This is a genomic window from Microcoleus sp. FACHB-68, from assembly GCF_014695715.1.
Taxonomy (GTDB): Bacteria; Cyanobacteriota; Cyanobacteriia; order Cyanobacteriales; family Oscillatoriaceae; genus FACHB-68.
The window spans coordinates 1-115,343 of the sequence record NZ_JACJOT010000003.1 but is presented as its reverse complement, the minus strand read 5'-3'; the positions used below and the strand labels follow the sequence as shown (position 1 = coordinate 115,343).

The 115,343-nt window shown below is 46.9% G+C and carries 82 protein-coding genes and 1 pseudogene (1 of these 83 running past the window's edge); 35 read left to right on the top strand and 48 right to left on the bottom strand.

Annotated elements, in window-relative coordinates; all coding sequences use genetic code 11:
- The 9 genes from H6F73_RS02955 to minC all read right to left on the bottom strand — a co-directional run.
- Positions 1–4,545, bottom strand: the 5' portion of a protein-coding gene (locus H6F73_RS02955) for a putative Ig domain-containing protein (protein ID WP_190757331.1). Its footprint begins 3,693 nt before the window's first position; the window shows 4,545 of its 8,238 coding nt (coding positions 1–4,545); the start codon lies at positions 4,543–4,545; its stop codon lies beyond the left edge, outside the window.
- 722 nt (positions 4,546–5,267) lie between these two features.
- On the bottom strand, positions 5,268–9,152 hold the full coding sequence (locus H6F73_RS02950) for an Ig-like domain-containing protein (RefSeq protein ID WP_190757330.1): 3,885 nt from the start codon (positions 9,150–9,152) through the stop codon (positions 5,268–5,270).
- Positions 9,149–11,815, bottom strand: coding sequence for a hypothetical protein (locus tag H6F73_RS02945; RefSeq protein ID WP_347239461.1), 2,667 nt, complete (start codon positions 11,813–11,815; stop codon positions 9,149–9,151). The genes H6F73_RS02950 and H6F73_RS02945 overlap by 4 nt, the downstream gene beginning before the upstream one ends.
- A 118-nt stretch (positions 11,816–11,933) precedes the next feature.
- The gene (locus H6F73_RS02940; protein WP_190757329.1) at positions 11,934–12,536 is read right to left on the bottom strand and encodes a DUF11 domain-containing protein; all 603 of its coding nucleotides are present in this window, start codon (positions 12,534–12,536) and stop codon (positions 11,934–11,936) included.
- A gap of 205 nt (positions 12,537–12,741) precedes the next feature.
- Positions 12,742–15,345 (bottom strand): hypothetical protein, encoded by a 2,604-nt coding sequence (locus H6F73_RS02935; protein WP_190757328.1) that lies wholly within the window; start codon positions 15,343–15,345, stop codon positions 12,742–12,744.
- A 558-nt stretch (positions 15,346–15,903) separates the two neighbouring features.
- Positions 15,904–16,767 (bottom strand): choice-of-anchor L domain-containing protein, encoded by an 864-nt coding sequence (locus H6F73_RS02930; protein WP_190757327.1) that lies wholly within the window; start codon positions 16,765–16,767, stop codon positions 15,904–15,906.
- A 533-nt stretch (positions 16,768–17,300) separates the two neighbouring features.
- Positions 17,301–17,615 carry a cell division topological specificity factor MinE gene (gene minE / locus H6F73_RS02925; RefSeq protein WP_190757326.1) on the bottom strand — a complete coding sequence of 105 codons (315 nt, stop codon included), beginning with the start codon at positions 17,613–17,615 and terminating at the stop codon, positions 17,301–17,303.
- Between the two features lie 86 nt (positions 17,616–17,701).
- Entirely contained in the window at positions 17,702–18,508 is an 807-nt protein-coding gene (gene minD, locus H6F73_RS02920) for a septum site-determining protein MinD (RefSeq protein ID WP_190757325.1), read from the bottom strand.
- A gap of 186 nt (positions 18,509–18,694) precedes the next feature.
- On the bottom strand, positions 18,695–19,498 hold the full coding sequence (gene minC / locus H6F73_RS02915; RefSeq protein WP_190757324.1) for a septum site-determining protein MinC: 804 nt from the start codon (positions 19,496–19,498) through the stop codon (positions 18,695–18,697).
- Positions 19,499–19,725: 227 nt separating this feature from the next.
- Here minC and H6F73_RS02910 point away from each other — a divergent pair, with 227 nt between their 5' ends.
- On the top strand, positions 19,726–20,124 hold the full coding sequence (locus H6F73_RS02910) for a hypothetical protein (protein WP_190757323.1): 399 nt from the start codon (positions 19,726–19,728) through the stop codon (positions 20,122–20,124).
- A gap of 188 nt (positions 20,125–20,312) precedes the next feature.
- Here H6F73_RS02910 and H6F73_RS02905 read toward each other — a convergent pair whose 3' ends face one another.
- From H6F73_RS02905 to H6F73_RS02885, 5 genes are all read right to left on the bottom strand, one after another.
- Positions 20,313–20,876 (bottom strand): pentapeptide repeat-containing protein, encoded by a 564-nt coding sequence (locus H6F73_RS02905; protein ID WP_190757322.1) that lies wholly within the window; start codon positions 20,874–20,876, stop codon positions 20,313–20,315.
- A gap of 144 nt (positions 20,877–21,020) precedes the next feature.
- A complete protein-coding gene (locus tag H6F73_RS02900; RefSeq protein ID WP_190757321.1) occupies positions 21,021–22,364 on the bottom strand; it encodes a four-carbon acid sugar kinase family protein in 1,344 nt (447 codons plus the stop codon).
- 331 nt (positions 22,365–22,695) lie between these two features.
- On the bottom strand, positions 22,696–23,343 hold the full coding sequence (locus tag H6F73_RS02895; RefSeq protein WP_190757320.1) for a hypothetical protein: 648 nt from the start codon (positions 23,341–23,343) through the stop codon (positions 22,696–22,698).
- A 223-nt stretch (positions 23,344–23,566) separates the two neighbouring features.
- Entirely contained in the window at positions 23,567–24,166 is a 600-nt protein-coding gene (locus H6F73_RS02890) for a Uma2 family endonuclease (protein ID WP_190757319.1), read from the bottom strand.
- Between the two features lie 143 nt (positions 24,167–24,309).
- Positions 24,310–26,532 carry a phosphoketolase gene (locus tag H6F73_RS02885; RefSeq protein ID WP_190757318.1) on the bottom strand — a complete coding sequence of 741 codons (2,223 nt, stop codon included), beginning with the start codon at positions 26,530–26,532 and terminating at the stop codon, positions 24,310–24,312.
- 310 nt (positions 26,533–26,842) lie between these two features.
- On the opposite strand from H6F73_RS02885, the gene H6F73_RS02880 reads away from it, so the two are divergent.
- Positions 26,843–28,219 carry a cytochrome P450 gene (locus H6F73_RS02880; RefSeq protein WP_190757317.1) on the top strand — a complete coding sequence of 459 codons (1,377 nt, stop codon included), beginning with the start codon at positions 26,843–26,845 and terminating at the stop codon, positions 28,217–28,219.
- A gap of 376 nt (positions 28,220–28,595) precedes the next feature.
- Positions 28,596–30,503 (top strand): chloride channel protein, encoded by a 1,908-nt coding sequence (locus tag H6F73_RS02875; RefSeq protein ID WP_190757316.1) that lies wholly within the window; start codon positions 28,596–28,598, stop codon positions 30,501–30,503.
- A gap of 36 nt (positions 30,504–30,539) precedes the next feature.
- Here the strand turns inward: H6F73_RS02875 and H6F73_RS02870 are convergent.
- Positions 30,540–30,875, bottom strand: a pseudogene (locus H6F73_RS02870) (DUF29 family protein); the annotation flags it as partial.
- A gap of 105 nt (positions 30,876–30,980) precedes the next feature.
- On the opposite strand from H6F73_RS02870, the gene H6F73_RS02865 reads away from it, so the two are divergent.
- Entirely contained in the window at positions 30,981–31,436 is a 456-nt protein-coding gene (locus H6F73_RS02865) for an aspartyl protease (protein WP_190757315.1), read from the top strand.
- A 270-nt stretch (positions 31,437–31,706) separates the two neighbouring features.
- A complete protein-coding gene (locus H6F73_RS02860) occupies positions 31,707–31,880 on the top strand; it encodes a hypothetical protein (protein WP_190665272.1) in 174 nt (57 codons plus the stop codon).
- 89 nt (positions 31,881–31,969) lie between these two features.
- Here the strand turns inward: H6F73_RS02860 and H6F73_RS02855 are convergent, their stop codons facing one another.
- Entirely contained in the window at positions 31,970–32,284 is a 315-nt protein-coding gene (locus H6F73_RS02855) for a BMC domain-containing protein (protein ID WP_190665273.1), read from the bottom strand.
- A 296-nt stretch (positions 32,285–32,580) separates the two neighbouring features.
- Between H6F73_RS02855 and glcD the strand changes: the two genes are divergently transcribed.
- Complete coding sequence (gene glcD / locus H6F73_RS02850) at positions 32,581–34,050, top strand: glycolate oxidase subunit GlcD (RefSeq protein ID WP_190757314.1); 1,470 nt, start codon at positions 32,581–32,583, stop codon at positions 34,048–34,050.
- A 114-nt stretch (positions 34,051–34,164) separates the two neighbouring features.
- Here the strand turns inward: glcD and H6F73_RS02845 are convergent, their stop codons facing one another.
- Positions 34,165–37,479 carry a PAS domain S-box protein gene (locus H6F73_RS02845; RefSeq protein WP_190757313.1) on the bottom strand — a complete coding sequence of 1,105 codons (3,315 nt, stop codon included), beginning with the start codon at positions 37,477–37,479 and terminating at the stop codon, positions 34,165–34,167.
- A 42-nt stretch (positions 37,480–37,521) separates the two neighbouring features.
- Here H6F73_RS02845 and H6F73_RS02840 point away from each other — a divergent pair, with 42 nt between their 5' ends.
- The 7 genes from H6F73_RS02840 (at position 37,522) to H6F73_RS02810 (ending at position 46,146) form a co-directional block, all read left to right on the top strand.
- Complete coding sequence (locus tag H6F73_RS02840) at positions 37,522–37,761, top strand: hypothetical protein (protein ID WP_190757312.1); 240 nt, start codon at positions 37,522–37,524, stop codon at positions 37,759–37,761.
- A 516-nt stretch (positions 37,762–38,277) separates the two neighbouring features.
- Complete coding sequence (locus tag H6F73_RS02835; protein WP_190757311.1) at positions 38,278–39,600, top strand: FAD-binding oxidoreductase; 1,323 nt, start codon at positions 38,278–38,280, stop codon at positions 39,598–39,600.
- Between the two features lie 133 nt (positions 39,601–39,733).
- Complete coding sequence (locus tag H6F73_RS02830; RefSeq protein ID WP_190757310.1) at positions 39,734–41,080, top strand: heterodisulfide reductase-related iron-sulfur binding cluster; 1,347 nt, start codon at positions 39,734–39,736, stop codon at positions 41,078–41,080.
- 4 nt (positions 41,081–41,084) lie between these two features.
- Positions 41,085–41,933 carry a restriction endonuclease gene (locus tag H6F73_RS02825; protein WP_190757309.1) on the top strand — a complete coding sequence of 283 codons (849 nt, stop codon included), beginning with the start codon at positions 41,085–41,087 and terminating at the stop codon, positions 41,931–41,933.
- An 84-nt stretch (positions 41,934–42,017) separates the two neighbouring features.
- On the top strand, positions 42,018–43,046 hold the full coding sequence (locus tag H6F73_RS02820) for a WG repeat-containing protein (protein ID WP_190757308.1): 1,029 nt from the start codon (positions 42,018–42,020) through the stop codon (positions 43,044–43,046).
- Positions 43,047–43,366: 320 nt separating this feature from the next.
- Positions 43,367–44,734, top strand: a complete 1,368-nt coding sequence (locus H6F73_RS02815) for an NAD(P)/FAD-dependent oxidoreductase (protein WP_190757307.1) — start codon at positions 43,367–43,369, stop codon at positions 44,732–44,734.
- Positions 44,735–44,898: 164 nt separating this feature from the next.
- Positions 44,899–46,146 (top strand): cation:proton antiporter, encoded by a 1,248-nt coding sequence (locus H6F73_RS02810; protein WP_190757306.1) that lies wholly within the window; start codon positions 44,899–44,901, stop codon positions 46,144–46,146.
- A gap of 153 nt (positions 46,147–46,299) precedes the next feature.
- On the opposite strand, the gene H6F73_RS02805 is transcribed toward H6F73_RS02810, so the two are convergent.
- From H6F73_RS02805 to H6F73_RS02795, 3 genes are all read right to left on the bottom strand, one after another.
- Positions 46,300–46,821: a hypothetical protein gene (locus H6F73_RS02805; RefSeq protein ID WP_190757305.1), complete on the bottom strand. Its 522-nt coding sequence runs from the start codon at positions 46,819–46,821 to the stop codon at positions 46,300–46,302.
- A 330-nt stretch (positions 46,822–47,151) separates the two neighbouring features.
- On the bottom strand, positions 47,152–47,502 hold the full coding sequence (locus H6F73_RS02800; protein ID WP_190757304.1) for a hypothetical protein: 351 nt from the start codon (positions 47,500–47,502) through the stop codon (positions 47,152–47,154).
- Between the two features lie 176 nt (positions 47,503–47,678).
- Complete coding sequence (locus H6F73_RS02795) at positions 47,679–48,791, bottom strand: saccharopine dehydrogenase NADP-binding domain-containing protein (protein ID WP_190757303.1); 1,113 nt, start codon at positions 48,789–48,791, stop codon at positions 47,679–47,681.
- Positions 48,792–48,873: 82 nt separating this feature from the next.
- On the opposite strand from H6F73_RS02795, the gene H6F73_RS26865 reads away from it, so the two are divergent.
- Complete coding sequence (locus H6F73_RS26865) at positions 48,874–49,005, top strand: hypothetical protein (protein ID WP_277882578.1); 132 nt, start codon at positions 48,874–48,876, stop codon at positions 49,003–49,005.
- Here the strand turns inward: H6F73_RS26865 and crtO are convergent.
- A complete protein-coding gene (gene crtO, locus H6F73_RS02790; protein WP_190757302.1) occupies positions 48,992–50,686 on the bottom strand; it encodes a beta-carotene ketolase CrtO in 1,695 nt (564 codons plus the stop codon). The two genes, H6F73_RS26865 and crtO, sit on opposite strands and share 14 nt — an antisense overlap.
- 1,097 nt (positions 50,687–51,783) lie before the next feature.
- Between crtO and H6F73_RS02785 the strand changes: the two genes are divergently transcribed.
- On the top strand, positions 51,784–57,201 hold the full coding sequence (locus H6F73_RS02785; RefSeq protein WP_190757301.1) for an ATP-binding sensor histidine kinase: 5,418 nt from the start codon (positions 51,784–51,786) through the stop codon (positions 57,199–57,201).
- Positions 57,202–57,833: 632 nt separating this feature from the next.
- The gene (locus tag H6F73_RS02780) at positions 57,834–60,095 is read left to right on the top strand and encodes a dynamin family protein (protein WP_190757300.1); all 2,262 of its coding nucleotides are present in this window, start codon (positions 57,834–57,836) and stop codon (positions 60,093–60,095) included.
- Here the strand turns inward: H6F73_RS02780 and H6F73_RS02775 are convergent.
- The gene (locus H6F73_RS02775; RefSeq protein WP_190757299.1) at positions 60,082–61,443 is read right to left on the bottom strand and encodes a cytochrome P450; all 1,362 of its coding nucleotides are present in this window, start codon (positions 61,441–61,443) and stop codon (positions 60,082–60,084) included. The two genes, H6F73_RS02780 and H6F73_RS02775, sit on opposite strands and share 14 nt — an antisense overlap.
- Positions 61,444–61,728: 285 nt before the next feature.
- Between H6F73_RS02775 and H6F73_RS02770 the strand changes: the two genes are divergently transcribed.
- On the top strand, positions 61,729–62,187 hold the full coding sequence (locus H6F73_RS02770; protein WP_190757298.1) for a helix-turn-helix domain-containing protein: 459 nt from the start codon (positions 61,729–61,731) through the stop codon (positions 62,185–62,187).
- 420 nt (positions 62,188–62,607) lie between these two features.
- On the opposite strand, the gene H6F73_RS02765 is transcribed toward H6F73_RS02770, so the two are convergent.
- The 8 genes from H6F73_RS02765 to H6F73_RS02740 form a co-directional block, all read right to left on the bottom strand.
- Entirely contained in the window at positions 62,608–64,119 is a 1,512-nt protein-coding gene (locus H6F73_RS02765; RefSeq protein WP_190757297.1) for a hypothetical protein, read from the bottom strand.
- Positions 64,120–64,247: 128 nt separating this feature from the next.
- Complete coding sequence (locus H6F73_RS26860) at positions 64,248–64,370, bottom strand: hypothetical protein (RefSeq protein ID WP_277882577.1); 123 nt, start codon at positions 64,368–64,370, stop codon at positions 64,248–64,250.
- The gene (locus tag H6F73_RS26855) at positions 64,371–64,493 is read right to left on the bottom strand and encodes a hypothetical protein (protein ID WP_277882576.1); all 123 of its coding nucleotides are present in this window, start codon (positions 64,491–64,493) and stop codon (positions 64,371–64,373) included.
- 6 nt (positions 64,494–64,499) lie between these two features.
- Complete coding sequence (locus tag H6F73_RS02760; protein WP_190757296.1) at positions 64,500–65,834, bottom strand: hypothetical protein; 1,335 nt, start codon at positions 65,832–65,834, stop codon at positions 64,500–64,502.
- Between the two features lie 380 nt (positions 65,835–66,214).
- The gene (locus H6F73_RS02755) at positions 66,215–68,269 is read right to left on the bottom strand and encodes an S-layer homology domain-containing protein (RefSeq protein ID WP_190757295.1); all 2,055 of its coding nucleotides are present in this window, start codon (positions 68,267–68,269) and stop codon (positions 66,215–66,217) included.
- Positions 68,270–68,459: 190 nt separating this feature from the next.
- Positions 68,460–70,268, bottom strand: a complete 1,809-nt coding sequence (locus H6F73_RS02750) for an adenylate/guanylate cyclase domain-containing protein (RefSeq protein WP_190757294.1) — start codon at positions 70,266–70,268, stop codon at positions 68,460–68,462.
- 395 nt (positions 70,269–70,663) lie between these two features.
- Positions 70,664–71,647 carry a FecR domain-containing protein gene (locus tag H6F73_RS02745; protein ID WP_190757293.1) on the bottom strand — a complete coding sequence of 328 codons (984 nt, stop codon included), beginning with the start codon at positions 71,645–71,647 and terminating at the stop codon, positions 70,664–70,666.
- Positions 71,648–72,231: 584 nt separating this feature from the next.
- Positions 72,232–73,014 carry a hypothetical protein gene (locus tag H6F73_RS02740; RefSeq protein ID WP_190757292.1) on the bottom strand — a complete coding sequence of 261 codons (783 nt, stop codon included), beginning with the start codon at positions 73,012–73,014 and terminating at the stop codon, positions 72,232–72,234.
- A gap of 68 nt (positions 73,015–73,082) precedes the next feature.
- Between H6F73_RS02740 and H6F73_RS02735 the strand changes: the two genes are divergently transcribed.
- Positions 73,083–73,298 (top strand): hypothetical protein, encoded by a 216-nt coding sequence (locus tag H6F73_RS02735; protein WP_190757291.1) that lies wholly within the window; start codon positions 73,083–73,085, stop codon positions 73,296–73,298.
- Here the strand turns inward: H6F73_RS02735 and H6F73_RS02730 are convergent.
- Positions 73,295–73,885, bottom strand: coding sequence for a hypothetical protein (locus tag H6F73_RS02730; RefSeq protein WP_190757290.1), 591 nt, complete (start codon positions 73,883–73,885; stop codon positions 73,295–73,297). The two genes, H6F73_RS02735 and H6F73_RS02730, sit on opposite strands and share 4 nt — an antisense overlap.
- Positions 73,886–74,808: 923 nt before the next feature.
- Between H6F73_RS02730 and H6F73_RS02725 the strand changes: the two genes are divergently transcribed.
- The 6 genes from H6F73_RS02725 (at position 74,809) to H6F73_RS02700 (ending at position 81,496) form a co-directional block, all read left to right on the top strand.
- A complete protein-coding gene (locus H6F73_RS02725) occupies positions 74,809–75,720 on the top strand; it encodes an alpha/beta hydrolase (protein WP_190757289.1) in 912 nt (303 codons plus the stop codon).
- Between the two features lie 587 nt (positions 75,721–76,307).
- Positions 76,308–77,162 (top strand): zinc metalloprotease HtpX, encoded by an 855-nt coding sequence (locus H6F73_RS02720; protein WP_190757288.1) that lies wholly within the window; start codon positions 76,308–76,310, stop codon positions 77,160–77,162.
- Positions 77,163–77,260: 98 nt separating this feature from the next.
- Positions 77,261–77,677, top strand: coding sequence for a hypothetical protein (locus H6F73_RS02715; protein WP_190757287.1), 417 nt, complete (start codon positions 77,261–77,263; stop codon positions 77,675–77,677).
- A gap of 182 nt (positions 77,678–77,859) precedes the next feature.
- Positions 77,860–78,669: a pentapeptide repeat-containing protein gene (locus H6F73_RS02710; RefSeq protein ID WP_190757286.1), complete on the top strand. Its 810-nt coding sequence runs from the start codon at positions 77,860–77,862 to the stop codon at positions 78,667–78,669.
- A gap of 170 nt (positions 78,670–78,839) precedes the next feature.
- On the top strand, positions 78,840–80,627 hold the full coding sequence (gene aspS / locus H6F73_RS02705; protein ID WP_190757285.1) for an aspartate--tRNA ligase: 1,788 nt from the start codon (positions 78,840–78,842) through the stop codon (positions 80,625–80,627).
- Positions 80,628–80,710: 83 nt separating this feature from the next.
- Entirely contained in the window at positions 80,711–81,496 is a 786-nt protein-coding gene (locus H6F73_RS02700) for a Uma2 family endonuclease (protein WP_190757284.1), read from the top strand.
- A gap of 128 nt (positions 81,497–81,624) precedes the next feature.
- Here H6F73_RS02700 and H6F73_RS02695 read toward each other — a convergent pair whose 3' ends face one another.
- The 3 genes from H6F73_RS02695 to H6F73_RS02685 form a co-directional block, all read right to left on the bottom strand.
- Positions 81,625–82,119, bottom strand: a complete 495-nt coding sequence (locus H6F73_RS02695) for a GAF domain-containing protein (RefSeq protein ID WP_190757283.1) — start codon at positions 82,117–82,119, stop codon at positions 81,625–81,627.
- Between the two features lie 517 nt (positions 82,120–82,636).
- The gene (locus tag H6F73_RS02690) at positions 82,637–83,695 is read right to left on the bottom strand and encodes a tetratricopeptide repeat protein (protein WP_190757282.1); all 1,059 of its coding nucleotides are present in this window, start codon (positions 83,693–83,695) and stop codon (positions 82,637–82,639) included.
- A 624-nt stretch (positions 83,696–84,319) separates the two neighbouring features.
- A complete protein-coding gene (locus H6F73_RS02685) occupies positions 84,320–85,291 on the bottom strand; it encodes a pentapeptide repeat-containing protein (protein ID WP_190757281.1) in 972 nt (323 codons plus the stop codon).
- Between the two features lie 680 nt (positions 85,292–85,971).
- Between H6F73_RS02685 and H6F73_RS02680 the strand changes: the two genes are divergently transcribed.
- Positions 85,972–86,322 (top strand): KGK domain-containing protein, encoded by a 351-nt coding sequence (locus tag H6F73_RS02680; protein ID WP_190757280.1) that lies wholly within the window; start codon positions 85,972–85,974, stop codon positions 86,320–86,322.
- A 197-nt stretch (positions 86,323–86,519) separates the two neighbouring features.
- Here H6F73_RS02680 and H6F73_RS02675 read toward each other — a convergent pair whose 3' ends face one another.
- Entirely contained in the window at positions 86,520–88,172 is a 1,653-nt protein-coding gene (locus H6F73_RS02675) for an alpha/beta hydrolase (protein ID WP_190757279.1), read from the bottom strand.
- Positions 88,173–88,504: 332 nt separating this feature from the next.
- On the opposite strand from H6F73_RS02675, the gene H6F73_RS02670 reads away from it, so the two are divergent.
- The gene (locus tag H6F73_RS02670) at positions 88,505–88,807 is read left to right on the top strand and encodes a Dabb family protein (RefSeq protein WP_190757278.1); all 303 of its coding nucleotides are present in this window, start codon (positions 88,505–88,507) and stop codon (positions 88,805–88,807) included.
- 171 nt (positions 88,808–88,978) lie between these two features.
- Positions 88,979–89,248 (top strand): hypothetical protein, encoded by a 270-nt coding sequence (locus tag H6F73_RS02665; protein ID WP_190757277.1) that lies wholly within the window; start codon positions 88,979–88,981, stop codon positions 89,246–89,248.
- Between the two features lie 300 nt (positions 89,249–89,548).
- Here H6F73_RS02665 and H6F73_RS02660 read toward each other — a convergent pair whose 3' ends face one another.
- The 4 genes from H6F73_RS02660 to H6F73_RS02645 form a co-directional block, all read right to left on the bottom strand.
- The gene (locus H6F73_RS02660; RefSeq protein ID WP_190757276.1) at positions 89,549–90,787 is read right to left on the bottom strand and encodes a glycoside hydrolase; all 1,239 of its coding nucleotides are present in this window, start codon (positions 90,785–90,787) and stop codon (positions 89,549–89,551) included.
- Positions 90,788–91,345: 558 nt separating this feature from the next.
- A complete protein-coding gene (locus H6F73_RS02655) occupies positions 91,346–93,058 on the bottom strand; it encodes an ATP-binding protein (protein ID WP_190757275.1) in 1,713 nt (570 codons plus the stop codon).
- Between the two features lie 3 nt (positions 93,059–93,061).
- Positions 93,062–94,243, bottom strand: a complete 1,182-nt coding sequence (locus tag H6F73_RS02650) for an acyl-CoA dehydrogenase family protein (protein WP_190757274.1) — start codon at positions 94,241–94,243, stop codon at positions 93,062–93,064.
- Positions 94,244–95,069: 826 nt separating this feature from the next.
- Positions 95,070–97,406, bottom strand: coding sequence for a TIM-barrel domain-containing protein (locus tag H6F73_RS02645; RefSeq protein ID WP_190757273.1), 2,337 nt, complete (start codon positions 97,404–97,406; stop codon positions 95,070–95,072).
- 224 nt (positions 97,407–97,630) lie between these two features.
- Between H6F73_RS02645 and H6F73_RS02640 the strand changes: the two genes are divergently transcribed.
- Entirely contained in the window at positions 97,631–98,374 is a 744-nt protein-coding gene (locus H6F73_RS02640) for an LmeA family phospholipid-binding protein (RefSeq protein ID WP_190757272.1), read from the top strand.
- Between the two features lie 184 nt (positions 98,375–98,558).
- Here H6F73_RS02640 and H6F73_RS02635 read toward each other — a convergent pair whose 3' ends face one another.
- Positions 98,559–100,802, bottom strand: a complete 2,244-nt coding sequence (locus H6F73_RS02635; protein ID WP_190757271.1) for a pentapeptide repeat-containing protein — start codon at positions 100,800–100,802, stop codon at positions 98,559–98,561.
- A 486-nt stretch (positions 100,803–101,288) separates the two neighbouring features.
- On the bottom strand, positions 101,289–102,158 hold the full coding sequence (locus H6F73_RS02630; RefSeq protein WP_190757270.1) for an aldo/keto reductase: 870 nt from the start codon (positions 102,156–102,158) through the stop codon (positions 101,289–101,291).
- Positions 102,159–102,283: 125 nt separating this feature from the next.
- Between H6F73_RS02630 and yidD the strand changes: the two genes are divergently transcribed.
- Complete coding sequence (gene yidD / locus H6F73_RS02625; protein ID WP_242072312.1) at positions 102,284–102,589, top strand: membrane protein insertion efficiency factor YidD; 306 nt, start codon at positions 102,284–102,286, stop codon at positions 102,587–102,589.
- A 151-nt stretch (positions 102,590–102,740) separates the two neighbouring features.
- Here yidD and H6F73_RS02620 read toward each other — a convergent pair whose 3' ends face one another.
- Both H6F73_RS02620 and H6F73_RS02615 read right to left on the bottom strand, forming a co-directional pair.
- Positions 102,741–103,523 (bottom strand): ABC transporter permease, encoded by a 783-nt coding sequence (locus H6F73_RS02620; protein ID WP_190757268.1) that lies wholly within the window; start codon positions 103,521–103,523, stop codon positions 102,741–102,743.
- A gap of 110 nt (positions 103,524–103,633) precedes the next feature.
- Complete coding sequence (locus H6F73_RS02615; protein WP_190757267.1) at positions 103,634–104,329, bottom strand: SH3 domain-containing protein; 696 nt, start codon at positions 104,327–104,329, stop codon at positions 103,634–103,636.
- A 287-nt stretch (positions 104,330–104,616) separates the two neighbouring features.
- On the opposite strand from H6F73_RS02615, the gene H6F73_RS02610 reads away from it, so the two are divergent.
- The gene (locus tag H6F73_RS02610) at positions 104,617–105,057 is read left to right on the top strand and encodes a hypothetical protein (protein WP_242072311.1); all 441 of its coding nucleotides are present in this window, start codon (positions 104,617–104,619) and stop codon (positions 105,055–105,057) included.
- A 104-nt stretch (positions 105,058–105,161) separates the two neighbouring features.
- On the opposite strand, the gene H6F73_RS02605 is transcribed toward H6F73_RS02610, so the two are convergent.
- Positions 105,162–105,887 (bottom strand): glycerophosphodiester phosphodiesterase family protein, encoded by a 726-nt coding sequence (locus H6F73_RS02605; RefSeq protein ID WP_190757266.1) that lies wholly within the window; start codon positions 105,885–105,887, stop codon positions 105,162–105,164.
- A gap of 146 nt (positions 105,888–106,033) precedes the next feature.
- Here H6F73_RS02605 and H6F73_RS02600 point away from each other — a divergent pair, with 146 nt between their 5' ends.
- From H6F73_RS02600 to H6F73_RS02580, 5 genes are all read left to right on the top strand, one after another.
- A complete protein-coding gene (locus tag H6F73_RS02600) occupies positions 106,034–107,509 on the top strand; it encodes an ATP-dependent DNA helicase RecQ (protein WP_190757265.1) in 1,476 nt (491 codons plus the stop codon).
- 129 nt (positions 107,510–107,638) lie between these two features.
- Entirely contained in the window at positions 107,639–108,535 is an 897-nt protein-coding gene (gene menA / locus H6F73_RS02595; protein ID WP_190757264.1) for a 2-carboxy-1,4-naphthoquinone phytyltransferase, read from the top strand.
- A 7-nt stretch (positions 108,536–108,542) separates the two neighbouring features.
- Positions 108,543–109,436: a 2-succinyl-6-hydroxy-2,4-cyclohexadiene-1-carboxylate synthase gene (menH, locus tag H6F73_RS02590; protein WP_242072310.1), complete on the top strand. Its 894-nt coding sequence runs from the start codon at positions 108,543–108,545 to the stop codon at positions 109,434–109,436.
- Positions 109,420–110,382, top strand: a complete 963-nt coding sequence (locus H6F73_RS02585; RefSeq protein ID WP_190757262.1) for an o-succinylbenzoate synthase — start codon at positions 109,420–109,422, stop codon at positions 110,380–110,382. Before menH ends, H6F73_RS02585 begins: the two co-directional genes overlap by 17 nt.
- Positions 110,367–111,749 (top strand): 2-succinylbenzoate--CoA ligase, encoded by a 1,383-nt coding sequence (locus H6F73_RS02580; protein WP_190757261.1) that lies wholly within the window; start codon positions 110,367–110,369, stop codon positions 111,747–111,749. Before H6F73_RS02585 ends, H6F73_RS02580 begins: the two co-directional genes overlap by 16 nt.
- Positions 111,750–111,828: 79 nt before the next feature.
- Here H6F73_RS02580 and H6F73_RS02575 read toward each other — a convergent pair whose 3' ends face one another.
- The 4 genes from H6F73_RS02575 to H6F73_RS02560 form a co-directional block, all read right to left on the bottom strand.
- On the bottom strand, positions 111,829–112,446 hold the full coding sequence (locus H6F73_RS02575) for an ATP-binding protein (RefSeq protein WP_190757260.1): 618 nt from the start codon (positions 112,444–112,446) through the stop codon (positions 111,829–111,831).
- A 540-nt stretch (positions 112,447–112,986) separates the two neighbouring features.
- The gene (locus H6F73_RS02570) at positions 112,987–113,442 is read right to left on the bottom strand and encodes a thioesterase family protein (RefSeq protein WP_190757259.1); all 456 of its coding nucleotides are present in this window, start codon (positions 113,440–113,442) and stop codon (positions 112,987–112,989) included.
- Between the two features lie 67 nt (positions 113,443–113,509).
- Positions 113,510–114,706, bottom strand: a complete 1,197-nt coding sequence (locus H6F73_RS02565) for an alpha/beta hydrolase (RefSeq protein ID WP_347239460.1) — start codon at positions 114,704–114,706, stop codon at positions 113,510–113,512.
- Between the two features lie 148 nt (positions 114,707–114,854).
- A complete protein-coding gene (locus H6F73_RS02560; protein WP_190757258.1) occupies positions 114,855–115,115 on the bottom strand; it encodes a hypothetical protein in 261 nt (86 codons plus the stop codon).
- Positions 115,116–115,343: the final 228 nt, after the last annotated feature.

The window sequence follows — 115,343 nt, the reverse complement described above, 5'->3', positions numbered from 1 at the left end:
CGTGAAGTTAAAGACACTATCTTCAGGGGTATTTAGGTCAGCGATGGCGTTGGCAACTGTTGGGACATCATTGGTATTTGTCACACCCAGAATAAATGTATCTGTGACACTGCCGCCGTTGCCATCTGATGCTTGAACATCGATTGAAAGATTGCCCACATCTCCATTGGCTGGAGTGCCGCTAAAGGTGCGGGTTGCTGGGTTAAATGTTAACCAGGCCGGCAATGCTGCGCCGCCGGTTTGGGTGGCACTGTAGGTTAACGCGTCGCCATCAATATCGTTAAAGGTTGTCTCGACAAACGTGAAGTTAAAGACACTATCTTCAGGGGTATTTAGGTCAACGATGGGGGTAGTAACGATTGGGTCATCATTGACATTGTCAATCTCCAAAATAAATGTATCTGTGACACTGCCGCCGTTGCCATCTGATGCTAGAACATTGATTGATAGGGTGCCTACATCTCCATTGGCTGGAGTGCCACTGAAGGTGCGGGTTGCTGCGTCAAATGTTAACCAGGCCGGCAATGCACCCCCGCCGGCTACGGTGGCACTGTAGGTTAACGCATCTCCATCTGGATCTGTAAATGTATTGGCCGCAAACGTGAAGTTAAAGACACTATCTTCATCGGTATTTTGGTCAACGATGGGGGTAGCAACGATTGGCGGGTTATTATTAATCGCCAGAGTAAATGTATCGGTGACACTGCCGCCGTTGCCATCTGATGCTTGAACAGTGATTGAAAGGGAGCTGGCAGTTCCATTGGTTGGAGTGCCACTGAAGGTGCGGGTTGTTGGGTTAAATGTTAACCAGGCCGGCAGTGGTGTGCCGTCGGTTAGGGTGGCACTGTAAGTTAATACATCGCCATCCATATCATTGAAAGTTGTGGCAGCAAATGTGTAGTTGAATGCTGTGCCGGCGTTCGCGTTTTGATTGGCAATGGCAGTGACAACCGTTGGGGCATCATTGGTATTTGTCACACCCAAAATAAATGTCTCTGTGACACTGCTGCCGTTGCCATCTGATGCTTGAACATCAATTGATAGGGTGCCAACATTTTCATTGGTTGGAGTCCCACTGAAGGTGCGGGTTGCTGCGTTAAATGTTAACCACCCCGGCAATGCACCCCCGCCGGTTTGGGTGGCACTGTAGGTTAATGTGTCGTTATCAGGATCTGTAAATGTATTGGCCGCAAACGTGAAGTTAAAGACACTATCTTCATCGGTATTTTGGTCAACGATGGGGGTCGTAACGATTGGGTCATCATTGACATTATTTACCACCAAACTAAATGTATCGATAGCAATGCCGCCGTTGCCATCTGATGCTTGAACATCAATTGAAAGGGGGCCTACATCTCCATTGGCTGGAGTGCCGCTAAAGGTGCGGGTTGCTGGGTTAAATGTTAACCAGGCCGGCAATGGTTCGCCGCCGGTTAAGGTGGCACTGTAAGTTAACGCATCTCCATCAATATCGTTGAAAGTTGTTTCGGCAAATGTGAAGTTAAAAGTAGCGTCTTCTAGGGTATTTAGGTCAGCAATGGGATTGACAACCGTTGGCACGTCATTGACATTGCCAATCACCAAATTAAATGTATCGATGGCACGGCCACCCTTGCCATCTGATGCTTCAACATCAATTGATAGGGTGCCAACATTTTCATTGCTTGGGGTGCCGCTAAAGGTGCGGGTGGTGGGATTAAATGTTAACCAGGCCGGCAGTGTAGCGCCATTGGTGAGTTTGGCTGTGTAGGTTAATGCATCTCCATCGAGATCATTAAAGGTTGTGCCGGCAAATGTGAAATTAAAAGTAGCGTCTTCTAGGGTATTTTGGTCAGTGATGGGGTTGACAACCGTTGGTAGATTGTTAGTGGGGTCAATATTGTCAATCACCAAATTAAATGTATTGATGACAATGCCCCCGTTGCCATCTGATGCTTTAACATCGATTGATAGGGTGCCAACATCTCCATCGGTTGGAGTGCCACTAAAGGTGCGGGTTGCTGGGTTAAATGTCAACCAGGCCGGCAATGGTTCGCCGCTGGTTAGAGTGGCACTGTAGGCTAATGGATCTCCATCGGCATCGTTAAAGGTTGTGTCGGCAAATGTGAAGTTAAAAACCCTATTTTCTGGAGTATTTAGCTCGGCAATGGGGTTAACAACCGTTGGCTTATTGTTAACATTGTCAATCACCAAATTAAATGTATCGATGAGACGGCCACCCTTGCCATCTGATGCTTCAACATCGATTGATAAGGTGCCAACATCTTCATTGGTTGGGGTGCCACTAAAGGTGCGGGTGATGGGATTAAATGTCAGCCAGGCCGGCAGTGTAGCGCCATTGGTGAGTTTGGCTGTGTAGGTTAATGCATCTCCATCGGCATCATTAAAGGTTGTGCCGGCAAATGTGAAATTAAATACACTATCTTCGGGAGTATTTAAGTCAGCGATAGGGTTAGCAACCGTTGGCTCATCATTGACATTTCCAATTACCAAATTAAATGTATCGATAGCAATGCCGCCGTTGCCATCTGATGCTTGAACATCAATTGATAGGGTGCCAACATCTCCATTGGCTGGAGTGCCACTGAAGGTGCGGGTTGCAGGGTTAAATGTTAACCAGGCCGGCAAGGGTGCGCCGCCGGTTTGGGTGGCTGTGTAGGTTAATACATCCCCATCAATATCTGCAAACGTATTGGCAGCAAATGTGAAATTAAATACACTATCTTCGGGGGTATTTAAGTCAGCGATAGGGTTAGCAACCGTTGGCGCATCCTCAATATGGTCAATCACCAAAGTAAATGTATCGGTGACAATGCCGCCTTTACCATCTGATGCTTGAACATCGATTGATAGGTTGCCCACATCCCCATTGGTTGGGGTGCCACTAAAGGTGCGGGTAGTGGGATTAAATGTTAACCACGCCGGCAATGGTTCGCCGCCGGTTAGAGTGGCTGTGTAGGTTAACGCGTCGCCATCGGGATCTGTAAAGGTTGTGCCGGCAACTGTGAAGTTAAACGGTGTATCAGCACCTGCAAGTTGGTCAACGATGGGGTTAGCGGTTGCCGGCGCTTCATTGGTGTTTTGAAGGGTGATCGGGAAGTCTTTGTCAAAAGTCTTGCCGGCTGCGTCAGTCACGCGCACTTTTATGGTGTGACTGGCTTGGGCTTCAAAGTCTAAGGACGCGCCTGGGGCGACTTTTAACTGATCGCCGTCAATTATAAACAGACCACCGGCATCGTCGAGTAATTCATAAGTATGCGTATCCTTGGCATCAGGATCAATAGCAGATAAACTACCGATGACAGTGCCGGCTGGACTATTTTCATTAACGGCACCACCCGATAGCAAAATATCGTTCGGGGATGCCGAGGGGCTAGGCGAAGGACTTCCTCCTCCTCCCGGTATTGGATTAGGCGAAGGACTTCCTCCTCCCGGTGTTGGACTAGGTGTTTCTGTATCCTCCCCAGGTGCGGTGGGGGGAGTGGGGGTTAAGGAGATGAAATTTTCTCGGCTAAGAGTGCCGGTGAAGCCTTTCAAGATGGCTAAATATTCGCCCAGAACCTTGTCTTGAATAATGGTGTAACCGGCATACTCGCCTGTGCCGGCAAATATATTTAAATCGTCAAAGGTAATTCCGCCGATTAACTGAAATTTATCGCTGCCGGTGCCAAAATCGAGCACCCAGTCGGCATCGGCTATATTGATTCCACCCGTTGTGCGATAACCGGCAACATCGTCTCGTCTGCCAATCACGAAGGTGTCGTCTCCGTCGCCTCCGTTGAGTGTGTCCGAACCGAGATCGCCGATTAAAACATCATTGCCTACATCGCCATATAGCAGATCGTTGTCTTTGCCGCCGTGGACTGTATCATTGCCTTGCCCACCGTGAACGGTATCATCGCCTTCGTTGCCGGCAACCCAATCATCGTCTTCGTTGCCGTTTAGGTAATCTTCCCCTTCGCCGCCTACAACTTGGTCGTTGCCTTCCTCACCGAGTGCCGTATCATTACCGAGATCGCCACTGACTTGGTCATCGCCTAAATTACCAAATAGCTGGTCATCATTTTTGCCGCCGTGTAGGATATCATTTCCTTCGCCGCCATACACCGTATCATTATCGGCATTCCCGTTTATATAGTCGTTGCCGGCATTGCCAAATAAAACGTCTGATTTATCTTCTTCAATTGTGTCGGTAAGGGGAGAAGATAGGGGATCATTTGACTTCTGGGTGTCTGTGGGCTGATTGTTGCCGTTCCCACCGATAATTGTGTCATCTCCACTCTCACCGTAGACTGTATCACTGCCTAGATCGCCATAGAGCAAATCGTTGTCTTTGCCACCGTGCACGATATCATTTTCCTGGCCCCCCCGTACTGTATCGCTGCCGGCGTTACCATTCAATAAGTCGTTGTCTGTGTTACCACTAATCCAGTCATTTAATTCTAATCCCAGCAATTCGTCTTCGCCGGCCCACCCCATTATTGTGTCGTTTTCTAATGCGCCGGTGAGCAAATCCCGTTGAGATGAACCTCTGATTTCTGGCATAGTTTCAGCTTCCAAATGGTAAAATAGACCCTAAGTAATCGATTTAAAATTTTTGAGAAAAACTAAGCACAGCCTTTTGTTGCTTGTTCTACAATCGGACAAGCAATGTTTTTTTTTACTTGTAAGTAGAAATTTTTGCCTGACAAGGAATTTCCTTGTATCCCGCAAAACACCCTTAAATATCAGACCTGATAGCTCTGCGATTGAAGATCGGGATTTACCCAATTTTCGCAAAAGCTCAAAGGCTCTTTAAATGAGCTGTTTCGATTTTGCCTATTTTGGTCGTGAATGTCCAGTAGTTTTACGGATACATCCAAAAAAAAACCAAAAATTCACACAAAGCGAAGAAATACTAATTTTTGGTAAAGATAACTGACTGGTACAACCACTGATTGTCCAGCCGGAGAGCTCCCGATGCAGGCCAATGGTGTTTGCCAGAACATCGTTATCGGCAATGCCTCTACAGGGGAACGTGAGAACACGGATTTGCTGTAAAAGTTTTTGTTAGCATAGAACAAACGTCCAGTAATTGCCACAGCGTCTTGAAGTGTCGCGGCAAATGGGGAGTGATCCCATAAAGAAAATTAAGATTATATGCATTTAATTTGCTTTTTTACAACCTTTTTGTTTAAGTTAAATAGATTGCAATATCAGATTATTTGAAACATTAAGCTGTTTCAATAAAAGCAAATTAGATGTATAGGGGTTGGGAAGGGTAGAAATTAGAGATTAGAAAATTTCTTGCCCTGTGCTATTTTATTTGCTTGCTTGTCTTCTTTTTCCAGCGCCGGCACCGGCTTTTGCAATCCAAAGCCGCTAAACAATTCATTCAATTTGACAGTTAACCCCAAATAAGGCCCACTGGCGGATCGGGAACCGTCAAAGTCGCGATCCGTGACATCGCCGAACACATAACCGGCAGCTAAGCGCAAGTTCGGCGTTAAATAGTAACCAGTTTCTAGCACCCAGCCAATTTCGCTGTAATCATCTGCCGGCTGTCCGATCCAGCGCACTTCTCCAACGGCATCCCAGCGATAGCCGAGTCGGTAAGTGCTACGGAGTTGGGTTAGATAAATCGTGCCGGTGCCGGCAAGATCGTTTGCTAGGTACGAGGTACTGGTACGCATCGCACCTTTGCCATAAAATTCCCAACGCCAATTTGGTGCATAAATTGCTTCTAAGGCAAAGGTATGGTCGTTGGAACTGCTGCTATTGTCAAAGAAAATACTATCCGGGATGATTGAAGGGTTGCTGCGATATTCGTATCGGAAAAGCGCATTAAATTTGTCATCAATCGGATCGCGGTAAGCCAATCCTAAGCGCAGGTTGATGCTATCTCCCAATTCTTCGAGCAGTTGGTTGGCGCTGGAAGCTTGCTGGTAGCGGAGTAGTGCAGTAACGGCGCGGGAAATTTTGCCGGTGGCTGCGGCTGAAATTACGGTGTTGCCGCCGGCAGATGAGGTGCGGTGTTCGTATCTGGCAGAGGCTTGAAAATCGGTATCGTTATTATATTGAATCCCCACACTGTAACTATCGCCGCCGCGAACACCCAAAGCTGATGCCCCTTGTCCGTAAGCATAGGGTTGAGCGAATTGTACGCCGGTGCCGGTGCGTCCGAATAAATCGCCAAAAATATGTTCGTAGCTGCCTTCAACTCTTAATCCTGGGGCAATTGTCCAACCTTGACGAATTCCCACTGCACCTGTCATGGCTTGGGCATTGACGACGCCAAACCTGCCGGTTAAGGCGGTATCTTCTCCGAGTTTATAATCGCCGAGAAAGTCTAAGCTGGTAATTGAGTTGTTCTCAAATTGCCCGCCATTGAAAAAGATATGACTTAGTCGGAGCGTAATGCCTGGATACGCTGCCCAGTCTAGGGCAAGAATTGTTCTATCCGGATAAATAATATCTTGCTCAGAAGCAAGATTGAGTTCATTTTGAGCGCGGAAGGTAAGGTTATTGGCAATTCGATAGCTAAGGCGCGATCGCAGTTGTGATGAGGTAGTTTCGAGGGGGTTGGTTGGGCGGTTGTCTTCCCGATGCCGGTTAATCCAGTCAAATTCTAGGGAAGCATTTGTGCCAATTCGCTGCAAGACGCCGGCGGATAGGGTGGTGAGAGAGTTATCCACTTGGCTGCCGGGAATAGATTCAAGTCTGGGTTCAAATAAGTCGGCGTAGGAAGTTAGGGGACGTGGGGCGATTCCCTGATTTTTTTCATGGTCGTATTGAAATCGCAGTAGGGTGGATCGGGTGATGCCGGCAGACAGTTGTGCACCATAGCGACTTTGACCGGCAACAAAGCTAGTGGTGGCGTTATTATTAAACCCGGTATCGGTGGATCGGTAATAGAGCCGGTAGTTTAATAACGATTGGAAATTCGTAATCGGTAGCGGATAGTTGGGAATTTCAGCGGGCAATTGGGGATTTAGGGTTTCTTCCTCACCCACTCTCCCAATCTCTTCCTCTCCCACTCTCTCCCTCTCTGCCTCTACCCCTCGGCTAACTCCCCGCCTGCCAATTCCGCCGTTCAATTCCAGCCGGTAAGCGGAACCGCTAACGTTCCCTAAAATATCAGAGTCATTGCGGGAATGGGCGTATTCCCCAACTAATCGGCTATTGTTGCCAAACGAAAGTAGGATATCTCCGCCGTAGAGTTCAAAGTCTCGGACGCCGCGATCTTCGCGTAGATAAGTCGCACCGATCCAGGAGGGACGGTTAAAGTCGCGTGAAATGTTGTATTGCAGGTGACTGCCTAAAATGCTGGTGCTGTTGTCTTGGCTGTCGTACTGGTAGGTACTGATAATTCGCCGCACTAATATCGTGCCGGTGGGATCTGCGTTAACCCGTAAAATCGGACGCCGGAAAAGTAAGGTGCCTCGGTCGTAGTCGATTTCGTAGTCGCTGCTGCGGGTGAGTTGCTGCCGGTAAAGCACTGTGCCGGGACGATCTAATTCTTCGACTTCCAGAAATACGTCTTCGCTGCCAGGAATAACCAGCCGGCGGGAGAGAAAGTAGAAGCCGCTAGTCCCGTCGGGGATAATGCTATCTCGCTGAAACCCTTCTACGTCCTGGCTATAGAAGCCGGTGATTTGCAGGTTTCCGAGATTGTAGTTACCTTTAAATCCGTGTAATGAACGGGTGATGCCGGTGAATTGTTGGGATGGGGTGGAAAATTCCGAAAGGGCATAGTCTCCCCACATGAAATAATCAGGTTGAGCACCTTCAATTAAAGGCGAGTGTTCAAATCTTAAATAGACGCTATCTCTAGAAGGTGCAACAGTTTCTCGGCTGCAATTGTCGCCGTAAGTAGGATATTGCTGTTCGTAAAATTGCAAATCTTGAAATAGCCGGCGATCAAATCCGTTGCAAGTGTCGTTAAGATTGCGGGCACTATTATATGCGCCGGTGAATAGCCAGTTTCCCAAGGTGCCGGTGGTGAAGGCTGCGCCTCTGGCGTTGAGTTGGTAGTTATTATCACCGTCGGCAGGAAGGAAGTTACTAAAACTATCCCAAAAGTCAGTACCGCGCCGGCCAAAGCGAAAATCGATAACGCCGGTGAGCAAGTTGGGTCTTAAGTTTGTCTCGAATTCAATTTGGGTGAAGGCTTCAAGTTGCGGGTTAGGAATATCGGCTGGGGCGTTGAGGTTAGGTGTGCCGGCACGAATCCGAACAATGCCGGCTTGCAAACTTGATTGCAGGGTGGCGCTGAATTCTCCATTGCTGGTTTTGACTTGGTATCCCGGTTGGTCGGGATCAGCGTCCACAGAGATAAATTTCCCGGAACTGGTAGCCAGCGTAATCGTGGCGTCGCGGTTGGTAGGGTTGCCGGCGCTATCTAAAATTTGGCCGGTGACGGTGGCTGTAGACCGGCTATCTGCTGGAATGCGGGCCTCGAGGGTTTGGATTTTCAGTTGGGCGGGTATGCCTCGAACGAAAATACTAATTTTGGTTGCCGGCATTGAAGAATTTTGTGACGCACCGGCTTGCTGTCTGGCTTCTATAATATTTTCCCCTTCGTTGAGGGGGACGCCGTACCAGGTTTGGGTTGTGGTGCCGGTGTTGGGATCAGTTTCAGTTTGACCGATGAGGGCGGGATCGACCGGCTTGCCATTGACCAGTAGTTGAATTTGGCTGCCGGTGGGATATTGCACCACAATTGTGGTTGCCGGTAAATCTAATACCGTGCCGGCAGATGGACTAATTATGAGTGCTGAGTCCTGAGTTCTGAGTTCTGAGTCTTGAGTGGGGAGGGGTAAGTCTTGAGTCCTCAGTTCTGAGTTCTGAGTCTTGAGTTCTGAGTAACCAATGCCCATACCTTTAGGTTGGCGCAGCCTTGCCCCATGCCCAATGCCCAATGCCCCATGCCCATTTCTCGAAATGCTATTTTCTTTTAAACGTAAATTATTTGAATTTATATCATGGGTCGCTTGCGCCCACATTTTTCCCTTGTACTGATCTATATTAGCATGATACGCTGAGTTTTCAAAGGGAGTCAACAATGTTCCTACAAAGTAATGATTTCTCGTAAGAATTTGGGCGCTAGAAATTTCTTGAGATGCGATCGCCCCAACTAAACTGATTAGAAAGACGGATGTTAAGTTTTTCATTGTCCTCTGCTCCTATACTCCCCCTCTCCTGTACTGCCACTCTCGCCCTCAAAGGCTGGGGTAATGCCAAAGTTCATGCGTACCAAGCCGCCCGGTTCTAACCGCACGAGTCGGGATTGGCTATTTCGTTCACTGAAAAACTCATTTGGGGCGAAGGTGTAACCCGGAACGCTGGTGAGGTCGAGAACGCCGGTGCGGTAGCCAGGAAGGACGTTGGCAACGGAGAAGAGACCGTCATTGTCGGTGGTAATCCGGTTGCCGTCGTCTAAGAAAACTACGGCGTTTGGAACACCCGGTTCACCTTGTTGTTGCTCGCCATCAAAGTTTTTATCAACAAAAACACGCCCGATGAGAGTGCCACAGTCGGAGACGATTCCAGGCCGGATGGTGAGGCGGTGAGTAGCTGGGCCGTCCTTAATGTCGAGGTTGTTGTCACTGCGCCGGCCATTGACGGTGGCGGAGTTGCGACCGTCGCCCCGCACGGAGTCTGGGGTTAAACGGGCGGCGTAGGCGATGTTAAGAATTTTACCGGCAGGGATGGTAAAGGTGCCGGCATTGAAGGTAATTTCTCGACCATTACTATCACTGGTAATGGTTACAGCTTGCCCATCTAATTCACCGCGAACCGAGTCAGATCGGAAGCTGAGGCCGAGGGGCAGTTGGTCGCGGATGGTGATGTTGTTGGCAGCGACACTGGAAAGATTGCGGATAGAGAGGCGGTAAATAACCGTGTCACCCGGTTCGGCGGCAATGCGATCGCCGGTTTTGATAATTTCGATTTCTCTGGCTTCGCAGACAGCGGCGCTGAGGTCGAGAACGGCTAAATCCAGCCTGCGGCGGTTCGGATCTTGTGGGCTAAGAGTGCCGGCAGCAGAGGTATTCGTCGTGCCGGCACCAATTGGTCTGCCATCGAGGGAAGTGGCAGTGTAGCTAATACTGCCGGTGTTACTTTGTCCGATCTCAATCCGAATACGACGCTGGTTGTAGTTGGAATCTGGGGGCGGATTGACGACTAAAATATAACGGCGTCCTGCCTCTAGCTGACCTCGATTTAAGTCCAGCAGGAAGTTATAACCGCCGCGATCTCCGTTGGTAAGGAAGAAGGGGTTGCTGTTTTCCGTGTTGGGGGAACTACCTTCTAAAATATCGTTATCGCCAATATCTGGATATTCGGTGCCGGTGAGGGCGATTAATTTACCCAGTCCAGTGCCGGTGGGATCAGCAGCGTCTGCTTCGTAGAGGGCAACACTAAAGCCGGTGTAGTCGGGTAAAAGTTCGCCGGCGCAACCTGTAATGCGTCCCAAGGGTGAGGTAAGAGGTTGTCTGACGGTGACAGGGGAAATAATCACGCTTTGCCCCACCGGCTTGGTGACATCATCTTTGTCTCCAATATTGACGGTGACAGAGGTGCCGGTGTTGGGAACGGGTTTGACATCGACATCAACCACGACGATGACGCCACCCCCAGGCGGGACGACAACGGGAGTGGGAGTGTTTGCCGGCACTGGCGTGGGAGTTGGAGTTGGGGTTGTAGTGGGTGTGGGAGTTGGCGTAGGTTCTGGAGTCGGAGTTGGCGTAGGTTGTGGAGTTGGCGTTGGCGTAGGTTCTGGGGTTGGCGTTGGCGTAGGTTCTGGGGTTGGAGTGGGAATGGGAATGGGAATGGGCGTGGGAGTTGGAGTAGGACAGTCGGTGAGAAGAAAGGCACCGGGATCATCAGCATTGACGACTTGATAACGAACGCCGGTAACGGTGCCAGGACCGATCGTCTGCTGCTGAACGGTGCGCGGATCGGGAACTTCAAATCTTAAAGAGGTGTTGCCTGGGTTGGAGACGACGTATTCAAATTTAAGAACATCTCCTTCATCCACGCCGCTGCGAATGCCGCTGCGGATGCTATCGATTTCGCGGATAAAGTCGTCTCGCAGTTGGGTGAGAAGGTCGGCTTTTTCGGGAATTGCGCCTACCATTGCCTGAAAGCCGGTTTCAAAGGCTTGATTAGCAGATGTGCTGCCGGTGGATGTGATCAGTGCGGCGATAGTTTGTTGGGTGGCTGTTTCTGCTTCGGTTTCTGTTAAACCGGCTGCTACGAGTTGCGTTTTGACTAAATTGGCAAATACCGACACGCCTATTTCTTGTGCCGCTGAACGTTCTAATCCTTGAATGATTTCCGCTTTTGCCGGCACTGCTTGTACAACCGCATCTCTAGAAATTCTGGCAAGTTGGGAGAAGGTGGCGCTGCTGGGTTGCTGTGCCAGGGCAACGGTTACGGCGATCACGGCTTTGGTGGCTTCTTCTTGGGCAAAGCCAAGTCTGACTAATTCATCTGCCAATGCGCCGGCAAATGCACCGGCAACGAAGTTATCATTGCCATCACGAACGCCGCCCGGTGATATCCTGAGAGGGCCGGTGCCGATTAAACCCAAGTTTATTGCGCTAGAAAGTCCGTTGATGGGTTCTGGGTTAACTGAGTCGCTGTAGGTAAAACCGGCTTGATTTTGCACGACGATGCCGGGAATTACGCAGTCAGGGTTTTGTTCTTGCGCCACCACAGCAGCCGGTAAAAGTAACGCCGCGAAAGGTAAAACAGTCAGAAGGGTGAAAAATGAACCCTCATTTTTCTGGTTTCTGGCTTTATCTTTGAATTGTGATGGCGGGTTGAACACCTGATTTTATACCTCTTTTTAGATCATGGATTTTGGGATTTTTTAACCGCAGATAAACGCAGATAAACGCAGATGAAAGTAGGATTTTTTTAAAGTTATTTGTTTTTGATAGATACTTTTATTTAACTTTGACTTGATAGGTTGCTCCGATGTCTGGGAGATTAACAGGTTTTGTGAATTCCCAGCGTATGTGTGTGTAAGCTTCTGCCGGCGCGGGTTTGGTTTCTATTGTGCCGTCAGGAAGGGTTTCTTGAATGGTTGGGTTTGCCAGATAGGTTTTAGCGTTATCAATGCTGTAGGTAATTTTTGCTTCTAGGCCGGCTGCTGAGTTTAATATATATACGGTTTGTTGGGGAATGGGTTGGGTAAGGACAAAGTTATTTACGGGTGATGTTGTGCTGTTTTCTCCGCGTAAGGTATAGCGAATGATGTCTCCGGGTTGTACGACTGCGCTTGCCGGTAATGTTTGCCAAGTTGTCTTTTGTTTGCCATTTTCATCTGCAATTACGGTTTGTTTTTCTGCTTGTAAGCGCAGTTGCACCGGCTTGGCTGGGGTTTGGGTTAAAAGGGGTATGTTTTGTTGGGTTAATTTCTGAGATTTTAGTCTTTGGTTTTTGAGTAAATGAGGATCGAAATGTGTTTGTTGCGCGTTTAATAGGGTTGGATTGGGGTTTGTTAAAAGTGTGAGGGTGAGCGGTGCCAGGATTAGTAGATGTTGCATTTTTATGCCCCTAGGTATGTTGAGTTTTTGTTGGAGGGGGTATTTTTTTTAACCGCAGATGATAGCGAAGCGTGGCGCTAGCCATACGCAGATGAACGCAGATGTATGCGGAGGTTTTTCTTGAAGAGTGGGGTTTTTGTTCCTTGTTAGGTTTTGTTGGGATAGGTCTGGTTATTGGGTGTATTTGGGGTTTTGGAAAAAAAACTTAATTGACTCGACGTTGAAAGGTGAAGGTTCCTGATTGACCAGGTGCTAAGGAACCTCCGACTCTATTGACATATTTTGTGACATCTCCATTGAGGTTTGTACCTGTTTGATCTTGTGCCTGAAGTGTGGCCGGCCTACCACTGAAAAATGTAATGGTTCCGCCGTTAGAATCTACGGCAGAACCGACGATATTGCTTGTATCAATGCCGGTTGTGGGATTATTATCTCCATCACTATTATCGTTATCGAGTGCCCAATTGTTGCCTTTGGGATTGCTCACTGCTTCATAGGTGGTTCCGTCTTCGGTGATGGTAATATCCCGTGCGGTTAAGGTGACGTTGCCGGTTCCTCCTTCGGGGGTTGATATGTTTGTGTAGGTCAAGCGAAATTCGATAATATTTCCGGGTGACGGTGTTTTAGCAGTTGTACTAAATGTCTCTTGACCGGCAGGCACATCCGCGCCGGTTCCTTTCAAAAGTCTTGACTCTTTTAACATCTGCACAAAGCCGGTATAAACGCGATTTATTACTTGATCTGTCGGCTCTCCTGTATCTGGCAAACCATTTCCGTTACTATCAAGAAATGCGGTAATTGTTACAGGATAATCGCGCAATTGGGCGGTGGAGGGTAAATCGATTTTCACGCTATAATTTACTGTTTGATTGGGTTCTAAGTTGACAATGGTGATGGGGGGTTGGGAACTGGTAAACCCTGTGCTTGGGTTATAAATATAAGTGACAGATAAGTTGCCGTAAGTAATGGTGACGATTGTTCCTGCCGGCAGATCGTTGGGATTGGCGGGTAAGGTGGGTAAAAGGGTGATGGTGACAGGACTGGCGGTCGTATTCTGCACGGCGTTGGTAAACTCGACGGGTGCAGGATCAACCGGCTGGGAGGGATCTAATCCGGGGGGAATGGGTGCGGATTTATTGACAAAATCTTCGTTAGTATCGGTTGGCCCAACAGCCCCCGGTGCTCCCGGTGGGCCATTGAGAATGCCGGCTGATGGGCCAGTTACGATGATGACGTTGGATTCACCGCCTGGGCCGGTGCCGCTGTTATCATTGTTGGGGTCTGTTCCTTGATTGCCTGGGTTGGGAACTCCCGGATCAATAACCGGGTTGCCGGTGCTGTCGGTTGAACCAGGGGTGCCATCATCATTAAAGTTGTTGGGAACGCGATCGCCGGATTCGTCATAAACAAGGGAGTCGGGATCACCGGCAGTTGAACCGATCACTTGCGCGAGGTTGGCGACGGTGGTGGTGGTTGTTAGCCGGCTGGTTACGACTTGGAAGGAAAAGCCGCTAATTAGTGTGCCGGTGGCAACGGTTCCGTCTAAAATAAACCCGATTCGTGTCACATTTGCTAAGCCGCCAATTGCTGCGTCGTTGGGGTTGGTGTACCACTGCGCTTGCAAGGCATTCACGGTTGCCGGATCGTCTTTGGTGAAGATCGCTTGCCACTGACTGGGAACGGTTCGGGTGTCAGTGAGTTGTGTCCCCGCCGGCACGGCATCTGAAATTAAAATTCGGGTGACAGAGGTGCCGTTAACGGTAATCGGGGTGCCGGCTAAGTCGGCGGGAACGATGCCGGTGCTGCCGGTAACTGTTTGGGATAGCACTTCCAGCGCTAAGTTATAAGTAATCCGATCATCACTGGCATCGGCGGGGTTGCCGGCATTAATCGGTTCTGCGTGGGTTTTGTAAATTGCCGGCAAAGCCAGGGGGTTTGCCCCGACTGCCGCTGTCTGGGTGGCACTTGCCTCACGGATACCATTTGCCGGCACTCCAAGGGTTTCACCGGCAACGCCATCCGGGTTATCCACGGTATAAATATCCCCAGGTTCGGCAGTTTGCGCTACATTCTGCGCGTTGTTGGGGGTTTGTCCAAGTTGCACGGCGATCTCATTGCCTTCGGTTGCTTCTGAGTTGAGTGTCACCGGCACTCGTACCCGAATTGATTCACCTGGGGCAAATGAGCCGGTTTCCACATAATCTCCCGTGAAGGTGAAGCCGGCGAGGGTTGAACCGGCAGCGATATCTATCCACGTTTCCCCCCCATCCACACTAATTTGCAGATTGCCGGTGACTGTGCCAGGGCCGGTGACAGTTGCGAGATTGGGAATTCTAAATCTTGTCGGATCGTTGCCGACGTTGGTGATTGTGTAGTTGAAATAAAGTAAATCGCCGGCTTCAATTTTGCTATTGCTATCCGCTTCTGTAAAGCCGGCTGCGGTTACGGTAATCCCCGCCACTTCTGCCACAGTGATCGTAACGGTGTTAGAGATTACCTCGTTGATTTCTCCAGTGTTGGGATCTTGATACGTTCCCGTTGCTTCGTTTTCAATCACCGTGCCTGCCGGTGTACTTTGCGCTTGTGCCAAAGCCGGTAAAAGTATACAAGAAAAGGGCAAAACAAAGCATCCAAAAGCCAAGTTCCAGGATACAAAACACTGTCTTTTCCTGATTTTTGACTTCTGACTTGTTTTGCCCTTAACACTTTGTTCACTATCTTTTTTTCTATCACTGGCTACCTGTTGCGCTGCTTTCTCATCGCAGTTATCTCGCCACAGATGGGCCGCCCATTGTTCACTTTTTTTCACTGGCTAAGACCCCACAGGGTAGACGCCCCAATCTTTTATAGCATGAACTTTTCCAAAAGAAATATTACTTTTTTTAAATAAAAATGCTCGTATAAGTACGGAATGCCGGCAGTGTTCCTGAACACACCCTTGTTAAGAATAGCCGTCATAAGGATCGGGAGAGGGATAGAGGTAAAAAAGCTGGGAGATGTTACTGAACCAAATTGTAAATAAGGTTGTAGGAAGCTTTACAATCGCAACATCCTGTTAATTATTGAACAATACCTAGTCAAAAGCGACACTTTACGCATCGGAAATAAACAGCTCGCTAAAACTTGGAAAATTCCAATGGAGCCGGCAGTTTAAAAGTGGGGATAAATAGTTTTAAATAATCTTGTTCTAGAAATAGAATAAATGCTACAGGCAGCCGGTTTTTCTGATCGCAGCGTTTCTTCTTGCTTGTGTTTTTAGAAAAGCGTCAAACGCGCAAAATTACATAAAACGTTACAGGACGCTTTGCTATGGGAAAAAGCGCCTGAATATTTACAAGCAGTGCCGGCACTTATTTGCCGGTGAAGATTAAAATTTTTGTTTTTTTTGGTTTCTGCGCCCTTTGAGGAAACCAATTGCGCCGACACCCACTAACCCCAACACCACACTGGGTTCGGGAACCGTCTCAGCCGGTGGCGCTGTGCCGAGAGAACCGCCTTTGAGGAATACCGCTGAATCCATCAAGCCATCAGCAGTATCTTTGATATTGATCGTGAGTGTGTTGCGAGAATTTTTGTTAAGTAGACCCTCAAAGGCCAGCGTTTTCGTATAACCATCTAATTTAGTCAGGGTATCCGGGCCGGCAGGATTGTTGATAAAATCCGGGTGGTAAGTTCCGCTGCGATTTGGGATGAGGTTTGCGATCGTCGCGTCTTGCCCGTCGCTCAACTTCGCTAAATTCGTGCCATTGAGCAAAAGCTCAAAAGCGTCGTTGAATTCGGAACCGCCAAATTCCAGAAACTCTTCCGATCCAAACACATACTGGAAAAACACCTTATCTGCAGTGCTGTCGGCATCAAAGCTGATATCTAAGCTAATCGAGTCGTCAGTGTCTCCCTCAATGCCAAAATCGGTGCTTAAATCAGTTGCATAGTCAAGGTTTCTTCCGTCTTCCGTATTCTCTCCCGGTATCTCAGTAACGTTGCCTGTACTGAGAACGATGCCTGATCCCAGTTCAAAGGGATCGTTCTCGAAAATCCCAAAGGCATTGGCGTTTCTGATGGGGTTGACTGAAAAATTGCTCAGTCCCGTGGTGTCACCTAGCAAAGACTGCAGTAAAGCGGAACCGTTGTTGTTGGGGGTAATGCTGAACCCTCGTGCCGGTGCGACTGCTGTGCCCAGGAGTGCAGTCAGGGCAACTGCGGTTGTGGCGGTTGTTTCTAAAAGCTTCATATTGTTGTCGATCCGGAAGGCTAGATTTTGATGACCAGAGGACGCCTAAGGATAACTGCAAGGCTTCTGGCATAGGTAGAAGCTGCTATTAGTCGTCAAGATGGTTAAGTTTATTGATCTAGCTCGGAGCTAGATGTCACCCTAATTTCTAGATTCGCATACATTTAAAAAAAAACCCAGTATTTTCACGGAAAAGTTCCCGCTAATTATACTCAAAAACTTATAAGTGGAATCGACAAAATACCTACACCGCTGATGATTTTTAAATTTCGGTGGTGTGCAGCGATTATGTAAATTTATACATCGTTAAACCTGGAGTAAAAATTTACTCAAAAAACAAGTTTTGTTAAAACTTTATAAAGTTTTTGTCTTTAATTTTTTTGATTAATGCGCCTGCAGCCGCGAAGTAGCCGGTTAAAACTCTAATATTATTGTTTTCTAGTTCCTTTTCACTCTCTCTCTCTAGCCTAGCCCCTAGCCCCTATCGCTGGAGTCTGACTGGTGAATTGAGGATCGAGAAAGTTTGCAGCAATCTATTCCACCGGCATCTCGTTATCAGCATCGGTTTCTGGTGCATCCGTCTTGGCTCGAACTCGGCGGATAGGCAGGTTAGCGATTAACGCTGTCGCCCGCTGACTGCTTTCTAAAGCAAACTCTAATCCTTCTGTCTCGATTTCTACATAACGAGAAACAACTTCTAGGATTTCTTTTTGCATAGATTCAATCATCTCTGGAGACAAGTCCGCCCGATCATGGGCGATCACCAGTTTGAGCCGGCGTTTGACTTCCTGACGACTGCTGTCAGCGCCGGCTCGAAGAAAAAGTCGTTCTAGAAGTTCGCTGATCATGGGACTAGGGGCTAGGGGCTAGGTGGGAGAGGGGGGACTGGGGTTAGGGGGAACAGGGGACTCAGCACTCAAAAGCTCAGCACTCGCTACCTAATTTTGGTTGAAAACAGTTTACGGAGGCGGGCAAAGATGCCGTCGTTATTGCCAGAGAGATCGAGAAATTCTATTTTCTGACCTTCGAGGCGTCTGGCGATGTTGTCAATTGCGGTGCCGGCGGTGGAAGATTGTTCTGATAAGACGAGCGGTTCGCCCCGGTTGGTGGAAACAATGACTTTTTCATCATCCGGGATGACGCCAATTAAGGGGATGGCGAGAATTTCTTGCACGTCTTGCACTGACATCATGTCATTGGCTTGTACCATTGCCGGTCGCAGCCGGTTGACGATCAGGTGGATGCGCTTGACGCCATTGGCTTCTAGCAAGCCCACCACACGGTCGGCGTCACGGACGGCGGCAATTTCGGGGGTGGTGACGATCAGGGCTTCTTTGGCTGCGGAGATAGCATTTTGAAAGCCTTGCTCGATGCCGGCAGGACTGTCTACTAAAACATAATCGTATTTACTGGCTAACTCAGTGATGAGTTGTTTCATTTGCTCTGGGGCGACAGCATCTTTCATGCGGTTTTGCGCCGCCGGCAGTAGAACGAGTCGGGGTTGCCGTTTATCTTTTACCAGCGCTTGCTCAAGCCGGCACTCTCCTGCGAGAACTTCCACGGCAGTGTAGACGATGCGGTTTTCCAAACCTAGAAGCAAGTCTAGATTTCTCAAACCAAAATCGGCATCAACGAGCGCCACCTGGCGACCCAATTTAGCCAGGGCCATTCCCAGATTAGCTGTACAGGTGGTTTTGCCCACCCCTCCTTTACCAGACGTAATGACAATAATGCGACTCATGAAATGGTAAAACTCACGAACAGACTGCCGGTGAACCGAGATTTGGCCTTAACTGAAACCAGAGCGCTCCCTGAAATTTATTTTCTGATATTTGTGCGTTGGGCAAAATTAATAGAACCCTATTAATTTGCGCTTAGCGGTTTAAATGTAGCACAGGGAAGGATTGAGGGGAACACATCGGCACGCTCAGCTTGAGGGTGATATGAGCTGGGTTCTAGAAAAATCCGCTGCCCTGGTGATGCGAATTCCTTGGGGCGTTACATAAGCGACTTCTGGATAATATTGTGCCGGCGGTTTTTCTGGTGCTCTGGCAACAAAGTCGGCAATGCGAATTTGGGTGGGTTCCATTTGCAGCGCCATGATCGCGCACTGGGCTTTACCACCGGCACCGGCATGAGCGACTCCGCGCAGCCGTCCCCAGATCAAGATATCCCCTTCTGCCACAATTGCTCCCCCTGGATTCACGTCTCCCATAACGATGACGGTGCCGGGATGGCGAATTTCTACGCCTGAACGGACGGTGGTTTCTAAATAGAGGGGATCGGCAAATGCTTGAGCCGGCGCTTCGGGGGTAGGCTGCAGGGGGGTTTGGGAGGAAATTTGTTCGACCGAGTAGCCGGCGGTTGCGGCTGCTACGGCAGTTTGGCGGCGGCTGGTGTGAACACGAGTCAGTTGCAGTTGCACTTCACTGAGGGCGTCTGCGAGGGCTTGCAGCTGGCGCACATCCAGCAGCCGATCGCCGGCGATCAGGTGGACTTCGGTGTTGGGCTGCCAAAAGCGTTCGCCGGCATTGAGCCTCACCTTCATTTGCTGCCAGATTTCTTGCCAGTTGCTTGCCGGTGTTTGGGTGCCGGTGTTTTCGCTTTCAGGCGGCAAGAGTATTAGGAGCCGTCCATCTTTACTTTTAAACCGGACTTGCTGATGGCGACTGATTTCGCGGGGGATTTCTGGAACAGTTGGGACGGTGGTGGGAGATGAGTCGGAAGTCATACGATTTTAGGGTTGAGATTGGAAGTTGCGGCCCCCCTGCGTGCGAGCCATTTATTTCTAAGCTTTTCGGTTGGAACTTGCAGCCAATTCTCGGTTATATTAACCCAAAAATGGTTAATTTTTTGTCTTCAGGTGTGCTTGTGGAAATTTTGGAAAAAACACCCACTAAACTGATTCTCCGGCACCGCCCTTTAGGGCTTTGGTTCATTGCCGGCTTTTGTGTTATTTTGATTCCTTTTCTACTCATTGCTCTTGCCGTGACGAATACTTGGATTTTTTACTTATTTTGGTATCCTTTGCTGCCTATTTTTTCTATTTTGGTTGGTGTTTTTATCTGGCTTTATGCGGGTCAATCTGTTCGTTGCAGTTTTGACAAGACGCTGGGGATTGTTACGCTTAAACAACAGGGTTTGCGTCAATCAAAGGTGATTGAATTTCCTTTGAGAGATATTATAGATGTTGAACTGGATTTAAGAACTCGTGATGCTGCTATTAATCAAAGGATTGTTTTGGTTTTGCGGACGGGTCACGCTCAGCCTTTAAGTTTAAATAAGAATGCTGATTGGAAAGATAAGCAAGCAACTATAAACACTATTCGGGAGTTTTTGGGAATGCCGATAAAATAGTTTTTGTGGAGAGAATGATATTTTTTTAACTGGAAATTAATGCAGGTATATTTAAATGATTGAGAAGGTTTGCCGGCACCTAATAAGCAGATGATAAACGCTGATCAGGTTGATAGACAAATCGCGTTTAATTGTGGGTTTTTAAGATATTTATCAGCGGTTGATTTAGGTGCCGGCACTGGTTTATTTTAACACCGGCCTATGTTTCTTCTATTGGGTAGAATTGTCCCACAAAAAGCAGCTCCTTTGAAGTCACTTTCTCTGATGTAAGCATTTCCTAGGTTACTTTGCGATAGGTTGGCACCTCTTAAGTTGACTCGAAATAAGATTGCACCTCTTAAGTCGGCTCCTGTGAGATCGGCTCCTTCCATATTGACTTCGGTTAAGCCTCTTGTCCTTAGTTTAGCCTCACTTAAGTTGGCATTAATCAAGTTAGCGCCGGTTAGGTTAGCATCATCCATATTTGCGCCTCTGAGATCGGCATTACTCAGGTTGGCGTCTTTTAAATTAGCACCTCTGAGATCGGCACCTTTTAAGTTAACACCATTCAAATTTGCGCCAATTAAAAACGCTTCTGTCAGCTGCGCTCCACTTAAATTCATGCCTTTTAAGTTGGCCTCTTTTAAGCGGCATCTCATACACTTGTTCGTACTGATTAACTGTTGAAGATGGTTGGAATTCTGAGCATCAACTGAGGCAGTTAAAATTAAGGGTAATGAGAGGGCAAATATCGTTAAAGTTTTTAGACTCATAATGTTTGAGATGGAGAGATTTCTCATAATAGTATTTGCCGGTTAGAAGAGTCTAAAAGTGCGAAACTATCTAGATTTGGGCGCACGCGCCGGTGCGCCCTGATCATGGGGTGGGCGAGATGCCTAAACGAGAGGGAAATGCTTCTATTTGCTAAGCCGGCGGTAAGTGGTGGCTAAAGCATCGGCATCCCCAACGTTGCCAGGAAATAGCACCACCGGCAGGTTAGGAAATTGGGGGTGATCGGCGGGGGTGCGTACCATTGAACAGCCAGGTAAAATTTGGCCGAGGAGTCGTGCTGAAGTTAGGGCTAAGCCGGTGCTTAAAACGTCGTTGGAAGTGATGCCTCCTTTACTAATCAGAAACCCGATATCTACCGGCAACCCCCGCACAATATCCATCAGCAATGCGGAAACATCCGCACCAAATTTCAGGCGAGTTTGAGGGGTGTCAAATGTGAGTTCTTTCCTGCTGGTGTAAATCACTGGGGTTTGACCGGCATTGTGCGCTTGCTGAATTTTTTGCAGGGTTTGGTGTAGCAAAAAGGCACGCAATTCGCTGGGATCGGCGGCAGAACCGACAGGGTGGTTATCAAGTAAAGTAATGATATCGACCTCTATACCGGCGACATTTTCCGCTTGCAGGAGGCTTTCGAGTTGCTGGGTGGTTTTTTTGACATGAGAGCCGACGATCACTGCACCGGGTTTGCCTTCTCGCACGTATTGCGCCATGTCTTCTGCGGCAACCGGCTGGGGTCCCAGATGGGCAAGGGATGTTAAAATGCTGGCGGCGCTGCGAAACAAAAAGCGTTTCCCCTCACCGGCTGCTGTAAGAATATCTGCTGCGAATTTATCTAGATCGGTTTGGGTTTCGCCATCGACGGCGCAGCAAGTGTTGCCGGTTAAATTCATTAGACGTTCGAGGCTGCCGGCGCGAATTTCTTCCAGCAAAAATCGCTCAACATTGCCGGCAGAAATGCGTCCTTTGGTTTTTTCTTCCACATAATCGGGTAAGTAGCTGTGCCGGTAGCCAAAGACAGAGTCACGGGCAAATTCGGTTTCATGCACCGGCGTTTCAACGCCATCGACGATTAAATAATGGACGCTGTCGCGGGTAATTCTCCCCCCCTCAAAGAAGGCAGGAACGAGGAAATGGGCGTCAAAAGGGCCAAGTTCTTCCGCGATCGCATCGGTTTCTACGGGATAATGTCCCCGCATCGTAGAATCGGAACGGCTAACAACGAGAAAATCTTGGATATTTTCTGCTGCGATCGCGGCTTTCAAATTCTGGCAGACTTCGCGGGTGACTGCGGTGGCTTGTTCTGGGGTGAGTGCTCTGGTGTTAGTGAGCACGAAGAAAATGGGGGAGTCGTCACGTAACCCCAGCTTCAGGGTGTCTGTATCCCAGCGAGTGAGTAGGAGACAACCGTGGACGGTTTGCGAGCCGGTGGGGTCGTCATCGAGGACAATTATTTTGGGTTTGCTGGTCATTTGTTGTTTGAATGCTGGCTTTGCAATTTTCTCATTTCTGATTGAATACTGAGAGAAATTTGCTGTAATTAATTTAAAATTTGTTGGGACTTGATTGCTTGTGATGCCGGCTAGCCGGTTTAATTCAGTCTTCTTATGATAGGTTTTAGATTTTTTAACCGCAGATGCACGCAGATGCACGCAGATGGGTTGATGGTTGGTGTTAGGGATTTGAGGGAGTTGGATTTTTTAACCACAGATGCACACAGATAAACACAGATGGTTTAAGGGTTGGGGTTCAAGATCAATTGCTAATTCGATATTTTTGCAATAGTCGGATAGACCGGCTTCTTTAGCTGATCCGTCGATCTTGTAATTTTCTCATTTCAGCTTGAGCGCTGACTGCAATTTGCAAGGCTTCATTCAGTAGTCGTCCGTGTTCACTTGCTTTGTCACTGACTTGCAAGGCTGCTAAAGCGGTTAAGTTATTGGCAAAAAGTTCAGGATTGCGAGAAATAAAATGTTTGTGTTGCCTGAGAATCCGTTCGGTTCGCAATGCTCGCACTAAATCTTCTCGCGTTAATTCTAGTGCTGCGATTACATTCTCTCTATCTTTTAAATAGACTTCTGGATTGCCGGCTGCTTCGATTTGATCGTTGATGTCAATTGCTCTAATGACATCATTATACCGCTCAACGTCGTCAAACAAATGAATCAAATTTTTATTTTTATTACTAAACTTGAACTTTTGGATGTCACTAATTATTAGTCCAGTTGTTGCTGAAAAATATATAAATACCAGTGAAATAAGATGCTCTGGAAATATGTAATTTAAGAAAATTCCACTAATTCCCATTAATAGGCTGATTAACAAACTTTGAGAAATTTCTGATAAAAACTTAGCAGCAGTCGGGGGTCTTAAAACCTGACTAGATCCGACTCCACACAGGCGCTTCAGTTCTCCTTTGGAAATTTCCAATCCTTGCAAGTCAGGTCTCACAGGCGAGTTTTCCTTTGATAAAATTACTAGCTGAGATGCTTCCTGCTTTTTCGCGCTTTTTGAATGCCGGTGTTGTCTGGCGTTAGCCTTCTGTTCACTTTAATATATTTAGCCCTTGTCAGCGCTCATCCCGGCAGGGGTAGATGATTACTTCTAGTTTAGCCGACTCATTCTCTATGCCGGCAAGTGTGCCGATAATCTTTTGATGGCTGCGGCGCTTCCTCTATCGCTGCCGGCGGATTTCCTGCAAAAATTCTGTTCTCGCCTCAAGCCTTGAAGGCATCCCTACGCAACGCGCTAGCAAGTCTATCTCTAACTCTGGTAAAAATTCACTGCGAGAAATTTGTTCATACTTCTCATCCTGCCGGCGATACAGGGAAAGCTGGTTATCTTCCCAAAACCAGACTTCTATGATGTTAAACCGCTTATACTTTTCTAACTTATCTATGTCGCTCCTGAGCATGACAACTTCTATTGCAATATCAGGTAGTTCTTTCTTTTTTCCAATATTATAAGATTCTTCGATTTCAAAGGAAACACTTTTATCTTTTTCTCGTACATTAATGCAGCTTTTATGAATAAAGCTCAGTCCTTTATTAAAAAGATAAGTTTCGAGTAAAGAACATAAATTTGTTTTTATTGTTTCATGGTCTGAGCTGTTTGTAATAAATTCTACCGATCCATCAAGATAAGAGATTCGCAAAGTCGGCACTTCTGGCATTAGAGCTTTGATCGCTTCAAATTGTTCCCAAGTCTGATAGCCAGGAAGTAGAAATCGCTGTTCTTTAAGGGGCAGAACTTTTTCTGATAAGTGCGGGTTCATGACGTTGAAAATTTGGAGGAATTTGGGAATAAACTGAACTTCTAACCATTCCTCTCTTCTGCCATTTCTTTCATCCGTCCGTTAATTTTTGCCCCGACCTAAGTGTAAATTAGGCCGAGGCAAAATATCAAATTACATCCAATCTAATGAACTAACTCAATTGCACGCTTTGTTAATGCTTCCGCAGTTAACCCATTAAACGCCATTAACTCTCCCGCACTTGCAGTCGTTTCCCCGCGCTTCCAGGCAAACGTATCGCGCTTGCTATTACTCCGCAACATAATCGGTTCCAGCATGGCAGCCGCGCCACCCGTTACACCAATTAACGCACCGCCACCAAACAAACGCTCAAATCCGGCATCATCTAAGAAACCATCATCGGCTTGTGAACAAGTATCCCACGCAACATCATGAGGCCGGTAGAGCCGGCGAGGATTGATAATGGAAACAATCCGCACACCTAAACCTTCCGTTTCCAAGAAAGCAGCCGCTTCAAACACCGGCATCAACGTCATGTCGCCAATAACCGCAAACACCACCGTTTTCTCAGTCTCGCTGCCCTTCACTTCTTGCAATACCACCGCGCCATCCCGCAACCCTTGACGAGTTTGCTCAAATGTGGTGTGAATCGGCAGCGGTGACTTACTCGAAGTAATCACAATGCCCTTATTCCTCGTCGTCAGCGCCCATTCATAGCAAGCTTGAATGCTATTGGCATCGGGTGGAAACAGGGGGAAAACATTGCCATTTCGCATCATTGAAGCAAAATAAGCCTCAATTTCCGGACGTTGGTGAGTCCAGCCGTTGCGCCCTTGTTCCAATGCGCCGGCAGTAAACAGCGTCACCGTTGAAGGTGTTGCACGGCGTAATTCTGCCATTGCTTGCGTTACCGTCTGCCAAATCGGTAAACCATTGATTGCAAACGACTCGTAAGAGCACCACAGAGAACGAGCACCCATCAAACATAATCCCACCGCCAAGCCGGCGCAGGCATCTTCACTCAACGGTTCGTAAACTTGCCCTTGCGGTGCCTGATTATAGAGATCGTCAGAAGTTGGGTGAATAATCTTCAATGCTTGGTTAATATTGGCAATCCCAGACGCTTCATTTCCATCTGCATTGGTAACCAAGAAGTTGCGATCGCTTTGTCCCACTTTTCCCACCAAACGCCCCATCGCCGTCGTGGAAACCTGCGGAGCACCGCCAACTGCATACTCTTCCAAAGGCAACTCACCCAACTCAGCCACCGGCAACTCAAATTCTGTGACAACTGTCTTAGCAGCCGGCCCACCCCCCGCACGTTCCGCATTGGTTCGCACTAATGCCCATGCTTCCGGCGAAAGGGCGCGTTGTTTTAACGCCGTGATCATGTGAGGTGCGTCAAGGGTATCTTTTGCATACAAATTGTGAGATTTTGCCCCCAGCGCGTGAACACCGGCACCCTTCAATTGCTTGATAATAAATACCGTGAGTGTGCCGCCCAGCGCCGACTTTGCCGCTTTATCAACCCCTGAGAGTACCGCCTTTGTAAATGCCAAGCGCTGCTTAAACGAGAACGCTGTGCCATCAACATAAGCCCCAGGCTGGTTTTGATCGTCAAAGTCCTTGGCATCTACCAAAATCACTTCTTTAAAGCCATTGCCTTTCCAGTAGGCAATCATCTCTTCATTAGATTTGGTGGAAACCATGCTGTGATGTTCTTGGGAAAAGCCATTCCACACCAACACCGGCAGGAAATTCGTCACACTCGGATAAGCGGTATTGAAGTGCGCCATACTGCTCATCGGGTAAGGTTCACCCATGCCGCCATCCCCAATCGTGAACGGGAAAAGCTTATCGCGGTGTAAAAGTGCGGCTGCCATTGCAAAGTGCTGCCCTTGTCCCAGAGGGCCGGCGGGGGCTAAAATGCCGGGAATGTAACCAGATAAATGACCTAAAAGACCGTGCTTTTCCCGAAAGCGATCCCGCAACTGCTGCACCGTCTCAATGCCCATATCCTCCAGTGAGCGATCGAGGAACATGGCGCTGTAAAAGCCTGGGGCGTGGTGTCCAACTTCCGTGAGGATATTTTTGTAACCCAGCATAACCAAAGCAGCGTAGGCTTCGGCTTGGCTAGCAAAACCACCGGGGTGTCCGGAAGCCTTGCTGCCGGTGACTTGCAGAGTCAGATAGCGCAGGGCGTCGGCAGCGAGTAAAGTTTGGAAGACGGCGGCTGCATCATTGGGATCTGCAATTGCCCCTTTGCCTTCTGCAATCGCCGGGGTTTTCCCGTAAGTGTCGAAATCGGGCAAAGCTTCGCCAAAATGCTGAATTCCCTCACAAAAATCTGGCGCGGCTTTTGTTGATGCTGGGGTTGTTGAGGTCATGCTGATCTACCTAAATGAGGTTACTCGTTGAGTAATTTAATAAAGATCTTACGGCTTTGAAGCTGCCGAAATTTATGACTTCTGCTTCATGCAGAGATAATTAGAGGTAATAGGGGATCGCGCTTAGGGAAAAGTTGCTGGCTTTTGTGAGGGTAGAGACCAGGATTAGAGGATCAGTGGGTCAATTTTTCCTGTGCATTTGTACTTAAAACCTCGGTTCCATCATGACTGTTTCCGCTTGATTACAATAAGCGCAGGGAAAAATTTCTTCCTTTCCTTGATTGATAAAATTTGAGCGGGAATTACTGCTATGACACTGCCGGCTGGCCCAAAAACTCATCCCTTTTTACAGCTCATTCAGTGGATTGCCAATCCAGTGGCATATATGGAAACCTGCGCGAAGCAGTATGGGGACATCTTCACTACGCCTTTGGCCCGTAAGGGATCACCCCTGATCTATGTGAGTAACCCCCAAGCAATCCAGGAGATATTAACCGGCGACACCAAGCAGTTTGAAGCGCCGGGAGAAGCCAACCAAATTTTACAGCCACTGGTGGGGGATCAATCGATGATCCTGCTGGGCGGCCAACGACACCGCCGGCATCGCCAGTTGTTAATGCCTCCCTTTCACGGGGACAGAATGCGGAACTACGGCCAATTAATTGTTGATATTACCAATCAAGCTGTTAACCACTGGACGCAGGGAGAAACGTTTTCTGCGCGGAGTGTGATGCAAAAGATTACGCTGCGGGTAATTTTGCAAGCGGTGTTTGGATTGCACGAAAGTCCTCGCTATGAGCAGTTGCAAGAACTCACGAAGCAACTGCTAGAAGGATTGAGTTCCCCGTTCGGTGCTAGCTTTCTGTTTATTCGCTCATGGCAACGAGATTTAGGTGCTTGGAGTCCGTGGGGACGTTATTTGCGCCAAAAACGGGAAATTGATGCGCTTTTATACGCTGAGATTGAAGAACGCCGGCAGCAAGCCGATACCTCGCGCACAGATATTCTGAGTTTGATGATGTCGGCGCGTGATGAAGAGGGACAGCCGATGACGGATGAGGAGTTGCGCGATGAGTTGCTGACGCTGCTGTTTGCCGGCCATGAAACGACGGCAACGGGTTTGGCTTGGGCGCTTTACTGGACGCACCATCTGCCGGCAGTCCGTGAACGGCTGGTGCAAGAACTCGATGCTTTGGGTGACAATCCCGATCCAATGGCGATTTTCCGGCTGCCTTACCTGACGGCTGTTTGCCAAGAAAGCCTGCGGATTCGCCCGGTTGCGATGCTGACTTTCCCAAGGGTTGTGAAACAGCCGGTGCAGTTGATGGGTTATCAGTTAGAAGAGGGGACGCCGGTGGTCGGCTGTATTTATCTCACCCACCAGCGCGAGGATGTGTATCCGGAACCCAATCAGTTTAAGCCGGAACGGTTTTTAGACCGGCAATTCTCTCCCTATGAATATTTACCGTTTGGGGGTGGCAGCCGGCGCTGTATCGGTTTGGCGTTAGCGCAGTTGGAGATGAAATTGGTGTTGGCGACGATTTTATCTAACTGGCAACTATCCCTCGCTGATCAGCAGCCAGTGCAACCTGTGCGCCGAGGCGTAACATTAGGGCCGGCAGGGGGTGTGCGAATGACGGTTATCGGTGAGAGGCAAAAGGTAAAAATGCCGGTGCCGGTGGCGTAAAAATAAGTTCGATTTGATCTGACTTTTGCTATCAGCCTTCGGCGGGTAAGTGCATCAGGGCTAATCTCACGCACTTACCCGCCAGGGATTGAAATCCCTGTCTTATAGCAAAAGTCCTCTTTAGAGGACTGATTGATGATTTCTCAGTCGGATTAATCCGACTTTCGCTATTAGGCGGCGGCTTAAGCCGGCGATGGGTAAGTGCATCAGGGCGAATCTGGCGCACTTACCTGTTCAAAAGCCGGATTGATCCGACTTTAACTATCTCACGTATCTGTTCTTAAGCCGGCCTTGCAAGGCAGCTAATTGATCTATCACAATATAAATACAGAAACAAAACTTAAGCTTTCTCTAATATTTATAATTACTTCCCTTAATGACCGCCCTGACCTCCTCTGATGGGCTGCAATCTAAACAGCCAGCGCTTGCCTCTGTTTCTTCCTTTCTAACTCGCCTCCTCAACCGGCTACAGCCAACCCCAGAAACCGTCGTTATGATCTTGGCGGTACTGATTGGCGGCAGCACCGGCATGGGCGTCGTTACGTTTCATTACCTCATCGATCTGATCCACAGCTTGACGCTAGAGGGTTTAATGGGGTTCATTTCTCCTTGGGGCGCGTGGACACTTGCCTGTGTTCCCACCCTCGGCGGCGCAATCATCGGACTCATGCGCTGGCGCTGGCCGGATTTTGGCCCTGGAATTTCCTCAATGATTGCGGCTGTGCAGCAACCAAAGGGTGGGGTTCCCCTCGTTCTTAAACCTGTAACTAAGATGGTGGCGGCTTCGGTTTCTTTGGGAACTGGGGCAGCTTTAGGGCCGGAAGGGCCAAGTGTGGAAATTGGGGCGAATTTTGGGATGCTGGTGAGTCAAGCGCTGCAAGTTTCCCAAGATCGGCAGCGATTACTGTTGGGCGCGGGTGCGGCTGCCGGCATTGCGGCGGGGTTTAATGCCCCGATTGCCGGTGTGTTTTTTGCCCTGGAAGTGGTGCTGGGCACGAGTTTTGCCACTTCAGCCGTGAGTGTGGTGCTGTTGGCGGCAGTGGTGGCAGCTTTAATTGCTCAAATTGGATTGGGTGCTCAGCCGGCTTTTGCACTCCCTGATTATATAGTGCTATCGCCTCTGGAATTACCTCTCTACATGGGTTTGGGGTTATTAGCCAGTTTAGTTTCAATTGCCTACACCCAAGCCGTTAAGTTAGCGCAGCGTTGCTTTCGGGGTGAAGTGCCGCTTTTTGTCTGGTTCAGTGGCATTCCCCGGTGGCTTCATCCGATGATTGGGGGTGCTTGTGTCGGTTGGGTGGCGTTGCAATGGCCGCAAATTTTAGGCATTGGCTATGAAACCATTGAAGCGATGTTGCAAGATGTGGAGTTTTCTTTGCAACTGTTGCTGATCCTGCTGGTTTCTAAGCTGGTGATGAGTGCGGTTAGTTTGGGAAGTGGCTTAGTGGGTGGAACGTTTGCACCGGCTATGTTTCTCGGTGCGTCTTTGGGTTCGGCTTATGCCAAGATTTTAGTCTTAGCTATCCCAACAATACAATCAGTGATGGCAGGGCCGCCGGCTTATGCAATGGTGGGAATGGCTGCGGTACTTGCCGGCAGTGCGCGTGCTCCACTCACAGCGATATTATTACTATTTGAATTAACGCGAGATTACCGAATTGTGTTGCCGTTAATGGCGGCGGTGGGATTGAGTGTTTGGCTGGTTGATTGTTTGAAGCCGGTTAAAACTTCTAGTTCTAATTTGCAGCAAATTGGGTTGAATATTGAAAAAGATTATAAGCGGGAAATCTTGCAAAATATTCGAGTTTCAGAAGCGATGAATAAATCGCCGCTGATCTTATCTGGGACAACGACTTTAATAGAAGCCGGTTTAGCTTTAACGAATCATAATTGTCATAGTAGCTTGGTCATTAATGAGGCAGGCCGGTTAATTGGAATTCTCACTTTACGAGATGTGAATCGAATTTTATCAGGCGAGAAAACCGATGTTTTGATCAGTTATTTAGTCCACCAGAAAATTGCAGATATCTGCACAACTGAAATTCTTTTAGCTTACGATGATGAGCCGGTTGCTGATGCCTTAGATCGGATGGCTGCTAGAGGGTTGCATCAGTTGCCGGTGGTTGAGCGAGACAATCCTTATGAGGCGTTGGGGTTATTAAATGAGGAGGATATTTCCCTGGTTAGTCAGCTGGCAATGACGCGGGATGCTTTGCGAGGTTATTGTTCTCTGCCGGCAGCTTCAGACGCGGTGGAAGTGGAGGAAGAAAAGGTGCCGGTGTGAGATTTAGCCGGCATTTGAGCAGAAAGTTGAGGACAATTATGAAGCTGCCGGTAAAATTAAACCCAAAGCGCGAGTTAAAATCTCTTCTTTATTAACCCGTTGTTCTAATTCTGCTGCTTCATAGCGCCCTTCTTCCACTTCTAGGGAAGCTTCATCAATAGCATTTAGATAAGCTTCTTCTAAAGTCTCCATTAATTATTCTTGAGTTAAGTAATAGCCTCCAGCTTTGCGGCGCTTGTTTTTTCGTTGAATTTCTCTAACTGAATTTCGGATAGAAACTTCCCAAGAGCGAGTTGTGCGATTTTCTACTTGTTGTTTAATGAGATGCACCAAGAGAATCACGGCATAACTGATAATGTTATTAATAATATCAGAATTGTCTCACTAACTTTGGAGCAAATATTTCGTGTTGAAAGTAACTGCCGGCATTGAGATAAAATTAAAACATCATCAATCAAACTTTAAAGAAATCAAAATATGGGTACACTTGTACTGCCAAATCTTAAAGGAAAACAAATGGGTCAAGTTATTACCACATTAACCGTCACAAATCGCATCGATCAAGTTCTCCATCAGCGGGGTTTCATCCCATCTGAAGAAGTTCGCGCTATTACATTAGATAATGTTGTTGTCGATACCGGCGCAACCATGCTTTGTCTGCCGGCACACGTGATCAGCCAGTTGGGGTTAATTCAGGTCGGAGAAACCAACGTAGAAACCTTAGCCGGCGTAAAAAGGGGTCGGATTTTTGGCGATGCCACACTTGTAGTAGAAAATCGAGAAGGCAGATTTGATTGCCTGGAACTCACCGAACTTAAGTATGCTTTGCTAGGGGTGATTCCTTTACAGCAACTTGGTTTAGAGCCAGATTTGCAGAATCATCGGTTGCGAGTATTACCCATGAATTCTGAGCAAACCTATCTGATGGCTTAATTTACGCCTCACAGCGTCACTATTACTTAAATGAAATACCGGCACAGTTGAATTGAATTCGCTCAATCTGGCAAAGGCAAGCCGGCTTTTTGCGTCAACACTTTGAAGTTAATGTAAAGTTTTGTAAAAATAGTTTAATAAATAAAACAAATTAAATTAAGATTAACACAATAAACGTTGAGTTTTTTATGCCTTCGTAACTTAGGTAAAAACTGAGCGTGCGAATATTTACAGACCGATGAACAGTGAGTTAGGAGTTACCGTATAAACATGGCTAAAACAGCTAAATCAAACGAAACAAACATCCAAGATACGCTTCCCCAAAGCGCACTTGCTCTCAAAAAAAATTCCGGAATGATTCACTTACGGCCTTTACCGGAGGGACGTCCAATTGCTGATAATACTACTGCCAATATGGATGAGCTGATCGGCTATCTAGATTAGATAACCGATAGTTGCTAATTTGCCGGCTTCCCATCAAAACTGTTGCACCTTTATGCTAAGAAGGTGCAACTGAAATTAACTAGCGCCGCTCACACTCGAAACTGTTCCGTAGCCGCTGTGTAGTGGATAGGTAAAACACAATCAATATTTTCATGGGGACGAGCAATGACGTGGTAGGAGAGTAACAAATCCTCCTCAGTCGTCACTCGCTTAACTGAATCCACCCCAGCCGCCACCGCAGCTTGCACCTCAGCGACATCTCCCCGAACAATGATCGTGTAGCGAGCACTGCTCACTTTTTCATAACCAACCAGCGTAACACGGGCGGCTTTAACCATTGCGTCTGCCACTGCAAGCGCAGGAGGAAGACCTTTCACTTCAACCATACCGACTGCACCTGGCATTTGCCCTTTCTCCTGAATTAATGGAATACGTGAACCTCATTGTACGATTGAGCGGATGCCAAAAAACATTCGTGTTATTGCCGGCTTCGCGTCCCACCAGGAATTTAACTCAGATTGCCTAGAGTTCTCTAATTGATTAGATATTTTTAGTTTGTATATTCAGCCGACTTATCGTTCCATAGCCTCACCTATTTTTAAACCTTGGAAATAAAGCGAATTGCATCGCAAAATGGTATTAGGATCGAAAACAAAGTCATGCCGCTAACCTTGTCTCCGTCGCCAGCAGGAAGCCACCGATGATCGCTTTAGACAAACCCCGTAACTGGAAACCAATTATTAAAGAATTTGAAAGCGCAGTCGGCAAAACCGGCGTTGTGCAGCGCAAAGAAGAATTGCTTACCTACGAATGCGACGGACTCAGCAGCTACCGGCAGATACCGGCTGTTGTTGTGCTGCCGAAAACGACGGAAGAAGTCGCAAAAATTGTCAAAATTTGTGATCGCAACGGCGTGCCTTGGGTTGCCAGAGGTGCCGGCACCGGCTTATCGGGGGGTGCCTTGCCGGTGGAAAATTGCGTGGTAATCGTCACCGCTTTGATGCGAAAAATCCTTAAAATTGACCTGGAAAATCAGCGAGTGGTTGTGCAACCTGGTGTGATTAATAACTGGGTAACTCAAGCAGTTAGCGGTGCCGGTTTCTATTACGCACCCGATCCTTCCAGTCAAATTATCTGCTCAATTGGCGGCAACGTTGCGGAAAATTCTGGTGGCGTCCACTGCCTAAAATATGGCGTTACAACCAACCATGTGATGGGCTTAAAATTGGTGCTGCCCGATGGTTCTATTGTAGAAGTGGGCGGCGAACTTCTAGAAATGCCCGGTTACGATCTCACCGGCTTATTTGTGGGTTCCGAAGGAACTTTGGGAATTGCCACAGAAATCACCCTGCGAATTCTCAAAGCACCGGAATCGATTTGCGTTTTGCTGGCAGATTTTACCACGATTGAAGAAGCCGGTGATGCCGTTTCCGATATTATCAGCGCCGGCATTATTCCAGGCGGCATGGAAATCATGGACAACCTCAGCATTAATGCCGTTGAAGATGTGGTTGCCACCGGCTGCTATCCCCGCGATGCTGGGGCAATTCTACTGGTAGAAATAGACGGATTAGAAGTCGAAGTTGCCAGAAACAAACAGCGCGTTGCAGATATTTGCACTAAAAATGGCGCACGCAGCATCACAACAGCCAGCGATCCAGAAACGCGCTTAAAAATTTGGAAAGGACGAAAAGCCGCCTTTGCTGCAGCCGGTCATTTAAGCCCAGATTATTACGTGCAAGACGGCGTAATTCCCCGCACACAAATGTCATTTGTTCTCAAAGAAATTGAAGAACTGAGCAAGAAATATGGCTATCGAGTGGCAAATGTTTTTCATGCCGGTGATGGAAATCTTCACCCGTTGATTCTTTATGATAACTCAGTAGCCGGTGCTTTGGAAGTTGTAGAAGAATTGGGCGGAGAAATCCTTAAACTGTGCGTAAAAGTTGGCGGGAGCATTTCCGGAGAACACGGCGTTGGGGCAGATAAAAAATGCTATATGCCAGATATGTTCAGCGCAACCGATTTAGAAACAATGCAGTGGGTGCGCCAAGTCTTTAATCCCAAAGGGTTAGCAAATCCCGGAAAAATGTTTCCCACACCGCGCACCTGTGGAGAAGGTGCAAAGGTTCAGAATACTCAGAAATTTAATGGAGCAGAACTGTTTTAAATCTTTGTTTCCAGTCCGGATAAAATCATCAACAGTGCCAGAATATTTGTGAGGTGGGTATATTGCCGGCCTCGCATTTAAACATTTTGAATAAAACTGAAACCTAGAAATTTACTAAATAGGTAACCGCACAGTAAACGTTGTCCCCATACCTAATTCACTATGAACGGTAATGGTGCCTCCGTGTAAATCAACCGCCTTTTTAACAATTGCTAATCCCAACCCAGTCCCCGGAATCTTGCCAACATTGGTAGCGCGATGAAATGAATCAAATAAGTAAGGTTGATCTCCTGGGGGAATGCCAATTCCTTCATCCTTGATCTCAAAAATAACCTCGCTTCCCTCATTGAAAAGTACCAAATGCACTGTGCCGCCTTGAGGCGAATATTTTATCGCATTTGAAAGCAAATTGCTTAAAATTTGCCGCAAAAGTTTTTCATCCATGCAAGGAAGAGAATGAGAAACTGGAGACACCGGCATTAAGGAATGGGTACATAGAGAAAGCGAGTTTATTCCAGAATTGGGAGGGTGAGAGATAAATGTAATTGTATGGAGATTGCCGGCTCTAAGTTGGCAGTCTTCTACTAATTCCTCACAAAAGGCTTCCAGATCCACCGGCACCGGATCAAAAGAGAGTTTTCCCATCTCTGTCCGACCGATCACCAGCACATTTTCTAACAAATCAATCATCTGTTTAACAGCGGCTTGGATTCGCTGAAAATACTGATTTTTTTTCTCCTGAGATGCCCGATCTCCGTAACGTTGGAGTAATTCAACCGACATGACAATTGAAGCCAGGGGGTTGCGGAATTCGTGGGACACCATATAAACGAACCGAGATTTGAGTTCGTTGAGTTCTTTTTCTGTTTCCAACGCCTTGCTCAGTTCAGCAATAAAATGCTTGCGCTCGGTAATATCTTCTGCAACGCCGGCAATGCGGTAAACCTCACCCGACTCATTACGAATGGGAAAAGAGCGCGAGCATATCCAGCGAATTGAACCATCAGGCTGCACGATCCGATACTCTACAGTCAAAGGATCTTCTGCCTTCTGTTGCGCCTTAATCGCCCTGATCCGTTCCCGATCTTCTGGATGCAAAGCGTCCAGCCATGAGTGCGGCTTTTCGTATAAAGTTTCCGGCTTGAGTCCCCATACCTCTTCAGAAGCGGGACTGATATAAAGTAGCTGATTCCTATCTGCTGAAATGATCCAAAAAACTTCCCGAATATTTTCTGCAAGCTGGCGAAAACGCTCTTCACTGGCACGCAAAGCTTCTTCAGCTTGTTTGCGCTCAGTAATGTCTTCTACCATTCCCAAAGCATAAAGGATTTCCCCCTTAGGATCACGCATAACGCTCGAAGTCAGATGCACCCACAAAACATTTTGCTGCTTTGTAATGTAGCGTTTCTCGAGCTGAAAGCTGTCAATTTCCCTTTGAACAACGCGCTCCACATACAGCAATTCCTTCCCCTGATCTTCGGGATGCGTAATATTTTCAACCGTGAGGGCTGTCATTTCTGCCGGCGTGTAACCCAACATCTCACATAAAGCTCGATTTACTTTAAAAAATCGGGTGTCTGTGCCGGCAAGTATCATGCCAATCGGTGCCTCATCAAAAACCCTGCGAAATCGCTCCTCGCTATCACAAAGTGCGGCTTCTGCTCGCTTGCGTTCGGTTGCAAAAGCAATGTGGTTGGCGATGGTTTGAGCTAACTGTACTTCTTCGTCACTGAAAAAATGAGGCTGGCTGTAACCCAGCAAAAATTTCCCCAATAGCCGGCCTTGAAAAACCAGGGGAATTAAAGCCAACGCTTGAATACCGGCTCGCAGCAAAACAGCTTGTGCCGGCAAGAAATTGGGGGCTTGCAAAGATGCAATATCTGTGATTAAAATCGGTTTCTTGGTTTTTTGCTTAGAGCCAAGGCAAAAATACTCTTCACAAGCCTTACAAGAATCATGGGAAAGCCCGCGCCAGACTTTGAAACGCAAACCCTTATCTGCCTCTAATAGCAAGATGCCGGCACACGTAATTTGCAAAGAGTGCCCGATACCATTTAAAGCCGCTTCGTAAATCTCCTCAATCGCTGCTGCTCGCCTCACAGCATCGGCTAGTTGATAAAGGGTTTGAAGTTGGCTGAAGCGTTGCCGCAGCGCCTCTTGCGCCTGGTAGCGAACTTCTATCTCCTGTTGCAGTCGCTCATTTAGCTCCTGGAGTTCGCCGGTGCGTTGCGCGACGCGGGTTTCCAGTTCTTCGCGGGCGCTTTGCAACGTCTCGTCTGCCTGTTTGCGATCCGTGATATCTCGCCCCACAGCTTGAAACTCGACAAAATTGCCCGACTCGTCAAACAGCGCCCGGTTCGTCCATTGCAGATCGCGCAGCTCTCCGTTCACAACAACCCGATGCTCCAAGACACGTACAGGATTTGCTGGGGTTAAGGAATTGAGGGTTTTTAGGATATTCTGTTGTTCTTCGCCGGCAATGAGTGGGGTAAAACTACACCCGATCAAATCTTGACGCTCAAACCCGAAAAAACGACAGTAGGTGTTGTTGGCAAATGTGAGGGTGCCATCTGCCAAAAACCGGCAGATTAGTTCAGTTTGATCTTCTACAATGGCGCGATAGCGAGCCTCACTTTTGTGCAGCGCTTCCTGTGCCAGCTTTGCCTGGGTGATGTCGCGGGCGATGCCTTCAAAGGCGATCGGCTTGCCGGCTTCGTCGCAAACTAAAATGCTGCGGGTTTCTGTCCAAATTATGCTTCCGTCTTTATGTATCCAGCGCAAGACCAAAACTTCATCGGTGCTTTGCTGAAGCGTCCATTGTCTTAAAACCTCTCGGTCATCGGGATGTACAATCTTCACCCCTAACTCAGGATCGGCGTAGTGTTCTTCTGGGGTGTAGCCGGTGATGGTTTCTGCTGCGGGACTGACGTATTCAAAGCAGGGACTGGGGAAGATGCGGTAGCGGTAGATAATATCTGGGGCATTTTCAGCAAGCCGGCGGAAGCGGGCGGCACTTTCTTCTCGTTCAGTTTCTGCTTTGCGCTTGTCGTCACGCAATTGTTTGGCTTCCAGGGCGGCGAGGACGGCAGGACCGAGTCTTGCTAAGCGATCTTTGAGCAGGTAGTCAGCAGCGCCTTGTTTCATACACTCAACGGCGACTTCTTCATTTTGGCTGCCGGTGAGGACGATGAAGGGAATATCCAGGTTGCTCGCTCGTAACAACTGCAACGCACGCAGGGCATTAAACTGTGGCAGGATATAGTCTGCAAGAATAATATCGAAGCTCTCCTGTAGCCGGCTGAGGTAGTCCGGTTCTGTCTCTACACGCTGCCAACTGGGTGCGAAGCCTGCTCGGCGCAGTTCGCGCAGTATCAATTCGGTATCGGCGGGTGAGTCTTCAAGAATCAAAATGCGGATGGCAGTTGACATGATCGCTAACTAAAACACAAGCGCTGTTTTGAGTAAGTGGGAATGGCAGCAGCGAACTTTTGGCTCGCCTTTTTGGGGGCGCGGTGGTTTTGTCTAGATGAAATGTTCACTCAGACAATTTCGGGAACTCGTCAAAAATATGTCCCCCAAAGCGCGTACTTCTATGGCGCTGACGTGCCCACAGGTTGGGCTTTTAACAACAAATTATCAGCCCGAACGCTTTGTGTGCGTATTGGTAGTTTGTGGTTAGGGTGCGGCTCACCCCTCCCTCGTAGTGCTTAAACCCAAAACTCAAAACCCTAATAGAAGCACGATTGAACATGGTTGCTACCACTACTGTAGTACCTGAGTAAATTGTTGCAAGTTCACCGATTTTATGATGTAAGTTGCCACGCCTAATTAGGAATTTACTCTATTCCAGATAAAAAATGATTAATTCGGGTAGCGGAGTAGGGGATAATACCCGATTCCTTAGATGACCTGGAATTAGCATATAGGAAGGAAGGGGGATACAATTTAAGACAGGGACAATCGGCACGAGTTGTTATAAATCGTTGTATCTCATCTTGCACTGAAAAGTCATTAAGAGGGCATTCCCGCTCTATATTTTATTGTTTGGCAGTTTGTGGGGATGTAAGAACCGCTAAAAATCGGTGCTAGAGTCTGGAGTGCTGGCCGGTAAGGTGAGATGATAAAAGTGAGAAGTGAGAATTGCTTTCTATTTTCCGGTTTCCTTTTTTCTCGCGATTCTTCAGTCGGCAAGCGTTCTAAAATGCTTCTTAGTGAGAGGATTAGAAATTGGTAAATCAGAGCGCCATCGCGCAACAACTGGAAAAAATTTTAGGATCATCGGGCATCTGTTCGTGGGCAGATATAGAGGCATCTCGTAAAGAACAGATTGCTCAATGCCTCACACCGGCAGCCGAGATCGATTGCATTGTCTACCCCCAAACTGAGGCAGAACTCGCAGAAGTGATGGCGTGTGCTCACCGGCAGCGATGGGGCGTACTGCCCTTGGGCAGTGGCAGCAAGCTCAACTGGGGTGGCTTAGCTGCGGGTGTGAATTTAGCCGTGAGTACGGAACGCTTAAATAAGTTGGTGGATCATGCTGCCGGCGATTTAACTATCACTGCGGAAGCGGGGATGAAGTTTGCTGAATTACAGCAAATCTTGGCAAGTGTCGGTCAATTTCTCGCCCTTGATCCGAGTTATCCAGAAATGGCGACTTTGGGCGGAATTGTGGCAACCGGCGATACCGGCTCGCTGCGACAGCGCTACAATGGCGTTCGTGATCAGCTCATTGGTTTTTCCTTTGTTCGTTCAGATGGCCAAATTGCTAAAGCCGGCGGGCGGGTGGTGAAAAATGTTGCCGGTTATGACTTGATGAAATTATTCACCGGCTCTTTCGGCACATTAGGGGTTATTAGTCAAGTAACTTTTCGGGTTTATCCACTATCCCTGTCGTCACAAACTGTGTTGTTGACCGGCGAAGCCGATGCCATTGCCACAGCGACTCAAACTTTGCTGGCTTCTGCCTTGACTCCCACCGCCGCTGATTTGCTTTCAGCGCAGTTGGTGAACACATTAGAAGCCGGTGCCGGTATGGGATTGCTGGTTCGCTTCCAAAGCATAGCAGAAAGTGTTAAACAACAGTCAGAGCGAGTTGTGGAAGTGGGCAAAACCTTGGGGTTACAAAGTACAACATTTGTGGAGGCGGATGAGGCTGCTTTATGGCAGAAATTACCCGAACAAATGCGCTCAACCCCCACAAATTCAGAAATTCTCTGCAAAATAGGAGTAAGACCTTCTGAAGCTGTGGCGGTTTTAACTCAGTTGAATCTGTTGTTTCCAAATAGTAGTTTAAGTTTAATTCATGCCGGCAGTGGTTTAGGCTTAATTCGGGTTGCCGGTGAGGATGTGATAACTCGGCTTTCTAAAATGCGTTCAATCTGCGAATCTTCGGGGGGATTTTTGAGTGTTTTAGTGGCTCCAATTTCTCTTAAGCAACAGTTGGATGTCTGGGGATACACCGGCAACGCTTTGGATTTAATGCGGCGAATTAAGCAGCAGTTTGATCCGGAGAATATTTTAAGTCCTGAGCGTTTTGTTGGAAAGATTTGATTTAATTGAACCGCAGATGCACGCAGATGATAGCGTAGCGTGCCGCAGGCATACGCAGATGAATGCAGATGAATGCAAATTATTTGCGTTTAGATAGGATTGATGTTTAAAAGCTTTTGTTGGATAAAAAACTATGCAAGTTTCAGACTCGACTGCCAATTCTCAACTTTCAAAGACGAATTTTGATGGGAATCACCCCCCAGAACCCAAATTAATTGATACCTGTGTTCACTGTGGGTTTTGTTTATCGACTTGCCCAAGTTATCGAGTGCTTGGCAAAGAAATGGATTCTCCCAGAGGGCGCATTTATTTGATGGATGCGATTAATGAAGGTGAAGCCACTCTTGTTGATGCAACAGTTGAGCATTTTGATTCTTGTTTGGGATGTTTGGCGTGTGTCACGACTTGCCCTTCTGGGGTGCAATATGACAAATTAATTGCGGCAACTCGCCCACAAATTGAGCGAAATTATGAGCGTTCTCTGCCAGATCGTGTAATTCGCGCTATCATTTTTAATCTGTTTCCCTATCCCAACCGGCTGCGGGCTTTACTTGGCCCTCTTTATCTCTATCAAAACTTGGGAATTCAGAAAATTGTTCGGGCTGGCGGCATCTTTAAAAAAGTCTTTCCTCGCTTAGCGGCAATGGAAGAAATTTTGCCGGCAATTCCCCTGGATGCTTTCCGAGATGAATTTCCCACGATTATCCCAGCCCAAGGTGAAAAACGCTACCGGGTGGGAATGATTTTAGGTTGTGTGCAGCGTTTATTTTTCTCAAAAGTGAATGAAGCTACTGCACGAGTTTTAACCGCAAATGGTTGCGAAATTGTGGTTCCCCAAGGACAAGGTTGTTGTGCGGCTTTGCCGGAACATCAGGGACAAACTGAACAAGCACAAGCCTTGGCAAGACAGATGATTGATAGCTTTGAAGGCACGAACGTTGATGCGATCATTATCAATGCTGCCGGTTGTGGTCATACTTTAAAAGAATACGGTCATATTTTGCAAGATGATCCGAATTACCGGGAGAAAGCGAAGGAATTTGCCGGCAAAGTGAAAGACGCGCAAGAATTTCTCGCCCAAGTGGGATTAACCACTAAACTTTCCCCCCTAGCTGATGGCGAACTCAAAATCGTTTATCAAGATGCTTGCCACCTATTACACGGGCAAAAAATTAGCTTGCAACCGCGTCAATTATTGCAGAAAATTCCTGGGGTAAAACTGCGCGAACCTGTTGATGCTGCCTTGTGTTGTGGGAGTGCCGGCGTTTACAATATGCTGCAACCAGATGTTGCAGATGAATTAGGCCGGCAAAAGGTTGAGAATCTGCTCAATACCGGCGCTGAATTAATCGCGTCTTCAAATCCCGGTTGTTCTTTACAAATTAAGAAACATTTGCAGTCGCAAGGTAAAGAAATTACGCTGATGCATCCACTGGAGTTGTTAGATTATTCAATGCGGGGGGTTAAACTAAAACGTTAGATGCATGGAGATTCAACCAGCTCTCCCTACCTATGATAATTTATTCGAGCCAACTATCAAAGCCTTAAAAGCTTTAGGCGGATCGGGTAATGTTAGAGAGATATACGAAAAGGTTTGCGAAATCCAAGAATTCTCTGAAGAACAGCAGAGTATTCTTTATAAAGAAGGGCCGCAAACCGCAATCTATGCTCGTCTTAGCTGGACTAGACTTTACCTCAAAAACTATGGAGCGATTGAAAATAGTGGACGTGGCTTTTGGTCATTAACTGAAAAAGGCCGAAATCTTCAAGTTATTGACAAGCGAGAAATTAAGCAGGTATCACAGCCTAGAAAGAGCAAAGATTCAATTAAATTAGATGAAGCTCAACCAGATGCTCTGATACCTGTAGACTCCAATTTATGGACAGAGAAGCTGTTGAGTATTCTTCAGAAAATGCCTCCCGATGCGTTTGAACGTCTATGCCAGCGCATCCTCAGAGCTTCAGGATTTATTAAAGTTCAAGTAACAGGTAAAAAAGGTGATGGAGGAATTGATGGTATCGGTGTTCTGAGAATTTCTTTATTAAGTTTTCAGGTCTTTTTCCAATGCAAACGATATAGCGGTTCCGTTGGGCCGGCAGAAATTCGAGATTTCCGAGGGGCGATGGTCGGCAGAACAGATAAGGGACTGTTCATTACAACCGGCACCTTTACAACTGAAGCGAAAAAAGAAGCAACGAGAGATGGCGCACCGGCTTTGGATTTAATTGATGGTGAGCAACTCTCCTTAATTCTAAAAGACCTAAAGCTAGGGGTTGAAACTAAAACAATTGAGGTTGTAGATATTGATGAAAATTGGTTCAATCACCTTTAAGCCCTAAATACTGTTGTTCACCTCAATCTCGGCAACCTTTCTTAATCTCCGAATGCCGGCAAAACTTCCTCGTCAAAGTAAAAAATGAAACGAACCCTTTCTTTCTTACTCTGTTTAACATTCCTAACATTAATATCCTGTCAATCCCAACAAACTGCCCAAACATCTAATCTATCCCAATCCTCAACTACATCCCAAACAAAACAACAGCCGGCACAACGATTTCCAATTCTCCAAAATAATAAATGGGGTTATATTAACGCTGCCGGCAAAATTGTTATTGAACCAAAATTTAATGCGGCAGAAGATTTTAATGATGGGTTAGCAAGGGTTGTCATAAACGGAAACTACGCTTATATCAATCCAGCCGGTGAAACTCTGATCAAGCCACAATTTAAACAAGCTGCTGACTTTTCTGAAGAATTAGCCGCTATCGAAATAGATCGCAAATGGGGCTTTATTGATCAAACCGGCAAAATAGTTATAAAACCCCAATTCGATTTAATTTGGGGTTTTTCTGAAGGGTTGGCTGCCGTAGAAATTAACCGCAAAATCGGGTTTATCGACAAAGCCGGTGAAATCGTTATCCAGCCGCAGTTTGATGAAATTCGCCGCTTTTCTGATGGCTTAGCCGCCGTGGCAATTAATGGGAAAATGGGCTATATTGACAAAACCGGCAAGATGGTAATTCCGCCGCAATTTATTCTCACGGAAGGCTTTTCTGAAGGATTAGCCCCAGCTCAAATTACCGATAAGTTCGGCTATATCGACAAAACCGACAAGATGGTAATTCCGCCGCAATTTATTCTCGCGGAAGGCTTTTCTGAAGGACTCGCGGCTGTGGGAATAGGCGGCAAAATGGGTTATATCGATAAAGCCGGTAAAACAGTGATTCAACTGCAATTTGATGAAGCTAAAAACTTTTCTGAAGGGCTGGCGGCTGTAGAAATTGACAGTAAGATAGGTTATATAGACAAAACCGGCAAAATTATCATCCCGCCCCAATTTGATCAGGCTCAACCTTTCAAAAATGGGCTGGCATCCGTCAAAATTAACGATCAGTTCGCTTACATTGACAAAGCCGGCAACTACGTTTGGAAACCACAAAGCTAATGGTAGATAAGGCTTTGGAGTTCAAGATTAGCCCATTAAACCCGTCCTAATAGACTGCCCGTTTGCATATCAGCGCCAGGAAAATTAACCCCTACAGTTTACGAAGATTTGCTATCATGTATAGCGCAATATGTCAACCGTGTTAGAGTAAACTCCCTCTTATAGCATAATTAAGATCCCTGTATCTCTCGATACTTATAGATTTGTAACGATGCCCTATAAAATTATATAAATGCCTGTAGAAAAAACGAGCCGGCGGTAAAGCAAGTCAACTTTTTTCTTGAAACAGATATTAACCTATTCTATAAAAAGGAGCCACCATGAGGTTAGAAGAAGTCGAAAATCAGTCTCCTCACCAGGTCGTAATTGTTGGTGGCGGATTCGGCGGACTTTATGCAGCGCAGGAACTTAGACGCGCCTCTGTAGAAGTCACGCTCATTGATAAACGTAATTTTCACCTATTTCAGCCCCTCCTTTATCAAGTAGCCACCGGCAGCCTGTCTCCCGCCGATATTTCCTCCCCCCTCCGCGCCATATTAAGTGGGAGTAAAAACACAAAAGTTTTGATGGCAGAAGTGCTTGATATCAACCCGGATGAGCAAAAAGTTGTACTGCGTAATCAAGAAATTCCCTACGACACATTAATTGTTGCCACCGGCGTCAGCCATCACTACTTCGGAAAAGATGAATGGGCAACAATGGCACCCGGCTTAAAAACTGTAGAAGACGCTATAGAAATGCGGCGTCGCATCTTCCTGGCTTTTGAAGCTGCAGAGAAAGAAACCGATCCAGAAAAACGCCGGGCTTGGTTAACATTTGTCGTCGTTGGAGGTGGCCCTACCGGCGTCGAATTAGCGGGTGCTTTATCAGAACTTGCTTACAGCACACTCAAGAACGATTTTTCTAAAATTGACACCACAGAAGCTCGAATTTTATTGCTAGAAGGCATGGATCGAGTGCTGCCCCCTTACCCCCCAGAGTTATCAGAAAAAGCGCAAAAATCGCTGGAACACTTGGGCGTCACCGTGCGGACTCGCACGCTGGTAACCAATATTGAAGACCATGTTGTTACCCTGCGCTGCGGTGACGAAACCGAACAAATTCAGGCGCAAACAATTTTGTGGGCTGCCGGCGTCAAAGCATCAGGAATGGGACAAATCATTTCCCAACGCACCGGCGCAGAACTGGATCGGGTTGGGCGAGTGATGGTGGAATCGGACTTAAGCGTAAAAGGGCATCCCAATATTTTTGTCATTGGCGACTTGGCGAATTTTTCCCACCAAGAGGACGGCAAACCGCTTCCAGGCGTTGCACCCGTCGCCATGCAAGAAGGGCAGTATCTCGCTAAACTTATTAGAGCCAAACTTGCCGGGAAATCTCTGCAACCTTTTCGCTATTCTGACTATGGCAGCTTAGCCGTGATCGGTCGCAATAAAGCGGTTGTGAATTTAGGTTTCGTGAAGTTTTCTGGGTTCCCAGCTTGGTTGGCTTGGGTGTTCGTTCACATTTACTACCTGATTGAATTTGATAACAAACTGATCGTCATGATTCAGTGGGGCTGGAACTTTTTCACGCGCAAACGCGGTGCACGTTTAATTACCAATCAAGATGAGAAGATTGAAGTAGAAGGAGAGGTAGAAAATTTTGAGCGGATGCCGGTGACTAACAAATCTCCTGTTGAGGTTTAATCAATACTTAAAAAGCGGTTAAGAATAAGGGTGCATCTTCCTCAGGTTATACAACCAACGGGGATCAATTTAGATTGTAAAATCCTCCCAAAAGGAAGATTCGCAGCAAAAGGTTGTGAGAGTAAACTCATGAAGCAACCACCCTTAACTGTGCGAACGCTTTTGTGGATACTTACTTTGTCAGCCTGTTTGTCATTGGCTTTCTTTTGCTTCTCGTCACCCTCGGTTCTGGCTGGATTTCACGGTTACCGTTATCCTACGCCCTGATTTATTTGCTTGTTGGGATCGGTTTAGGTGAATACGGAGTTCAGCTAATTAACTTACGACCCGACGCCAAATTTCTAGAACGAATCACGGAATTTGTTGTTATTGTTTCTGTATTTAGCTGCGGCCTCAAAATGAAGCGACCCCTGAAATTGTGGGCGTGGAATATAACGGCGCGGCTGATTGGATTTTTAATGCCAATTTCCATCTTTGCCATTGCTGCTGCCGGCCATTGGATTTTAGGTTTTGGTTGGGGTCCTGCTATTCTCCTAGGAGCCATTCTCGCACCGACTGACCCAGTTTTGGCTTCCGAAGTTCAGATGGCCCACATGGAAGATAAAGACGAATTGCGCTTTGGCTTGACTTCAGAAGGTGGTTTAAATGATGCGCTGGCTTTTCCGTTTGTCTATTTTGGGCTTCACGCATTAAAAGATAACAATTGGGATAACTGGCTTAAACAGTGGGTTGCCATCGATTTAATTTGGGCAATTGCCGCCGGCATCGTCATGGGAATTGTGGTATCAAAAGCAGTTGTTTGGGTTGACAAGCAACTTCAAAAATACCGCCCCGTTGATAATTTGATGGAAGATTTCATTGCCCTCAGCACAATTTTACTCACCTATACCCTCACAGAATTTGTCAATGGTTATGGATTTCTCGCTGTTTTTGTGGCCGGTGTAGTCTTTCAGAAAACTTACCACGATCCGGAAAAATCGCTTTCTCAGCTAGAATTCACAGAGCGAATTGAAAAACTCATGGAAGTCGCTACCATTCTGCTCTTAGGTTCGCTCCTGCGATTTCAACCGATGATAACTTATGCCGGCGACAGCCTAATCATCGGCGTATTGGTGCTTTTAGTAATTCGACCGCTCGGAGCGTGGCTGAGTACACTAGGCGGGTATTGGCAACCAAAAACCCGCTGGCTCTTTGGCTGGTTTGGCATTCGCGGTGTTGGGTCTTTATATTATCTAGCCTATGCATTTAGCCACGGGTTAAAAGATCAAACAGGTGAGCGACTTGCTTGGATTACTTATACAACAATTGTAATTTCTGTCATTATCCACGGAATTAGTTCAACGCCTTTAATGAACTGGTATCACGACAAGGTTGAACCAACCCAGCCTTCCATCGTAGAAAGCAGTAAATAGCTGAAAAATTAAGCGCTACTTACTGCTTTTTTTGTCAGATGTGATTTGTTATTTTGTAATTTGCCGGTGTCCGAACAAACCGGCAAATTACTCCTTTAAACCAAAAACCCTAAAACCATTTACCAGGCTATCAAGCGCAGTTAACACCGGCTTTTAGCGTCCGTCTCTGTCGATGTCACCGGGAATCGCCCGTTCAACCCGGTTCCACGCATCGCGGGTTGCGTGCTTGGCTTTATCCCAACCCAAGCGTGAACCGCCACGATCCGCTTCATAATGACGCTGTAGATCCGGTTCTAACTCGTCGTAGCTTTTGCCAGTGCTGTAGTAGGTTCTGTAACCTTCATAGCCGGTGCGATAGGCCGGCTGATAGTCGTCATATCCCATGCCCTGCTCAACGTAGGATTGAGACGTATAGTTATCACGCCAGTAAGCATCTTCCACGGTAGGATCGATGGCTTCAGCAACGCCCTTGCCGGCTAATCCACCAGCGACTGAACCCACCACAGCGCCTATAACCGCGCCCACGGGGCCGCCAACTGCTGCACCAATTGCTGTACCGGCAGCCCCTGCGCCGGCTGCACCAATCCCCGTACCCACTGGATGTGCTCCGGGCTGACCGGAAAGCGGGTCACGGTTGGCATCTGGTTCGTTTGTATTGTGTCTGTCGTTACTCATAAGTATTGCTTCCTTTTCGAGTTCTTTCTTAAACCTACTCTTTAAATTCCCCTGCAAACATCTTTCTGAAGAGTGACATTTTCCCGTATTTGTTTATTAGTTATTTAACTTTTATTTAATAAAAATTTTTGGCCATTTCTTTAGTTTCAATCTTTATAGTTTAGTTAAAATTTATTTCAATTACATATAAAAATCTTCATTAAAAAATAAAACTTTTAATATCAAAAACTCCACCTAAACAACAGTTTAAATGGAGTTATCGTTGAAACTCAGGAAGGAAAAATTGAGCTAATTATATAGCATCACACCTACCATTTAGTTCCTTATAACCTAATCTTGGCCAGTCACCTTTTCAAGGGCCTCTTCGGCTTTTTCAATTAAGCTAGGGCCGGGATTTTCTTCTTTGTATTCCTCTAAATTTTCTTCGTAAACCTTCTCGATGCTTTTCTCGCTCTCAGCGTCCTTTACGGCTTCTTCATAAGCCTGTTCCCGACTCAGACCGGCTTGAGGATCGAGGACATCAGGATCGGGTAGAACCGGCTTTTTACTTACGGCTGTTGCTGCATAACTTGGCTGAGGAGCGAAGATGAATAAACCGGACACGCCGATTAAACTCATCAAGCACACAATCACAACGCTCTTGCGTAATGCTTGCCCCAAGGTTTGTAAAATTCGCTGCATATAAAATACCTCCTCTGACTTTTTTGTTTGGAATTTGTACTGCGACGTTTAGCTACAAGAAGCATATTACGCTGACAACTCCAGCGTTTACTTCTACCGGCAGGCAGATTCAAGCATTCAGCAAATTAAAAATTGTTACAGCAACAATGAATAACTATATAGACAGATAAAGACGGTTAGTGCTGCAACGTTTCTTGATGAATCTTCAGGCCGCGAGTTTCTAAGCAGTGTTCAAATAAATCAGTTGGTAGTGCTTGTTCAACCGGCCACACTCCAGGCTTATTCAGCTTGCCAGACAAAATGAACTCAGCAATGGTGCCGGTGCCAATGCCGGTGGCAACTGCGGCGTTGTCATGCACCACACTCGTGCAATAAGTTGCCGGTTCTCCGTTCTTGCGTCCCGATACCTCAGATCGAACCGCCACCCCAGTCCCGATAATCCGATCCGTCACATTCGTCATGCGATAACTGACGTGAGACAGAAACTCAATCACTGCATTATTCCGCAACCAACTCGATGGCCACAAGTTTGCGACGATCCAAGTCATGTGATTGTAAAGATCCGGGGCGGTGCCAAACTTGGTAATCACCGTTTTCACGCCAGGGAAGGATTCAGGCAGCGTGAAAGCTTCCGGCATATCAAACCAGTAAACGCCGGTTTTGCCATAAGGGGCGGGAAACTGAATCGTTTCGCGTTGGGTGTACGGCTTTACCTGTTGCCACTGACCATCGACCCAAACATCAAAAGGACTTTGCAGACCTAAAAACGTCGTTCGCATCACCGTCATGCCGGCACCGCCAGAACTCCCCACCACATAGGTTAAATGGATGCGTTCTGCCTCATCTAACTGCTCAATGCCCTGGCGCACCATGCTATTAGAAACCCCAGGAAAGATGCCGGTGTTAATAATCGCCGTCACCCCAGCCGCCTTCGCCGCCTCAGTGCAATCTAGCGCCTTACGGGTAAAACTGCGGCTGTCACTCACATCCACATAATTCACACCCTCCTCAATGCAAGTTTTGAGAACATTTGCATCTCGATAGTGAAAAGGGCCGGCACAGTGGACAACCAAATTAGAATCGGCGATCGCCTTTCTCACCACCTCGTGTTCCGCCAAATCCAAAGCCACAAAATCTACTTTAGGACCCAAATCATCACTGACTTGCTCCGCTGTATCTGGGTTACGCCCAGTAATCATAATTCGCGCATCCGTATGGTTCAGTAAATCTCTCGCCACACTGCTGCCAATGCGCCCTCGTCCGCCAAGAATTAAAACACGATGTGTCATCTCTAAATAATCGCTAACACTAACTTCAGTTCATCATTTTTAAGTGATCCCATTCATCTGTACAAAGGATGAACAATTTAGAATGAAAAATGAAAAACGTGCCAGCAAGCCGGTTTCAAATTTCAAAGTTCTTGCCCAAAAGCTTACAGAAACTTCTTCACCCTTGTACGGGCATGGCACTGCCATGCCCCTGCCAACCCTCATGTTTTCTTAAACAAATCCTTTGCGGTTGACTTAAGAGAATTCGCCGCATCACTAAGCGTCTGAGCGATCGGCTGCTGCGTGTGTATGAAGATGCGGGCGGTATTGCGTCCCGGCATCCCAGAAATAGACCCACCCGGATGAGTGCCGGCCCCTGTGAGAAACAGCCCTTCTATCGGCGTTTTATAGTTTGCCAACTCTGGCAAGGGGCGGAAGAATATCATCTGATCCAGAGTCATGTCGATGTGGTAGTAATTGCCTTTATAGGCTCCCAAACGTGCCCCCAATTCCGCTGGACTTTCCACCCGGCGAGCGATTGTAGCTTTCTTGACATTTGGCGCATAATCGGCAAGCTTGTCGATGACGCGATCAGCCACCTTGTTCTTCAGTTCATCCGTCCAGCCGGTGCCATTCAGGCCGGTTCCCTCCGCGCCGGCAATTTGGTAAGGAGCAAAAAACTCAATCCAAACCGTATGCTTACCGGGGGGTGCCATTGATGGATCAAGCATCGTCGGCTGCACCACATACATCGAGGGATCGGAATCTGGAATCTTGCCAACACTCGATTCACTGTGCGATATCTCAACCTGTCTAACCGAGTCAGCAATGAGAATTGAACCGATTAAATACTCATCTTTGTGTTCGTGATGCTCAAACCGCAGGGGTTCATCCATCGCCAAGTCAATTTTGAGGATGGTTTCGTTGTTGTTGACGATCCGACGTTCCAAACGCTCACGCAGAGCGGGATCGGCGGCATCCACATCGCTTTCATCCACCAATTGTAAAAATACTCGCTTCGCATCAATATTGGAAATAACGCCGCGTTTTGCCCGATATTCGGTGCCATTCGCCACCCGAACGCCCACAGCGCGACCGTCATCAATTAAGATTCGCTCAACGTGCTGATCTGTGAGAACTTCTCCGCCTAGGCTTTTAACTAACTTAAGCAATGCTTTTACTAAAGCGCCGGTGCCGCCACGAGGTCTAGCCATACCGGGGTTGTGACGCATTGCCATCATGATTGCACCCACCGCAATGGTTTTTTGGGAGGGAGGCGCACCGAGTTCGGCTGCGAGTCTTGCTAAGGGTGCTTTTAAAAATTCCGAATCAAACCATTCATTTATGATGTCTTCGGGGCTGGTAAGCATGGTGCGAATAAAGTCCAGCGTTTTGTCAGGCCCACCCAGGATGGAAAATAGTTTTTTCAGCTTTTCGATGTCGTAGTTGCCGGCGATATCAAAAAGTGATTTAGGCGGCGCGTTGAACATGGGAATCATCGCACCAATGACACGCTGCCAGAAATCTGTGTATTCTGCGTATTTTTTAGCGTCGCGCTCGTTATACCGGCCTATTTCTGCACAGGTTTTTTCAACTGATTTATGTCCCAAGAAGTATTTGCCATCGGGATGGGGGCAAAAAACGACTGGATCGCACCACAGATACTCTAAACCGTACTTTTCTAGTTCTAATTCTTCGATGACCGGCCCTAGATGGATAAATTCATGGTCAATGGCGCAGAGGTTAAAGTTAAAACCGGGAGCCTCTTCTGGCATGGCTTCCTCGGTGGTTGCCGCACCGCCTGGGACTGAACGTTTTTCTAATAATAGAACGCTATACCCAGCTTTGAGGAGATAAGCAGCACAGACCAGCCCGTTGTGACCGGCCCCTATGATAATGACATCATACGTTTGCATAGCTGAAGTTTTATGAGAGTTGGACTGGGCTTATCTTATAAAAGTTAACAAATTCTCAGGCTCTACCACGCGACAGAGATTGATGGCAGGTGTGCGAGGGTTGCCGGTAGCCGCGCGTGTTTTAAGCAGCCTCATCACTTAAAAAAATTACAATTCAACGCAATTGTAATGACATTAGATGTAAAATGCCGGCGCTCGGATCATGATCCATTCACTAGCCAGCCTATGATTTACGATTTAAGCCAACTGCGTGATGCTTTACTTCGGTGCAAATTCTGTGGTTCATTAGCTTGTCAAGAGAGGATTTTAACAGCGGTGTCTTTATTAGCAACTTAAAAGATGGTTACTATGTAGATCATCTAAGCAATCTATTAGGAGGACAGCACTTATATGTAACCTCTGTCTCAAAATCAGAAGATTTCGAGTCCAGCTACCACTCAATTGTTTTTGCATATTTTGGTGCGTTCTTTGGAAACGGTGAAATTTTGAGGATTATTCGTCAGTTGCGAAAGTGTTAATTTTACAGTTTCCTTATAAATTTCTTGAAGATGTTCTGCTGTCTAACAGTTCGGTTGTAGCGGACTTGCAGAATTGGTTGCTGTCGTCATAGAGGTTAATGAAAAATTAACTTCCCGCTTCATTCAAAGAATTGAGGGATGTGAATTGAATGCAAGTGGAAGAATGAGAACAACGACTTGAACGCTTAGCAATCTTTCTGTTTAGCCTAATATCCTTAAGAGTTTTATGAATACAATAATGCAGCAGAGTTGTTGCAAACATTCCTTGAAGTGGGGGAAGCCGGATTTTCGCTTTAAGATATAGATGCCGGCATCATTCCCATAAGCTCAATTTAAACACCACGACTGAACACAGTCGGTTTGGGGAACTTCGCTATGGATGCAGCATAACTTTGGAAAAGAAGCGGAAAACCTCGCCCTTAAACCAGCTTATTTCCCAACAAGTCTTATCTTGATGCAGCATAACTTTGGAAAAGAAGCGGAAAGCCCGCCCTTAAACCAGCTTATTTCCCAACAAGTCTGCTACTTAACTAAGAATTTAGGGCATCCTAGTAAAATCAAAACCTTTTTTATACACCTATGACTCCTCTAGCACAGCAACTACCAAAAATTTCTGGCTATACCTTGGTCGAGCAACTGTATCTAGGTTCCAGGACGGCTGTCTATCGAGGAGTGCAAAAGTTGAAGCAATGTCCGGTGGTGATTAAGACACTGCGGCACGACTATCCCAGCTTCAGCGAGTTGGTTCAGTTTCGCAATCAGTATGCGATCACTAAAAATATCGACATCCCAGGCATTGTCCAACCGATTAGTCTAGAACCCTATGCCAATGGCTATGCCTTGGTGATGGAAGACATCGGTGGCATCTCACTACGTGATTACATTCATGCTTGCCCTCTGACTGTCGAACAATTTTGGCCAATTGCCCTGCAAATTGTGGATGTCCTCCACCGGCTCTATCAGCAACGAATTATTCACAAAGACATTAAACCCGCCAATATTCTGATTCAGCCAGAAACTGGGCAGATTAAGGTCATTGACTTTAGCATTGCCTCCCTCCTGCCCCGCGAAACCCAAGAGATTCAAAATCTCAACGTTTTAGAAGGCACCCTAGCCTACATCTCACCGGAACAAACTGGACGGATGAACCGGGGGATTGACTATCGCAGCGATTTCTATTCCTTGGGAATTACCTTTTTTGAACTGCTCACAGGACAGTTACCATTCCCAGCTGACGAGCCAATGGAAATGGTTCATGCCCATCTCGCTAAGCAACCACTTTCTATCTGCGATCTCAACCCTGATTTGCCCATCATACTCGGTGAAATCATTCGCAAACTGATGGCCAAGAATGCCGAAGATCGCTATCAAAGTGCCCTCGGTCTCAAGCATGATTTGATGAGATGCCAGGAAGCGTATCAGGTTGCCGGCAAACACGCCTGGTTTAACTTAGGTGAACGGGATATCAGTGATCGCTTTTTGATTCCCGAAAAACTATACGGACGAGAACAAGAAGTTCAAACCTTGCTTGAGGCTTTTGGACGCGTTGCTAACGGAGCCTCCGAACTGATGCTGGTGGCAGGTTTTTCCGGCATTGGCAAAACCGCCGTCGTCAATGAAGTGCATAAGCCGATTGTGCGGTGGCATGGCTATTTCATCAAAGGCAAGTTTGACCAATTTAACCGCAATCTTCCGTTTAGCGCCTTTGTCCAAGCTTTCCGCGACCTGATGGGACAACTGCTCAGCAGTGATGACACGCAGTTGCAAGCGTGGAAAGCGAAGATCCTGGCAGCAGTGGGTGACAATGGCCAGGTGCTGATCGAGGTGATTCCTGAACTCGAACAGGTACTCGGCCAGCAACCGCCGGTGCCGGAACTCTCCGGCAGCGCTGCTCAGAACCGTTTCAATCTGCTGTTCCAGAAGTTCATCACGGTGTTCACCACGCCAGAGCATCCACTGGTCATTTTTCTGGATGACTTGCAGTGGTCTGATTCGGCTTCTCTGAATTTGCTGAAGCTACTGCTGACAGAGCGTGATCGCGGTTATCTGTTCATCATCGGAGCCTATCGGGATAACGAAGTGTTCCCGACTCACCCCTTGATGCTGATGCTGGATGAGGTCAAAAAAGCCCAAACCCTGATCCATACCCTCACCCTGGAACCCCTAAGCCAAGCAGATGTGAATCAGTTAACGGCAGATACACTGAGTTGCTCGATTGAACTGGCTCAGCGGCTGACGGAGTTGGTCTATCAAAAAACCAAGGGGAATCCCTTCTTCCTCACCCAATTTCTCAAAGCACTGCACGAGGACGGCTATATTTCGTTTGACTACCAGGCAGGACATTGGCAGTGCGACTTGGCAACGGTGAAGTTACTTGCGCTCACGGATGATGTTGTCGAGTTCATGGCACTTCAGTTGCAAAAATTGCCGGTTGCCACGCAGACTGTTTTGAAACTGGCGGCTTGCGTTGGCGCTCAGTTCGATTTGGCGACCCTGGCAATTGTCAATGAGCAATCACCCGAAGAGACTGCGATTGACCTCTGGAAAGCCTTGCAAGAAGGAGTGATTTTACCCATCACCGAGGTCTATAAGTTTTATCAGCCGGCAGAACTGAAGGTGGCTGAAGTCAACTCTTCAGCAACGTTTAACTGTTCCTATCGCTTTCTCCATGATCGCGTTCAGCAAGCTGCCTATTCCCTCATCCCTGACGAGCAAAAACAAACAACTCACTACCAGATCGGGCAATTACTACTGCAACAAGTTTCCCCAGCCGCCAGAGAAGAGCGCATCTTTGAAATCGTCAATCAGTTGAACTATGGAACCACGCTGGTTGAGGAACAACAGGAACGGGACGAACTCGCCCAACTCAACCTCACGGCTTGCAACAAAGCCAGAGCTGCCACCGCTTATCAAGCTGCCCGTGAATATGCCAAAGTGGGTCTGGAACTACTAGGAACAGACGCTTGGCACCGGCAGTATGAAATGACCCTATCTCTGCACGACCTAGCTGCCGAGGTCGCTTTCTTAGTAGGCGATTTTGAGCAGATGGATCAGTGGATTAAATCGGTGATTGATCATGCGAAAACGCCTTTAGAACAGGTGCAAGTTTATCAAGTCACAATCCAGGCATTGGTCGCCCGCAATCAATTTTTAGAGGCGATCGCGATCGGGCAATCGGTCTTCCGGATGTTGGGTGTGAATCTGCCAGACGAAACAACACTAGACGATATTCGCAAGGTGAAGCAGGAAATCGATGCCTTAATTGAGGGTCGCTCCATTGAGTCATTCCTTCATCTGCCGGCAATGACCGATCCCCAGCAGCTCGCCATTATGCAAAATGCGGCTCGCCTGACACCCGTCTGTTACATGACCGGCTCAAAGCTTTATTTCCTGGTCGTTGCGCTACAAGTCAAGTTGTCCATTCAATTTGGCAATAGTCCGGTTTCAGCCTATTGCTATGCCGGTTATGCCTTCCAACTCAGAACCCTGTGGGCAGACATGAGCAAGGTGCCTCAGTTTGGGCAACTCGCATACCAACTCGCCTCAGAGCCAGATGCCAAAAATATTCGAGCCGCAACAGCCCTGTTAATGGGAGGATATGTGGGACACTGGACGATCCATCTGCAAGAGACGCTGCCCATTCTGCTGGAAGGCTATCAAGCTGGATTAGAAACCGGCAATCTAGAATTTATGGGCTACGACGCGCAGTTGTACTGCTTCAATGCTTATTGGTACGGTCAACCGCTCGCTGAACTCGAACCGCAAATTCGCGCCTATTACCAACAGTTGTGCGACCTCCACCAAGTCACAGCAGCAAACTGTGTGTTGGCGTACTGGCAGGCGGCTCAAATTCTCTTGGGTCAGTCAGAGGACGAAATTCCCTTACGCCAGGATACCTATGAAGAAAAAGTCCTGGCTGAGGCCAAAGTCGATTTTTACCGGCTCTCCTTCTTCTACCTATATCGATTCACTTTGAATTACTGGCTGGAAGACTTTGCTAAAGCCGAACACGATGCCGCTCAAACGCGACACTATTTGGCTGGAGGGATGGGAAGTATCGTTGAACCGATCTTCTATTTCTATGATTCTCTGAATGTGCTGGCCACTCCTGGTGAATCAATGTCGGAGTCAGAGCCGCGATGGCAGCGAATGCAAGAAAATCAAGCCAAGCTAAAAGACTGGGCAGATTATGGCCCTATGAATTACTTGCATAAATATCATTTAGTTGAAGCCCAAAAGCATCAACTCCTTAATTGCAAAATAGAAGCTCTAGAATTTTATGATTTAGCAATTCAAGGAGCCAAGGAAAACGGTTATATCCAAGAGGAAGCCCTCGCCAACGAACTCGCCGCCAAATTCTACTTGGAATGGGGCAAAGAAAAAATTGCCCAAACTTATATGCAGGAAGCCTACTACGGTTATGCTCGCTGGGGCGCAGAAGCGAAAATCAATGACCTAGAAAAACGCTATCCTCAACTCCTCAAACCCATCCTGCAACAGCAAGAACTCAATCTCAATCCCTTAGAAACTATTACCAGTGTCCATCGGAATTCTGCGTCGTTATCGACTCACTCTTCCACCACCGCTACGAGTATCTCCGAGGCTCTTGATTTCGCATCCATCCTCAAAGCTGCCCAAGCTATTTCTAGTAGTATTAAACTGGATGAATTGATTGCTAGCTTAACCAGAATTCTCGTGGAAACCTCTGGAGCCAAAAAAGCGGTACTCATTTTACCCGAAAAAGATACATGGCAAGTTAGGGCAATTACATCGATTCATCTTGACGCCAATTCCTCGCCTTATATCCAAAATATCCTTGAATCACAACCAGTAGATATTTGTCAAGACATCCCCAAAAAAATTATCTATTACGTTAAGAATACTCAACAAAAAATTTTCATCGAGAACTTGCAAACAGACATTCCTGGGTTAATGGGAGAATATATGCTCACCTATCAACCTCAGAGTGTATTTTGTCTACCGATTCTCAATCAAAATAACCTAGTGGGAATACTTTATCTAGAAAATCAACTCACGAGAGGGGTATTTACCAAGGAGCGCTTAAAAGTCATTAATCTGCTGGCTTCTCAAGTTGCAATATCTCTAGAGAATGCAAGACTCTATCAAGAAGCGCAACAAGCTTTACAAGATTTACAGCAGGCACAATTACAAATTGTACAGAGCGAAAAAATGTCAGCTCTGGGGAATTTAGTTGCTGGAGTCGCTCACGAAATTAATAATCCAGTTGGTTTCATTGCCGGCAATCTAGACCCAGCACAAGACTATATTCAAGACTTGTTCAGACTGATCGACTTGTATCAGAAAAAACTACCCAATCCTGACACAGAACTTGAAGATGAAATTGAAGCAATCGATCTAGAATATCTGCAAGAAGACTTACCGAAGTTAATCGACTCGATGAAATTGGGAGTAGAACGAATTCGCGATATCAGCATCAGCTTGCGAACGTTTTCCAGAGCGGATAAAGATTACAAAGTTCCCTTTAATATTCATGAAGGAATTGATAGTACAATTTTGATTCTCAAACACCGATTGAAAGCCAATGATGACCGACCGGAGATCAAAGTGGTCAAAGAGTATGGAAACTTGTCGGCAGTTGAATGCTTCCCTGGACAACTCAATCAGGTGTTTATGAATCTCCTTGCCAATGCGATTGATGCGCTGGAAGAATCGAATCAGGGATGTAGTTTTAAGGAGATTCAAGCGAGTCCCAATTGCATCACGATTCGGACAGAAATGAAAGATAACGAGTGGGTGATGATTAACATTTCTGATAATGGTATTGGCATGACGGAAGAGGTGATGCAGCGCATTTTTGACCATCTGTTTACCACGAAAGCGGTGGGTCAGGGAACAGGATTAGGATTAGCGATCGCGCGTCAGATTGTGGTCGAGAAACATGGTGGCCGGCTGGAAGTCCAGTCGAAATTGGGACAAGGCACTGAGTTTTCCATCTTCCTCCCAGTTCGGGGTTAAGTTATCGATCCTGCTTGAAACGCTGTAAATCAACTACCGCTGTGGCACGGGACAACAACTGTGTTGCAGCGGACAGTTTAGATATCTTGGTGTAGATGCAAAGGTGATCTGCTGCCGCTGAACACGACCGTTAGATTGCTTAAGTTGCTGCTGAGGGCAGTTGTTGAAAGGTTATCTTCTATACCGGAAGGCCAGCTAACTTGATAAAAATTTGGCAGAGTAGGAAGTGAAAGAATAAACTCTCACTATATCACTATTGAATCAACCTCTTAGCAAAAATGACTTTAATAAGGTCGGCTGGCAGGATGTAGTTAATAGCAGTGAACAAGCAGTGTGTAGTCCATGTGTATTTTTGTCAGTGCCTGCGGTAGTCAGGAGTTATCTGCGGTACAATTCCATGTAGATTAACTTGTTGTAACGCAGGGTACGGGATAGCTTTTAGTTAGCTGGCTTCGTTTTTAGGTTAGGACGATATTTGAAGATATTGATTGGGTATTTAATGCTAGAGCAGTTTATATCTTTGAATTGGGAAAGATTAGGGGAATCTAGTTGAACTGTGCAATACGCTTTGATTATTTCGGCAATCTACGTGTATTCAAGTATAAAAATTGGCAAGGAATGAGGAAAGATTTATGGATGCTTCTCTGTACCAACAAAATCGCAAAAAACTTCTAGAGCAACTTACGAATCTTAAAAGTATTTATGAGGATATTAAATACAGAGATAGTGCTTTTTTTAACGAATTGCCTCAAGAAACATCACAACGATTTGCTCTTCTTGATCGCGATATTTCGCGGCTACGAAACCCCAATCTTACTATTGCCTTTGTTGGGGGGTTTAGTGCTGGTAAATCGTCTCTAATCAACGCTTTTTTAGGGCGATATTTGTTACCAGAATCTACAGAAGTGACAACAGCAGTTCCTACTTATGTTAAAAGTAGCTCTGATGAGGAATACGCAAAAGTCTTCTATCTCAACATAAATGAGATAGAAGCATTGGACGGGCTTTACCGAAAGGAAATTGCTGAAACATTTCGTGTACCACAACTGGAAAATGCACCTGTACATGAATTGCTGGAAAGAGTTCAGCCAATGGCACAGGAAGGTAGAGGAAGCAGGCTATTAGCCAATTTTCAGTTATTTTTAGAAAAACGCAAAACCTATGAGTTTGGTGATGAGCGCTATATTGAAAATTGCTCAATTGAGAAAATGCAGCACCTCGTTAGAGACGAATCTCAGGCTATATTTCTTGAGCGAGTAGAAGTATTTATCAAATCAACTGATATTCCTCAAGATGTGATTTTAGTTGATTTGCCTGGTGTCAGTGTTCCAAATCCACGGCATCGCCAGGTAACTTTTCGCTTCGTCAATCAAGATGCTCATGCGATTATCTTTATTTTGATGGCGACGCGCTTGTTTGATAGAGATGAAATGGAAATTATGGAGAAGATTCGTGCTGGAGAATCGCAGCTCAATCGGAAAACATTTTGGGTACTGAATCGATGGGATTCATTGACATCCCAGCAGCAAAAATCCTCCTTAGCTAACTTCCAGGAAAAAATGAGAGAGTTTGCTATTCCCGACGATTACAATTTTTTTACCACAAATGCTCTTCATGGTCTTTTGGCACAGTTGTCCAGTAAGGAGGAGATGCCTTGCGATCCAAAACTGATTCAACACCTCTCAGACTATAAGGAACTGTTAGATACCCGTTATGAAGGAAAACACAAAGTTGCTCTTCAAGAAAGTCAGATAGCATTTTTGCGTGACAGTGTTTTAGAATTTCTCCAGGATGATCTGCGTCGAGTTACTCTGGAAACCACAGTTGGAAATGTTGAGCAAAACTTCTGTCAGCCTATTCTTAACTATCTGCGTAGCCAAAAGGATGCCGATGAGTCCATGATTCAAGGTGAACTACAGCAAAGTGAAAAAGAAGAAGCTAGACGGCTGACGACAGAACTCATGAGTCAACGAAAAAGAGAATTTGAAGATAGTTTTCGTAGTATTCGAGATCGAGTTGCGAATGCTCGAAGTACTATGTTTACCGATCAGGCTCAAGCTAAAGAGTTAGAGGATAGTTTGAAAAAAGAGATAAAAAATGGCGATCTTACTGATGCTTACAAAGTGTACACGCGAATTATTTCTGATAACTATTTGCGTAAATATCCTTATTACTTTGAAATAGAGATTAATGTGGTTGACAATCTCAATCAGCTACTCAAGAAGCGATTTTTGGAAATTGCTAGAGAGCAGGTAACTAATGTGGTAGAAGATTTGGTTAAAGAAATTAACAATCGATTAGAAGAGCTATACAGTGATGTTAAATATGATCTAACTGTTTCCTCGGGCTTTAGGGAACTCATGCAGGACATAGCAAATCGTTTTCAAAGCAAAGTTGACGGGGTAGTTATGGAGAGAGCAGCCCGTTTAGATGAGTTATTGGTTTACAGAGGGAGCAAAATTTCTCCACTTTTTGGTGGAGGAAATGAAATACTGACAGGACTTGAAAAAGCTGCACGTATGCAAAGTCAACACATTAACAATCCTGCTGAAGCTATCCGTCCAGAGGATATGACGGCTCGTACTAACCAAATTCGTGCAACGCTAGAAAAACACTACATTGATAAAACAAATGAGTTCCGAAAAGAAGTGGCTGAAGCTGTTTGGTCAATCGTGATTGCTCAAATGCAAGAGCTAGAAAAAGAAGTTAAAGAAGCAATGAATACACGGTATAGGTCTATTTTAGAACAGGTGAAATCTAAACAGGCATCAGATGAATTTGCACATCGCCGCTCTTCTATCACTAGCCGCACCAGTAGATTCCGTACAGCGATTGAAAAAATCCATGAGGTATCAATACAAATGCGCTCTGGCCTTCAATCTACATCAAACTAGCCTGACGCAAACGTTGACCCGTAACAGTCATCCGCACTCCATCGGCAGGCGCTAAAGTCAAACCCCGGCGTGCAGGTTTCACCGGCTGGCTGTCTGCCAGCGCCAATTGCCACTGAGACAATACAGTTGCCAGCACCAACTTCATTTCAAACTGCGCCAAAGCTAGCCCCAAACAGCGCCGGCTGCCTCCCCCAAAAGGCAAATATTCGTAAGGCGAAAATTGCCGGTTTAAAAAGCGTTCTGGCTTAAACTGCTTCGGTTCTGGGTATAACTCTGGTCGTTGGTGCGTCAAATAGATACAGCAAGTCAGTTGCGTTTCTGGTTCTAACTCGTAACCCATCAGTTGGAAGGGAGAGTTGACAACGCGAGCGAATGTGATCACTGTTACTGGATAAATTCGCAGTGTTTCCTGACACACCGCAGATAGATAAGGCAGGCGGAAAAAAGCTGTGGGATCTGGGTTGCCACCGGCATTGTCTAATTCTTCTATCAGCCTTTCTCGCACCTGCGGCTGCCGGTGAACCCAGTACAGCGCCCAAGCTAAGGCGGTTGCGGTGGTTTCGTGACCGGCAGCTAGCACCGTGATTAGTTCATCACGCAATTCCAAATCACTCATCCCCTCGCCGGCTTCATCACGCGCCAGCAGCAGCAGCGTCAGCACATCTGTGCGCGAGGGGTCTAAATTTTCCCGGCGTTCCCGAATTTCAGCATAGAGAAGTTCATTCATCTTTTCCTGCCGGCGTAAGAATTGTCCCCACGGACTCCAAGCGCCTAAATCTTTTTGCAGGAACGGAAAGAACAGCATACTAGACTTTAGCGGAGAGCTGGTCATATCCATCAGTTGCCCCAACCGATGTTGCAGTTGCCGGCTGCGTTCCCCCTCATCCAAACCGAATACCGCGTGTAAGATCACCCGCAGGGTAATCTCTTGCATCACGTCACGCGCTGAAAATGTCTGCCCAACACTCCACCGGCTGGTTACTTGCTCTGTAATATTGCGAATGAGCTGATTGTAGGTTCGCATCCGTTCCCCATGAAAGGGAGGCATTAACAGCTGGCGTTCTCGCCGGTGACGCTCACCATCTATCAGAAATACAGACTCATCTCCCACCAAAGGGCGTATAGTCTGATTAACGCGACCCGTATCAAACTGCTGAGGATCGGCACTAAAAATCTCTTGGATCGCCTGTGGATTGCTAGCGAACACTATCGTTTTAGACTTGCCAAGCCTTGCAGTAAAGATGTCCCCATAGCGCTCAACATTGGCGTCCATATATCCTAAAGGGTCAGTAATCCACTGCACGAGTTGTAGGAGGGGAGGAGTATCAACAATATTGGGCAGTTTCATTGCCGCTTTCCTTAATATTACTTGATGCGTTGATGGTAATAAATGCGCTAACTGCTGTTATTGAGGATTGTTTAGGTCAGTGAGTTCTTATGACATTAGGATACAGCAAAAGCGAGAATGCGCTTCAAGAGCCGGCCATCCGTCGCACAAGTACATTCTCCATCTCCTTTTCCTGACAAAAGCTGTCCTGATGCCAAGTTTTTTCAGAAAAGTTCCAGAAACTCCTAGTTGGTGATAAACTTGCCTGAGTTAAGCTAGCTTCACTTGACTCCGAGAAATTGTCACATGGCGAACCAGATCAAATTAGACATCTCTGAAACCGCCGTCGAACTCAAAACTCTTCTTAAGAAAGAGAGTAACCTTCAAAAAAAAGAAAGGCTCCAGGCTCTGTACTTGCTGAAGTCGGGTCAAGTCACCACGTTGGAAGCCCTCTCTAAATTGTTAGTCAAAGATCCTTCAACGATTTATCGTTGGTTTCAAAAATATAAAACTGACGGATTATCAGGCTTACTAAAGCTTTACAAGCCTGCCGGCAAACCTTGTTCTCTGCCGGCAGAAGCCATAGAGCGCCTTAAGCAAAAACTCCAAAATCCAGAGGTATTCAGAACCTATGGAGATATTCAATTATGGCTTCGGGACGAATGTGGAGTAGAGGTCGATTATTATGTCGTTTACCGAACCGTTCGCTATAAGCTAAAAGCAAAGATGAAACTGTCAAAAAATTTGGTTAAATCGCCTTCGTAAACCTCCGAATCAGCCAGGAAAAACTAACCGAATATAAAAATTAATCGCTTTAACTTCAGGCCCGTCTGCTAGTCAAACCAAATTGCGGTTGATTAAAAAAATGTATGCCGGCAGAAGCTGATAAATAAAATAATTCTAGCAGTATCTCTGTATATATTCAATACAAAAACTCGTTTTCTATATAAAAAATGAGTTTCAAAAAACTGCTTTTAATCGCCTTATTAGTATTGTAATAAATGGGACAGAGTCCAATTGTTAACGGATGAGGGCAAACAACTCTCAAATAAGAAGAACAGATGCCAATTTCACAAAACTAGAGAACACAGTAAAAAGAGAAAAAGGCAAGCGTAAGTTTTAAACGGCTGCCTTAATTACCGGCTCTTAGTTAATTGGTTTTGCACAGTCACTTCTCATCTTTTTTCACCCTCTCCAAACACCCGGCATCGGATTAATTTCTTGTAAAAAATCACCAGGGTTGAGACTTTGAATACTACGCATAGAAACAGCCGACACGCCATCATTACTACTAATTAACTGCTCAGTTGATATCGCAGCTCGTTTTTGAGGCTGCCGCGCCGATTGAACCTGCCGGTTACTTTTTGGGGAATTAGGTGGAGTTTGGATGCGTAGCTTTTTGCCGTACTCAGCCCGCTTTGTTTGAGCAGTAGAATAGGCAGTTGTTCCTTTAGGAACCTTTTTCAGATAAGCCATAGCACCGGCAAAATCTTTAGCGGCTGCCCGGTTGTAAGCTTGTTGTAATAACTGATGTCCGACAGCCTCACTTTTAATGCGCTGCTTCTGAGTGTACTCAGCAATTTTGGCTTCTACTGGGGCGTAATCAGGCCATCCTTTGGGAATTTGTTTCAGCGATTTTAAAGCGCCAGTAAAATCTTTAGCGTTTGCCTGTTCAGATGCGGTTTTTAACAGCTTCTGGACTTCCCCATCCATCTTGACTGCCGCTTGCTGAACCATTGGCTCGATTTTTTTGTGCCAAGAAGCAATTTTCGGGATCTTGTCAGCTTCCTCAAGCACATCCCGCCACCGGCTTTGTTTAAAAGCTTGTTCAACCATCGTGACTTGACGGGTGGCTACTTGCCAAGTTTGCTGCCACTCTTCAATAGCGGTATTCGCTTCATGATAGGCAGAACTATATGAAGCAACAGATTTAGCCAGCGCAACCGCTTGTTTGATATCTCCAGCCTGATACTGTTCTGTTGCCTTGGCAAACGTCTCCAGTCCAGGATCTAAAGGAGGAGCCAGGAACAGATTATAACCGGCGAACCCTAAAGCCGCAGCATTGGCAGCAACACCGGCTCCAAGTCCCAAAAGTGTTAGCCGCACAGAAAGGTTGGAGATTTGGGGCGTAGCTGCATGATTAGCCTCATGAAATGCTAGGGATGTCGCAACGACGCTGATGGCTGAATCATCAGCGCTGCCGGCATCTTCACAATTGGGAGAATTCAACTCATCAGCGCTGCCGGCATCTTCAGAATTAGGAGAATTCAACTGCTCAGCGCTGCCGGCATCTTCACAATTGGGAGAATTCAACTGCTCAGCGCTGCCGGCATCTTCACAATTGGGAGAATTCAACTGCTCAGCGCTGCCGGCATCTTCACAATTGAGGGAATTCGACTGCTCAGCGCTGCCGGTGGTCTCTTCGATGTTGATTGAATCAAACTGATCAACGCTGCCGGTGGCATCTTCCATGTTGATTGAATCAAACTTATCAACGCTGTCGGCAGTATTTTCAGTAGACTCCGACTCGTGTAGAGGCAGGGTTAATTGACTGCTCAGTTGCATTGCAGAGTCCTGAGTGTTCACTGCAGATTCTTCCGCGCACAGCGAAGGGGGGGAGGACTCTATGCTGCCGGCAGAATCTTCAGCAGACTCTGACTCTTGTATGGCCAGGGTTAATTCAGTAATCGGTGGCATAATCGGAAGAGGAAGGTAAGCTGTCGTTGGTACTCCGGAATCCAGAGTGAGAGAGTGCCTTTGCTTGACAGTGATCGACACCGTCATATTCAAAAGAACTAATCAACTCAGCGAGCGCTGCTACAGCCTCAGATATCTTTGGTGTAAAAGCGCACCATCTGGTGGAGGATAGTGGCCAGCTTGTCACTAACCGGCAGTTGATGCCCCCACCTTCTTTTATCCGCCTCTATTTCTAATCGCTCAGGATTCATTCAGCTCAGCACTTCAATTGCCAACCGTAAAAGTGCGTAAATATTGCAGTCGCAACAGAGCAAACGCCCAACAATAGGCGCATAGCAGCCGGTGACAACACGAGCCGGCAATTTAGTTGTCAAGAAAATTTATCCCTCTATCTCGGTTTCCGGAACAGATAGAAATGCTGGTTTAGGGGCGATTTCTTGGACAATGTTGCCGGGGTTGAGATTTGTGGAAAGCACCCGTGTGCCGATGGGGTATGAAACAGCAGCAGAAACACCGGCAAGGTTGTTGCTTTGCACAGGGGCAGCCAGTGTTGAAACCATGACGCTGTGGGGCTGGGGATCTCGCAACGCCCCAACGTTCCAACTGTTCGTTTCTGCCCGGATGCGCTGTTTTTCGCTATATTCAGCTAACTTGGGTTCAACCTTGGCGTAGGCAACAGTCCCTTGAGGAATTTGTTTGATGAAGCTAATTGCGCCGGCAAAATCGCTTTCCCCCGCCAGATTGTAGGCAGCTTGCAGTAATTGGTGCGCTTGCGTTTCAACCTGAAGGTGCTGTAATTCGCTATATTCAACAATTTTGGTTTGAGCAACAGCGAAGGCTGAGCTTTCCTGGGGAATTTGTTTGAGCGCATTTAATGCGCCGGCAAAATCTTTGGCAACTGCGTGACGGTAGGCAGTTTGCAACAATTGGTGAGCTTGCGCTTCAAGTAGAGCTTGCGCCGGCCCTGAAACGTCTGAATCATCAATATGATTTGAAGGAATGGACTGTGCCGGCACACCCGAATTCTGAACGGTTGCCGGCTGATGTTGTGCGGTTGTTTTAACTGCAACATTTGCTTCAGTGCCGGCAGGAGAAAACTGTAATAAATATCCCCCAACCGTTAGCGCTAGCAGATTAACCGCCAATCCCACACTAACCGCACTGCGTATTGATGAGGAGTCGCAAGCGGGTTCAGTTGCCGGCAGATCGGTAGAATCTTGAGGAATAACAGATTGCTCAATTTCTGGCAACGCTTTGCGGATATTAGTTTTATAGTCTGGGGTGGCAACTGAAGACTCGGAATTTTGAACGCTGTGTGTGAAATGCCTCTTTGAGGTTTGGTTTAGCAGCGCGTGCCGGTTTGGCGATGCTTCTGTTGTGCGCCCATCGGCAGCATTCTGCAACGCCACCTCAGCGCCGGCACTGACATTCACCGAGGCGCGGAAAAAGCTCAAGCAGCCATATCCATCATCTTTTACCTGATGATATACCAGCTGATCTCCAACTTTGACTTGGCGCTGCCAAACGAGTTCTTTCGCCCCAGAGTTGTGGGTAAGGCTTTTATCGGCTTGCTGTGTAGGTACGGACTCAATTTTACCCATCACAACCTCACCGCCGATCTGGGAATTTTGGATAGGCTGAATCGCACCTACTTCTAGGATCGCTAATTGGTCGTCTTGCTGCTTTCTGAGCCGGTGAGTAACTTTATAACGCATAAATATTGACTGCCCTATGATTGGATGATCTGCCTATCCTCGATCTCGCTAAATTTCAGCATAAAACGAATGTTGGCAGACTGCTTAAAAGTCGGCGCTACAGCATTCTTTACATGAGACTTCTTGCAAAAATCGGGGTTAGGGCGAGTAAGCCAGGGAAATCAGCGAGCAATTTCTGCCAAACTCGCGCAAAACCCCGATCCCACACAGATTCTTTTGCCAAAGGTTTATTACAGAGCCTGCTTCTCTAAAAAATTCATCTCTGGCTCAATTTTTTCAGGAATAAACTGTGGCATCTTCTAGATGTGCCCATTGTAAAATTCTCAACAGCCGATCAGGGCGAGCCAGAAAACCCGCCCCGTTAGATGATTAACCGTCGGCTAAGGCTGATTGCTGGAACCTGCCGCACCGGCACCTGGCGCGCCTCCCACGACATAGGGTGAAGCAATCCTCGCCACATCGCCGGTGCTTGCCAACGCTTGGTAGAGAAACGCCGCAACCTCAGCCCGCGTCGCCATTTGCTTAGGATTCAGCACCTTAAGATTGGGATAATTAACCACCAAGCCTTGTTCCGTTGCCGCTGCGACTAAAGTCCGGGCATCCGCCGGAATGGTACTGCTATCGCTGTACATCTGCAAAATTGAGTCGGGAGAGCCTTTGGCCGAGTAGTTCAATCCCTTGGCTAAAATCGTCAAAATGTCAAGCCGGTCTAGCTTTTTATCTGGGTTAAAGTTTCCTTGTTCAAAAAAGCCCATTTCATAAGCTTCGCGAATGGCACTGGCTGCCCAGTGGCTAGCCGGCACGTCGGCAAAGGCAACCGCATTGCGAGTTTTGGGCTTATTAAATGCTTTGCGAATCATGGCAGCAAACTCCGCCCGCGTCACCTGCTCATTCGGGCGAAAGGTGCCATCAAGAAAGCCTTTGAGAACTTCCTTTGCGGCTAACTCGCCAATAAAATCTTTGGCCCAATGATCTGCCGGCACATCGGCAAAGCGGACTTGAATCCCCTGACTGACGCCCTCATCGCGATACTGTCCCACCAACTGGCTCACGTCATAAGTTAAGGTGCTGCTATCGCTGAGGTTAATTACCTGAACCACTTTCCCCGGTTGAGCGATTAAAGCCGGTGCCAAATCTGAACCGAATAGGTTAACCGTGCGATTTGCTAAAGAAAAAGCCCCACTACCCAAGGAAGGCGTATAAATGCTGGTGCGAGGCGGCGCGAGTAACCCCTCAGCTTGAAACCGGCTGGTGTCAATCGTATCTAAATTGGTGAGGAAGCTAACACTTTCAGAGCCGGCAGGATCGCTGCTAATTTTGGTGAAATAGTCGTAGACAACAGTGCTGGGATCAATTGAGCCATCAGCGTTGGTGTCCATCCCGTAAACAGTCCGCACCGCACGGGATTGAGCGGGATCGCTGGGCACGACCAAATTAACTGCCGTGTTTTCAAATAGCAGTTCAAACTCGCTGTAACCAATCGCGCGGTTTTCCAAATCGTACAAGCGCACGACAACCCGATCACCCGGATAAATCCCCTGCATGAATTTAGCGCCTTGGTTGGGCTTGTAGCGAAAATCGCCGATAAAGCGTTCTCGTAAATAGCCGTTGCTTCGCCTTGGTTTCAGGGAAATGCGAGCAATCACATCGGAGGAAGAGCGGATGCCTAGGCTAAATTGCCCTTTTCCCATCATCGGGGAACCCGTTGTTAAAGGCTGCTGAGCGGTTGTAGCGGGTGTGGTAGACGTGCCGGTGTTGCCTTGCTGGATGGGAGTTTGTGCCGTGGTAGACGTGCCGGTGTTGCCTTGCTGGATGGGAGTTTGTGCCGTGGCAGGCGTGCCGGTGTTGCCTTGCTGAGCAGTTGTGGGCAACTTCGTCAAGCCGTAGGATTGGCTTGTCTCTAGCTGTAGCTGTTGCTCCTTCGCGCCGCTTTGGAGGTCATATCGCAACTGCACCACTGCTTTGAGAGCTAAATTGCCCATATTTGCGTCATTACCCAGCACCCTTACCACCTGTGTGATGGGAATGACTTCGGGTTCTAAGGCAAGTGAGCCGGCTTGATTAGGAAGCAGTCGTGCGCCGGTGCTGGTATAAACCGGCAGCCATCGATCATTTTGACGGACAAACAGTTGATAAACAGCATTCGCGTAGGTTGTTGCCGGCTTGCTGAGCACTTCTAGCTGGATTGTAAACGCGGTTGCTTCTTGATTGGTAATCACAGGGTTGATGATCACAGCAGTATCCCAGCTTTCTTGCCACTGAGAAAGCAGAGTCGGCTTTTCAATCTCGGATGGCTGCTGGGATGCCGGTTTTGCAGGGGTTTGGCCGGTTTTTGCAGCTGTGGCACTGAACCCTGGCGGCGCAGAAGTTGCCAGGGTAAGGCCGGCGGCAACGATAATAATCCTGCTCAGTAAAGCAAAAGAACTCTGTTTCATGACAAATATTTAACTCCCACACCTACGGGACTTGCTTTCAAGCGTTGCATTTATTTTAGGGGCTGAGGGATGAGGGACTAGGTATATTGACAGATGACGTTTGTTTGTCTCATTCGTCTTTCAAGCCTGGAAATTTCAGCCGGCTGCCGATTAGACTGCAACTAAGTTTTTGTGTCATCACACCCACCCGCTAGCCGGCTTCCACCGGCAGCTTACCTAAGATCGAATAAACCATCGTTTCTGTTTCCTTGCCCCGCAGTTGAATCGCACCAAATTCTTGACCGGCATAAAGATCGCTCACATAACCAAACGTCCGATCAGTGAGCAAAATTTGATAAGGACTGTCGGAAGTCAAATTCTTTGTCATCGCCTCTAATCGCGCCGCTACGTTCACTGTATCACCGAGAACTGAATAACTCAGCCGCTGTGCTCCCCCGATGGTGCCGGCGATCACAGGGCCGGTGTGGATGCCAATTCCAAACCGAATCAAGGGGCGATTTTCTTCTTTAAAACGTTCGTTCAACACCTGCAAACGCTCGTGCATGGCCACGCTGGCTGCAATTGCTGCGGTGGCATCTCGTTTCACGTCTTCTTCTTGAGCTTGCGGAAAGGGAATGCCAAAGACGGCCATAATTGCATCCCCAATATATTTGTCAATAACGCCGCCATGTTCCATGATGCAACTAGCCATCGCATCTAGGTATAAATTCAGCCAGGTGAGCAATTCGCGCGGTGCCAAGCTTTCAGAGATTGTGGTGAACCCCCGAATATCCATAAATAAGACCGTTGCGGTGAGTTCTTGGGCTTCTAATTCCCCGTTTTCAAAAATTTCTTCCTTGCGTTCCCAAATCACTTCTGCCATTTCTGGGGCGACGTGTTGGGCAAACAAGTTCATTAGCTGTTGCTTTTCATACTGTTCGCGCAACTGCACTCCAAGACCGGCTAATAAAATGGTGCCAATAGGGGCGGCAACCGACAGCCACAAGTTGCCCCAGATGAAGGCGGTGAGGGCGACGGCAAACCAAGCCGGGGGTAGAATGAAGCCGATGACAACTCGTTCCTTAAGCTGCCGGTTAAACAATAGCCAACTGGTGCCGGCTCCTATGACCAGTAACAGCAGAATGTCCGCCCACTCTGGTGTTCGTTGCAGCAGCCGCTTATTTAATAAGTTATCGATCAAGGCGGCGTGGAGGTAAACTCCAGAAGTCGGTGGGTTTTGGTTGAGTGGCGATCTCAGCGGGTCGATGCCGGTCGCCGTTGGGCCAATTAGAACTAATTTATTGGCAAAAATGCTGGGATCAACTCGACCTTCTGCGATGTCTGCAAAGGAATAAGTGGGTAATGCTTGGGTTGTTCCGGGCCAGTTAATCCAGACTTTGGGCATTTTCTCACCGGCAACTGGCTTGGGTAACGCTAATTGAACACCGGCACGGGTTTTATAGACATCTAGCATCGCGGGCGCGAGGGCCGGTAGCGATTCAACAAACACGGTGGCTTGCCGGCTTATCCCGTCTTTATCAGGGTCGTGCAAAATATGACCGACATTCGCTGCGGCTTTGTCAAGAACCGGCACAGGTGGCAGTAGCTTACCTTCCGCGTCCCAAGCCACAGATAAGACAACATTGCTTTGATCCGCTATCGCCTGTGCCATTGCAGCGTCTAAAGGGCTGGGCGCGACAAATAAAATATCGAATCCAATTGCTGCCGGTGGTGACTTTTTTAAAGCTTGCAAAAGTTGTGTGTAGCGAGCACGTGGCCAGGGAAATTGGCCATACTCTTGCAAACTTGCTTGATCAATCGCGATCACGGCGATTCCCTCATCCCACCCAATCGGCGGACGGATTTTAAATAAAGCGTTGTAACCCAACTGCTCTAATTGCTGCCAGTAACCTAGTTGTGACATCCCCAAAGCCACAGCCGCCGCCACCACCCCAGGAAATCTGGGATGATTGCCGGCTAGGTAATTCTGAAACCGCTGAATCCAGCTTTTGACCACCATGCTAATACCCTGTAAAAATGATGAGTTCTTTCAGTGCAACGGTGAGTTTTGCCAGCGTTAATCTTGCTATTCGTCCTAATTTCCAAGCCAAAATTATTATTTTTTTACTTAAAATTTAGAACACAATAAAACGCTGAGCGGTCAAAATTAAAACATTGCAGCTCGCTTTCATTCCCAGCTTGACTGATGTTTTAATTTTGACCGCCGCCTACAAAACTCAAAATTGTCTCACAGCAGCACCCTAATTCAAAAAACTCAAAACTTTTTATTCAGTGATCGCATTGCCGTCAAAACTAAAACCTGTTCATCCGGCAAGTTTTTATTTGACAAAATAGAAACTTTTTTATCTTCTATTTCCGGCCCTTCAATTTTTATTAACCATTAAAAACCTTATGCTAATTAACCGCTAATTCATAAAATGTTTCTCGCACTTCAGGCCCTCGAATGACAAACTTCAGCCGGCGGCTTAAAGGTCGTTCCACTAAGGTTGAAAACCGCCCATCCGGTTCGGTTTCTATGGCTCTACCGTTAATAAATACTAAGTCTAACGGATCAACTTGACCCACGACACGCACCGCATTCCCACTAACTCTTCTCACATGAAGCGAGTTAAATTTCGCACGCGGAGGCGTCTTTTGCACGGGTGTGGGCGCGTCTCCAGGGCTGATCACAACATACTGACCCGGATTCACTAATACCACCTGCCCCTTTGCTAGGGCGGCGACGCTTCCTTGAAGGGTGGAAATGCCGGTTTTTCCGTCAGGGCCAACATTAACCCCAAAGGAGGTTCCCTGCACCCCGGCAATACCGGCAGGCGTTTCAATACTTAATGGATAAGTCCGACCTGATCTGCTTTGGGCGAGTAAGGATTTTTCGCTTCCTTGTAAAGGTTGATTGCCGCTGTAGAGGTCATTTGAAGTTTTTCCAACGGACAGCCTAACCTTCCCTACACTCACAAAAAAGGATGTGTTGCCATTAGAGAGGGTTTTGATCGTCAGCCTTGTTTTCTCTGACACTTCCACCGATCCAATATGGTCATTGATAAATAAACGAACGCTGGAGTTATCGCCGGTGATCAGTTCCCCCCCACCGGCTTGCAATCGCTGGCCCAGTGTAACGGGTTGCCCGGATGGCCCATACACCACATTCCCCTTGAGTTCCCGGACTTCTACCATGATTGGCTGTGGAGGCTGCGGTTCTTGGGCGATGTCTGACGCGGCATTCCCAACAACCGATTGTTGATGAGTCTTTCTCACCGGCTCAGTTTGTATCTCAGCTTTAAGGGGTGCCGGTTTAGTCACCAAAACAGCCAGAAATAAGGCCGCCAGGGCGCTGCGAAATGACAATAAATAACGAATGAAAGAATTCTTATTTAACATAGATACTCACTCCAAGACAATTACCTGATTAGGTTTCCTGTTCCAGTTAATTAGAGTTTGGACTGAGTAAGGAGTCAACCTTGCAAGATTTTGGGGGTTCAACCGATTTAGAGTGTTTAACGGGTAGATGTGCGATTTTGCCATCATTGATATTTAAATCCAAAATTTGCACCCTGCTATATTTTTACAACCGTCATTAAAACCGGCTTTTTAATTTTCTAGTTAATTTAACCGGCTTAAAGGTTTAAAAATTCATAAAATTTTACTACATTTAGGAGATTAGAAGATATGAAAATTTCAGAAGTTTTATATACAAATAACCAAAAACCTCTTTTATTCTTTACCTTAAAATGAGTTCCTTCTTTAATCAAAATTTGTGTGATTCCGTGCCGGCATTTCCATTAAAAAATTATCGCTTTCTCTCAGTAAATAGCTAAAACGATAGGCGATCAACCTGGGTTATAATAATTTTCTTTTCACAGAATTTGTCTAAACCCCCTAATCTTGGGCAAACAGCCAGCGCATTTAAAGGCAGAATGAATCTGTGGGATTAACCCAAGCCGGCTAATCCCCTAACAAAGCGATTAAGAAATACGCTGAGGCGCAGCCGCAGCCGTTCGTTTTTTGCCGGCAGGAATAGACAGGGGTTGAGCACCTATATTCAACGGTTTGGGATAGTCCAACGCCTGCAATCCTTCAAGAACCGCCTCTCGAACCACCGGCTCTTGTTCACTGCTTAGCATCAGGCGGAAGTAGTCAAGCGTAGTTTGCCGGTGAGTTTGATAGAAGGGATCGCGGCTTACCAAATGAGTCAGTTGCCGTACTGCAATGAGCCGGCTGAGCGGATCTGCATCAATCAAATTTGTGACCAGCTGGTTTAGCTTAGATTCATCTCCACTCGCTTGCTGTCCTAGAACCTGCCAAACCAACAGCACTAACACAGCCATCGTCCCCATGCCTTGCACAATTGCGCCGGCGGCTATCCAAGAGCTATCAGAGTCCACCCAGATAGAAATAGCCAAATAGCTGCTGAGCGTTGCTAACCCACCAGTACCCACTGCTAGGGTTAACTGTCCGGTTGCGCTGGTAAAAAATTTGCGTAAGTCTGAGCGGGGAATTTTTTTCCAGTCGAACTGCTGCATCAGGTAGACTCCCAGCATCACCAGCACACCTGTGCCGGTAGCCAGCAAAAGCTTCCAGTTCCAGATCAGCAGGGCAACGATCACCGCCAAAACTGCAAGCGTCCCTCCCGACTTGGTGAATCGCCGCAGGGAGAGCCGCTTAAAACCTTTAAGTTTGTACTTTGGACGCGACAAACCTTGAATCAGGTTGATGAGTTGCTGTCTTTGAGTTGAAGCTTGTGCCACGTTAGTTTACCTGTTGACTGCCATGACATCGTATCTAGCTATATTACGATACCTGCTGAACAACGCAAATGGTAAATTTTTTGCGGCTTTATTTGATATTGAGAAGTTCGGGGATGTCACCGGCACAGAGGGTTTGCCGGCTCGCAGCGCCTTGTGGGGAAGATTTGAGTCTTCCGCTTCCTCCCACCCTGCCTCCGTCAACTTTGCGTTGCAGCTTAATCATGCCGGCTGCACCCACAGATTTTGTGAGAATGCCGGTTTGGTCAACGCACCGGCTCGGTTAACCGTTTTGAAGGCGATAGCTAAAGCCATCTACCGTCAAATGGCCATCAAAAGTAAAGAACGTCACTCGGTAAATATTAGATGCCTTCACAGTTAATGGGGTGTTGGGAGCAATTAAGCACTCAGAGCCGGCTAAATTCGCTCCGGGAATTTCTGCATGAGCCACACTCTGTCCTTCTTGATCGTAAGCTGCTAAAACAGCCCGCCTGGAACTGGTGACAAAGGCGCTGACATAGCAAACGGGACTTGAGAACGTCGCTTCCAAAGAGCCACTTTTCGGCGCTCCAATTAATACAGTGTTGCCAGAATGAGGCGGAAACGCTGGGTTTGAGGGATGAATGGCCATTGCATTGGTAAAGGTTACGCCCCACTGTTCAAACTGAGAATCTACTGCTTCAAAACATTTCAAATCTTCCAGATCCAGGCGAATGCAAGCGGGTTCATCAATTTTTACGCCCTTGTCTAACATCGCATTCGCTAGACCATGAGACACCACAATTGTCGGGAGATTTATCCAATCAATTGCTGGTTCTTGAGGAGTTTCAAGCTCTTTGATACTGTTCGATTGAAGCCGACATTTCTCTACCATTACATCCTCCTTACACTGTTTTTGAGCGGCTGTATAGCTCATCCCAGACTGGATAACTTCAAGGATTTTTACTCTCAATTCCGGAAACAAAATCTAAAATCTAAAATCACGGGTTGTTTTTGGCGATCGGCTCTTAAGTCCAAGCTGGACAACTTCAACCACTTTTTTGAACCTCTACTCTTTGAAAAGGTTTAGAGTTTCTTTAAGTGTTGTCTAATCTGAGCCTAATATGCTACAATCAAGCGTTTTTTCTAACCAAAAACCCTAAGAAATTTTAGAGTTTCTGTGAGCGTTGCTTCGTGTCACCGAACTGTGCGTTAGGTCACACCTTGTCGCTGAACTGCCAGCTACTACCACCGACTGCCTTGAAAAGATTCCTGCTGTGAATAAAGACCTATGGATTACCCGTATCTTCTAGAATCCTTTTCACATCTATATCTTCCAGCTCTCTTCTTCTAGGAGAATTGGGGGATCTTTCAATGCGTTTTTATAGCCAAATTGGGTTTAAAAACGTCAGTGAGGGGTCTTACCCCCCATTTATTATCTCTGATTTCGACAATTGTGATCAGCTTTTACGAGCAATCCCATCACGAGGCATGAAACAGCCGAAATCACCTGCTGAGGGGAATTGCATACTGCCGCACACAGTAAAGCCGGCAGGTCTTTACTAAATATTTATAAAATAAACTTTAGCTTTACAATTCCTTAGCCTTAAAGCTTGGGTGCTTATGCAGAATTAAAGCGTAAAGTCAATAGTGAAATTGTCCAATTTTCTGAATCGTTCCTTGTTCCGAGTTTGCGGTTAATTGCTAAGAACAGTGGACAACTGGACACAAGGGCGCGATGCAGACAATTTTAGTGACAATCACTCGACACGCACCCCTTCCTAACCGGCAGATCACTGACTTATAAGAGGTTCATTCATGTATTTACCCCCAGGCTTCGACCGGCACTCCACGCTTACATCCCTTGGCAGAATGGTGTACCACACCGCGACGGGAGAACCCTGGCTGACACCGGCATCCAATTCCGACTCAAACAACTTACCCACCCTAGTCTTCCTTCACGGCTTCGGTGGCGGCTCATCTTCCTACGAATGGTCAAAAGTCTATCCAGCCTTTGCCGCAGATTACCGAATTTTAGCCCCCGATTTAATTGGCTGGGGACAATCCGAGCATCCAGAGCGGAATTACCAGGTTGAAGACTATATCACCACGATTATCGAATTCATCGAAAAAACCTGTTCCGAACCCGTGCCGGTGGTTGCCTCTTCCCTCACCGCTGCCTTTACCATCCGCGCCGCCATCAAGCGCCCCGATTTATTTAAGAGTTTGATTTTAACCACCCCTGCCGGCTTGTCAGACTTTGGGGAAAATTACAGCCGCAGCATTTTTGCTCAGATCGTCAGTACACCGATATTAGATAAACTCCTCTACAGTGCCGGTGTCGCCACCAGTGGCGGTATCCGCAACTTCTTGGAAAACCGGCAGTTTGCCCGTCCAGAACGCGTGTATCAGGAAATTGTGGACGCCTACCTCGAATCAGCAACCCAACCAAATGCAGAATACGCCGCACTTTCATTTGTGCGCGGCGATCTATGTTTCGATCTGTCCCTTTACGTGACTCAGCTAACGACTCCAACCGCGATTATTTGGGGGCAAAAATCACAATTTACCGGCCCAGAAATTGGCAAGCGCCTCGCTAAGCTCAATCCCCAGGCAATTCAATACTTTCAACAACTCGATGATGTGGGCTTAACGCCTCAACTCGAACTTCCATCCGTCACGATCGGCTTAATTCGACAATTCTTAAAATTGCTATCCTCTGATCGTTGAGCCGGTTGACGCGCTGTTTAAATCGTGCGACGCAAAACTCCCAACGAAAGATGTAACCTGATTCACGCACAAGATTAGGTCAGATCGTAGGATGGGAGGTTGATGGTAAATCGACATTCTTTCCCCAGAGACAGTTCAAAGCTATCAGGAATTTACTTTGCATATTTAATGGAAAAAAATTAAAAGTTTCAACAAAATAAATAGATAAAGCTTGTTAGTTTTGCCTATTTGGTTTTGCTTGATACTTTTGTTGTTTCTCCAAAAAAATAAATTCACAGTAGTTGAACACTTGGTCACAGTAGTCAATGAGTGTTGCCTGATTCTGGATCAGATAATCCAATTTTGCTCATTCATCAAGGTTTCTTGACTAACCCATGAACGCCCTACTAAGTTTTGAGTTTCCAGTCCTTAGCCTTTACTAGCTGAGCGCCCTACCAAAGTAGAATCCGTACCCATAAGTTGGGGTTTTCTTCCCTAGGCTCTAGAAGCCGGTCGGTAGAATGGAAGCAACCACAACAAACGGCAAGTGTGTGGCGAGAGTGAACCGATTGCACTTCTTCGCAAATGCCGTTTAAGGAGAATCGGCGATGAATCAATTTAAAACGGTTGCCTTGTTAGGTTTGCTCAGTGCGCTGTTGATTACGATTTGTTATTGGGTGATTGGGGGAACAACCGGCGCACTGATCGGGGTGGCCTTGGCGGCTGTAACAAACCTGGGATCGTGGTATTACTCAGATCAAATTGCCCTAGCGGCTTATGGTGCCCAGCCGGTGAGTTATGACCAAGCGCCCGATCTGCACAACATGGTACAGCAATTGAGTGAGCGAGCCGGCCTGCCAATGCCGGCAATTTACATCGTTCCGAGTGCCGGTGCCAATGCCTTTGCTACAGGGCGTGATCCCGAACACGCAGCGGTTGCAGTCACTCAAGGCATTATGAATATTTTGCCAGAAGATGAACTCGAAGCCGTCATCGCGCATGAACTCAGTCATATCAACAACCGCGATACCCTAACCCAAGCGGTTGCCGCGACAGTTGCCGGTGCGATCTCCTTCCTGGCACAAATTGCTAGCTATAGCTTATGGTTTGCCGGCGGTTCGCGGGACGACGGAGATGGCCCAAATCCTTTAGGGGTGCTGCTGACGGTGATGCTAGCGCCGGTTGCCGCTACCGTGGTTCAGTTGGCGATTTCTCGCACGCGGGAATTTGCAGCCGATGCCGGTTCTGCTAAACTAACCGGCAACCCCCGTGCTCTCGCTCGTGCCCTGCAGCGATTGCATAGCAATGCAAGGCAGATGCCAATAACCGGCAACCCCGCCTTTGAACCGTTGCTGATTATGAATGCGTTTTCAGGGCAGTTTTTGGGCAACTTATTTTCTACCCACCCTTCAACAGAAGCGCGGATTGAGAATTTATTAAAGCTAGAGCAACAACTGCCGTAATTCTCAAGCCGGTAATCAATTCTGTCCTTAATGCCAATCAACCATTAACACCTGAAACCTGATGGCTAACGGCTAACAACTTTTTAGGAGAAACTCTCATGACTACCGAATCAAACATTCCCCCAGAAAGCTCACTTGTCGAAGTTAGTACAGAGACAAGAGACATGGTCAATCGAGAGATGCCAAACGAAACTGACAAGGTTAAAAACGAAACAATGGCATTGATTGAAGCCATTAAAAAGCGGGCGCAAGCAGAGATTCAAGGAGCCAGTCAACTCACCAGTGACGCCTATCTCACCGCAATTCACGAAGCCCGCACAGCAGTTGAACAAAATCAATTGTTTGACAAAGAGCGAATTGAATACACCATGAAACTCATCCAAATGGATGCCCAGAAAAACTGGGAGTCTATTCTCAAAGAAATTTCAGTTTTTGGGGATCGTCTCTCTGATGCGGCTAAAGCAGCTTGGGAAGCGCTGACTGCCCCTCGCTCTGACGATAACTCAAACGTATAAGCAAATATTTGCAAAGTCCAGTCATTAATTAATGGCTTCGAGAGAATATAGGGGTGCGGTGCATCGTGCCCCTATTTTTATTAGGATGTAAGTTTTTCTCCAAAGACAGAGGTTTACGTTCCCTAATCCTCTAATCTCAGCCCAGATCCAATCGGATTTATAAAGCGATATCGGTAGCAGCAATGAAACGAACAATCCCCGCAAGCGTCCTGCTTTTAGCGGCAATCTGCTCAGCTTGTCAAGGAAGTGGCCAGACTAATTCCCTCAACCGGCTGCTGCAAACCAAGGAATGTCAGGGATGTGATTTAAGAGAAGCGAATCTAGCCGGTGCTCAACTCAAAGGAGCAAATTTAAGTCGTGCGGATCTGGGGAACGCGCAGCTAAACGGTGCCAATTTAGAAGGAACCCAGCTCAAAAGTGTTGATTTTTTCAGTGCGAATCTTCAGCAGGCGAATTTAGAAGGGGCGCTGCTGCTCAATGCGAATCTGATTCAAGCGAATCTTAGCGGTGCAAACCTGAAGCAAGCGAATCTAGAGGATGCCAGCCTCAGATCAGCCAATCTCAATAGTGCAAATCTCAGTGGTGCTCAGTTAGGCTACACCAATCTCATCAGCGCTCAACTGAATGCGGCTGATCTGAATAATGCCGCGTTAAGCCATTGCGATATGATTCAGGCAAATCTGACGGAAGCGAATCTGAAGGGGGCTAATTTGGTCGATGCTAACTTGAGCGGTGCTGACTTGACGGGTGCCAGTTTAGAGAATGCGTTCCTAGAAAATGCGAATCTCCGGCGGGCAAATCTGGAGAAAGCCAACCTGAGTGGCACTCAATTGCGCTATGCCAACTTGATTGAGGCGAATTTAACCGGCGCTAATCTAAGGGGTGCCGATCTGAGCAGTGCTAATCTCACCGGCGCAAATTTAGAGGGGGCGGATTTGACAGAGGCGACGTTAGCCGGTGCGATCTTGCCGGCAGAGATAGTACAGCCGTAAAGGGAAGGCCGGCATTTCACAACACTTCGCTGATTCTGTCAGACAGAATGACCCCTAATGCTAGATAATGGAAAACCTAACCTTTGTTATGGTGGGGAACTGCGTCTTGTTGCAGGTTCTCCAACCGTTTAAACGACCCATCTTGAAGCCCGAATTCTGAATCCACACCTATGCGTACCCACTATTGCGGCCAGCTCCGAAAAGAACACATTGGAGAAACAGTCACCATCTGTGGATGGGTGGATCGTCGCCGCGATCATGGTGGCGTGATTTTCTTGGATCTGCGAGATCGCACCGGCATTGTGCAAATTGTTAGCGATCCCGTGCGGACTCCCGACTCTTACGCGCAAGCAGAAACGCTGCGAAGTGAATACGTCGTTCAATTCACGGGTCGGGTGACGCAACGCCCAGAAGACTCTCTCAATCCTAAACTGGCAACCGGCGATGTCGAAATCTACGCCGATAAAATTGAACTGCTCAACACGGTTCGCAAACAGATGCCTTTCCAAGTTTCCAGCGCGGATAACGAGTCTGTGCGGGAAGATTTGCGGCTGAAATATCGCTATTTGGATTTGCGCCGCAAACGCATGACGGAAAATCTCAAGCTGCGCCACGAAGTAGTTAAAGCGATCCGCCGCTATTTGGAAGACCAGCAAGGCTTTATTGAAGTTGAGACGCCGGTGCTGACTCGCTCAACGCCAGAAGGGGCGCGGGATTATCTGGTGCCGAGTCGCGTCAGTGGCGGCGAATGGTTTGCTTTGCCCCAGTCACCGCAGCTATTCAAGCAATTGCTGATGGTGTCCGGGTTTGACCGCTACTACCAAATCGCGCGGTGCTTCCGCGATGAAGATTTACGGGCAGACCGGCAGCCAGAATTTACTCAGCTAGACATGGAAATGAGCTTCATGTCTCAGGAAGAAATTATCCAGCTCAACGAGGAACTGACGGCACATATTTTCAAAACTGTCAAGGGAATTGAATTGCCTCGTCCTTTCCCGCGCCTCACCTACGCAGAAGCGATGGATCGCTATGGCAGTGATAAACCCGATACACGCTTTGATCTGGAATTAGTAGATGTTTCGGATTTGATGAAAGACTCCGGATTTAAGGTGTTTTCCGGGGCGATCGCATCGGGTGGGATTGTGAAAATTTTGCCGATTCCAGAGGGAAATGCGGCAATTTCCAATGTGCGGATTAAACCGGGCGGAGATTTATTTAATGAAGCTTGCAGTGCCGGCGCAAAAGGTTTAGCTTATATCCGAGTGCGAGATGATGGCGAAATCGATACAATTGGCGCAATTAAAGACAATTTGAGCGAGGAACAAAAGCAAGAATTGCTCAACCGCACGGGTGCAAAACCCGGACATTTACTGCTATTTGGGGCAGGGCCGACGGATATTGTCAATAAAACCTTAGATCGGCTGCGTTTAGCAATTGCTCGGGAGTTGGGACTGATCCCTCCAGATAAAGTTAATCTGCTTTGGGTAACAGATTTCCCGATGTTTGAGTGGAATGCTGACGAAAAGCGTTTAGAGGCTTTACACCACCCATTTACCGCACCCCATCCGGATGATATTGACGATCTCAAAACAGCACGAGCACAAGCCTATGATTTGATCTTCAATGGTTATGAAATCGGCGGCGGTTCGCGGCGGATTTATCAACGGGAAGTTCAAGAAAGAGTGTTTGAAGCGATTGGTTTGTCGCAGGAGGAAGCTTATAGTAAGTTTGGCTTTTTGCTGGAGGCGTTTGAGTATGGAACGCCGCCGCATGGAGGCATTGCTTACGGTTTAGACCGGCTGGTGATGTTGCTTGCCGGCGAAGAGTCCATTCGGGATGTCATTGCATTTCCCAAGACGCAGCAAGCGCGTTGTTTGCTGACAAATGCGCCGTCTGGTGTGGATGCGAAGCAGTTGAAAGAGTTGCACGTTGCTTCGACTTATAAGCCGAAGGCTTGAGGGTGCGTAAAATTGTTAGAGTAATGAGTAATTGGTAAGTTTATATTACTGATTGCTCATTTTTCTATTAGCAGGAAGTTGCTATGAGTCAAATCACCTCATCTGTGGAGCCGGTGAATTTTACACCTGAGTTGCCCACGAGTTTGCCAGATCACACTCAACTTCCCGACTCTGACGGTACTTTTGTGAAAAATCTTCAGGAGCATCCCCAAAGTATTTTGCTGACGGATTCGATAATGCCGATGTTGCAGCAGTTACATCCAGACGGTCAATATTGTATCGGGCAAGATAGCGGCATTTACTGGCGAATCACTGATCCACCGGAAAGAGGCGCTGAGGCACCGGATTGGTTTTATGTGCCGAATGTGCCGCCGGTTCTCAATGGTGAAATGCGGCGTTCTTATGTGCTTTGGCAGGAATATGTTGCGCCCTTAATTGTGCTGGAATTTGTTTCTGGAAAGGGCGAAGAAGAACGAGATACAACACCTGTTACGGGTAAATTTTGGGTTTACGAACAGGCAATTCGTGTTCCTTTTTACGCGATTTATGAGGTGAAAAAAGCGCAGGTTCAGGTGTATCAACTTGTTGCCGGTCATTATGAGTTAATATCTCCTAATGAGCGGGGACACTATGCAATTCCCCCGTTGGGCGTGGAGTTAGGAATTTGGCAAGGGCAATATCAAAATGCAACGCTGCCGTGGCTGCGCTGGTGGGATGAGCAAGGTAATTTATTGCTAACAGGAGAAGAACGGGCGGAAGTTGAGCGACAGGAGAAGGAGTTGGCTCAACAACAGGCTGAAACTGAACGGCAGCGTGCTGAGCGGTTGGCTGAGCAGTTGAGGGCGTTGGGGGTTGAGCCTGAAGCGTAGGCATCAGAAAAGAGGGAGAGCCGGCGCAATTGAGCTTCAAGTTTAAGCAGATGATAACTGTTTAATTTGCGCCATGCTCTCTAAATCTTTGGTTGTGCCGGCACATGAGCTAATGAGTGAACTAAAAGTTAACTATCTCGAATTGAAGAAACTTTTGCTAAATTTTCTGCTGATTTTTTCATCACTTCAATATCTGCCGGCAACCAAACACGAGTATCGCGGCAGTTATGGGCAATCAGCAGCCCCCACAGTCCTTTGAAATTGAGCACCGGCACGGCTAAATTCGCTCGAACCTGAATACTGCGGAGAAAGTCTCTGTGGCAAGGGTGGATTGGCTCTAATTCAATATCTGGAATGGCTCGCACTCGTCCCGCTTCATATAAAGCCGCATATTCGCCATTAAAACAATCATCCGCTCCCGTCATTCCAAAGACAGACAACTGCGGAGAACTCAAAGACTCAAAGGTAACTTGCCCTTTCCACTGGAGGTAAAAGTAATATAAAATTACCCGATCAACATCTAGAATTTCTCTCAAGTCATTTGTCGTTTCTTGAACTGTCCTATCCTGAGTCAGTGTTTTAGAAAGACGGTCGGTTATTTTTCGTAAGCTTGGATCGGTCATACTGTGTAGGTTAAGATTTTTTTTTAGATTGGCGCTTGGAACTGTACTTTTTAAGAGTTAAGTTCGTTCATTAACGCACAACACTCAAATTCCATATTTTAATTTTATAACAAAGAGAATTTTTTAAGGCAACTTTATTAAAATACTTTTATAAAATCAATCAAATTTCTATAGTTTTTTCTAAGATTGGCAATTCAAATTTTATAATAAATTAAAGGAAAGTTTTTATAACTTTAAGATTTTTTCATAAAAGCCGGCTCATTCACAAATTCTTGCGAGTAACAGTCCTTGTATTTCGCGCATTTTCCGGCAAAACTCGTATTGAGTCGGTGAAAGTGTGATCGCCCAGACCGGCATCGTTAGAGAAAAGCAAGCTCTATAATTGCTAACAGCCGGTGTAGAGACGTTGCAAACAACGCCTCTACCTCCGTTGTGTTGTGTTTGCTGCTGCACGGACGCACCCAGGAAAAGTCACAAACAACAGAATTGAGAAATTTAAATTTTGAATGGTGAATGTTTAATTTTCCAACCGGCGTCGTAAGTTAGCCATTTGTTGGCGAGCCTTAAGGTGATTGGGAGTAATTCTCAACGCTCGGTCATAAGAAGCGAGAGCATCTTCATACCGGCCCAGCTGCTCTAGGGCCAAACCCCGATTGTACCAAGCACTCGCAGGGCCGGTATCAGTTCCCCACTGACCCTTGCTTTGCAGCGCTCGCTCATAAGCGTTAATCGCGTTTTCATACTGTCCCAACTGCAAAAGCGCGGTAGCCCGGTTATACCAAGCTAGGGCAAATTCAGGATTAACGGTGGTCGCTTTGTCAAAAGCTGCAATCGCTTCTTCTTTACGATCTAACCTCCACAATACTGAACCTTTGTAACTCCAAGCAGACTCAAGGCTTTCGTTGCCCCAATCCCGATTGACTTCAATCGCCTTATCATAGGCTTGATTGGCGTCTTCGTTGCGATCAAGCTCCTTGAGTACCATTGCGCGTTCAAACCAAGCCAGAGAGTAATCAGATTTGAGTTCTATTGCCTGCTGCAAAGCCGCAAGCGCATCGTCATACCGGCCTAATTCTCCAAGTACAACCCCTTTGCCGGTTAAAGCAGCGGCTGAGTCCGGTCTAAGGCTGATTGCTCGATCGTAAGCGGTGAGCGCTTCTTCATACTGTTTTTTGCTCAGCAGAAACTGCCCTCGGTTTAGCCAGTATTGAATATCTCCAGATTCTGTAGGGGCGACTCGCTCACCTGATGCCGGTGCCGGCTGGGGCGATTGGGCAGGTTGCTCTCCTGATGCCGGTGTCGGCTGGGGTGATTGGGTGGGTTGCTCACCTGATGCCGGTGCCGGCTGGGGTGATTGGGTAGGTTGCTCACCTGATGCCGGTGCCGGCTGGGGCGATTGGGCCGGTTGCTCACCTGATGCCGGTGCCGGCTGGGGCGATTGGGCAGGTTGCTCTCCTGATGCCGGTGCCGGCTGGGGCGATTGGGCTAGCCGATCGCTGACGGCGAAAACCGGCACTTGAACCCATAAACTGACAGCAGCGGTCGTGATGCAGATGCATTGAAGGGTGCGCTTCATGACTGTATTGTGTGGGTTTAATCATCCCAAATTGTAACAATCTGTCCGTTTTTCTAAAATTATCTTTCACTGTAAATTCTTTGCAGAGAGTAGAGTCAGGAATGCTCAGACTCGTTACGGAAAAATTTACACAGCAAAATTATTTGTCCGACTGAGAGTAAAACTTTGCTAAATATCAAACAGCCAGTGCCTTCGAGCGGGCCGGCGAATAGTTAAAGAAGAGGCCGGTTACACACTTTAGTCATAATCTCAGGCGATGCAGATAGACTAAGAAAAAGAGAAAACAGACAGAGTCGGCGCACAGGAGTGCCGGCGAGAAAATAGCCACGAATTAACTGGCACCAGAAGTTCTGAAGCGCGGTTCGTCGAGCAAAGGATAGCTGGCCGCCGCAATTAACGTCGCATTAATATTAAAAGACTCACACCTATCCTTACTCACTAACAATTTAATCACCCAATTTACAAGAAGGCGCAATTAAGCTAATCAGCATCTAAATTTCAGGCTGGAGAAGGAAAAAAGCTGTCGGTCTTTGCCGGTTTTCTCCCTACCCTTACAAGGGTCGGCTTTTTCCTTCCTTCTTTCCCTCATCCTTTCTCCCGCATCCAATGCCCCAAGCTCCACGCTTAGCAGCGGTGTTTTTTGCGATTGGGCAAGGTTGCGCTACACAGCTCGGTATTCGTCAGAATGGCGTCCTTAATGTTAGCGCCTTCTAAGTTTGCACGAACCAGTTTAGCCCCTGCTAGGTTGGCTTGAACCAGATTCGCTCCCTTGAGATCAGCTTCCTCTAAAGAGGCATCCTCTAAGTCAGCCTGGGATAAATCAGCTCCTTGAAGGCTGGCGCGAGTTAGATCAGCGGCTCGAAGGCTGGTGCGGCTTAAGTTTGCTCCTCTAAGGTTGGCTTCTCGAAGGGAAGCATTTCTAAGATTAGCGCTTCTGAGGTTGGCGCTGCTCAGGTCGGCTTCTCGGAGGTTGGCTCCCACTAACTCGGCACTCACCATATAGGCGCTTGCTAGGTTCGCGCCTCGGAGGTTAGTATTTTCTAGATAAATATTTCTTAAATCAGTATTACTGAGATCAACTCCCGCTAAGTCAGAAGCTGAGAGCTGAGTTAGTAGTAGATTGGCTCCAGTAAGGTTAGCACGGGTGAGATCAGAGCCGGAGAGGTCGGCTCCGTTGAGGTCGGCTCCGCGCATATCAGTATTCACCAAGTTGGCACCATTCAAGTTCGTGCCGGTGAGGTTAGCGCTTCTGAGATCCGCACCAACCAAGTCAGCCTGTCGCAGATCGGAACCTGTCAGATCCGCACCGCGCAAGTCAACACCGGCAAGATTTGCTCCGACTAAATAGCTTCCTCGCAAGTTAGCTCCTCTGAGATCGCAAGACGGACAAGTGTTGGTGTTGAGCAATTGGTTAACGCCTGGGTAACTTGTGGCGTGCACTGCTGCGGCTAACCATACAGACGCTAGCAGGGTGGCGATTCCTAATAAGGCCGGTATCAAAAACTTTGGCTTTAACAGCCAAGCCTTGAACCAATGTCTAGTCAGGGCATCGCTACGTGTAGACCCAGACAGGGAGCGCACTACAGGGCTGAGCATTTTAGGTTTAAGCGTGTTTTTCCCAAGTGGCGGCAAGGTGCCTTGATCTCATCCGAGGGATGGGTAGGCGTTTGGTTGTGGCAGTTAACCTTTGTAGAGACGCTTTAAGCGCGTCTGTAAGTTTCCAGCCGGTCAAGTAATCTTACCATTAATGTTAAACTCTATTTAAACCCATATTAGAACCTATTTAACATCATGGCTAACAAAAAATGGACAACAAGACGGTTATCCGTAGGCTTTAGCAAAGAAGAATCAGAAATTTTGGAAACATATTGTGAAATGACCGGCAGAACTTACACGGACGTGATTAGAGAGTGTGTGAGGAAGCTCAAGCCCTCAATAGTTCAAGAAAATTTATCAAAATCTTAGTGATGCTGCCGGTTCTATTTGCAAGTTTGGAGCAAATTGCAGCAGCGACTTCAGAATTTGCGACGGATGAAGGCAGACTTAACTGAAGAGATTAATCAGCTTTGTCAGCGATTGACCGATTGAGTCCTAAGCCAAGGAGTCAGTCAAAAAGTTAAGTATCTCCCAAGTTGGACTGTTGAGTTTTGGAAAAACTGCAATTTTTTTCTTGAGACTCATTTTTTTTCAGCTTTATTAGAGGGACTGGTCGCTCATCAATAGCGAAATAATAAGAAATGCTTGACAGCTTAACGCAACAAATATAGGGATTGGATATGAATGCAAAAAACGGATTTGAGTTGGTAGGGTGTGAGGAAAATGCTGTTTTATCAGTAGATATTAATTCTATGACCAATCGTTATCTAATCGCCCACCCGATGTTTACAGCCGGCGAACTGATGACAGAAATCACGAAAAGATTTCTAAATGGCCTATCTGAAGAAGACAGAAAAACTTTGCTAGAAGAGGGTTTAACCTGCAAAATTTTGAGACCGGGTAAAAGCTGGCAAGCGGGAAAAGTTCGAGTGAGAGTGCTTCTAGAAGTTTCTAGTGAGGAGCCAGAAAATGGTCAGACAGAAGTGCCTTCTTACGATATGCTACAGATTTTGAATGAAAACCAAAAATAAGAGGATGAGAGAAAGTTTTAGATTACTTTCAGCATTTGGTTAAATCCACTATGACTTCGCAATGCGCTCGCTTTTCATGGCTTAATAAAGCGGGAATTTTGCAAATAAATTAATAAAGTCCCCATTAAGGGGACTGAGGAAAAACTTTTAATCTCAGAACGTGAGGTTTTGGGTAATGCGTTTTGAACCGGCACGTCTTAAGGGGATTCATTTTGGAGAACTGTTTGCACCACGGCTTCTGCCTCCGCCGGCAGTTCAGTCACAAGGCGAATGGGTATCGCTTGTGTGGAAGCGTACTGGGCATAATCTGAGGTTAGAAAGATAGCGTAGTCGTCAGCATCAGCCGTCAGTTGAGCAGCCATTGCTAATGATATAGCTTTGATATAGTTGCGAACACTAGCGGCTTGATCGCCAATCAATTCACCGCCGGTGAGAACAGTATTTGGTTTTGTTGTCTGATCGATTGTTGCAGCGGGATCTTTAATACTTAAATGAGTTCCTCCGACAAAACCGACTAGCCATTTGGGAGCGGGAAGTTTGGAAAAACCGAGTATTTGTTCGCTTAAAGCGGGGGTTGTCTTATCTGCAGATCCGGTGACAATCAGGGTGGGAACTTGCACTTTGCTTAAGCCGGTTTCGCCAAAAATTATTGAGCTAATTGGATTCATCGCCATTGCTCGTTTAATGCGTGGATCGTACAGTTGATAAGTGTTTTCCGGAAGTCCGCCGGCAATACACTGTAGTCCCACTCCCGGACTCAATCTGACCAAATCGCTCTGACAGCGCTGTTTTACGCTGGCTATTTGTAACTCACCTCCAGCAATAGACAGGGCGGTTCCACCCCCCATTGAATACCCAATCACCATGACATTATCAGTTGCGAGTTTGCCTTGAAACGGGCCGGCTGATAGGTTTAATTTTTCTAGTTCATCTAAAGTAAAACTAATATCCTTGGGGCGATTTAAAAACTCATCGGGTTGCAGAAGAGAACCGCCGGCAAGTGCTGTATTAACTTGGGTGCTGTTACTGCCGATATGTTCGACGACAGCAATCACATAACCGTGGGATGCTAAGTGCTCTGCCAAATAGCGTAACTCTGTGCGGTCAGATCCCAAGCCGTGACTGAAGATAATCACGGGTTTTTCCGCAGTTGCACCGGCTGATGAGTATAGATCAACGGGAATAGTGCGCTGACGCTGCGAATCATTGAGATTTAAACTCAGCACTTGTACCGAAGCGGTTCCCGGTTGGGAGGGATCAAACGGTAAATTTAGCTGAATTTCGCGAGGCGTTAATTGAGGAGCAATCGCGGCCATAAATCGCTGAGTTTGCCAAAAAGGGGTATTCAAGCTTCCCATGACTTCAAATGCCCGATCCAAGTCAATATTGAGGCGCTGGCTAGGGTAAGATTCGATAAAGCTAATGATGGAAAGACCGGCTGGATCTTTTGCCCCCAATACCAGTGCAGCGCGAAGTGCTTGCACACCGGCTGCATCCTTTCGGGGCGTAATCGTCGCTAGATCGGCCAAGATGGTGCTACCGATTCGAGTGTTCAGCAAGTTGCTGATCGCTACAACATTGAGGGGCACTTTTGTTTTCAGCGCTGCTAAAATTTTGCCCCGCTTTTCAGCCGATAGGGTATTGGCATAACTTTGCAAAGCCGGCGGTACTTTTCCTGTTTCAGCAATTGTTTTAAGGTCAGCAACATTAAATGATGCCGTAAATGGGCCTTTACGAACGACAACGGTTTCTGCCGCTTGTGCAGATTTTGTTAACCCTGTCAGGTTAGTAATGGCAAGCGCCCAGACAAGGCCGGCAGCTCCTTTAGCCCATTTCAAGTTTGGTAGCATATACGTTCCTCATAATTTCCGCTTTGAGACTATAGCGGATTTTTAAGTATCGTATCGGTTAATCAGCCGATTCTTCCCAGATATTAACTGAAAAAATATGAATTTCTGCATTGATGGTGCCGGCAGAACGGCTGCTTTGTGGTTGTAAAATATTAGAGATTCTCTAAAAAATTGCTATAGAGATAGAATTTTAAGTCATTGGAGCTACACATTTAAAAACAGTTTATTCAGAAGCCACATTTAAGAAAAAGCTTACTTTTTGCAACGGCAGCCCCTTTACAACCGCACGGATGCCGGTATGATAACCGCAGAAGTTTAAAGGAGCGTCAGCAATGCCTCAGATTCAACACCTGGTTTTACTCAAGTTTAAACCCGAAGTAGCACCAGAGAAGATTGCAGAACTTTTCAAGCAACTCAGTGAACTCCAAGAATTGATTCCAGGCATCACTTATTATGCCGGCGGCTCATATTCGAGTTCTGAAGGGTTGAACCAAGGCTACACCCACGGATTTATGATGACGTTCGAGAGTGCCGGTGCGCGTGACGCTTATCTACCGCATCCGGAACACGAACGAGTCAAAACCGCACTCCTACCGTGTTTAGAGGGCGTGCTTGCCTTTGACTTTGAAGCTTAGCCGGTTGCCGATATCCTGCATCCTGAATAGCCGGCTATGGGGGTGATCTTTGTCACGAGGCTTGAAACCAAGGAATCACAAGAGGTAAGAAATGTAAATCACCCCACAGTTTGGATATAAAAGCCATACTTACTCCATAGGATCAGCCAATTTTAAAAGATTGTACAGGTGATGATGATTCGCAAAATTGTTTTAAAGGTTTTAAGAACAGGTTATTTGAGTATTGAAATTGAAGAAGAACTACAGCAACTTTTTCATGCAGGTTGCGGCTTGGATGACATAGACGCTCTGGCAGATTTGCAGTATGCTGTGATGGCCGGCTATGTTCAACGAACTTCTTATCAAGTTAGAGATAACTGTTTGCTGAATCCGAATAATAACGATAAAAATATTTTTCAAGGTTTAGACAAACCGATGAACGAGTTGTCACAAGTAAGGTAAGCATTGGCTACCTGATCACTCTTTATGAAACCCTCATTTCCTCCTATTTCCTGAAAAAATAATCAAATTATCAGGCTCAATGCTGATAGTTTGGTGAAGATTAACGCTCCTACTGATAACTAGGAAATTTTAAAATAGTAGGGTCGCAATGTCTTGCACCCTAGTTTAATTGCAACTCTCATTTTTTATTGTCTGGTGAGGAACCGGCCAAATTTTGAGGAACACGATTGCCTCACAAAAAAGGCCAGATACCGGCATCATTTTCTAGGAATTTGAAGAATGGATGATGCCGGCACTGCATCAAGCGATGAGATTACGCGCCCAAGCGACGCAGCGATCTGCTTGATCAAACCAAAAATCAGAATTCCAGTAGACATAACAACTGGTTTCGCACAACATCAGCGGTAACTGGTTAGTGTCCATCCGCTTTTCTTGCACTGCTAAATCATAATCTTGACTCAACTGTTCGACAGCCATTAACACCCGTTGCCGGCGATCGCCTTCATTCCAACTTTGATGTCCGCCAATCCAAGATCCGCCGGCAGGCTTGAGTTTTACCTCGGTTGAAGGGCCATTTTGCAAGTATTGATCGATATACCGGCTGACTGTCATAAACTCGATATCTTGCCAAGATGTTGAGTTACGAAACATTGGTGCAAATGTGTTGCGGAAATACTCAAACATCATCACATTTCCATTTTCGCCGTCAGAAGTTGGTACGATTAACGGCGGCACATCTCCATCTTGTAATACCTTCCCCCGATAGCGGATGTCATTAATACAACCATCCACATTGTGACCACTTTGCTGCCGGATTCCCATGTCTGTATCGCGTACCACGCAGAGGATACGTTCACTTTCTCCGCCTGATTCCACAACGAGCCAGTGGACGCGATTTTCCAAAGCCGGCACACTCCACCCTTCCGGATGTTCTAATGCTGAATTCGGTAAAATAATCCATTCATAGCCGCATTTTTTCAGCAGGCGAATAAACCGTAACGCTTCGGCTGGATTGCCGGTCATTCCCATTTCCGGGGGCCAAAATCCCCGGACTCGTGACAGCGCTTCTTGACCAAAAAGGTCTGCAAATACGCGCCGCCATTCCATGATTTGCCCTTCATGATCGCGTTCTGGAGTAGCGGGAAAATAGCAATGACTGTAAGCGGTGCCGGCAAATTCCACGGCGTCTGGATGGTTGTTTAAAACGCGACGCCACAAGCCAATTACATCGCCCATTACTTCACCATCGACATGAAGATGATTGAAGATGCCGGTGCTCAGTCGTGCTAACTCTTCCAGCAATACGCCGGAATAATCCACCATGATGCGCGGCGAATGCCCTTCCTGCGTCAATAATTCCACATACCGGGCGGGATTTTTGTAGGCTTGGGCAAACCATTGCGCGTTCCAGTGTTCCTCAGAATTTGGTTCGCCATTTAGCATTTTCTCCAGGTTGCCGGTGAGATGATCACCAACCCAAATGGGGGGCTGATGCATATGCAACCAGGGTACAAATACGGCTAGGGGATTTGGGTTCATTAGAGTGTCCTTGCAGTTAGGAATTAGTAAACATTAAATGTCTGATCAGTCTCTCTTGCTTCACCCTCTATCCGAACTATTACAGATGGGCAATCATCCTTCAAAATCAAAAATTTAGGCAGATTCCTTATTTTGAAGAACAATATATTTTTTTTGCCTTCCTTGTAGAGTTGGGTTAGAGAGAGGGTTAAGGAGAGGTAAGAAACAATGTTATGGGGCTAAATTTCTTTTCACTTTATTGATCTTAGCAGGCTGATTCATATCTTGCCCTATATAAATCTCAGATAATTTTACACACTTCTAGTAATTCTCAATGCAGTGCAATCCATCTTTTAGGGTGCTAAGCATAGATCCGTTACTAATTTGCGTCCCTACATCGTGGATGAATGCGAGTTAGAACCGCTGTTATATTATATGAATATTAAGTAACCTAATTGGCTTTTGCTCTAAAATTTACAATCTAAAATATAAAATATAAACACTGACCTCAAATTGCCAGTTTGGACAACTCGTGATAGGGTTGCCGGCTAAAAATCTTCATCAACATTAAAATTATCTTTAAATCTCCCAGGGAACTGACTGTTTCACCGGCAGGGATATCGTCACCTCAGTTTTCTGGCCTTCTTGAGAATTCACATTAATTTTTCCTTCATGTTTCTCAATAATTTTAAAGCAAATCGCCAGCCCTAACCCCGTCCCTTGACCCACCTGCTTTGTGGTAAAAAATGGGTCAAATATTTTATCTATAATCTCCGGGGGAATTCCAGAGCCATTATCTCGAATTCGCACTTGTATTTGAGAAGAAGAAACTGTTTCTGTCTGAATCGCAATTTCTTTATAAGGTTGCTGTTTTTGCTCCTGTAGCGAATCAATAGCATTGCCAATGATATTCATAAAAACTTGATTAATCTGAGCCGGCGAACACTCAACCAACGGTAAATTACCGTAATTTTTAATAACAGTAATTCCTTCCGGTGTGATTCGGTTACTCAAAATCAAAAGCGTACTATCGATGCCTTGATGCAAATTAACTTTTTTCACCTCGGCTTCATCGAGTCGCGAGAAGTTCCGCAGGGATAAAATTAGATCTCGAATTCGCTCAGCTCCCATTTTTAGAGAATTTAGCAGCTTGGGCAAGTCTTCAACAAGATACTCTAATTCGATTTCTGATACTTTAGTTTGAATTTCTGGGGTTGGATTCGGATATTCCTGCTGATAAAGCTCTACTAAATTCAGCAAGTCTTGCAGATACTCTTGAGCGTATGTAATATTGCCGTAGATAAAGGCAGCGGGGTTATTAATTTCATGAGCGATCCCAGCCACCATTTGACCAAGGCTCGACATTTTTTCAGTTTGAATTAGTTGCGCTTGAGTTTTTTGCAGTTCGTGCAGCGCTTGTTGCAACTCGGTCGCTTTTTCTCTCAATTGCGCTTCTGATTCTCGCACAGCATCTTCTGAACGCTTGCGGTCGGTGATATCCTGAAAAATCAGCAGCGAACCCCCCTCACCGCTGCGTCCTGTAATGGGTGCAACGGTTACTTCCAGAAATCGGAAGCTGCTATCACCGGCATCGATTTGGAAAATTTCAGGGGAAAAGCGCGTTTCAGAGGTAGAACAGCGGTTAATAAAGTCTATTAAACTCTGGCGTTCCGATTCGGGGAAAAATTGCCCAAAAAAAGTCCCGATTGCCTCGCGTTCGCTGATCCCCAGGAGTTCTTCCGCATATCGGTTCCAAGTCAAGATTGTTGCCCCCTCATCGACGGCTACAACCCCGATAGGAGCGCGATCTAGCAGTCGCTCCATATACTGCGCCGGCTGTGGTGGCGGCGCAGAGGCGTTAGACAGGCTGGCTTGGGCCGCCATTAGCATTGAGCGATAACTGCGGCGCTGCTTCGTTCGCGTAATCGCTTCTTGTAAAGCAATCACCAAAGCTTCGCCTTCAGCAGTTGACCGACAGCTGACTTGATTGCCCAAAAAAGGTGAAAATTGCAATGCTTGCTGCATCTGCTGGTGGAAAGCTGGATCGCTGAGAATCAACACCGCCAAGTCTTTATCCACAGATTGAACGCGCTGAGCAATTTGCACCGGCTCACTCACCAGTGAACCGAGCACCACCACATCTAGCTTAATTTCTCCCGCCTCCAAGCTTTGCAGCAACGGTTCAGGATCTAGCTCAAACTCAAGCAATTCCTCTGGCAATAAGCTGAGGCTTTTATGAAGTACCGTCAAGGTAGCGGGGTCTACCTGCACCATGACGATTTTACCTGTCATTCCTTAATCTCCCAGCAACGGTAGACCGAGCAGTGCCCGACCGGCCCATGTTCGCAGGATATCAGTTGTTGGGGACATTACGTGAGCGGCACGCGCATCACGCAGCAGGCGCTCTAACTTAGAACCGTCTCGATAATTAATTCCGCCCGTTATTGTCATCACTTCGTTCACGACATTGACCGCGCAATCAGCCACTTCCGCTTTCGCTGAGCATAGCGCTGGCAGTGTATTCGGGCCACCTGAGTCAGCTTCAGTGGCAGCATAATAAATCAGCCGGCGAGTTCGCTCGACCACACTCCAGAGTGTGCCTAGCCGGTGTTGCATCACAGCCGTCTGACCGAGAGTTGAACCGCTGTGGGTGTAGTAGCGTTTGGACAAGTGAATCCGCGCTTCCTCTAATGCTGCGCTAGCGACGCCTAAGTAAGTGCCGGCCATAGCGACTAAGAAGTAGGGCGCGACGACATTGAATACATACCAGATTTGATCGCCTTCCGTACCGAGAAGATCCTGGCGCGGCACCGGCACATTTCGCAGTTCTGCTGAGCGCGAAGAGTTGCCCCGCATTCCCAAGCCGGCCCAAGGTGCCCCCCAGATCAGCCCTTCTGCGCCATTGGATATCATCGCGCAGGAAAACTCTCCCACGGCATTAGCATCTGCCGCTGTGGTGGAAATCACGTATGAGTCCGCGTATCCTCCGTTCGTGATAAAAGACTTCTGTCCGTTGACGCGAAACATTGCCGGCGACTCTACCGTTAATTGGCACTGCGGAAGATAGAAGTGTGCCCCGCTTCCCGGTTCACTCAGCGCTAAGGTGGTGAGGTGTTTGCCTTCGCAGATTGGTTCTACATAACGCTCTTGTTGGTAGGGAGTGGCTTTGGCGGCAAGCACTGCTGCGCCGACACTGTGCATTCCAAAACAAAGTGCGGTTGAGGCGCACTCGCCTCCCAGTAGTTCACACACTTGGGTGAGTGCTAAAAGACCTTGTCCCAGTCCTCCCTTGGCTTTTGGTATGACTAAACCCCCTAAGCCGGCTGCCTGCATCGCGCGAATTCCTTGCTCCGGCCAACAGGCGTCTTGGTCTACTTTGATCGTCTCAATGGCAACGACTTCGTGGGCGATCTCACGCGTGCTTTCCAGAATTGTTTCAAAACTGAAAGGATTCTTCGTTTTGCTGATAGCAATCATTGTTTACCTTCCACCAGGAGCAGTTTTATAAAGATTCTAAAACTTGACTGTAGTAACCCCTAACTGAGTTCCATCAGTTAAGTCGTTCTTGGATGCACATTCCCACAGTTTTTTCACCTAATTAGTTCAGTGTGAGCGCTTGCACCCTTAAACTTTGCGGTCTCCCGACTCCCCAAAACTTTATGAGTCTGTCCTTACACAATTCGTGCCGGCTGTTAATTTCTGCAATTTTCTCTATAACAGCGCTATCTTCCCAATTGTGCAGCTTAGACTTGCCGACTATAGATTCAAGGGCAAGGCCATGAGCCATTCCTCTGTATTAGCGTAGGTTTAGACTCAATAAAATTGCTTTATTAAGAATACTTTATCAGTGAATGATTGTTATTGTAAAGTATGCACCTCTGCGCGTTTCAGGCTTTCAAGCAATTTCAACGCAGGACTTGTCTGAGATCACCTCAAATATACAGCCGACTATAAAAGCAGAGGCGTTAAACTTTTATATTTTTTAAGAGTGATAAAGTTTTTTTAAATAGCAATTAAAGTATACGGCTATTTTCTGATACGGCATCTATCTAGGGGATGAATTTATTTTAAAGAGATTAACGTTATCGAATACAATGAGCGCTCAGCCGCCTCTGCTTCGGCGGTGCCTGTGCCCGGATATGCGTAAATCCTTCAGTCATGCCACACGGCTGCCGGTAATCGTGGGATGGCAAAGTTGTCTGGATAACCCCAGAGGAAATAACTGTAGAGGAGAATAGACCCTCATTGCTGTGAGGCGATCACTCTCTGCGGCAAGAGCGATCACCCACCTCAAAATAGCCTTCTAAAACCTCAGCGTTCGAGCTGTTCCATCATCAGAAAAACGCTGCTCTCCTACACCGGCAACTTGCACAATCACCTCACGGGGGGCTAGATTCCAATTCCCCTCAGGCGCGGCAATTTCAACAATAATTTGTTGCCCTTCTGAATGCACACGGTATGTTGTCATTGCCCACGCGCCGGTTGTGAATTCAAACGTATTTCCGTCATCTTCATAGAGCGTAAATTCCCCATTTCCCGGCCAAATTCGCAAGGTTAATTCATCCAGGGGACGCTCATCAACGTGTTGCATCACCGGCATCATGGGAATAATTGCGCCCTCCCGTACATAAAGGGGCATCCGTTCCAAAGGTGCGTGTGCCAAAATATGCGTCGATCCTTCGTAACGCTCACCACTCCACCAGTCATACCACACGCCTGCCGGCAAATAAACCGCACGGTGTTCAACGCCTGGACGATAGATGGGGGCTGCCATTAGGGAAGGGCCAAGCAAGACTTGATCGTAAAGCTTATAAGTAGTGGGATCATTCGGAAAATGATAAAGTAACGGTCGCAGAATCGGTGCGCCGGTCGTTGCAGCCTCGGAAAAGAGCGTGTAAATGTAAGGCAGCAGCCGGTAGCGCAACTCGATGTATTCGCGGCAAATTTTCTCGACGCGATCGCCAAATACCCACGGCTCATGTCGTGCCGTACTCATTGCAGAATGACCGCGCATCAAGGGGTAGAGCATTCCCACTTGCATCCAACGGGCGAATAATTCTGCTGAGGCGTTACCGGCAAACCCGCCAATATCGCACCCGACAAATGCCACGCCCGAAAGCCCCATATTGCACAGCATGGGTAACGACATTTCCAGGTGTTCCCACAGCGATTGATTGTCGCCCATCCAAACGGATGACCACCGCTGAATGCCGGCATACCCGGATCGCGTGAGGACAAATGATCGCTGGGTGGAACGGTGCCGGTTTAAGCCTTCCCGACACGCCTGCGACATCATCAATCCGTATAAATTATGCACTTCTGCATGAGTGGCGCGTTCCTCATCTGGGCCTTGGGGTGCATCCTGGGGAAACCAAATTTTATTACCCGGATCTCCAAATGGTCGGTCGTCAAGTGCCGGCTCATTCATATCGTTCCAGATGCCGGCGATTCCCATATCCGTTAGGGTTTTGTGCCAGTCCCCCCACCATTTACGAACATCAGGACGGGCAAAATCGGGAAAAACAGCCTTATCTGGCCAAACGTAGCCGTGGAATAACTGACCATCGGCTTTTCGCACAAAACAGTCGTTTTCCACTCCCTCATCAAAAACTGCGTAATCTCCCTCTGGTTCATACTTCACACCGGGATCGATAATCGTCACGGCTTTGAAGCCATTCTTTGCCAAATTGCTAACTAATTGCTTGGGATCGGGGAAGCGTTTGGGACTCCAAGTAAAGACGCGGTAGCCGCGCATATAGTCAATATCGAGATGAATTACATCACAGGGAATGTGCCGGTTGCGAAATTCCTCAGCCAGTTCGCGCACGATTTCCTCAGATTCATAACTCCACCGGCATTGATGATAGCCGAGCGACCACTTTGGCGGTAGCGGCATCTTGCCCGTTAACTCACCGTAAGTCTGCAAGATTTGCGCCGGCTCTGGCCCGTAGACGATGTAATAATCCAGCTCCTCAGCACGGGTTTCCATCCGCCAAACACCCGGCTGTTCTGCACCCAGGTCAAACTGACTCCAATGGGTGGTGTTGAAGAAAATGCCGTAAGCAAGATGAGGACGCAGAGCGATGAAAAAGGGAATCGCCTGGTACATTTCATCGCTGAGAACCCCATAATCGAGGGCGTCCGTTGTCCAGTTGGTTTTCACCTCGCTGAGTTTGTCCAGCAAGTGGGTACGCTCACCAAAACCATAGAAGTGCTCATCGGTTTCGATTTGCTTCCAACCGGCAATCGTTCCGCTACGCCAGCCGGTGCCTAGGCCGGTGTCTTGTGCAAAGGGGTTTCCCGCTTTATCCATGCACGTAATTCGGCATTTGTCAAGTTCTACAGATACGCGCATCTGTTCTGTCTCGATTTCCACAGCCTCAGCGGTTTCCCGCATTTGGTAGGGCACAGCCGGCCATTCTGCATCATCTCGTGCAACCGCCCAAGATCGGCGTGGTTTAAACGTGCCGGTGGGTGTCATTCGCACCCGAATTAAATTGGCTGCCAGCACGCTGATTTTGAAATGAGGGCCGGCACAATCAAAGTAAACATTGCGATCGTCCTGTCGCACAGATTGTACGGCTTCTAAAGTTGACCACGGCTGCTCAGCTACTTGAAGTTTTCCGAAATACTGCGGCATAATTTATCCTCAAAAAACAACGATAAAACCCTTTCTATTTTTCTACTAAATTCTTCCTCTTTTTGCCTAAAATGGCAATGTTTAATTATCAGTTTCTCAGATTGAATTCTTAATTCCTCTTCAGGTAGATCGTCACACACTCTTTGTTACGCCGGCAGGCAGATAAAATTCTTAGGGAAAATCGCCTAAATTAATCGAAGCAAAGGACAACCGGAGACACCAACGTGACCAAGGAACAAGCTGGACTGCACGAGCAAGCGCTAAATAAAGCAGCAGAAATTGGGATAAGCAGCCAACTCGATGAAGTTGATAATGTAGAGGTCGATATCAAAGCAGATCCCTTCAAGCTGATGACAGGAGAAGTCGATGCTGTTCAGATCAAAGGTGAAGGGATGGTCATGCAACAAGACCTGCGGATGGAAAAAATAGAAATGCAGATGGGTCGCGTTGGGATCAATCCAATGCAGGCTGCTATGGGTCAAATTGAACTGACCAAGCCGGCAGATGGCACTGCGGAGGTTGTTCTTACAGAAGCAGATATTAACCGCGCTTTCAACTCCGACTATATCAGCGGTATGCTGAAAAATATGGAGGTTAATATTGATGGCAAGCCTACAACAATTGATACCCAAGAGATAAATTTTACCCTTCCAAGCGATAACAAAGTAGGTTTGAATGCAACGGTGCTGTTGCGCGACAGCAACGAAACTCAGCAAATCGCTTTTACAGCAGTGCCTCGTGTACGCCCCAACGGTCAAGGAGTCGTGCTTGAGGATGTTGAGTATGCTGAAAACAAAGAACTTTCGCCAGAATTAACAAATGCTTTGTTAGAAAAATCGGCAGAAATTCTCGACTTCAGTAACTTCGATCTCGAAGGAATGTCTCTGAAAATTAACCGGCTCGATGTCAAAGGCGGCAAGCTAACGATGCAAGCAGCAGCCCGCGTTGAGAAAATTCCTTCAGCCTAACGGTATAGAAGTAGGGGCGAAGCATTTGGGTGCTAAATACTTGTGATTTCTATTCATTTGAAACCCAAATGCTTTGTCTTTCAAGGATGGATTGATAGAAATTTAATAGGGGCAGGTTTACCGATGTTTATTGCGAATGCAATGATCTTGGTAAGCTTGCCCCTATTAAGGTTGTCTTAGTGTTTCACAAGCCACCTAAAATAGAGCCGGCGGCGACTGCACCTAACCAAGTAGAAACTTTAATAATAATGGGTTTGGCAGCTGTCCAAAGAGTTTTTCCGGCACCGACGGTTTTAGTTGCGGTTTCTATAGTTTCTGTGACTTGTTCTAAGTTAATTAGCGCAGCTTGTTTTTTCGGTTCGGGTTTATCAATCGCTTTTTTGGCAGCACTGAGATAAGTGTTGATTTCTTCTTGACTGTCCTTGGGTAAATCTGATTCTTGAATTAATTTTTCTAACTCTGCTAGCAGGGTGATGACATTTTCTTTCGTCAAAGGTTCTTCGGTAGTTTGGGGAATCCCTTGAGCCTGTTGGTTATTGTCACCTTGGACTGCTTGGGCCTGATCACCTTGGGGAGTAACGCTATTATCCCCTTGAGCAACTCGGACATTATCTGAACCAGAAATAGAGAAGTTTTTAGAATCGTTAGACACGGTTGTACCTCCTTGAGTAAACTTGGGGGAAATATGAATATTTGGAATGTATTGTTTGCCTTCCAAAAGGCCGACTAAAAGTTGAATGGTTGCCTCGTAACGTGTGAGTAAGAGTTGTAACGCTTCCGGGGGTAACGCTTGCGAGGTATGCAAATTATGCGAATAACCCGCACTTAAGGCAGAATGATCGGCTTTTGGGGCGGTTTCCGCTCTCATTAGCAGTTTATCTTTATTTTTTCCTCTCTTTTCGATAGAAACTAACTCGATTTCAGCTTGGGGGTTGTCTTCGATGAGTTGCTGGAAGGCCAGGACAACGAGACGGGGATCAACGGGTTGGTTGTGATACAGGTCAAGCGTCTGCCGCATTGGGGCGATAAAATCGGCAAAATCCCCATCTTTAAAGAATTGGTTCCAGTCATCCGGTTTACGGCGCGGGTTAGGATCGCGGCTTTCTTCAGGGGGAAGGGCGATAAAAGCAGGTCGCTTTTCTGGCGGTAAACGCATGAAAACGTACTCACAACGCACCCCATCTAGTTTGCTATGAAGGCTAATATTCCAACCTTCTATATAAGCGCTGGTGAGGGTAGCGCCAGTGAAATCTGCCAGATCGAGTAAGGTATGTACCAGTTTGCTATCAGCAAGGTTAGCTTCTTGTAAGCAAGCGTTAACTAAGTTGGCTTCGATGAAACTAGCTCCGACTAAATTAGCGCCTTTGAGGTAAACTCCTTGCAAGTCTTGCCGATCAAAGTCTTGGTTGGCACCATTGCCGGTGATCGCCAGTTCTCGCACTTGGGGGTTTTTGAGATAGGTGTTACCGGGACGAGCGAACTCCAGCTTTTGGGTATCTTTAAAACAAGTGTGGGTAAGATTCGCATTTCTAAAATCTGTGTTTTTCAGTGTAGCCTGGGTGAAATCGGTGCTGGTGAGGGTAGCGTAGCGAAAACTGGTGCCGCCCGTGGCAGCAAAGGCAACCGCCGAGGTACGAATCCAAGCATCTCGTTTGTCTCCTTTGATCGCACGCCAGCCCAGGAAAGCAGAAAGGATTAAAAAGGAGAAGGCTCCAGTGATGGCGACGGCGAAGGCTCCAGCAATGGCTCCGGCGATGGCGATGGCTCCGGCAACGGGGACGGAGAAGGAGAAGGCTCCAACTCCGGCAATGGCTCCGGCGATGGCGAAGGCTCCAGCGACGGTGACAGCAATGGCGATGGCGACAGAGATGGCTCCGGCAATGGCTCCAGCGATGGCGAAGGCTCCAGCGGCGGCGACAGCAATGGCTCCGGCGACAGCGATCGCTCCAGCGACGTTGACGGCTCCGGTGACGGCGACAGCGACGGCAAAGACTACGGCGACGGCAATGGCTCCAGCGACGGCGATGGCGATGGCAACAGCATTGATTCCCTGGCGAATCGCTAGGAAACCAAACCCGACTAACATAACTAAAAAAAACCACCCAGAAATCATGTTTTTGAGATTGCTGGCATCAAATATGTATGCTGTGTAAGTACCTATAACTAAGGCAAAAAAGCCTGCCATCCCTGAGAGAACAAAGCAAGCGAGTAACAGAGTTAATACCCATTGTTTGGGTAAACCGGCTCTTGCTTTTACAAACTTCGCTCCCGTAAGATTTGCCTTAGTGAAGTTTGCACCTCGGATATCCGCTTCGCTAAAATCTGTCCCTGAAAAGTCTTGACTTTTGAAGTTTTGCCCCCGCAGATCCTCCCCACGAAAGTCTCTCCTGCCTTCCTGGTAACGCTTCAACACTTCACGCGCTTTCATTTATAGCCGGCTTCTCCACAATCTAGAGTTCAGTCAGCAATCATCTTTTTGGTTTGCTTATCCATACGTGACCACCCTCCTCTTGAAAAAGTTATTCAAATTGGCGGTTCGTCACAATGTTTGCATTACTATAGCCCAGATATCCCTAGCAACCAGGCTAAAAAATATGAATTTGTGAAAAATTTTTGTCACAAACTAAATTTTTATCAATTCTTGCTGGGATCTTCTATATTCAAAGGTTTCTTAAACCTGATCCCCTCAATTTTTTTGACAACCGATGTCTCTTCCCATCTTTTTAAATCCCGTAGGAGTGAAGCATTTCTGCCAAAATACTGGATTCACTGCGCCAAGATGAACAAACGAATGCTTCACCCTTCAGCACTTCTGAAGCAAGAAGAAAGGTGAAACATTTGATTGGTCAAATTTTGGATTTTGAATTCTCAGTTATCCCCCAAATGCTTTGCCCCGACATACATATTTGGTTAATCACGCCGTCGCCTTGTCGATGCGCCACACTTCATCCGCACTAAGATTCAGATCGCCGGCACGCACAGAATCTTCAATACTGGCAATTTTGCTAGCGCCGGGAATCGGGACGACACAGGGCGATTTTGCCCGCAGCCATGCCAGAACAATGCAGTAAACTGAAACGCTTTTTTCTTCGGCAAGCTGTGCAATTTCTTTAATCTCTTCAACACGAGTAAAGCGCCGGCTGCCACCCAGGGGACTCCAAGGAAAAAAGGTTAAATTTTCACGTTCGCAATACTCCAGCACCCCGTCAGATTCGGGTTCCCGGTTCCAAGGGTTGTACTGATTTTGTACCGAGACAATTTCAACCAAATCACGAGCGCGTTTGATTTGCTCAACTGAAAAGTTAGAGACACCGACGTAGCGAATTTTGCCGGCTTCTACCGCTTCTTTTGCCGGCGCGAGGGCTTCCTCAATTGTGTAGTCTGGATCAGGGGCGTGATACTGCCAAACATCAATCGGTTTTTCCCCTCCCAGCGCTTCAAAACTGATGCGAATTGTCTCGCGCAAATGGTCAGGATTGCCGTTGCGCGTCCAGCTGCCACCGGGACGCATCAAACCGCCTTTCGTAGCAACAATAACTTTGCTCGTATCACCGGCATATTGCTGCAACGCCTTAGCAATGAGTCGTTCATTGTGGTGCTTATCGGATTCATCCTTACAGTAAGAGTCAGCGGTATCAATCAGCGTAACGCCGAGGTCGAGCGCTTTATGGATGACTGCGATTGATTGCTCCTCTGGAGGTTTGCTACTTAAGGACATGGGCATCCCACCCAAGCCAATCGCACTGATTTTGATGCCGGTGTTTCCTAGCTGTTTAGTTTCCATTATTCAGATATTTTTGTTTCTGACTTTTTTCTTTATATCGTGACAATTGACTTCAAAACTCAATCTTTGGGTAGAGAGACTTAAGTATTTACGTTTGGTAAAAGGTAACAAGCGTACTTTTCTCTATGGGTGAAAAAGTTATGGAAGCTACAAGTTTTGAAGCCGCCGGCAGACAAATAGCCATCAGCTCAATTGATGCCTATAAAACCTATATTTCTCCTCGCAAAGGCTTTTCCTGCGCCCATCGAATGTTACATCAGGGCGATTCGTGTTCAGATTATGTCAAACGGATGTTCAGCACAGAAAATTTTATGCCGGCCCTACAAATGTCCCGGCAGCGGTTCCGCGATTGTGCCGGTGCAGCTCAAATCCTAAAAGCAACAAAAGCCACCGGAGGATGTATCATCATTCCCTGCTGCTTGCCAATTTAAGTAAAAAGTAATTTTTTACATAAAACTAAACGAAAGCAGATGCAACCCACAGATAAATCATCTATCTATGCCTAACGGCACGCTGCGCTATCATCTGTGTTTATCTGTGTGCATCTGTGGTTAAAAAACTTCCTCAATTCTTCACGCTTCGCTAACTAGAAGCACTGGTATAAAAGCGCAAAGCAAACCGCCAAAACCTAATAGAAACAAACAGTAAAATAATACCAAGGATGCCGGCACCCACGATCCAGCCAAACTGCACACGACCCAGCATTGCTTCAGCCGGCACTGTCGTTAAAAAGGCAACCGGCACAACAAAAGTAAAAAAGAAACGATAAGCACTCGGATAAGCCACCATCGGATAACGACCGGCTTCTAGCAAACCTCTGAGAACTTCCGTAACGTTATAAATTTTGACAAACCAAATACTCATCGCGCCTAGGATAAACCACAAGCTGTAAAGGCTCACCATGCCAAAAAAGAGCGGAATAGCACTCAGGAAATAGTTGCTGATCTCCAGACTGAGTTTGCTGCCGGCATACCCTAGCAAAATACCTCCGAAAATCAAATCGGGTAGCCCCCAAAGGGAAACTGTACGCGCCGAAAGCCAGAACTGGCTGCTGATGGGCTTCAGAAGTACAAAATCAAGGGTGCCTTGCTGGACGTGATCGACGATGCGGCTTAGATTGGGGACGAGAAAGGTTGTCGAGAAGCCTTGGAGTACGGTGAAAATACCCAGCACCACGAGGGCTTCTTCCCACTTCCAGCCGGCGAAAGAATAGCCCGTTCGGTAGAACAAAAATAGCGCAAAGAAGCTGCCGGCAAGATTGCCCAAACTGCTGAGAGTGGAGAGAACAAAGTTGACTCGGTACTCTAGCTCTGCTGAAATTGCAGCGCTCCAAAATAACCTAAGTACGTGCAAATATCGTCTCATTTTAATGTTTTATTGTCAATAAAAAGCAAATATTTTATCCCCACTCAAAGGGTAATTTTATTCAGCTTTGAGTGGGGATTTCAAGCAAAAGAACTAAGCAATCTTGATGTCTAACGACACATGATCAAACTGCTAGCAGAAACGTACCCAGCAACGGGAGAGGTTACTTGCACCCAGTTGCGGCGCTCTCCAGTTTTATCTGGGATAAGCCTGTAACCCTGGACGAGTGTAAGCCGTCCGCCTGCCGGCACACCACCTCGATATGCCGATGTTCTAGATGCATCCGCACGAATTGCCAGACCTTGCGGAGCGACACGCCCTTCTACTTGCCGGCAGAGGCTGGCGGTGCTTGGCGGGTTCGCTGGGGGATTCGCTGGCGGGTTTGTTGGGGGATTGGTGCCTACCGGCCCGGAACAGCTCACGAGATTGTTCTGGCTGTTAGGATAGCCGCTAGAGGCGTAACCCCGGACAGGAGCGGTGATTTCCACCCAGAGGCGGCCATCTGGCCCTGGAATACTTCTGGCACCTTCAGCAAGGGTCACTTGGGTGTTAAAGCCGACACCGCCAGTTTGACGGGCGTTAGGATCTGGTCTTTCGCGAACAGCTAAACCTTGCCGCACATTCACGCGCCGGCAAAGATTTTGTGTGGCCTGGGCCAGTTGTAATGAACTTGGATCTGCATCCTGAGTGAGATTGGAAGGGGCTGTTTTAGAAACAGCACTGGCGGGAGCATTCAAACTCCCGACGCCAAGCAAGAGTACGCTAAGCAGTGCCACAGGTTTACCCCAATGAGCCACTGTTTTCATCCGGTCAACTCCTCATCTAAACACAACTAAACACAACGAGTGTGTGTAATTTGATGTATTTATAGCAAAAAAGGCTGTTGTTTTTATCAATCTAATGATAAGAATGCCGGCAATCTTGGCGGTGGGTGCTATTCGATTCTTGTTTTTGAACTGGGATCGTTCGAGTCAGTGTGTTCGTATTTGTCAGAAATCGTGCAAATTCACCCTAAATGTATCGAGTACCAATAGGCCGGCATCCAAGCCTTCAAACATCCTAAAATATTGATAATTCGAGTGTCAGTTTGCTTATGCCTGGGATTCCTCAAACTCCAGCCGGCCCGCTAGCGATTACCTGGCCTTTACTGCCTGATAATTTTATTCTGCTGGATGATGCTCTAGAAAATACAGACCAGCCTTTATTAGCAGCCGCTTTGCGTCAGATAGTGACGACATTACCTGAGCGAATGCAAGATGCTTTAGTTGTGTCTAATTTTGCTTTGTGTGCCGGCATCCAAGGACGCATTATTTGCAAAGCACCTGATATGTATGTGCAGCCGGTGCAACCCTGGCCCCATTCTTATGCCCGCCGCAGCTACACCCCTCATACTGAAGGGCCGATTCCTTTTGTTGTGATGGAGTTTCTCTCAGAAACTTATGGGGAAGAATATTCGGTTGAATTTACAAACCGCATTGGCAAGTGGTTTTTTTACGAGCGACTCATTAAGGTTCCGAACTTTTGCAAAATTTAATTTTTTAAAGCGCAGATAAACAAAAATAAACGCAGATGTAGATAAACGCTGATACTGTTGACAATTTAATGCGTTTAGTTATAAATATTTAAAACTTATTTCGATTAATCGAATTCTCCGACTAATGAATTTGTAATAATTCTTGTTACTCCTAATTCAGTTAATTTTTTTAAATCTTCTCGGCTATCAACAGTCCAAGCAACAATATCAATTCCTCGCTCTTGACTAGCTTCAATTAGGGAAGGGTTGCCTAGCAAAACATCATAAGCGCTAATCATTACCGTGTTGCCGGCACTTGCAGCTTTTTCCAATTGGCTTTGATAGAGTTGAGCGTCTGCAACAATGTACCCCAGCTTTACGTTATTGCACAGGCTGCGAACTTTATCCACAAATACTTCGTTGAAAGATGAAATAATACAACGCTCTTCCCAACCTTCATCAACCAGGAGTTTAACAAATTCAGAAATTGCTGAGTTTGACCATTCGCAATGTTTCTTAACGTCGAGATAAATAAATTTTTTAATCGATTTAACCGCAGTTAAAACTTCTTTTAATGTAGGAATTCGCTCACCGGCATACTGCTGGCTAAACCAAGAGCCGGCATCCCGCGTCTTTAACTGAGCTAAAGTTTTCTCGTTGACATTGCCGGCAGTTCCAGTGGTTCTATCTAACGTTGCGTCGTGGATAACAACCGGCACACCATCCGCACTTAACTGAATATCAAACTCTATGGAATCAGCGCCGTGTTGAATTGCTGCCGAGAAAGCTGCTAACGTATTTTCAGGGGCAATTGCAGAAAATCCCCGATGAGCGATAACTTCAATTTCCATTATTTCATCCTCCAGATATACTGCCGGCACAATTAGCCGCTGCGGACTATTTTCACCGGCACTCCAATAAATGAGAAAATAATAAACGGGTGCGGATTTCTCACCGGCACATAATTGCTAACCGTTTCTTTTATTTTTATAACGAAATGCTAACTCCTGAAACCCAATCTTCCAGTGATGTCCGTAACATCTTCCGCAAAATTTGGGGATATGACGATTTTAGATCGCCCCAAGGGGAAATTGTTCAGACTTTGTTGCAACAGCAAGACGCACTAATTGTACTACCCACTGGCGGCGGTAAATCAATTTGTTTTCAGTTGCCGGCACTGTTGCAAACCGGCTTAACCCTGGTAGTTTCTCCCTTAGTGGCGCTAATGGAAAATCAAGTGCGAGAACTTCGTGATCGCAATTTACCGGCAGCACTTCTACATAGTGAATTGCCGGCGATTCAGCGCAAACAAACGCTTCAAGCTTTAGATCGCAATCAATTACGCTTGCTCTACCTTTCGCCAGAAACCCTGCTGAGTGAGGCGGTGTGGTCTGTATTAAGTAAACCTCACTTACCCATCACCGGCATGATTTTAGATGAGGCGCACTGTCTGGTACAGTGGGGCGAGACATTTCGACCGGCATATCGCCGACTCGGTGCTGTGCGATCGGCTCTGCTCAAATCCAAGCCGGCTGGCGCAAAAATGGCAATTGCCGCCTTCACCGCCACCGCCGATCCGCACGCGCAGAAGACTATCGAGAGCGTTTTGCAGCTGCAACAGCCGCAAGTTTTCCGAATAAATCCTTATCGCTCAAATCTGCATCTGCAAGTACAAATTGTCTGGACACCGCGAGGACGCCGGCAGCGGTTATTAAAGTTTATCCAAGCCAGATCGAAGCAGTCTGGGTTAGTTTATGTTCGTACCCGTAAGGATAGTGAAGAACTCGCGAAATGGTTGAGTGAACAAGGTTATGCCACCGGCGCGTATCATGCCGGCTTGAGTCCAACCGAGCGAAGAACGCTGGAAGCTGACTGGCTGAACGATAAAGTTCAATTTGTTGTGTGTACGTCCGCATTCGGGATGGGAATTAATAAACCGGATGTCCGTTGGGTGATTCACTTCCAAGTCCCGACACTGCTTTCGGAATACGTGCAAGAAGTGGGACGTGCCGGTCGAGATGGCAAGCCGGCGCACGCTTTAACTTTAGTCAGCGAACCCACCGGCTGGCTTGATCCCGCAGATAAACAAAGACGCGAGTTTTTTGCAAACCAGCAGCGATCTCTATATCAAAAAGCCGAGCAACTGGTGAAAAAATTGCCGATACGGGGAGAAATTAGTGCCGTGACGCGCAAGTTCCCCGACGGTGCGATTGCGTTGTCGTTGCTGCACTGTGCCGGCCAGCTAATTTGGCAAGATCCGTTTCATTACTCAATTAACCCGTCGTCAGCTTCCCAGTCTTTCGCGCAACTCAACACCAGCGCGACGCAGCAAATGACGCAATATCTGACAACACGCAGGTGCCGGTGGCAGTTTTTATTAGAAGCCTTTGGGTTTGCCGGTGAGGGGAAGTCTTGGCGCTGCCGGCATTGCGATAATTGCGCCGGTTTCCTTCCCTCAAAACCATTCAAATAAGCATTTAACTGACGAGTTTCTCCCTTACACTCCAATTTCTTAATTCTTCCTCACTCTTTCCCTCTCCCCCTAAACGCCCTTGAGGTCGTAAAATTAGTGGGCTGGCTGGACGTGAATTATTAATGCCGGATGACTACTCAGACAATTGAGCGATTAAACACTAAATTGTGGCTGGCGGCGATTAAGCCGCCGATGTATAGCGTGGCAGTCATGCCAATTTGGCTAGGCACTGCGGTGGCTGCGGCTGAAACCCAAACGCTGCACAGTGCGATATTTTCAACCTTTTTAATTTCAGCGATTGCGATCCTTGCCTGGTTGAATCTCAGTAACGATGTTTTTGATTCAGAAACCGGCATTGATAAAAATAAAGCCCATTCCCTCGTCAACTTGACTGGTAACAAATCTTTAATTTTCTGGCTGGCGAATTTATTTCTAGCGGTAGGGATTTTGGGGATAGTTGCGATCACATGGTGGCAGCGCGATCCAACGGTAATCGCAATTGTGCTTCTGTGCTGCGCGATGGGCTACACTTATCAAGGGCCACCTTTTCGCTTGGGATACCAAGGTTTAGGCGAAATTATCTGCTTTTTTACGTTTGGCCCTTTGGCAGTTTCAGCAGCTTATTACAGTCAAACTCAGACGTGGTCACTCACTGCGCTTGCTGCTTCCATAATTTTAGGAATTAGCACAAGTTTAATTTTGTTTTGCTCTCATTTTCATCAAGTTGAGGATGATTTAGCAGCCGGCAAGCGTTCGCCGATTGTTCGTCTGGGAACTGCGAAAGGCGCTCAAATCTTGCCTTGGATCTGCGGCAGTATTTACGCGCTGACTGGCTTATTTGTGGCTTTAGGAGTATTTCCGCTCATAACATTGCTAACGTTTATTAGTTTGCCGGTTGCTATTAAGTTATGTCGGCACGTTAGCAGTTACTACAACGAGCCGGTGAAGGTAAGTAACTGTAAATTTATTGCCGTTACTCTGCATTTTTGGAGCGGGTTACTGTTGGGTTTAGGATTCATCCTTTAAAAAAAGTATGAGTTCTGAAATGTCGCTCAGTTCCAGTGGGGAAGGTTTGCCTGCCGGCATTGCAATTGGGGAGCGAGAAGGGTTTAATCCTTATCAATTCCACTATTCTTTAACCGGCAGCCCAAACCAGCCGGTGATTTTATTTTTGCATGGATTTATGGGTGACAGCAGCGATTTTAGCGAGATCATCGAGATGATGCGCGAGCAATTTTGCTGTCTAGCAGTTGATCTCCCCGGACATGGAAAAACCCGAATTAATGGGGGGGATGAATGCTATACAATGTCAAAGACTGCCTTAGCCTTAATTAATTTACTTGATCATTTAAAAATTAAAAAATGCTTTTTAGCCGGCTATTCGATGGGTGGACGATTAGCCTTATATATGACCATTCATTTTCCAAGCCGGTTTGAGAAAGTTATCTTAGAGTCAACTTCGCCGGGATTGAAAACACAAAAAGAGTGTTCGCAACGTCTCGAAATTGATGAGCAACGGGCGCGAGAATTAGAAACAAACGATTTCAAATATTTTTTATTGAATTGGTACAAGCAACCGCTATTTGAAACATTACAAACTCATCCAAAATTTGATAAATTAATCGAGCGTCGGTTACAAAATAATCCCTTAGAACTCGCTAAATCACTTCGCCAAATGGGAACCGGCAATCAGTCATCCCTTTGGGAGAAACTCGCAGAGAATAAAGTTCCTCTGGGATTGCTTGCCGGTGAATATGATGATAAATTTAAATGTATTAATGCAGAAATAACAACTTTGTGTCAGGTTTCCAAGCTAACAATCATTCCCAAAACGGGTCATAATATTCATTTTGAATATCCAAAAGAATATATGGCAAATTTGCATAATTTCTTTCGGCTGCAAGAATCTGATGCGCTACCGATTTGAATTTCGCCCCTACCGGCATCCATTTAAACGCCCCCTACACACCAGCCACGGCATTTGGGAAGTCCGGGAAGGCGTGATAATTCGCCTCATTGATGCGACAGGTAAAGTTGGATTTGGTGAAATTGCCCCCCTTTCTTGGTTTGGATCGGAAAGTTTGGCACAAGCACTAAGTTTTTGCAAAGAATTGCCGGCAGAAATCACAACAGAAACAATATTATCAATTCCTTCAGAATTACCCGCTTGCCAATTTGGTTTCGAGTCTGCTTTAGACGCAGCAATTGCATCTCCCCAAATTCCCAAACCTCAGCAGCCAAACCCCCTCAGCTACAGCGGGTTATTACCGGCAGGTGAAACAGTGCTTTCAGGATGGCAACCGCTTTGGCAGCAAGGCTCCCGCACATTTAAGTGGAAAATTGGCGTCGCAGCTATTCAAGAAGAAATTAACCTATTTCAACAGCTTCTTCAAGCGCTGCCGGCATCAGCCAAGCTGCGATTAGATGCCAATGGCGGATTAAACTGGGAACAAGCAACTCAGTGGCTGCAAGCTTGCGATACATCTAATATTGTTGAATTTTTAGAACAACCGCTGCCGGTGAGCCAATTTGAAGTAATGGTAGAGTTAAGCAATCAATATTCTACCCCGTTGGCTTTAGATGAATCGGTGGCGACACTTACACAGATGCAAGTTTGTTATCAGCGGGGTTGGCGAGGAATTTTTGTGATTAAGCCGGCAATTGCCGGTTTTCCTTCCCAACTACGGAAATTTTGCCGAGAATATAAACTTGATACTGTTTTTTCATCAGTATTTGAAACCGCAATAGGGAAAAAGTTCGCACTGCAACTCGCTGCTGAATTGCAAACCTCACGCGCCGTAGGATTTGGTGTAAACCACTGGTTTGATCAGGGAAGTAAAACTTGCTTTGAACAGCTATGGAACAGCCTTTAGAGTTTTTAAAAAAACGAGCCGATGAGGATTGGCTAGTTGGGTATGATAGTTATCAGTTTACCCAACTATGCAAACAAATATATGAATATTTAACAAAGCACACAAATCGTGAAGCGCCGCCTAAGGTTTTATTAGCAGAACGATATCCAGTGCGATTTCTTGCCAGTTTTATTGCTGCAATTAGTGCCGGCTGCCCTATTTTTCTAGGCAATCCTCACTGGGTTAAAGAAGAATGGCAACAAGTTCTCGATTTGACGCAACCCGATTTAATTTTAGGAGAAAGTTATGAGCTATCAGATGCCGGTAACACACAACCATTACTTCCTTCTTCCTCTGTCTCTCCTCCTTCCTCCATCATGATTCCCACCGGCGGTTCATCGGGACAGATTCGCTTTGCTACCCATACCTGGGAAACTTTGATGGCATCAGTTGCCGGTTTCAAGCAGTATTTTCAACAAGTTTCAGTTAATTTTTTCTGCGTTTTGCCGCTTTACCATGTCAGCGGGTTAATGCAATTTTTGCGTTCATTCACAACCGGCGGAAAATTAGTCATTCAACCGTTTAAAGAAGTAGAATTCGGAGAAAAATGTCAGATAGATACTTCTGATTTTTTCATTTCTTTAGTGCCAACCCAACTACACCGGCTACTGCAAAATACAGAAACAACCGAATGGTTATCCCGCTTTCATACTGTGCTTTTAGGAGGAGCACCGGCATGGGTGGAATTATTAGAAACTGCCAGATATCACCGCATCCGACTCGCACCCACCTACGGAATGACTGAAACTGCTTCTCAAATTGCGACTTTAAAACCGGCAGATTTTTTAGCCGGTGAGAATAGTTGCGGGCAAGTTTTACCCCACGCTAAAATCACAATTCATAATACTGCCGGCGAAATATTAGGTACAAACCAAACCGGCATCATTCGTATCCAAGCGGACTCTTTAGCGTTGGGTTACTATCCAGAATCCTTTGTCAATGGACAGTATTTTCAAGCGGATGACTTAGGATTTCTTGATGAGCGGGGTAACATTAATATTGTGGGACGTAACAGCCAAAAAATTATCACCGGCGGCGAAAATGTCTACCCCTCTGAAGTAGAAGCGGCGATTCAATCCACCCATTTAGTGAGCGATGTTTGCGTCATCGGCTTGAGCGATTCCCATTGGGGTCAAGTTGTTACAGCTTTCTACGTTCCTCGCCATCCAGAGGTTTCAACAACCGTGCTGCAAGCCGCGATTGAGGACAAATTGAGTAAGTTCAAACGCCCTAAATATTGGATGCCGGTAGAAAAATTGCCGCGCAACTCTCAAGGGAAAGTGAACTTTGCTCAACTGCAAAAACTATTTAATGCTCAATTATCTTAAATAAACTGGCTGTTGAAACCCGCCCTTGACAATCACATCAAAGAAGATTTTGAATGTAACTTAAATCCTCAGACCGAAGTTAACTCACGAAAGAAGAATGCACCTCTTCTGACAGTGAGCGATATTTTTGATTGGCTTGTCTAAATTCTTTTACCCTTGCTTCTAAATCGAAGGGTTGCCCGTAATCCCAAATCTTTATTTCTAAGCGTTCATTGAAAACCGTCACTTCCAGCTTAATCGGTGTTTCCAAAGGTAAACCTTTGTGGGCGTGACGAACCGCATTCGTAAAACCTTCTGCTACCGCGAGTTGACCCTGCATCCAGATGTGTTCGGGAATGGGTAAATCCTGCAGTTGTTCGTACCACTTCAAAACCCGCTCTAACGCGCTAATATCTGTATTGACTTGAAGACCCAATTTTTGCAGAGGCGTGTCGGAATTTTCTGGGTTAAAACTTTTATTATATTTAGGCAATTTTAAATCGTTAAATATATCGATTAATTGCTCTAGAACCCTGTCATCTTGTTGAGAGCTTGGTGACTGGTTTAAAGTTGGTTGTGCGTAACTTTTTACGATAAACAGACAGTTTTGATGGGCGGGCGTGCGAGTATAACGCAGCTCATCAGCTAATTTCCACATCAATTTAATACCCATCCCGCCTTCTGGAAGTTCAGCGATATTGAGGGTGTTATCGAGCATATTGATTCTCCTTGTCTATCTAGGGTTTGCCGACTCAAAAATTACATCTTAATTGAAAAACTTTTATTTTCCAAATCTGCTCAACTTGTTTTTCTTTGCAGTTCGGTCATGATCTAGTGCCCCTAAAAATCCTCTGTTTTATAAAAATTTTATTAAGCTATCACTTGACTTGTGCAGATTGAGTATCTGCACAACCGTCACTTGTCGTCGTTTTCTACTATGCCAATTCTAAGCTGAAAACTGCTCTGCAAGCAAATCTGCCGGCGTTCTTCACACAAGCGAACTCGCCATCAAACTTATTGTGGTAAATACTTATAACCAGTCCCTACTGACACAATGCTGGGCAGACTTCCTGTAGTAAATACTGAGAAGGAGTTGCCACTAGCTAAATGTTGAGTAGAGTCCCCAGGATAGGCTAGTTGCTGAATATAGTGTCATTGCGCTAACTTTTCCACCTTAACGGTCTGGAAAGCTGCTGACAGCAAAACGACCCATGATTTATGGAATGTAAAATATTTCCTAATTTTTGTTAAGTAAAATTTAAGTATTATGACGATTTGTTGAGCTGTCGGCTGCCGCTGCGCTGCTGTTCCACCGGCACAGCCATTGCACCATTTCCTCTGGCAGGGATTGTCTGCTTCGCCTAGCCGGCTGGATGCAGACGTGACGGGTGATCGCCTGCGTGGCCCACTTGTCTGTAACCTCCCCTACAAAAACTTGATAGGCGATTTCAAATTCATTGTCAGTAAGCTGGTTAGGGATTAGTTGAATCGTGAGTTGATCCCCGCAAAACAGGGGGCGAAAGAAATCCACGCCGGCATGAACAATTGGAATCGCTACCGATGGGTTGCTAAAAAAAGACTTCAGATTAATTCCAGACGCTACCAAAGAAGCTTCATAAGCTTCGTGACACATCGCCAAAACATTAGCAAAGTAAACGACCCCTGCGGCGTCGGTATCTTGGAATCGAACAGTTCGGGTGTAAAAAAACGTCATCTATCGATTTGAGAAGTTAAATTTCACATTAAATATCATTTTCTCTCCATCTCCCTCCCTCCAAAAACTAAGGAGTCTCTCTCAGCGCCCACGCCAGAAAACGCTCAGTATAGTAAAGTGTTAGCTGGTTACTCGGCCCGTGAAAGATGACGTTGAAAGCGTGTTCTGCCCAAGGAATTTCCAGAAAAATGGCAGTGTTGCCGGCCTCGCGCAAACGTTCATACATTTGCCGGCCATATTGCGCTTTTATCACATGATCCCGACTCGCATACACTAACAGCGTTGGCGGCTGCGTTTGCGTCGCATAGGTGATTGGGGAAGCAGCCCGATACAATTGGGGCACTTTTTCAGGGGAACCACCCAAAAAGCTTTCTAAGATAGCGCGGATGTTCAAAGGATCGGGGCGGGGCGGGTTGGCATAACCGTTAGCAAGGTTAACCGGCCCAAAGTAGTTTACTACCGCCCGCACCGGCACCGCAGAAGGCTGATAAGCTGCCAGCATCCCCAAATGCGCCCCAGAGGAACCCCCAAGTAATGCCATGCGTTCGGCATCCGCTTCATACTCAGTGGCGTGCTCGCGGATGAAGGCGAGGGCTGCCTGTACGTCTTCCAACTGGGCGGGGTAGCGGTAACTAGGGGCGTGCCGGTAATCAATCGCAAAGACACTATACCCCTGTGCGGCCATATAGCGGCTTAAAGTGTCATATAGCTTGGGATTGCCCTTCTGCCACGCCCCGCCATAGATCACCACAAGTGCCGGGTATTTTCCAACCTGGGGGGGTTGGTAGATATTCATTTTCAACGGCACACCATCGGGGGCGGCAAACTGGATGTCCGCTGTGTGGCGCACTTGTGGGGGATGGATGCCGGTGAACGTATCAGCCAGAGAAAAAGGCTGGGGACGCATCCGGATCTGGGCTTCGTTGGGGATCTTGCTGAGGTAATTCGCGCCGAGGGCGTCTTGCATGGCTGTGTTCATGCGCTGTTCAGTTGCCGGCAGTTGAGCAAGTGGCAAAATACTGAGCGTCAGTGCGATTAAACTAGCACCCAAGGCTAAGCGATGCAGCCAGCTAGAACGTATCCCTACCCATGAAACACCGACAGCGAGTAGATTCAACCCTAGCAGCCAAGGGCTAATTTCTGGTGCCCCTACGCCTAGGGGCAGTAGGGGCAAAATGGGTGCCGGCACGACTATCCACGCGCTGAGAAACAAGCCGGTGCCGCTTAAAAGCAGGGCCAGTATTCTGATTGGGGCTAAATTCACGATTGATAAAATTGTGCGTCTTTTCTAACCTCAGACGCTAGCACATGATCTCGATGGCTTACTACCCGTGCAGTTTTGTAATAGAAGCCATTGTCCCTCACTTGCCGGCATCGCTTGCTTTATCCCAATACGAGCCGGTGAAGTCGTTCTAAGTTTTATTGCAGGTAAATTTTTGTGTTATGAACTCAGCCGCCAAATATCGATTAAACGATTGCTCGTGAGCATTTTTCACCAGTTGTGCGTTTTGGGCGCTATAGAAAAACTCACCCTCCTCCCCAGGATCATCCTCTTGTGCGTACTCGCCAGCATGGCGCTCTAGTTCCCTCAAAGGAGAATTGAAGTTTACACAAACTCTAACCGGAGTTTGGTTCAGTGGTTGTTTAGAAGCAGCCCATACAGCAGCGTTCACGTACAGACTTCCCCTCGTATACAGAGTTTGTCTGGTTCAATGCACCCCCTCAAAGCGTTACCGGCGTGGGGCTTGAGAGTTTATGAAACCCAATTTCAGATATTTTTTGCTCTAGGGGTTGACAGAGCTCAGTTGAGTTGATAGATTAGTAAAGCGCTCAAGAGGAAGCGACGCGAAAGCGAGACGCCTCGAAGCGCCCTGAACCTAGAAAAAATAATAGTTTGAAAG

Bases quoted from the DNA above. Each gene is read 5' to 3' on its own strand.
- H6F73_RS02885 (WP_190757318.1), bottom strand. From the start codon at position 26,532: ATGACCTCAACAACCCCAGCATCAACAAAAGCCGCGCCAGATTTTTGT.
- H6F73_RS02635 (WP_190757271.1), bottom strand. From the start codon at position 100,802: ATGAAAGCGCGTGAAGTGTTGAAGCGTTACCAGGAAGGCAGGAGAGAC.
- H6F73_RS02695 (WP_190757283.1), bottom strand. From the start codon at position 82,119: ATGACCGATCCAAGCTTACGAAAAATAACCGACCGTCTTTCTAAAACA.
- crtO (WP_190757302.1), bottom strand. From the start codon at position 50,686: ATGCAAACGTATGATGTCATTATCATAGGGGCCGGTCACAACGGGCTG.
- H6F73_RS02600 (WP_190757265.1), top strand. From the start codon at position 106,034: ATGCTAACTCCTGAAACCCAATCTTCCAGTGATGTCCGTAACATCTTC.
- H6F73_RS26865 (WP_277882578.1), top strand. From the start codon at position 48,874: ATGAAAAATGAAAAACGTGCCAGCAAGCCGGTTTCAAATTTCAAAGTT.
- H6F73_RS02745 (WP_190757293.1), bottom strand. From the start codon at position 71,647: ATGTTAAATAAGAATTCTTTCATTCGTTATTTATTGTCATTTCGCAGC.
- H6F73_RS02765 (WP_190757297.1), bottom strand. From the start codon at position 64,119: ATGCCACCGATTACTGAATTAACCCTGGCCATACAAGAGTCAGAGTCT.
- H6F73_RS02820 (WP_190757308.1), top strand. From the start codon at position 42,018: ATGAAACGAACCCTTTCTTTCTTACTCTGTTTAACATTCCTAACATTA.
- minD (WP_190757325.1), bottom strand. From the start codon at position 18,508: ATGAGTCGCATTATTGTCATTACGTCTGGTAAAGGAGGGGTGGGCAAA.
- H6F73_RS02620 (WP_190757268.1), bottom strand. From the start codon at position 103,523: ATGAGACGATATTTGCACGTACTTAGGTTATTTTGGAGCGCTGCAATT.
- menH (WP_242072310.1), top strand. From the start codon at position 108,543: ATGAGTTCTGAAATGTCGCTCAGTTCCAGTGGGGAAGGTTTGCCTGCC.
- H6F73_RS02720 (WP_190757288.1), top strand. From the start codon at position 76,308: ATGAATCAATTTAAAACGGTTGCCTTGTTAGGTTTGCTCAGTGCGCTG.
- H6F73_RS02815 (WP_190757307.1), top strand. From the start codon at position 43,367: ATGAGGTTAGAAGAAGTCGAAAATCAGTCTCCTCACCAGGTCGTAATT.
- H6F73_RS02630 (WP_190757270.1), bottom strand. From the start codon at position 102,158: ATGGAAACTAAACAGCTAGGAAACACCGGCATCAAAATCAGTGCGATT.
- H6F73_RS02795 (WP_190757303.1), bottom strand. From the start codon at position 48,791: ATGACACATCGTGTTTTAATTCTTGGCGGACGAGGGCGCATTGGCAGC.
- H6F73_RS02670 (WP_190757278.1), top strand. From the start codon at position 88,505: ATGCCTCAGATTCAACACCTGGTTTTACTCAAGTTTAAACCCGAAGTA.
- H6F73_RS02805 (WP_190757305.1), bottom strand. From the start codon at position 46,821: ATGAGTAACGACAGACACAATACAAACGAACCAGATGCCAACCGTGAC.
- menA (WP_190757264.1), top strand. From the start codon at position 107,639: ATGACTACTCAGACAATTGAGCGATTAAACACTAAATTGTGGCTGGCG.
- H6F73_RS02710 (WP_190757286.1), top strand. From the start codon at position 77,860: ATGAAACGAACAATCCCCGCAAGCGTCCTGCTTTTAGCGGCAATCTGC.
- yidD (WP_242072312.1), top strand. From the start codon at position 102,284: ATGGGTGAAAAAGTTATGGAAGCTACAAGTTTTGAAGCCGCCGGCAGA.
- H6F73_RS02605 (WP_190757266.1), bottom strand. From the start codon at position 105,887: ATGGAAATTGAAGTTATCGCTCATCGGGGATTTTCTGCAATTGCCCCT.
- H6F73_RS02685 (WP_190757281.1), bottom strand. From the start codon at position 85,291: ATGCTCAGCCCTGTAGTGCGCTCCCTGTCTGGGTCTACACGTAGCGAT.
- H6F73_RS02940 (WP_190757329.1), bottom strand. From the start codon at position 12,536: ATGCAACATCTACTAATCCTGGCACCGCTCACCCTCACACTTTTAACA.
- H6F73_RS02750 (WP_190757294.1), bottom strand. From the start codon at position 70,268: ATGGTGGTCAAAAGCTGGATTCAGCGGTTTCAGAATTACCTAGCCGGC.
- H6F73_RS02800 (WP_190757304.1), bottom strand. From the start codon at position 47,502: ATGCAGCGAATTTTACAAACCTTGGGGCAAGCATTACGCAAGAGCGTT.
- H6F73_RS02830 (WP_190757310.1), top strand. From the start codon at position 39,734: ATGCAAGTTTCAGACTCGACTGCCAATTCTCAACTTTCAAAGACGAAT.
- H6F73_RS26860 (WP_277882577.1), bottom strand. From the start codon at position 64,370: ATGAATCCTGAGCGATTAGAAATAGAGGCGGATAAAAGAAGGTGGGGG.
- minC (WP_190757324.1), bottom strand. From the start codon at position 19,498: ATGACTTCCGACTCATCTCCCACCACCGTCCCAACTGTTCCAGAAATC.
- H6F73_RS02730 (WP_190757290.1), bottom strand. From the start codon at position 73,885: ATGGTAGAGAAATGTCGGCTTCAATCGAACAGTATCAAAGAGCTTGAA.
- H6F73_RS02615 (WP_190757267.1), bottom strand. From the start codon at position 104,329: ATGAAAACAGTGGCTCATTGGGGTAAACCTGTGGCACTGCTTAGCGTA.
- H6F73_RS02580 (WP_190757261.1), top strand. From the start codon at position 110,367: ATGGAACAGCCTTTAGAGTTTTTAAAAAAACGAGCCGATGAGGATTGG.
- H6F73_RS02585 (WP_190757262.1), top strand. From the start codon at position 109,420: ATGCGCTACCGATTTGAATTTCGCCCCTACCGGCATCCATTTAAACGC.
- H6F73_RS02905 (WP_190757322.1), bottom strand. From the start codon at position 20,876: ATGAGTCTAAAAACTTTAACGATATTTGCCCTCTCATTACCCTTAATT.
- H6F73_RS02570 (WP_190757259.1), bottom strand. From the start codon at position 113,442: ATGACGTTTTTTTACACCCGAACTGTTCGATTCCAAGATACCGACGCC.
- H6F73_RS02785 (WP_190757301.1), top strand. From the start codon at position 51,784: ATGACTCCTCTAGCACAGCAACTACCAAAAATTTCTGGCTATACCTTG.
- H6F73_RS02875 (WP_190757316.1), top strand. From the start codon at position 28,596: ATGACCGCCCTGACCTCCTCTGATGGGCTGCAATCTAAACAGCCAGCG.
- H6F73_RS02825 (WP_190757309.1), top strand. From the start codon at position 41,085: ATGGAGATTCAACCAGCTCTCCCTACCTATGATAATTTATTCGAGCCA.
- H6F73_RS02665 (WP_190757277.1), top strand. From the start codon at position 88,979: ATGATGATTCGCAAAATTGTTTTAAAGGTTTTAAGAACAGGTTATTTG.
- H6F73_RS02840 (WP_190757312.1), top strand. From the start codon at position 37,522: ATGGCAGCAGCGAACTTTTGGCTCGCCTTTTTGGGGGCGCGGTGGTTT.
- H6F73_RS02690 (WP_190757282.1), bottom strand. From the start codon at position 83,695: ATGAAGCGCACCCTTCAATGCATCTGCATCACGACCGCTGCTGTCAGT.
- glcD (WP_190757314.1), top strand. From the start codon at position 32,581: ATGATCGCTTTAGACAAACCCCGTAACTGGAAACCAATTATTAAAGAA.
- H6F73_RS02860 (WP_190665272.1), top strand. From the start codon at position 31,707: ATGGCTAAAACAGCTAAATCAAACGAAACAAACATCCAAGATACGCTT.
- H6F73_RS02575 (WP_190757260.1), bottom strand. From the start codon at position 112,446: ATGCTCGATAACACCCTCAATATCGCTGAACTTCCAGAAGGCGGGATG.
- H6F73_RS02900 (WP_190757321.1), bottom strand. From the start codon at position 22,364: ATGACCAGCAAACCCAAAATAATTGTCCTCGATGACGACCCCACCGGC.
- H6F73_RS02755 (WP_190757295.1), bottom strand. From the start codon at position 68,269: ATGAAACAGAGTTCTTTTGCTTTACTGAGCAGGATTATTATCGTTGCC.
- H6F73_RS02655 (WP_190757275.1), bottom strand. From the start codon at position 93,058: ATGACAGGTAAAATCGTCATGGTGCAGGTAGACCCCGCTACCTTGACG.
- H6F73_RS02660 (WP_190757276.1), bottom strand. From the start codon at position 90,787: ATGAACCCAAATCCCCTAGCCGTATTTGTACCCTGGTTGCATATGCAT.
- H6F73_RS02735 (WP_190757291.1), top strand. From the start codon at position 73,083: ATGGTAAATTTTTTGCGGCTTTATTTGATATTGAGAAGTTCGGGGATG.
- H6F73_RS02930 (WP_190757327.1), bottom strand. From the start codon at position 16,767: ATGAAGCTTTTAGAAACAACCGCCACAACCGCAGTTGCCCTGACTGCA.
- H6F73_RS02890 (WP_190757319.1), bottom strand. From the start codon at position 24,166: ATGAACCCGCACTTATCAGAAAAAGTTCTGCCCCTTAAAGAACAGCGA.
- H6F73_RS02760 (WP_190757296.1), bottom strand. From the start codon at position 65,834: ATGCGTTATAAAGTTACTCACCGGCTCAGAAAGCAGCAAGACGACCAA.
- H6F73_RS02680 (WP_190757280.1), top strand. From the start codon at position 85,972: ATGAATGCAAAAAACGGATTTGAGTTGGTAGGGTGTGAGGAAAATGCT.
- H6F73_RS02775 (WP_190757299.1), bottom strand. From the start codon at position 61,443: ATGAAACTGCCCAATATTGTTGATACTCCTCCCCTCCTACAACTCGTG.
- aspS (WP_190757285.1), top strand. From the start codon at position 78,840: ATGCGTACCCACTATTGCGGCCAGCTCCGAAAAGAACACATTGGAGAA.
- H6F73_RS02715 (WP_190757287.1), top strand. From the start codon at position 77,261: ATGACTACCGAATCAAACATTCCCCCAGAAAGCTCACTTGTCGAAGTT.
- H6F73_RS02650 (WP_190757274.1), bottom strand. From the start codon at position 94,243: ATGATTGCTATCAGCAAAACGAAGAATCCTTTCAGTTTTGAAACAATT.
- H6F73_RS02675 (WP_190757279.1), bottom strand. From the start codon at position 88,172: ATGCTACCAAACTTGAAATGGGCTAAAGGAGCTGCCGGCCTTGTCTGG.
- minE (WP_190757326.1), bottom strand. From the start codon at position 17,615: ATGATCAGCGAACTTCTAGAACGACTTTTTCTTCGAGCCGGCGCTGAC.
- H6F73_RS02855 (WP_190665273.1), bottom strand. From the start codon at position 32,284: ATGCCAGGTGCAGTCGGTATGGTTGAAGTGAAAGGTCTTCCTCCTGCG.
- H6F73_RS02780 (WP_190757300.1), top strand. From the start codon at position 57,834: ATGGATGCTTCTCTGTACCAACAAAATCGCAAAAAACTTCTAGAGCAA.
- H6F73_RS02880 (WP_190757317.1), top strand. From the start codon at position 26,843: ATGACACTGCCGGCTGGCCCAAAAACTCATCCCTTTTTACAGCTCATT.
- H6F73_RS02770 (WP_190757298.1), top strand. From the start codon at position 61,729: ATGGCGAACCAGATCAAATTAGACATCTCTGAAACCGCCGTCGAACTC.
- H6F73_RS02610 (WP_242072311.1), top strand. From the start codon at position 104,617: ATGCCTGGGATTCCTCAAACTCCAGCCGGCCCGCTAGCGATTACCTGG.
- H6F73_RS02845 (WP_190757313.1), bottom strand. From the start codon at position 37,479: ATGTCAACTGCCATCCGCATTTTGATTCTTGAAGACTCACCCGCCGAT.
- H6F73_RS02725 (WP_190757289.1), top strand. From the start codon at position 74,809: ATGTATTTACCCCCAGGCTTCGACCGGCACTCCACGCTTACATCCCTT.
- H6F73_RS02865 (WP_190757315.1), top strand. From the start codon at position 30,981: ATGGGTACACTTGTACTGCCAAATCTTAAAGGAAAACAAATGGGTCAA.
- H6F73_RS02700 (WP_190757284.1), top strand. From the start codon at position 80,711: ATGAGTCAAATCACCTCATCTGTGGAGCCGGTGAATTTTACACCTGAG.
- H6F73_RS02950 (WP_190757330.1), bottom strand. From the start codon at position 9,152: ATGAAAAACTTAACATCCGTCTTTCTAATCAGTTTAGTTGGGGCGATC.
- H6F73_RS02645 (WP_190757273.1), bottom strand. From the start codon at position 97,406: ATGCCGCAGTATTTCGGAAAACTTCAAGTAGCTGAGCAGCCGTGGTCA.